Source organism: Micromonospora coxensis (assembly GCF_900090295.1).
In the GTDB taxonomy this organism is placed as follows: domain Bacteria; phylum Actinomycetota; class Actinomycetes; order Mycobacteriales; family Micromonosporaceae; genus Micromonospora; species Micromonospora coxensis.
Map to the genome: position 1 here is coordinate 3,636,035 of NZ_LT607753.1, position 111,353 is coordinate 3,747,387.

The following is a 111,353-nucleotide window of genomic DNA, read 5'->3' on the forward strand; positions in this document are numbered from 1 at the left end:
AGCGCCACGCCGGCCAGCGCGCCGCCCCAGACCAGGGCGAGCATCAGGGTGGCCATCCCCCGGTCGAGCAGCAGGACGCAGAACGGGGTGTAGGTGCCGGCGATGAACACGAAGATCATCGAGTGGTCCATCCGGCGCATGATCTGGTAGCCCCGCTCCGTCCACACCCGGCGGTGGTAGAGGGCGCTGGTGCCGAAGAGGCCGCAGACGGTCAGGCTGTAGATCAGGCAGCTCACCAGGGGGGCCCAGCCGGGGCGGGTGGCCGCGATCGAGCAGAGCACGACGCCGCAGACGAGCGCGACGAAGAACGCGTACGTGTGTAGCCAGCCGCGCATTCGGGGCTTACCGATGTCGACCGGCTTGAGCCGGATCCGTGCGGAGGTGGTCACGGCCCTAAGGTTACGACACCGTAGGTTACTTGCAGGTAGTGCCGCCGGTCACCATCCGGTCCGGGACCACCGGCCCTGGCCGTCGCATCGATCGGAGAGTATGGCGGCATGCGGATCCGACCCGTCGGCCGGCACGCCCTGCTGCTGGACTGCGACGACCCCGGCCAGGTGGAGGCGTGGCGGGCCGAACTGTGGCGTCGCCGGGACGACGGCGAGCTGACCGCCGCCGAGATCGTCCCGGCCGCCGCCACCGTGCTGCTCGACGGGGTGCCCGACCCCGTCGCCACCGCCGCCCGGATCGCCGGCTGGACCCCCCGCCCGACCACCACCACGGCCGCCGTCCGCCACGTCGAGGTCCCCGTGGTGTACGACGGCGAGGACCTGCCCGCCGTCGCCCGGCACTGGGAGGTGGACGTGCCCGAGGTCGTCCGGCGGCTCACCGACACCCCGTTCCGGGTGGCGTTCTGCGGCTTCGCCCCCGGGTTCGCGTACCTGACCGGGCTGCCGGAGCGCTGGGCGGTGCCCCGGCTGCCCAGCCCCCGCCCCCGGGTGCCCGCCGGGTCGGTGGCGCTCGCCGGGCCGTACGCCGGGATCTACCCCACCACCTCACCCGGCGGCTGGCTGCTCGTCGGCCGTACCGGGGCGACCCTCTTCGACGTCCACGCCGACCCGCCCGCCACGCTCACCCCCGGCACCCGCGTCCGGCTGGCCCCGGCGTGATCGAGGTGCTCCGGGCCGGACCGGCCACCACCGTCCAGGACCTCGGCCGCCCCGGGTACGCGCACCTCGGCGTACCCCGGTCGGGAGCGCTCGACCCGGCGGCCCTGGCGCTGGCCAACCGCCTGGTCGGCAACCCGCCCTCCGCCGCCGGCCTGGAGATCACCCTCACCGGCTGCACGCTGCGCCCCACCCGGGCCGTCACCGTCGCCCTCACCGGGGCCGACGCGGAGGTCCGGATGGACCGCCGCCCCGGCGACGTCGGCCGCCCGCTGTCGGTGCCCGCCGGCGCCGTGCTGCGGATCGGCCCGCCCCGCGCCGGGCTGCGCACCTGGCTCGCCGTCGACGGCGGGATCGCGGTCGAGCCGGTCCTCGGCAGCCGCGCCACCGACACCCTCTCCGGCCTCGGCCCACCCCCGGTACGCGACGGCGACCGGCTGCCGCTCGGCCCCTCGCCGGGCCGGCCGCCCCCGGTGGACTGGACCGTCGTCCCACCGGTGCCGCCGCGGCTGCGGCTGACCCTGCGCCCCGGACCACGCGACGACTGGTTCACCGCCGACGCCCTCGACCGGCTCCTGCGCACCGCGTACACGGTCAGCCCGGTGGGCGACCGGGTCGGCGCGCGACTGCTCGGCGCGCCGCTGCCCCGCGCGGTGGCCGGGGAACTGCCCAGCGAGGGGGTCGTGCTCGGGGCGGTGCAGGTGCCGGCCGACGGCCAACCGCTGATCTTCCTGGCCGACCACCCCACCACCGGCGGGTACCCGGTCATCGGAGTGGTGGACGACGTGACCGGGCTCGCCCAGGCCCGCCCAGGGACTACGGTGACGTTCCATGGACCTCAACGCTGACCTCGGCGAGGGATTCGGGATCTGGCGGCTCGGCGACGACGCGGCGCTGCTGGACCTGGTCACCTCCGCCAACGTCGCCTGCGGCTTCCACGGCGGCGACCCGTCGACCATGCGCCGGGTCTGCGCCGCCGCCGCCGAACGCGGCGTGGCCGTCGGCGCCCAGGTCGGGTACCGCGACCTCGCCGGCTTCGGCCGCCGCCACATCGAGTACGCCTTCACCGACCTGCGCGACGAGGTCACCTACCAGCTCGGCGCGCTCGACGCCTTCTGCCGGCTGTTCCACACCCGGGTGCGCTACCTGAAGCCGCACGGCGCGCTCTACCACGCCGCTGCCGTCGACGAGTCCCAGGCCGCCGCCCTGGTCGCCGCCGTCAACGGGTACGACCACGAGCTGCCGATCCTCTGCGCGCCCGGCTCGGTGCTCGCCCAGCTCGCCGCCGGCGCGGGCCTCCGGGTGGTCGCCGAGGGCTTCGCCGACCGGGGTTACCTGCCCAACGGCTCGCTGGTGCCCCGTACCGCGCTCGGCGCGCTGATCACCGACCCGGACGAGGTGGCCAGTCGAGCCGTCCGGATGGCCACCGAGCACACCGTGGTCGCGGTCGACGGCACCGAGATCCCCTGCCACGTCGCCTCGATCTGCCTGCACGGCGACACCCCCGGCGCGGTCGCCGCGGCGGCACTCGTCCGCGCCGCGCTGATCGACGCCGGCGTCACCCCGCAGCCGTTCGTCTGACCGGCCGCCCGTACGCCGCCCGGCGACTGCCGGGGACGTCGGCCCCGCCCGGCGACCGGCGGCCGCCACGTCGCACCGGCGCGGTGACCGGCCGCCCGCGGGGCGGTCAGGCGTCCAGGCCGCGCAGCACCAGCGGCACCCGGGCCGCGCCGTCGTCGGTCACCCGCACCGGCACGCCCCAGTCCTGCCGGGTCAGGTGGCAGGCGGCGTGCTCGACGTCCGCGTCGCAGGTGGCCGCCTGGGCGGTCACCTGGAGCACACCCCGCTCCACCGCACCGTTGATCACCAGCCGGCGGGACAGGTACGTCGTCGTCCCGGCCCCCTCCAGCAGCAGTTCCGGCGGCGACGCCGAGACCTCCAGGCGGGTGGACGGGCCGTACGTGTCGTCGAGCTTCTGCCCCGGCGCGGGCGTGAACACCACGTCGAGGGTGACCTCACCGGCCACCACGTCGGTCGGCTTGCGCTCCAGCTTGTGCCGGGGCCCGTCCACGGTGACCGCACCGGCGGCCGAGAGCGCCCCCGGGGCCAGCCGGGTCAGCCGGTGCGCGGCGGACTCCACCACCAGCACGTCGCCCCCGGCGGTGAGCACCAGGTCGCTCGGCTCGGCGAGACCGTCGGCCACCGTGGAGACCTGCCCGGTATCCGGGTCGAAGCGGCGCACCGCGCCGTTGTACGTGTCGGCGATCAGCACCGAGCCGTCCGGCAGCGCGCACACGCCCAGCGGGTGCTGCAACAGCGCCCGCTCGGCCGGGCCGTCCACGTGGCCGAAGTCGAAGAGCCCCTGCCCGACGGCGGTGCCCAGCACGCCGTCCTGCACGTACCGGACGGCGCTGGTCTCGCTGTCGGCCACCCAGAGCCGGGCCCCGTCGGCCGAGACCGACAGCCCGGACGGCTGGGCCATCCACGCCTCGGCCAGCGGGCCGTCACGCAGCGCCTCGACGGTGGTGCCCGCGTACATGCCGGCGGTCCGCCTGATCGGGTCGAACCACCAGAGCTGGTGGATCCCCGCCATTGCGATCACCACCCGGCCGTCGTACCAGGCCAGGTCCCAGGGGGACGAGAGGTCGACGGAGAGCGCGTCGTGGGCGTGGTCGTCGGCCGTGGAGCGCCACTGCCGGCCGGTGCCGGCCACGGTCACCACCTCGCCGGTCGCCAGCTTCACCCCGCGCAGCAGGTGGTTGACGGTGTCGGCGACCACCAGGTCGTACCCGGCCACCTCGGCGGCGTGCGCGGGGAGCAGGCAGAGCCCCTGCGGCTCGGAGAACGTGGCCGTCCCGGCCGTCCCGTCCGCGCGGCCCCGGACGCCCGAGCCGATCCGGCGGACCGGCGTCTCGCCGTCGGGGGCCAGCTCCACCAGGGAGTGCCGGGCCGAGTCGGAGACCAGCAGGTTGCCGCTGTCGAGCACCACGGCCTTGCCGGGGAAGCGCAGCGCCGTCTCCGGCTCCGCCGGGGGGACGTACGGCCCGTCGCCCCGGCGCAGGGTGCCCTTCGCCTCGTGGGTGGCGATCAGGTCGTCGATCAGCCGGGACAGCCCTTCCGCGTGCCCCTCGCCGGCCATGGTGGCCACCACGTAGCCCTCCGGGTCGACCACGGCGAGCGTCGGCCACGCCTTGGCCGCGTACTGCTGCCACATGTCCAGCTCGGGGTCGTCCAGCACGGGGTGGTGCACCCCGTACCGCTCGACGGCGGCGGCCAGCGCGTCCGGGTCCTTCTCGTGCGCGAACTTGGGCGAGTGCACGCCGATCACGACGAGCACGTCGGCGTACTTCTCCTCCAGCGGGCGCAGCTCGTCGAGCACGTGCAGGCAGTTGATGCAGCAGAAGGTCCAGAAATCCAGCAGGACGATCCGGCCGCGCAGGTCGTCCGGCCCCAGTTCCCGGCCGCCGGTGTTCAACCAGCCCCGGCCACGCAGCTGCGGGGCCCGTACTCGTGCGCTCATGACCCCAGTCTGCCGGACGGCACACCGCCCACCAGGGCCGACCCGGAGCGGGGTCGATCACACCGGAACGGACGACGGCGGGGCCACGGACCACCGTGACCCCGCCGTCGGCGATTCTGCGCTACTGGGCGGCCTTCTTGAGGCAGAGCACCCGGTCCGCCCCACTGCCCGGCAGCACCACGTGCGGCTGGGTCGGGTCGCCGCACTTGTCCTTGGCGTCGACCCGCTTGACCACGGTGAAGGCGCCCTGCTCGCCGCAGTCCGCCTCGACCGGCGCGCTGCCGGACTGCTTCACGCAGGAGCCGACCGCCGGGTTGAACGGCTTGGGCGCGTCGTCGTCCCCGCCGATCTTGCCGAGCAGGCTGAGCAGGCCGAGCGGAACGGCGAGGATCAGCACCGCCGCGATCAGCACCATGGCCAGCACCCGGCCGTTGCGGACCTTCGGCGTCGGCTGCTCCGCCTTCGGTTCCGCGTCCGGCTTGAACGCGTCGAAGCGGCCCTGCTCCGGCTCCGGGTCGTGCGGCCAGGCCGCCGGACCGGACTGCCCGGCCGACGGGAAGGGCTGCTGCCCCGCCGGCGGGAACGGCCCGTCGGCGGACGGGAACGGCTGCCCCGCCGACGGGAACGGCGACGGCAGGCCGCCGTGGGCCGGGTCGTGGGCCGGGTGGCCGTACCCGGGCACGCCACCGGCGGGCGGTCCGTCGGTCGCCGGGGCGCCGAACGGCTCCGCCGGGCGATCGGCCGACCCGTGCGGGCGGGTGCCGTTCATCGGCCGGTTGTGACTGGTCGGGTCCGCGAACGCCGGGATGCCGCCCGGGTACGCCTGCGGCGCGGCCGGCGAGGTGGGCGGCGCCGACGACGGAGCGTCGCCGAAGCCGTGCGGGCCGCCCGGCCGGTCGGGCTCGCCGAAGCCGTGCGAGCTGCCCGGCCGGTCGGGCTCGCCGAAGCCGTGCGGGCCGCTCGGCCGGTCGGGCTCGCCGAAGCCGTGCGGGCCGCTCGGCCGGTCGGGCTCGTCGAAGCGCGTGCGGTCCTGGTCGTCCAGGCGCGACGGGTCGTCGAAGCGCGGGTGCGGGTCGTGCCCGGGCTGGTGGGCGCCGTGTTCCTCGACCTGCTCCTCGGACTGCTCCGGGCGGGCCGGCCGGCCGTACACCCGGGGCTGCGGGGCGGGGGTGCCACCCGGGTGGATCGCCTGGTCGGCCGGGGGCATCACCCGGCTGGCCAGCGGCACGGACGCGCTCGCCGACGCGCGACCGACGGCACCGCCCTCCGCGCCCTCGGCCACCGGTACGGCGGCCCGGCCGGCTCCGTCCGCCTCCGGCGAGGTGCGCGGACCGGGCACCACCGGCCCGGCCGGCGACTGCGGCTCGTCCGCCGGGCCCCAGCCGGAGGGCGCGCCCTCCCGGCCGCTCGACTCGAAGGCGGGCTGCTCGGCGGCGCCGCCGAACGGGGCCGACGGGGCGTAGTCGGCCGGCGGCGCGGCGGCCAGGCTCGCGCCGGGGACCCGCTGCTCCTGCGGGGGCAGCGGCACCATGTTGGCCGGGGAGATGCCCGGCGCCGGGGCCGGCTGGTAGATCGGGGCGTCGTCGGCGCGCTGGGGCTCCCAGGCGTCTCCGCGCTGCTGCTGCTGCGCGGACTCCGCCTCGTTCCGGCCCCAGGCCTCGCCCGGCGCCCACGGCTCGGCGTCCGGCACGACCGGCCGGTCGGCGACCCAGGCGGGCGGGCCGTCCGGCTTCGGGACCGAGGCGGTCGCCCGGGCGGGCTGCTCCGGGGGCGTCCAGCCGCCCGGTTCGGGGCGGTCCTCCTGCTGCGGGGCGGCGGCCCGCCACGAGCCGCTGTGCGCCGGCTCGTCCTGGGTGGACCGGCCGTCCGGCCGCTGGTCGTCCTGGCCGGGAGCGGCGCCGCTCCAACCGTCGGCGGGCTGCTGGCTCTCGCGGGCGTCCCACCGGGCCGTCGCCGGGTCGTCCGCGCCGGTCGCCCAGGGCTGCGGTGCCCGCTCGTCCTGCTGGGGCGCGGCGTTCCAGCCGTTGCCGGCCTGCTCCTGCGGGGCCGGTGCGGCCCACCCGCCGGAGCGGGCCGGCTCGCCCTCGGGGGACCATCCGTTGGCGTCCGGCGCGTCGGCCTGCGGCACCTGGGCCGCGCCCCGGGCACCCGACTCGGGCTGCGCCCAGGCGGGGGCGGACTGCTCGGGCTGCGGGGGTACGGGCACCGAGGCGCGACCGGCGCTGCGGGGGGCGTCGTCCGGAGTGGACGGCGTGTTCCAGCCACCCGACCGGGCGGGATCGTCCTGCTGGGCCGACCCGGGGCCGGGGTTCCAGGCGGGCTCGGGCCGGGACGCGGCGGCCCAGCCACCGGCCTGGCCGGCCTGCTCCTGACCGATCACGCCGTTGTTCCAGCCGTTGGCGTCGGCGGAGCCGTCCTGCTCCTGGCCGTGCCAGCCGCCCGAGCGGGCGGAGTCGTCCTGGGTGGAGGGTGCGTTCCAGCCGCCGGAGCGGGCCGGGTCGTCCTGGTGCGACGGTGCGTCCCACCCGCCGGCGCGGCCGGCGTCGTCCTGCTGCTGCGCGGCGGGCCAGCCGGCGGCGTCCTGCTCCTGGGGGGCGGGGGTGGGGCTCCAGCCGCCGGCGCCGTGCGGATCGGCCGGTGCCGGCCAGGCGTCGTGCGGCTGCCCGGCCGGCTGGGGCACGCGGGCGGCGCCCCGTGCGCCCGGCTCGGGCTGCGCCCACGCGGGGGCGGCCTGCTCGGCCGGCGCCCACGCGGGCTGCGCGGGCTCGCCCTGGCCGGGCGCGGTGGCCCAGGCGGCGGGCGGCTGGTCGGCCGGGGTGGCCCAGGCGGGCTGGGGTGCGCCGTTCGCCTGCTGGTCGGGCTGACCGGGCTGGCTGGCCCAGGAGGGCTGCGGCGCGGCGGCGGGCGGCGTCCAGCCACCCGGCTGCGCGGGCTCGCCCTGCGGCGGGTGGGGTGCGCCCCAGGCGGGGGGCTGGTCGGCCGGGGCGGCCCAGGCCGGCGGCTGCTCGGCGCGGCCGGTCGGCGGGGGCGGGGCCCAGCCCAGGTCGGGGGTGGCGGGGCTGCCGTATCCCTGCTGCGTCTGTCGGTCGCCGTACGGCGCCGGTCCACCGGCGCCCGGCGGCACCTCGTCCGGCTCCTGGCCGGGGCGGTGCTGGCCCTCGGACGTCATGGGTGCGCCTCCTCCATCACATGTCGGCCGCCGATGCCGTCCGATTCCGGTCGGCTGGCTCGCCGGTGTCGCCGGCGGTCGGCCGTGCGGGCTCCCCGCACGGTATCCGGTAGCCGCGCGGAGCGTCCGGGGAGCACTGGCCGTCACCCACCGTCGCCGGACGATGGCGGCCGGCTCTCGTCCGGCTCGATCTCGTCGCGGGTCGTCGGGTGGCGACCGTGCCCCACCGTACCGGGCGTCCGGTCGAGGTGGAATCCCGGTCTCGGCGGCCCGGAACGCCGACGACCCGCCCGGTGCCCCGGGCGGGTCGTCGATCTGGAGGAGGTGAGGAAAGTCGGTGCCGGGCGTCAGCTCATGTGACGCTGGGCGATCGCCAGGATCTCGTCGCGAACCGCGGGCGAGTTGGCGGAACGAAGCGCGTGCTCGATCGCGCGGGCGCGGCGGTTGGCGTCGCGGCGGGTGCGGATGCGCTCGATCATGCTCATGGTGACTCTCTCCTCCGGCTATTCGGTTGTCAGCCCCTGATGACTCCATTGAAGCGCAAGACGGCGGCAAATTCCATCGATTGTTAGGTGAGCTGAACCACGGACCTAAGGATCGTAGGTCAACGTACGAGTTAACCGAAGGTTTCTTCTGCCGATACGGTGACGGCCGGTGTGCCGGGCGATCACCCTGAGCACACCGGCCGTCAGCCGGACGACGGAACCGTCAGGTCCAGGCGAGCAGCGCCGCCTCCGGGTCGGACAGGAAGTCCCCGATGTCGCGCAGGAACTTCGAACCCAGCTCACCGTCGATGATCCGGTGGTCGAAGGAGAGACCGAGCGTGGTCACCTGGCGCGGCTTCACCTTGCCCTTGTGGACCCACGGCATCTCCCGGACCGCGCCGAAGGCGAGGATCGCCGACTCGCCCGGGGGCAGGATCGGCGTACCGGTGTCCACCCCGAACACGCCGACGTTGGTGATCGTCAGCGTGCCGCCCGACATGTCGGCCGGCGAGGTCTTCCCCGTCTTGGCCGTCTGCACCAGGTCGGTCATCGCGTCCGCCAGCTCGCGCAGCGAGAGCCGGCCGGCGTCCTTGATGTTCGGCACGATCAGACCGCGCTCGGTGGCCGCCGCGATGCCGAGGTTGACGTAGTCCTTCACCACGATCTCGTCGCCGGCCCAGGTCGAGTTGACCATCGGGTGGCGCTTGACCGCGAGCAGCACCGCCTTGGCGACCAGCAGCAGCGGCGAGACCCGTACGTCACGCCACTCCCGCCGGCCGCGCAGCCGGTCCAGGGCCTTCATCGCCCGGGTCACGTCGACGGTCAGGAACTCCGTCACGTGCGGGGCGGTGAACGCCGAGCGGGACATGTTCTCGGCGGTGAGCTTGCGTACCCCCTTGACCGGGATGCGCTGCTCGCGGTCCGCGCCGAAGCTCGCGGCGGCCGTGGCCGGCGCGGTGACCGTCGACGGCTCGGCCGCCGCCGGGGCCGCCGCCGCCCGCTGTACGTCCTCCCGGGTGATCGAGCCCAACGGGCCCGACCCGGTCAGCGTGCCCAGGTCGACGCCGAGGTCCTTGGCGAGCTTGCGCACCGGCGGCTTGGCCAGCACCGGCCCACCGACGCGGCCGTTGCCGTTCGACGGGGCGAGCACCGGCGCGACCGGAGCCGGCGGGGCCGGCGGGGCCGGCGGCGCGGCCGGGGCCCGGACCACCGGGGCGGCCGGGGCCGACGCCTGGGCCGGGACGCCGCCCTTGCGCGGACGCCGCTTGGCCGCCGTGGTGCGCGGGCCGTAACCGACAAGCACGGCGGTACGCCCACCCGGGGCGGGACCGCCGATCAGGCCGGGCTCGACCGCGCCCTCGGCCGGGGCCACCTCGACCGCGGCCAGCGAGGCCGCCGACGGGGCCGGCAGGGCGGCGGCCGGCGCACCGGTCGTCGACTCCTCGATCGGGCCGGCGCCCGGGTCGGTGTCGATCGAGATGATCGGCGTGCCGACCTCGACCGTGCTCCCCTCCGGGTGGAAGATCGCCCGGACCTGGCCGGCCCACTTCGCCGGGATCTCGACGGCCGCCTTGGCCGTCTCCACCTCGACGATCGGCTGGTTCAGCTCGATGACGTCACCGACCTTGACCAGCCAGGCGAGGATCTCGCCCTCGGTCAGGCCCTCGCCCAGGTCGGGGAGGTTGAACTCCTTGATCCGCGACATGCCGCTCACCAGCCGAAGGTGCGGTCGACAGCGTCGAGCACCCGGTCGAGGTCGGGCAGGTACTCCTCCTCCACCCGGGAGGCCGGGTAGGGGGTGTCGAAGCCGGTGACGCGCAGCACCGGGGACTCCAGGGAGTAGAAGCACTCCTCGGTGATCCGGGCGGCGATCTCCGAGCCCAGGCCCAGGTTGCCCGGGGCCTCGTGGACGACCACGCAGCGGCCGGTGCGCTTCACCGACTCGTACGCGGCGGTCAGGTCCAGCGGGGAGAGCGTGCGCAGGTCGATGACCTCCAGCTCCCGGCCGTCCTCGGCGGCGGCGGTCGCCGCGTCCAGGCAGGTGCGCACCATCGGCCCGTACGCCAGCACGGTGGCGTCGGTGCCGGCGCGGGCCACCCGGGCCGAGTGCAGCGGGTACGCCGCGTCGAGCGGGGCGTCCAGCTCGACCGGGCCCTTCTCCCAGTAGCGCCGCTTCGGCTCCAGGAAGACGATCGGGTCGTCCGAGGCGATGGCCTGCTGGATCATCGAGTACGCGTCCTGCGGGCTGGCGCAGGACACCACCTTCAGGCCGGCGGTGTGGGCGAAGTACGCCTCCGGCGACTCCGAGTGGTGCTCGACCGCGCCGATGCCGCCGCCGAAGGGGATCCGGATGACCATCGGGATCTTGACCTTGCCCTGCGAGCGGTAGTGCATCTTCGCCACCTGCGACACGATCTGGTCGTACGCGGGGTAGACGAAGCCGTCGAACTGGATCTCGCAGACCGGGCGGTAGCCACGGATGGCGAGGCCGACCGCGGTGCCGATGATGCCGGACTCGGCCAGCGGGGTGTCGATCACCCGCTGGTCGCCGAAGTCCTTCTGGAGCCCGTCGGTGATCCGGAAGACGCCGCCGAGCTTGCCGACGTCCTCGCCCATGATGACGACCTTCGGGTCGTTCTCCAGGGCCTTGCGCAGACCGGTGTTGAGGGCCTTGCCGAGGGTGAGCGTCTCCGTGGCCATCAGTGCGCGCTCCCCTCGAACGACTCCATGTACTTCGTGAACTGCGCCCGCTGCTCGTCGAGCTCCGGGGACCCGTGCGGGTAGACGTGGTCGAACATCGACACCGGCTCCGGGTTGGGCATCTCGAGCACCCGCTCGCGCAGGTGCACCGACTCGGCGCGGGCCTGCTCGTCGACGGCGGCGAAGAAGTCCGCGTCGGCGATCTGCTGCTTCTCCAGGAACGCCTTCATCCGGGCGATCGGGTCCTTGGCCTGCCAGGCCTCGACCTCGCTGGCGATCCGGTAGCGGGTCGGGTCGTCGGAGGTGGTGTGCGCCCCCATCCGGTAGGTGTACGCCTCGATCAGGCTGGGGCCCTGGCCGAGCCGGGCGTTGTCCAGCGCGTGCCGGGTCACCGCGTACGACGCGAGCACGTCGTTGCCGTCCACCCGGACGCCGGGGAAGCCGAAGCCGCCGGCGCGCTGGTACAGCGGGACCCGGGTCTGCCGCTCCAGCGGCTCGGAGATGGCGTACTGGTTGTTCTGGCAGAAGAACACCAGCGGGGCGTTGAAGACGCTGGCCCAGACGAACGCCTCGTTGACGTCGCCCTGGCTGGTGGCGCCGTCGCCGAAGTAGGCGATCACCGCCTCGCCGTCCTCGGTGCCGGTCTTGCCGTCCATGCTGACGCCCATGGCGTACCCGGTCGCGTGCAGGGTCTGCGCCCCGATCACGATCGTGTACATGTTGAACTTGAACTCGTTCGGGTCCCAGCCGCCCTGGTCGACGCCGCGGAACAGGCCGAGCGGCATGATCGGGTCGATGCCCCGGCAGTAGAGGACGCCGTGCTCCCGGTAGGTCGGGAAGGCCATGTCCTGGGTGCGCAGCGCCCGCCCGGAACCGACCTGTGCGGCCTCCTGGCCGAGCAGGCTGGCCCAGAGGCCCAGCTCGCCCTGCCGCTGGAGCGCGGTGGCCTCGGCGTCGAGCTTGCGGACCAGGACGAGGTCGCGGTACAGCCCGCGGTACTCCTCGTCGGTGAAGTCGACGCGGTACTCGGTCCCGTCCGGACCGGTCGCGCTCTCGATCCGCTCACCGTCCGCGGTGAGCAGTTGTACGAGTTCCGGCCCGTCGGCCGCAGCGGCTCGCTTGGAGCGGGGTGCGGCCCGCCGGCCGCGGGTGGTGACCCCGGGGTCGCCCTTTGCCATCCGTCTCTCCCTGTCGTGTCTGCGTCGGCGCCGGGGGGTGACCCGTCCGCGCAAATCGTGCGCCGGCCCGGCCGGTGCCGGGCTGGTTCCTGGCGGCCGCGCCTAGCCCCGGTGAGGGTTGCCGCGCGGCGGTGAGCCGGATTCGGGGAGGAACCCGGTTCGGGAGCGCCGGCGCCGGGCCGCGCCTGCCGCGGGGTGCGCGGAGGTCGCGGCTGCGTTGCCGTCGTGCCTGAATGATTGCAGAGGAGGTGAGCGGGCCCACAGTACGGCCCTCCATACGGGCCCTGTTCCGTCCGCTTCGCGACGCATAGACGCGTTTGTCGCTTGGAAGATTCACGCCGACGGACATTTTGTGTGTCGACACGCTGTGGTGCCTGGTGAACTGAGGGTCACTGGTCCAAGCTGACTGGTGCCGGATGGGCGATTAAAGCTCTTTGTCCGATTAGGGCTGGCTCTCCGGTGTTCCCTGCCCGTGGTCGACGAAGGAGTGCGTGGTGTCCGACCCAGCCGACGGTCCCCCCGCACCCTCGCTCGGCCGTCACCGCGCCGACGGCGGTTACCGCCGGATGATCGGCGCCCACCGCGCCCCGGCCTCCACCCGCCCCGGCCGGGGCTACCTCTTCACGGTGGCCCTGCTCGCCGGCGCCGCGTCGATGCCGATCCTCGCCGCGCTCAGCGCCGGCTCCGCGACGGTGGGCAGCAGCGCGCTGCCCGACGGCAGCACCCCGTTCCTGCCCACCCCGTCCGACGGGCCGGTGGTCGTCCCGGTGCCCGCCACCGACCAGCCCGCGGCACCGCCCGCCGGGCCGGACACCCTCCCGGTCGCCACGACCGCACCCGGTCCCGACCTGGCCGGCCTGATCCCGCTCGGCCCGCCGATGCCCCGGCTGCCCGTCACCCCCGGCACGGGCTCCTCCGGTCGCGCCCGCGCGCCCCTGCCCGGCAGCAGCAGCACCGCGTCGCCGCTGCCGCACCGGACGGCCGACCCGACGACCGGGCCGGGCCCGGCGCCGACCGGTTCACCCACTGCCGAGCCGACCGACTCCCCGACGGCCGACCCGGCGACCACCCTCATCCCGTTGCCCACCCTCATCCCGTTGCCCACGATCCTGCCGCTGCCCACGGCCATCCCGCTGCCCACCGTCATCCCGCTGCCGACGCTCGTCCCGCTGCCCACGGCCACCGTCGATCCGACCTCGGCCCCCACGGAGACCGTGACGGCCACACCGACCGCGCCGCCCACCCGGGCCCACCGGCCGGGGCCCGTTCCCGAGGCCCGGCCCCGCGCCACGCCCCGGCCCGCCCCGGCCGCCGACCGGCCCCGGCAGCGGGTCGCCGCCGACCGGCCGACCCGGGTGCCGTCGCCCGCGTCCCGGCCGCCGGCCGCCCCGGCGACCATCCCCGGCCCCGCCCCCCGGCACCCGGCCGAACCCGCGCGGACCAGCCACGACACCCCGGCCCCGGACGGTACGGTGACGGGCGACGCGAGCTGACCGGCGCGTACGCCCGGAAGGCGGGCCGATCGGTCGGGACGGATCGGGGACGGGGCGCTGAGCGGGGTCGACGGGAGCGGTGACGGCGGCGGGCCGCCCGTGGTCGTCGTACCGCCCGGACCGGCGACCCGGCTGGCCCGGCTGGTCACCGAGCTGACCGCCCCGGCCGTGCTGGTGAGCGTGCTGACCCTGGTGGTCGGCTGGCAGGCCGCCAGCGGGGCGCACGGGCTGGCCTGGGGGCTGCTCGCCACCCTCTTCGCCAGCGGCATCCCGTTCGCGTACATCCTCGGCGGGGTGCGGCGCGGGCGGCTCACCGACCACCACGTGGGGGTACGCGAGCAGCGCCGGGTACCCCTGCTCTTCGGTCTGGCCTCGGCGGCGGCCGGCCTGGCGCTGCTCGCGGCGCTCGGCGCGCCGCGTCCGGTCCTGGCCCTGGTCGCGGCCGGGGTGGTCGGCCTGGTGGTGGCGGTGGCCGTCAGTCACTGGTGGAAGATGTCGATCCACACGGCGGTGGCCGCCGGCGCGGTGGTGGTGCTGGCGCTCACCTTCGGTCCCCGGCTGCTGGCCGTCGCGCCGCTGCCCGTCCTGGCCGGCTGGTCCCGGGTACGGCTGCGCGCCCACACGGTGCCGCAGGTGGTGGTGGGTGGGGTGGTCGGCGCGGCCGTGGCCGGTCTGGTCTTCGCCGCCCTGCGCTGACGGGGTCGTGGCGTAGGCGGCCCCGCGCTGGTCGATCCGCCGGGGACCGGGTCAGCGGTCGGGGCGGAGCATCGGGGGATGCAGGAGGGTGGCGGGGCCGCGGCGGAAGAGCTGGGCCGGCCGGCCCCGCTCGCCCTCGGTGGAGCGGCCGACCGGTTCGACGAAGCCGGGGGTGCCGGTGACCTTGCGGTGGAAGTTGCGGGGGTCGAGGCGGGTGTCCCAGACCGTCTCGTAGACCGCGCGCAGCTGCGCGACGGTGAACTCGGCCGGGCAGAACGCGGTGGCCAGCGGGGTGTACTCCAGCTTCGCCCGGGCCCGTTCGAGGCCGTCGGCGACGATCCGGTCGTGGTCGAAGGCGAGCCGGCCGGCGGCGAGCCGGGAGACCGGCACCCAGTCGGCCGAGGCGGCGTCGGAGCCGGCCACCGGGGTGGGCAGGTCGGGCAGCAGGGCCAGCCAGGCCACGGTCACCACCCGGCCGCGCGGGTCCCGGTCCGGCCGGCCGTACGTGCCGAGCTGCTCCAGGTGCCCGGCCGGCTCGGGTAGCCCGGTCTCCTCGGCCAACTCGCGTACGGCGGCGTCGGGCAGGTCCTCGTCGATGCCGACGAAGCCACCGGGCAGCGCCCAGCACCCCTCGTACGGCGGCACGCCCCGGCGGACGAGCAGCAGGTGCAGCGCGTCGGCCCGGACGGTCAGCACCACCAGGTCGACGGTCACGGCGAAGGGCGGGTAGTCGGCCACGTCTTTATCACCACCTTGACGATAACCTAGCAGAGTGTTTATCGTCTAGACGACGAAAAACAGGGGAGGAACACCATGGCCGACGTGACGAAGCGACTCTTCCTGCGCCACCTGCGCGGCACCCCGACCACCTGGGTGCGGCTGACGGTGGGCGGCCGGGTCCGCCGGGAGGGCGTCGGGCTCTCCTTCTGGTACCGCCCGCTGCACGCCGTCCTCAGCGAGGTGCCGGTCGACGACCGGGAGCTGCCGCTGCTGTTCCACGCCCGCACCGGCGACTTCGCCGACATCACCGTCCAGGCCACCGTCACGTACCGGGTGGCCGATCCGGCGCTGGCCGCCGGCCGGCTCGACTTCTCCGTCGACCCGCGCACCGGGCGGGCCCGGTCCCGCCCCCTCGACCAGGTCGCCACGCTCCTCGCCGAACTGGCCCAGCAGCCCGCCCTCGACCTGCTCGCCCGGGTACCGCTGGCCGAGGCGCTGACCACCATCGCGCCGGTCCGCGAGGCGGTCTCCGCCGCGCTGCGCGACGAACCCCGCCTCGCCGACGTCGGGGTGGCCGTGGTCAGCGCCCGGGTGGTGGCCGTCCGCCCCGAGCCCGAGCTGGAACGGGCGCTCCAGACGCCCACCCGGGAGGCGGTGCAGGTGCAGGCCGACCGGGCCACCTACGCCCGGCGTGCCCAGGCGGTCGAGCAGGAGCGCTCCATCGCCGAGAACGAACTCCAGAACAAGATCGAGCTGGCCCGCCGCGAGCAGCAGCTCGTCGAGCAGCACGGCGCGAACACCCGCCGCCGGGCCGAGCTGGACGCCGCCGCCGAACTGGCCACCGCGCACGGCAAGGCCGAACGCGAGAAGGTCGCCGACGCGGCCGCCGCCGAGCGGGCCCGGGTCCTGGCCACCGCCGAGGCCGAGAAGGAGCGCCTGCTCGCCGCCGGCGCCGCCGACAAGGAGCGGGCGCTGGCCGCCGCCAAGGCCGACACCGTACGGGCCGTCGGCGCCGCCGAGGCCGAGGCGGAGGCGGCGAAGCTGGCCGCGTACGCCGCACTGCCACCGGAGGTGCTGCGCGCGCTGACCGTCCGGGAGCTGGCCGGCCGGCTCCCGCAGATCGGGCAGCTCACGGTGACCCCCGACATGCTCTCCGACCTGCTCGGCCGGCTCACCGGCCCGGCCCCGGCGGCCGACCGGTGAGCGCGACGCTGACCCCCCGGGTCGTCGTGGTGCGCCGCCGCAGCGAGCTGGAGGAACTCCTGGCGCTGCACGGCACCCGGGCCGCCGCCGAGTGGTACCTGCGCGAGCGGGGCCGGGACCTCGCCGAGGTGGTCGACCGGCACGAGGCGCTCCAGGCGGCGCTGACCACGGTGGCCGCCGCCGTCCCGGCCGACTGGCGGCGAGGCGCGGTGGACCGGGACGACCTGCCCCGCTTCCTCTTCGGCCCGGAGGACGTCGTGGTCACCGTCGGGCCCGACGGGCTGGTCGCCAACGTGGCGAAGTACCTCGCCGGCCAGCCGGTGATCGGCGTCGACCCGGAGCCCGGCCGCAACGCGGGCGTCCTGGTCCGGTGCGCCGCCGCCCAGGTCGCGGCCCTGCTCCCGGCGGTCGCCGCCGGGGCGGCGCCGGTCCGGCGGCGGTGCATGGTCCGCGCCGCGCTCGACGACGGGCAGGAACTGGTCGGCCTCAACGAGGTGTACGTCGGGCACACCTCGCACCAGTCCGCCCGCTACCTGATCACGGTCGGCGAGGGCGGGCGGGCCCGGCGGGAACGGCACTCCTCCTCCGGGGTGGTGGTGGGCAGCGGTACGGGGGCGACCGGCTGGTGCGCGTCGATCGCGCGCGACCGTCCGGGTGCGCCGCGCCCACCCGCCCCGGAGGAGGCGGCGCTGTGCTGGTTCGTCCGCGAGGCGTGGCCCTCCCCGGTCACCGGTGTCGAGCTGGTCTCCGGCCGACTCGACGGCGCGGACCGGCTGGAGCTGACCGCCGAGTCCGACGGCCTGGTGGTCTTCGCCGACGGACTGGAGACCGACCGGCTCGCCCTGCGCTGGGGGCAACGGGTGCACGTCGGGGTCGCCCCGGGCCGGCTCACCCTGGTCGAGCCGTGACACCCATCGGCCCCGGCCCGGGCTGACCCGGGCACGGGACGGCCAACGGGTCGGCGGTCAGGGGGTGTCGTCGGTCAGGTGCTGGCGGTTGGCCTGGAACCAGGCGTCCAGCGCGGCCGGGTCGTCCGGGTCGACGCCGTCGGCCATCAACTGGGCCACGGCGGCCGTGGCGGGGCTGCGCCGCTCACCCGTCGAGTAGAGCCGGGCGAACTCCGGCACCAGCTCCTCGATCGCCTCGTCGGTCCGGGTCGCCGCCGCCTCCGGCAGCCCCCGCCGCCGGGCCGCGTACGCCGCCCAGGCCCGCAGCACCCGGGGCAGCATCGCCGCGTCGTCCATGTCCAGCACGGCCCGCCGGTGCACCCAGTCCAGCAGGAACAGGCCGGCCACGGCCGGGCTCCAGCGCAGCGCGTCGGCGTCCGGGAAGCTCGCCGCGTGGTCGAAGAGCAGGCCCAGGCAGAAGTGCAGCGAGGCCAGCTCGGCGTCGCCGTCCAGCGCGTCCAGCCCGAACCGGGCCGCCTCCGGGGCGGCCAGGAAGGCCCGGACCAGCGCGGTGCGCTCGTCACCGCTGAGCGGCTCGGCACCCCAGCCGGCGGAGTCGGCGGACGGGCCGGGCAGCAGCGCCAGCCGCGCCCCGACCAGCGCCCGGTCGGTGGCGAGGGAGCCATCGGCGGGCAGTTCCCCGAGGTCGTCGGTGACGGCCAGGTGGCGGCGCACCTCGCCGTGCATCCGGGCCGGGTCCTCCTCGCGGAACCAGGTCAGGTCGTCGCCGGCGCACATCTGCCGGACCTGGTCGAGGATCCGCTCGGCGGGGCCGCCGACGAAGACGTCCTTGGTGATGCCGATGTTGTGGTCGACCAGCGCCACCAGCGCGTGCTCGGGGCCGCCGGACTCGTCGTCGTAGGCGAAGGTGGCCAGGTAGGAGGTCTGGTCGCCGTACACGTCGCCGTACGACCAGGTGCCGGTGAGGTGGACCCGGCCGAGCTGGCCGGACCAGGCCGGGGCGCGGGTGCCGGGGCGTACCTTCGCGGCGCCCTCGGCGTCCGGCACGAGCGTGGCGAAGACCGAGCGGATGGTGGCCGCGGCGGCCGTGCGGCGGCGGGAGGTGGCGGTCAGGAAGCCGGCGACGAACTCGCGGACGGCGTTCTCCCGGTCCGTCTCGGCGATCGCGTAGACGCTGCCCAGCAGGGCGGTGCCGAGCATCTCGGCGTCGAGCGCGCAGTCGAGCCGGGTCACGTCCCGGGCGGCGTGCAGCACCGCGTCGTAGGGGGTCTGTGGCGTGGCCATGCACCGACCCTACGCCGAGTGGGCCGCACCGACCTCCGGCGTCTGGGCCGCACCGACCTCCGGCGTCACCGGCCGGCGTCGCGCAAGGCCGTCCGGGCCTGCCCGTACCGGTCCAGGACGGCCCGGACCGGGGTGACGACGTACTCCGCGCCGACCGCGGCCACCGCGCCGGTCAGCCGCTTTTCGGCCCGCTGCCGGGCCCGGCGGGACGCCCAGCGGACCACCGGACGGGTCGCCGCGGCGACCAGCAGGCCGGCGAGCAGGCCGCCGAGGAGCAGCAGCGTCGGCAGCGGCACCTCGCCCACCATCGGGTTGTCGAGGTCGGGCAGCCCGAGCGCGCGCAGCGCGTAGCCGAGCACCAGCCAGCCGAGCCCGGCCACCGCCGCGAGCGTGACCAGCCACTGGAGGCCGCCGACGAGGCGCCACCACACCGGCCGGCGGTCCATGCCGAGATCGGTGCCGGCCACCGCGCGGTCCAACGCGTCCGGCAGGTCGCCGAGGCGGGACCGGGCGGCCGTGGTGACCGCCTCCGGCCAGGGGGCGGGGAGGCCCTCGCCGCTGCGGTCGGCGACCTGCCGGATCGCCAGCCCGAGGGCGGACCGTTGGGCGGCCGTCGGGTCGGGCACCGAGGTCGCCGCGACCAGGCTCTCCTCCTGCTGGTCGGCGTCCGCCGCCGGGCCGGGCAGGTGCAGCCGGCGCAACGGGTCCGGACGCAGCTTCCGCCAGCCGCGCACCAGCGGCCAGCCGGTCGCCCCGCCGGCCCGGTGCCGGTACGCCCCCTCGACCGCCTCGGCCACCGCCGGCACGCCGGCCGCGCCGGCCAGCGCCCGGTCCAGCGAGCGGACCGTCGCCTCGTCCGGCGCGTCCTTCGGCACCTCGGCGGTGACCAGCTCACTCAGGCTGTCGACGACGGTGTCGACGTCGCCGGAGAGCCGGCGCAGGGCGGCCTGGCGTTCGGCGACCGTGCCCTCCAGCGCCTGCCGCAGCCCGACGATGCCGGCCGGGTCCACCGCGTACGTCGCCAGCAGCGGCACGCCGTCCAGCCCGTCGGCGTCGAGCAGCCGGCGCAGGTCGTCGAGGACCCGGGGCAGCTCGTTGGCGGGGAGCCGGTCGGCCTGGTTGAGCACGACCAGGGTGACGTCCTTGTGCCGATGGAACTCGCGCAGGTAGCTGGTGTGGATCACGCGGTCGGCGTACTTCTGCGGGTCGACCACCCAGACCACCAGGTCGACCAGGCCGAGCAGCCGGTCCACCTCCAGCCGGTGGGACCGCTGCACCGAGTCGAAGTCGGGCAGGTCGAGCAGGACCAGCCCGTGCAGGGTGGACTCGTCGTCGCCGTCCAGCGCGCTCTCCCGGACGAACCGGTGCCGGGGCAGCACGCCGACCCAGTCGAGCAGCCGGTTCGCGCCGTCCAGTGGCCCCCAGACGCAGGCGTGCGCCACGCCGGTGGTGGGCCGGCGCACGCCCACCGGGGAGAGGTCCAGCCGGGCCAGCGCGTTGAACAGGCTGGACTTGCCGCTGCCGGTGGCGCCGGCGAGCGCCACCACGGTGTGGTCCCGGGACAACGACAGCCGGGTGCCGGCCCGTTCCACCAGGGTGTGCGCGCCGACCAGCCGGGAGTCGGGGACCTGCCCGTCCACCGCGTCGAGGAACCGGCGTACCGCGTCGAGGCGGGCGACCAGGGTGTCGGCGTCCACCCGTTGATCGCCCCGGAACGCCTCGCGCATCCGGCCGACGATGCCGGTCACCGGCCGTCCCCCGCCGGCAGGGTGGCGGACTCGCCGTCGGCCAGGCCGCTGCGGTGCCGGGCCACTTCGACCCGGCCGGCGGCCTGGCGCAGCCCGGCGCCGGCGTCCGCGCCGGGGCGGGCCTCGTCGGTACGCGCCAGGTAGCGGGCGGCCTCGGTGTCCAGCAGCGCGCGGACCCGGTCGAGCAGGTCGGCCCGGGCCTTGTTGGCCAGGGTACGCACGGCCTGGTCGCCGAAGATCGCCTGGAGCACGGTCTGCGCGGCGACCGTGGTGCCCGCCCCGGTGGCCACCTCCAGCCCGGTCGGGATGAAGGCGGTGGAGGCGAAGACCGCGATCATGACGGCGAGCCCGGTGGCGTTGACCGCGTACGCGGCCGTCCGGGCCACGAAGCGCCGGTCGCTCCCCTCGGCCTTGACCAGTTCCAGCACCCCGCGCTGCCAGTCGCGGACCAGCCGCTCGGCGCGCTCGGGCAGGTCGTCCGAGGGGTGGGCCAGCTCCGGGGCGAGCAGCGCCGCCCCGGCCGGGTGCGCCTTCCACCCGGTGTACGCGCTCTCGGCCGCCTCGGAGGCGACCCCGCGCAGCAGGGTGACCAGCTGTGACTCGATGGCGTGGCGCAGTTCGACGGCGGGGGTGGTGGGACGCCCGGTCACCGCGGCGACCAGCCGGTCGCGCAGTCGCCCGATCCGCGCCTCGACGGTGCGGAAGAACTCGCCGGTGCCGACGAACTCCTGCCAGCGGGCCAGCACCTCGCCGCGGAGCAGCCGGCCGTCCTTCAGTCCTTCCTCGACGGTCCGCTGCGCCCCCCGGTACGCCGCGCGGACCCGCTCGTCGAGCGCGTCGGCGGCGGCGGCCTGCTCGTCGGCGGCCTCGGCGAGCGCCTCGACGGTGGGGTGCAGGGAGGCGAGCGCGCCGTCGAGGGTCTGCCGGACCACGGCGGCCCGGGCCTCGGCGTCGGCGGCCAGCCGGGCGAACCAGGCGCTCAGCGGCGCGGTGACCTTCTCCGGCAGCAGCCCCTGACCGTCCACCCAGGTCTCGGGGAGGACGAAGAGCGGTGCGGTGTCGAGTTCCTGGGCGGCGAGCATCTCCGACAGGTGGGCGGCGATCTCGTCGGCGGCCTCCGGCGGCACCCGGTCGAGGACCAGGGCGATCGCGGCGCCCCGGGACCGGGCGCTGCGCAGCAGCTCCCAGGGGACGGCGTCGGCGTACCGGGCGGCGGTGGTGACGAAGAGCCAGAGGTCGGCGGCGGCCAGGAGCTGCCCGGCGAGGGCCCGGTTGGCGTCGACCACCGAGTCGATGTCGGGGGCGTCGAGGAAGGCCAGCCCGGGTGGGAGCGCGGGCGCGGTGACCAGGTGCAGGGTGCGCGGGTCCTCGGCCGGTTCGGTGGTGCGGGTGAGGCCGGGCAGCAGCTCGCCCTGGCGGAACCAGGCGGCGTCGGCGGGGTTGCAGACCAGCACCGGGGAGCGGGTGGTCGGACGGAGTACGCCGGCGGCGCTGACCCGCGCCTTGACCAGGCTGTTGACCAGGGTCGACTTGCCGGCGCCGGTGGAGCCGCCGACGACCACCAGCAGCGGCGCGTCGAGCCGGGCGAGGCGGGGCAGCAGGTAGTCGTCGAGCTGGTCGGCGAGGGCGGTGGCGGTGCGCCGGGCCGGCTCGGCCGAGGGCAGGGTGAGCGGGAACCGGGCGGCGCCGATCGCGGCCCGCAGCCCGGTCAGCGCGGCCGGCAGGCCGTCCCCGGTGGCGCCGGGCGTGTCCTCGGTGGCGTCCGGCGACCCGGTGCGGGCGGCGACGGTGGGCGCGCCGGACCGGGTGGCGGGATCGCCTTTCGTCGTCACCGCTAAAGCGTGCCCGACCGATGCAAGGGAAGACAACCGGACGGTAATAACGGTCGGGTTGCGTCGGGGGGACTCAACCTCGACTTGCGGTTTCCCGGCGGCGTGGCACTATTGAGTCAAGTTCACTCAACTTGTGGTGCGGTCGCTGCGGGCGGCCCGCCGGGCAGGCCCTCCGACCTGCTCATCGTTACGAAGCGAGGAAGCGAAGATGGCACGTGCGGTCGGTATCGACCTCGGCACGACGAACTCCTGCGTCAGCGTTCTCGAGGGCGGTGAGCCCACCGTCATCGCCAACGCTGAGGGCTCGCGGACGACCCCGTCGATCGTCGCGTTCGCCCGCAACGGCGAGGTGCTCGTCGGTGAGGTCGCCAAGCGTCAGGCGGTGACCAACCCGGACCGGACGATCCGCTCGGTCAAGCGGGAGATCGGCACCAACTGGACCGTCGACATCGACGGCAAGAAGTACACCCCGCAGGAGATCTCGGCGCGCACGCTGATGAAGCTCAAGCGGGACGCCGAGGCGTACCTGGGCGAGCAGATCACCGACGCGGTGATCACCGTCCCCGCGTACTTCAACGACGGCCAGCGCCAGGCCACCAAGGAGGCCGGTGAGATCGCCGGCTTCAACGTGCTGCGGATCGTCAACGAGCCGACCGCCGCCGCCCTGGCGTACGGGCTGGACAAGGGCTCCAAGGAGCAGACCGTCCTGGTCTTCGACCTCGGTGGCGGCACCTTCGACGTGTCGCTGCTGGAGCTGGCCGAGGGCGTCATCGAGGTCAAGTCCACCTCGGGTGACAACCACCTCGGTGGCGACGACTGGGACCAGCGCATCATCGACCACCTGGTGAAGACCTTCCGTGGCGAGCACGGCATCGACCTGGCCCAGGACAAGATGGCCCTGCAGCGGCTCCGCGAGGCCGCCGAGAAGGCCAAGATCGAGCTGTCCGCCGCCACCACCACCAACATCAACCTGCCGTACATCACCGCCGGCGCGGCCGGCCCGCTGCACCTGGACGTGACGCTCAGCCGCGCCGAGTTCCAGCGGATGACGCAGGACCTGCTGGACCGCTGCAAGGGCCCGTTCGAGCAGGCCGTGAAGGACGCCGGGATCAAGGTCTCCGACGTCGACCACGTGATCCTGGTCGGCGGCTCGACCCGGATGCCGGCCGTGACCGACCTGGTCAAGCAACTCACCGGCCGCGACCCCAACAAGGGCGTCAACCCGGACGAGGTCGTCGCCGTCGGCGCGGCCCTGCAGGCCGGCGTGCTCAAGGGCGAGGTCAAGGACGTCCTGCTGCTCGACGTGACCCCGCTGAGCCTGGGCATCGAGACCAAGGGCGGCATCTTCACCAAGCTGATCGAGCGCAACACCACCATCCCGACCAAGCGGTCCGAGGTCTTCACCACGGCCGACGACAACCAGCCGTCGGTGCTGATCCAGGTCTTCCAGGGTGAGCGCGAGATCGCCGCCTACAACAAGAAGCTCGGCACCTTCGAGCTGACCGGCCTCCCGCCGGCGCCGCGCGGCGTCCCGCAGATCGAGGTCACGTTCGACATCGACGCCAACGGCATCGTGAACGTGCACGCGAAGGACCTGGGCACCGGCAAGGAGCAGAAGATGACGATCACCGGCGGCTCCTCGCTGCCGAAGGACGACATCGAGCGGATGCGCCGGGACGCCGAGGAGCACGCCGACGACGACAAGCGTCGGCGCGAGGAGGCGGAGACCCGCAACCTGGCCGAGGCGCTGCAGTGGCAGACCGAGAAGTTCCTCGCCGAGAGCGGCGACAAGCTGCCCACCGAGAACCGCGACCAGATCAACGAGGCCCTCGGCGAGCTGCGCGGCGCGCTCGGCGGCCAGGACATCGAGAAGATCAAGTCGGCCCACGAGCGGCTGGCCCAGGTCTCCCAGCAGGCCGGTTCGCTGCTCTACTCGCAGCAGGGCGAGCAGGGCGAGCAGCCCGGCGCGGCCGGCCCCGGTGCGGGCGCGGGCGCTGCCGGCGGCCCGCAGGCCGGCGGCGCGGACGACGTGGTCGACGCGGAGATCGTGGACGAGGACAAGAAGTGACGCTCCCCGGACACGGAACCACGGCTGAGGGATCGAGGTAGTCGCATGACGGAGAAGCCACGAGCCGCCGACCCGGCCTCCACCGGGTCGACGCCGGGTGGCTCCGCGCCCGCCGAGCAGGCCAACGGCGACGGGCCGCGGGTCGTCATCCGCAACAACCGCAAGATCGGCAAGACCGAGGAGACGCCCGCCGCGGCCGACGCCGGGGCGGACGCCCCGGCCGAGGGTCTGGTCGAGGAGGGCGAGGTCGTGGTCGACGAGATCGAGGTCGAGGCGACCTCGGTCTCCGGACCGCCGGTGGTGGACGCGCCGGCACAGCCGGTCGAGGAGGCCGCCGCGCCGGCCGCGCCGCTCGGCGCCGAGCTGGAGGCCCTCCGGGCCGAACTCGACGAGCGGACCCGGGACGTGCAGCGGGTGTCGGCGGAGTACGCCAACTACCGCAAGCGGGTGGACCGCGACCGCGCCCTGGTCCAGGAGCAGGCCACCGGCTCGGTGCTCGCCGCGCTGCTGCCGATCCTGGACGACCTGGACCGGGCCCGCGAGCACGGTGACCTGGTCGGGCCGTTCGGCACCGTGGCCGAGCAGCTCACCACGGCGCTGGGCAAGTTCGGGCTCACTCCCTTCGGGGAGCAGGGCGACCCGTTCGACCCGACCCGGCACGAGGCGGTCGCGCACCAGACCTCGGCCGACGTGGACGCGCCGACCTGCGTCCAGGTGATGCGCCGGGGCTACCTGCTCGGGGAGCGGCTGCTGCGGCCCGCGCTGGTCGCGGTCGCCGACCCGGAATAGTGCACGACCATCCGGTCGCCCCGCCTGCCCCGACCGGGCGGGTGGGGCGACCGGGCCACATCGCGAAGGGGGTGGACCGGTGAGTTCCAAGGACTGGATCGAGAAGGACTACTACGCCGCGCTCGGCGTGCAGAAGTCCGCCTCCTCGGACGAGATCAAGAAGGCGTACCGGAAGTTGGCCCGGGAGTCCCACCCGGACCACAACCCCGGTGACCCGAAGGCCGAGGAGCGGTTCAAGGCCGTCTCCGAGGCGTACGCGGTGCTCGGCGACGAGGCCAAGCGCCGCGAGTACGACGAGATGCGGTCGCTCTTCGGCTCGGGCGCGTTCCGGCGCGGCGCCCGGGGCGGGCAGCCCGGCGGCGGGGTGCCGTTCGACGTCTCCGACCTGTTCGGCGGCGCGGCCGGCGGCGGCGACACCCGGTTCGGCGGGGGCGGCTTCACCGACCTGTTCAGCACGATCTTCTCCGGTGGCGGGGCCGGTGGACCGGCCCGGGCCCGGGGCCCGGCGCGCGGTCGGGACGTCGAGGCCGAGGTGGCGCTCGACTTCGACGACGCGGTACGCGGGGTGACCCTCCCGCTGTCGCTGCGCGCGCCCGGGGTCTGCGACACCTGCCACGGCAACGGCGCGAAGCCCGGCACCCAGCCGAAGGCGTGCCCGGTCTGCCACGGCGCCGGGGTGACCAACCGCAACCAGGGGTCGTTCAGCTTCTCCGAGCCGTGCCGCAACTGCCAGGGCGTGGGCACCGTCGTGGAGGAGAAGTGCCCGGAGTGCCAGGGCACCGGCGGGGTGACCAAGACCCGGACGCTGAACGTGCGCTTCCCCGCCGGGGTGGCCGACGGTCAGCGGATCCGGTTGGCCGGGCGCGGTGAGCCGGGCGAGCGCGGCGGGCCGGCGGGTGACCTGTTCGTACAGGTGAAGGTCCGCCCGGACGAGCTGTTCGGGCGTACCGGGGACGATCTCACCCTGGCCGTCCCGATCACCTTCGCCGAGGCGGTGCTCGGCACCGACCTGCGGGTACCCACGCTCGACGGCGCGGTGACCCTGCGGGTGCCGCCGGGCACGCCGTCCGGCCGGGTGCTGCGGGCCCGCGGCAAGGGTGTGGTGCGCAAGGACGGGCAGGCCGGCGACCTGCTGGTCACGCTCGACGTGGTGGTGCCGGCGACGGTGTCGGACGAGGCCCGGTCGGCGCTGGAGTCGTTCGCGGCGCGGACGCCGCCGGCGGCTCGGGAACATCTCGACGCGCGGGTGCGTCGGGTCGGTTGACCGGTGGATCGGGTGCGGAGGTGAGCGGGATGTCGGGCGGATACGTCGGTTCGGATGACCCTGCCTACGAGGCCAAGGTGCTGATGATCTCGGTCGCGGCGCGGATGGCGGGCATGCACCCGCAGACCCTGCGCCAGTACGACCGACTGGGGCTGGTGCAGGCCGGCCGGGCGGCCGGCGGTGGGCGGCGCTACAGCGTGCGCGACGTGGTGCTGCTGCGCGAGGTGCAGCGGCTCAGCCAGGACGAGGGCGTCAACCTCGCCGGGGTCAAGCGGATCATCGGGCTGGAGCGACTGCTGGAGCAGGCGCAGCAGCGGGTGGCCCGGCTGGAGGCGGAGCTGGACGCCGCGTACCGGCGCATCGCCGAACTGGAGGCGATGGCCGCCTTCCCCGGTCGGGACCTGGTGCCCACCAACCGCACCTCCACCGCGCTCGTGGTGTGGCGGCCCCGCCGCACCGAGCGCTGAACACGCCCCGTCGCGCCCGGCCGCCTTCCGCGCGGCCGGGCGCGACCACGTCCACGCCCCGTCCGATGCCTGCGGCGTAGCGACCAGCGCCGCGGGCCGGCGGGTCGTCGGTGGAACACCATGGACGTGATCATGGGCGTTTGACGTACATGGCGTTCCACTCAGCGCGGTGTTGCCGGTTTGCCCGCGAGGGCGGCAGAGGCTTCGCTAGCCTGTGAATCAGGTCCAACCGACTCAATCCGGACTCCGATGGCAGGGGGAGCCATGGCGGAATCGGCGAAGAAGGTTGCCCAGCAGGCAGAGGACCGGCTCGACAAGGTGGCGAAGAACGTCCGGGAGAGGTTCGACCGGATCACCGAGGGCCGCTTCACTGACGAGATCAAGAACGGCAGGTTCGCCGATCAGGTCGACCACGGCGTCGACCAGGGGCGCGCCGAGGCGAGACGCCGCAATCAGGGTGGATCGGCACGCTGACGATCCGCCGACGTGCGGGCCGGGACCCACGGGGGGTCCCGGCCCGTTCGCCGTCCGGCGCGGGCCGAGACGCCGGTGTCGCCGTTGCGGGGTCGTCTCAGCTCGTGCGGGTCGGGGTGGGGCGCGCGTCGGCGGCCGGCTCGTGGACGGACGGCCACCAGGCGCGGTGGCCGAGCATGCCCAGCACCGCCGGCGCCAGCACCACCCGGATCACCGTCGCGTCCACCAGCACCGCCGTGGCCAGCCCGATCCCGATCATCTTGACCAGGGTGTCGTCGATGGCGGCGAAGCTGACGAAGACCACCGCCATGATGGTCGCCGCCGCCGTGATCACCCGGCCCGTCCCGGCCAGGCCGGCCACCACCGCCCGGTGCGGGTCCCCGGTGCGCCGGTACTCCTCCTGCACCGAGGAGAGCAGGAACACCTCGTAGTCCATGGAGAGCCCGAAGAGGATCGCGAAGAGCAGCATCGGCACCACCGACATGATCGGCACCGGTTGATCCACCCCGAGCAGGGACAACCCCCAACCCCACTGGAAGACCGCGACCAGCACGCCGTACGCGGCGCCGATGGAGAGCAGCGCCATCAGCGCGGCCTTCACCGCGATCAGCGGCGCCCGGAACATCGCCACCAGCAGCAGGCCGCCGGCCACCACCACGCCGAGCACCACCCAGGGCAGCCGGCGGGCGACCGCGTCGGCCATGTCGATCATGTACGCCGTCTGGCCGCCGACCGCCACCCGCGCGCCGTCGGGGCCCAGCGCCGAGGGTCCGACGGTACGGCGGATCCGGTGCACCAGATCGGCGACCTGCTGGTCCTGCGGCGCGTGCCGGGGCACCACGGTGAGCAGCGCCAGGGTGCCGTCCGGGCTGCGTACCGGCGGGGTGGCCAGTGCCACCTCGGGATCGGCGGTGAGCGCGTCGGCCAGTCGGGCGAGGGAGCCGTCGGTCGGTGTGCCGGCGGGCCGGTGCACCGCCAGGACGAGCGGCGCGTTCCAGCCCGGCCCCAGTTCCCGCCGCACGGTGTCGTACGCCTGCCGCTGCGGCCAGCTCTCCGGCTGGTTGCCGTCGTCCGGGGTGCCCAGTCGCAGGGTGAGCAGCGGGGCGGCGAGCCCCAGCAGCACCACCGTGGCACCCACCCCGTACGCGACCCGTCTCCGGTCCAGGTGCCACCCCCACCGCACCCACCACCCCGGCCGCCCCCGCTCCCCACTCACGCCCCCGCCCGGCTGCCCGGCCCCGCCCGGCCTCCCGGCCCCGCTTCCATCTGTGTCGATCAAGAGGTTTGGGTCCACATCCGGCCCGTTTCCGGACCCGAACCTCTTGATCACCGACGCTGCCCCCGCCGACACCGACGCTGCCCCCGCCGACACCGACGCTGCCGACGCCGTCCCGGCCCTCGCGGATGGCGACGTCGACGTCTCCGCCGCCCCAGGCGGCGGGTTGCGGCGGCGGGGGAGGCGGCCGAGGTTGACGCGGGGGCCGAGCAGGCCGAGGAGGGCGGGTAGGAGGGTGAGGGCGGCGACCATCATCGCGGCGACCGTCAGCGCGGCGGCCACGCCCAGCGCGCCGACGAACGGGATGCCGGTGAACACCAGCCCGAGGATGGCGACCACGACGGTCGCGCCCGCGAAGAGGACGGCGTGCCCGGCGGTGGCGACGGCCCGGCCGGCGGCGGCCACCGTGGGCAGCCCCTCGGCGAGGGCGGCGCGGAACCGGGTGACCACGAAGAGCGCGTAGTCGATGCCGGCGCCGAGCCCGAGCATCACCGCCACGATCGGCGCGGCGGTGGGGATCTCCGTGGTCGCGGCGGCGATCAGCATCAGGCCGGTGCCGACCACCAGCCCGGCGAGCGCCACCAGGATCGGCAGCCCGGCCGCCACCGCCGAGCCGAACGCCACGAGCAGCACCAGCAGGGCGACGCCGAGCCCGACCGCCTCCGCCGGCCCGGTCTCCGGCTCGAAGGCCAAGTCGACGACGAGGCCACGGAAGGTGACCTCGACGCCGTGTGCGCGTACCTGGCCGGCGGCCGCGTCGAGCCGGTGGTACGCCTCGGGCCCGAGGTCGCCGAGTTCCTCGCCGTAGCGGACGGTCCCGACGGCGGTGCGGCCGTCCGGTGCGACCACCCCCCGGCCCGCGAGCGGGTCCTCGACGGCGGTGACGCCGGGCTGGCGGCGGATCGCCGCCGTCATCGCCGTGATCGCGGCCTGCCGCTCGGGGGTGCGCAGGTCCCCGTCGGGGCTGTGCCAGACCACTTCGGCGCTGGCCGCGCCGTACTCGGGGAAGGCGTCGCGGGCCAGGTCGGCGGCGCGTTGGGACTCCGCTCCGGGGATCCGGAAGTCGTTGACGAAGCCGCCGCCCACCGCCGGTCCGACGGCGATCAGGGCGACGGCCGCCAGCAGCCAGAGGCCGAGGGTGCGCCAGGGGTGGCCGGCGGTGGCGCGGCCGAGCCGATCGAGGGTCCGTTCCATGGGAGCAGAAAAACACACTGACTGCATTTTTGCAACGAGTGCAGTTAGGCAGCCGGTGCAGTAACCTGTCGGGATGACGACCGGCCCGGGCCTGCGGGAGCGCAAGAAGGAGCGCACCCGCCAGGCGTTGATCTCCGCCGCCCTGGAGCTGTTCGCGCAGCGCGGGTACGACGCCACGACCGTCGCCGACATCGCGGCCGGAGCGGACGTCTCCACCCGGACCTTCTTCAGCTACTTCCCGAGCAAGGAGGAGATCCTCTTCGCCGACACCGAGGAGCGACTGGCGCTGGCCTTCGCCGTCATCGACGAACGGCGGCCCGGCGACGAGCCGGTGGACGTGCTGGTCCGCGCGATCACCGTCATCCTCGACCGGGCCGAGCGGTTCGGTCAGGTCTTCGACCGTGCGGTCCCGGTGCGGATCCGCATGGTCTTCTCGGTGCCGTCGGTGCAGGGGATGGCGCTGCGACGGCTGCTCTCCGCCCAGCGGCGGTTGGCCGACCGGCTGCACGCGGCCTTCCCGGACCGGCTGGACCGGGTCGAGGCCGCCGCCGTGGTGGGGGCGCTCGTCGGCGCGGTGGTGAACACCCTGCTCTCGCTGGCGGAGTCACCGGAGCATGCGGAGCAACTGCTCACCGGGGACCCCGAACCGGTCCTCGGGCACCTGCGCCGCGCGGTCGACGTCGCCGTACGCGGCATCGCGTCGCGCTGACCGGCGGCGGGTCAGCAGAACGCGCTGATCGGCAGCGGGTCAGCCGATCCGGCGGTTCTCCCGGACCAGGCCACCCTCGCACCAGTCGCGGTACACGAAGAGGTCCTGCCGGGCGAGCAGCACCCGGCTGTTGTGCGCCCAGTTGCGCATCAGCTCGTCGCCCTCCCGCTCGGCCTGCTCGACCAGCTTGCGGAAGCGGCGCTTCGGGTGGGCCCGGAAGTTCGTCCGGATCCCGTCCGCCGCGTAGATGTAGAGGCAGTGCAGGGCGAACCGGCGGGCCGGGCAGCCCGGGTCCATGGCCAGGTCGAAGAGGGTGAGCACCAGGTGGTCCCCGGCGACGAGCAGGTCCCAGTCCGGCGGCATCGACGACAGCGGCACCGAGTCGGGGTGGTACGCCCAGGCCCGCAACTCCGCCGCCGACGGGTCGACGGGGTTGGCGAAGCCGTGGAACGTCGAATCCTGCGCGTTCACCGGCCAACCTTCCGCTCGCCCGCGGGGCGTTCCGGCCACCCGCGGGACCCCTGGCTTGCTGGGGCGAAACGGTAGCCGCAGGCAGCGGGCCGACGGAAGAGGCGGTCGGGACCAATTCGGCAACGGCCGGACCGGCCGGGTCACCCGTACGGGCGACCCGGCCGGGTGGACTCAGTCCGTCGCGGTGACCGGCTCCGGGCGGCGCACGACCGCCCGCCGCCGCAGCCAGGCCTTGAACCAGGCCATGTCGGGCAGCCGGGCCAGCATCGGCCCGGTCACCACCGTGATCAGCACGTACGCCGTGGCGAGCGCCGCGAGCCGGGGCTCGACGGTGCCGGCGGCCACCGCGAGGCCGGCGATGACGATGGAGAACTCACCGCGTGGCATCAACGCGAAGCCGGCCCGCCAGCGACCGGGCTCGGCGATGCCGACCCGCCGGGCCGCCAGGTAGCCGGTGAGCAGCTTGGTGCCCATGGTGACCACCGCCAGGGCCAGCGCCGGCAGCAGCACCGGAGGCATGTCCCGGGGGTCGGTGACCAGGCCGAAGAAGACGAAGAACACCGCCGCGAAGAGGTCCCGCAGCGGGGAGAGCAGCTCCGTCGCGTGGTGCGCGACCGGCCCGGAGAGCGCGATGCCGACCAGGAACGCACCGACCGCGGCGGAGACCTGGAGCTTGGCCGCGACGCCGGCGACCAGCAGGGTCAGGCCGAGCACGCCGAGCAGCAGCGCCTCCGGATCCTTCGCCGACATCGCCGTGGAGATGACGTTGCCGTACCGGATGGCGACGACCAGCACCACGGCCACGGTGAGCACCGCGACGGCCAGGCTGATGCCGCCCTTGACCAGCCCGACGCCGGCCAGCAGGGCGGTGACCAGCGGCAGGTAGAGCGCCATGGCCAGGTCCTCGATGACCAGGACGGAGAGGATCACCGGGGTCTCCCGGTTACCGACCCGGCCCAGGTCGTTGAGGACCTTGGCGATCACCCCGGAGGACGAGATCCAGGTGATGCCGCCGAGCACCACGGCGGCCACCCAGCCCCAGCCGAGCAGCAGCGCGAACGCGAAGCCGGGCAGGGCGTTGAGCAGCGCGTCGATCAGCCCGGCGGGGGCGGCGGAGCGGAGATTGCCGACGAGTTCGTTGGCGCTGTACTCCAGGCCGAGCATGACCAGCAGCAGGATGACGCCGATCTCGGCGCCGACGGCGAAGAACTCCTCGCTGGCGGCGAGTTCGAGCACGCCGCCGTGGCCGAAGGCGAGGCCGGCGATCAGGTAGAGGGGGATCGGGGAGACGCCGAAGCGGCGGCTGAGCCGACCGAGCAGACCGAGCAGGAAGAGGAGCGCGCCGACCTCGACGAGCAGTGTCGTGGTTTCGTGCATCCGCGCCTCAGCCGTCCGGGTCGCTGTCGGCGAGGATCGCGGTGACGCCGTCGAGCCCCTGGCGGGTGCCGACCACGACCACCACGTCACCGGCCGCGAAGCGGAAGGTGGGATCCGGGGAGACGTTCACCTCGCCCTGACGGAGCACCGCCACGATCGAGGCGCCGGTGCGGGTACGCGCGTGGGTGTCGCCGAGCCGCTTGTTGACGTACTTCGACCCTGCCGGGATGGCGATCTGCTCGGTGAGCAGCCCGGCGGCCTGCTCGCGCAGACCGGAGAGCTGGCCGAGCATCAGCGACGCGCCGAGGATGTCGGCGAGCGCCTCCGCCTCGTCGTCGGTCAGCGGGATGTCGTGCTGGCAGGAATCGGGATCGTCCGGGTCGTACAGGACGAGGTCACGGCGGCCATTGCGGTGGGAGACCACGCCGAGGCGGCGGCCGGATTCCGTCATCAGATCATGACGTACGCCGATCCCCGGTAGGGCAGTCTGTTCGACACGTACTCGCACCCGGGGAAGGCTACTCCCTCAAGGAGGCGTCCATGATCGGTCGTCCGATCCGCCCGCTGGTCGGCCTGCTGCTCGTACCGGCGCTGGTGGCCTGCTCGGTGGTGGGTGACGTCCGGCGGGACCCGCCGGCCCGGACGTCCGCGCCACCCGGGTCGGTCGCGCCCGCGCCGCCGCCGTCGGCGCAGCCCCCCGCCGAGGTGCGCCCCGTCCGGGTCGCCGTGCCCGCGCGGTACGACCCGCCGTACCTGGAGTTCGTCGACGCCGACCACGGCTGGGCCCTCTTCGCCACCTGCGACGGCGGCCCACCGGGGCGGAACTGTCCGGCGCTGCTCTTCGGCACCGTCGACGGTGGCTGGTCCTGGCGGTCGCTGCGGCACCCCCGGCCGGTGGCGGAGGGCCAGCAGCTCTACGCCGCCCGGGGGCTGCTGGTGCTCTGGGCCGAGCCGCACGGCTGGTACACCTCGACCGACGGCGGCGCGCGGTTCTCCCGTTCCGCCGGGGTGCCGGCGGCGTGGACGGCCGCGCAGGGCCGGTTCCAGGTCGACGAGGCCACCGGGAAGGTGGCCGAGTGGGACGGGCGGCGACTGCGCCCGCTGGCCGCGCAGCCGTCCGTGCCCGGGTTGAACACCGTCGACGGCAGTGACGGCCTGCTGGTGGTGGCCGCCGGGGCGGTCGACGGGAAGCCGTACGCGGCGGTGTCGTTCGACCGGGGGCGGCGCTGGCTGTCCACTCCGGTGCCCGCGCCCGACGGCGAGGTGGGCCCGGTACGGGCGCTGGTCGAGCCGGACGGCACGGCGTGGCTGGTCGGCGAGCGGCCGGACCGGACGGGCTGGCCGGGGTTGTGGCGGCTGCGGGGAGGCTGGGAGCCGGTGGGGGTGGACGGGCATCCGACGGAGCTGCGTTCCGTCGCGCCGATCGGCGGCGGGCTGCTCGCGGTGACCGGCTCGCGCGGGGCGGGCGTGGTGGGTGACGGCTACGCCGACCTGCCCTGGCCGATCGGACCCGAGCACCACCTGCGGGTGCTGGCCGACAGCACACTGGCCGCGACCGGCGGGCCCGGCGAGGTGCTGCTCGGCGTCGGGTACCAGACCGACCGGCGGTGGATCCGGGTGCTCGTCTCCGGAGAGTGAGCTGGCTCACACCGCTAGAGTTGAGCGGAATACGCTCAACTCTGGTTGTGTCGCTACTGATGGACACGCCGATCCGGGGGAGCCCATGAACACCGAACGCCTCACCACCAAGAGCCGCGAGACCATCACCGGCGCCGTCGCCCTGGCCAACCAGCGCGGCCACGCCACCGTCGAGCCCTGGCACCTGCTGCTGGCCCTGCTGGACACCGAGGGTTCCACCGCCGCCGGGCTGCTGCGTGCCGTCGGCGCCGACCCCACCGAGCTGCGCCGGGTCGCCCAGCGTGCGGTCGACGCGCTGCCCGCCGCCCGTGGCTCCAGCATCGCCGAGCCCACGCTGGCCCGCGAGTTCGTCAACGCCATCGGCGCCGCCGAGCAGATCGCCCGGCCGCTGGGCGACGAGTACACCTCCACCGAGCACCTGCTCGCCGGGCTGGCCCGGGTCGGCGGCGCCGTCGCCGGCGCGCTGAGGACCGCCGGAGCCACCGAGGAGAATCTGGTCGCCGCCTTCCCCACCGTCCGGGGCGGGGACCGGCGGGTCACCACCGCCGACCCGGAGCAGACCTACCAGGCCCTGGCCAAGTACGGCGTGGACCTGACCGCCAGCGCCCGCGACGGCAAGATCGACCCGGTGATCGGCCGGGACTCGGAGATCCGCCGGGTGATCCAGGTGCTGTCCCGGCGTACCAAGAACAACCCGGTGCTGATCGGCGAGCCCGGCGTCGGCAAGACCGCCATCGTCGAGGGCCTGGCCCAGCGGATCGTCGCCGGTGACGTGCCCGAGTCGCTGCGGGACAAGAAGCTGGTCTCGCTCGACCTCGGCGCGATGGTCGCCGGCGCCCAGTACCGGGGCCAGTTCGAGGAGCGGCTGAAGTCCGTCCTGGAGGAGATCAAGAACTCCAACGGGCAGGTCATCACCTTCCTCGACGAGCTGCACACCGTCGTCGGCGCCGGCAAGGGCGAGGGTTCGATGGACGCCGGCAACATGCTCAAGCCGATGCTGGCCCGGGGCGAGCTGCGGATGGTCGGCGCGACCACCCTCGACGAGTACCGCGAGCACATCGAGAAGGACCCGGCGCTGGAGCGCCGCTTCCAGCCGGTGCTGGTCGGCGAGCCGACCATCGAGGACACCATCGGCATCCTGCGCGGCCTGAAGGAGCGCTACGAGGTGCACCACGGCGTACGGATCACCGACGCCGCCCTGGTCGCCGCCGCCGGCCTCTCCGACCGCTACATCACCGACCGGTTCCTGCCGGACAAGGCGATCGACCTGGTCGACGAGTCCGCCTCCCGGCTCCGGATGGAGATCGACTCCCGTCCGGTCGAGGTGGACGAGATCGAGCGGGCGGTACGCCGGCTGGAGATCGAGGAGATGGCGCTGGCCAAGGAGCCGGACGCCGCCTCCGCCGAGCGCCTCGAACGGCTGCGCAAGGAGCTGGCCGACAAGCGTGAGCAGCTCACCGCCCTCTCCGAGCGCTGGCAGCTGGAGAAGAGCCACATCACCAAGCTCTCCACCGCCAAGGAGGAGCTGGAGCGGCTCGGCGGCGAGGCCGAACGGGCCGAGCGCGACGGTGAGCTGGAGCGCGCCGCCGAGCTGCGCTACGGCCGGATCCCCGCCCTCAACGCCGAGCTGAAGCGGGCCGAGGAGGAGCTGGCCCGGCTCCAGGCCGACGGCGCCATGCTCAAGGAGGAGGTCGGCGCGGACGACATCGCCGCCGTGGTCGCCTCCTGGACCGGCATCCCGGCCGGCCGGCTGCTGGAGGGCGAGACGGCCAAGCTGCTCCGGATGGAGGAGTCGCTGCGGGCCCGCGTGGTCGGGCAGGCCGAGGCGGTCGGCGCGGTCTCCGACGCGGTCCGCCGGGCCCGGGCCGGCGTCGCCGACCCGGACCGCCCGACCGGCAGCTTCCTCTTCCTCGGCCCGACCGGTGTGGGCAAGACCGAGCTGGCCAAGGCCCTCGCCGAGTTCCTCTTCGACGACGAGCGGGCGATGGTCCGCATCGACATGAGCGAGTACGGCGAGAAGCACTCCGTCGCCCGCCTGGTCGGCGCCCCGCCCGGGTACGTCGGGTACGAGGAGGGCGGGCAGCTCACCGAGGCGGTGCGCCGCCGGCCGTACTCGGTGATCCTGCTGGACGAGGTGGAGAAGGCCCACCCGGACGTCTTCGACATCCTGCTCCAGGTGCTCGACGACGGCCGGCTCACCGACGGCCAGGGCCGCACGGTGGACTTCCGCAACGCGATCCTGATCCTCACCTCGAACCTCGGGTCGTCGGTGATCAGCGACCTGACGCTGGCCGAGGAACAGCGCCGGGAGGGCGTCCTCGCGGTGGTCCGGTCGCACTTCAAGCCGGAGTTCCTCAACCGTCTCGACGACATCGTGGTCTTCGCCGCGCTGCGCGGTGACGACCTGCGCGCCATCGTCGACATCCAGCTCGACCGGATGCGGAAGCGGCTGGCGGACCGCCGGCTCGGCCTGGAGATCACCGAGGCCGCCCGGGGGTGGCTCGCCGAGCACGGCTACGACCCGATCTACGGCGCCCGCCCGCTGCGTCGACTGGTCCAGTCGGCCATCGGCGACCAGCTCGCCAAGGCCCTCCTGGCCGGTCGGATCCGCGACGGCGACACGGTGAAGGTCGACCTGGCCGACGCCAAGGACGCCCTCACCGTCACCTCCGCCTGACCCACCCCGGGCCGGCCCCGCCCCCTCGGGCAGGGCCGGCCCGGCGCGGGTGGGTGGGAGCGGGTGGGGCGGGGAAAGGATGGGGGCATGTTCGGGATGGGGAAGAAGAAGAGCGGCGACCCGGAGTGGGACGCGGCCGTCGAGGAACTGGCCGGGGCGGACACGGTGGCCTTCGGCGGGGTCGGGATCGCGGGGACGCTGCTGCCCGTGACGGAGGCGTACCGGCGGGTCGAGGCGGCGCTCGCCGAACGGCCCGAGGCGGTCCGCGAGGAGGTCGACCGGCTGCTGCGGCGCGGCTCGCCCGCCGGCAAGGCGTACGCGGCGACGCTGCTGGAACGCCTCGACCCGGCGGCGGCCCGGGACGCCTGGTCGCGGCTGCGCGAGGACCCCGGCGAGTTCACCACCTTCAGCGGCTGCGTGATGGGCAGCGCGAACCTGCGCGAGTACGCGGCCGACCGGCTCGCCGGACTGTAGCCGTTCGGTCGAGCCGGCCGGGGCTGCGCGCGGGAAGATCCACCCGTAGCTTGCCCGCATGACACCGCCTGCCGCCGCCCCGGCACGCCCGCCCCGTCCCACCCCGGTCACCGTCGCCTTCTGGTTGCAGGTCGCCGCCGTCGTCGTGCTCCTCGCCCTGATCGGGTTCGTGGTCTGGCAGGCGTTCGACTGGAACGCCCGGATCGACCGGGTGGCGCGCGCCGTGCCGGACGCCGACCCGACCGAGGTGGACAGCGAGCGCTTCGGAAACATCGTGATGACCGCGCTGGTGGGCCTGCCCGCGTTGTTCCTCGCCGGCTGGCTCGGCGGCACCGCCGTGGGCCTGCGCCGGGGCAGCAACATCGCCCGGATCCTGGTCTTCGTGGCCGGTGGCTTCCAACTGCTGCTCCTCTTCGGCCAGGGCTGCACCGGCGTGCTGATGATCCCGTTCCTCTTCGCCCTCGGCGAACCCGAGGAGTGGGACCCGGAACTGGACGGCCCGTACCCGCCGGAGGAGTCGAAGTTCCTCCGGGCCCTCTATGACGACGACGGCGGCGTCCTGCGCGAGGACCTCCTCTTCGGCCTCGGCGCCGGCGGCTGGGCGCTGGTCGTCGCGTTGACGCTGGCGGTGGTGGTGCTGCTGGCGCTGCCGGCGGCCCGGCACTGGTACGTGCCGTCGACCGCCGAGGTCGGCCGTCCGGTGGGCCCACCCGCGCCGGCCACCTTCATGCTGCCGCCCGGCTACATGATCTGCCCCGACCCCCGGGCGCACGGCGCGCCACCGCACCCCCCGACCGCCGTGACTCCGGCCGGGGCACCCGCCGTGACCCCGGCCGAAGCTCCCGCCGACGCCTCGGCGGAGACGGTCGCGGCCCCGGATCCGGAGACCCCCCGTAACTGACCCCTCACTCAACTGTGCACCGGTTTCCCCAGGTGCGCGCGGTTGTTACCGTCTCCGCCGACGCACGTGGGGAGGCGGTCGCGGTGGACGGGTCGGTGGCGTGGCTGGTGACGGTGGTGGGGTGTCTGGTCGGGGTCGCGGGGGTGGTGGTGGCCGTGGTCGCCCTCGGTCGGGCGCGCAGGCGGCCGAAGCAGGCGGGGCCGGGTGACCCGTTCCGGGACACCGACGCCGACGCGCTGCGCGGTGACCCACGGAAGCTGAAGCCCGGCGACATCGTCGAGATCCGCCAGGTGTCGTACGCGGTCCGCGGCTCGGTGCACCTGGTCGAAGGGGCGTGGAGCTGGGCCGAGCACCTGCTCGACACGGTCGACGGCGCGAAGCGCTGGCTCTCCGTGGAGGAGGACCCGGATCTGGAGCTGGTGCTCTGGGAAGCCGAGCCGGGCGCCACCGTCACCCCCGGCGCGCCCACCCTCGACTTCGCCGGCCGCCGCTACGCCTGGGAGGAGTCCGGGCAGGCCCGGTACTCGGCCACCGGCAGCACCGGCCTCGACCCCAGCGGCACGGTCCGCTACCACGACTACCGGGCCCAGGGCGGCGCCCGGCTCGCCTTCGAGGCGTACGGGGAGGCGGGCTGGGAGGTCGCCCGGGGCGAGCGGCTGCACCGCTCCGAGGTGATGGTCTACCCGCAGGGCGGCCCGGAGCAGGTGAGCTGAGGTGCTGGTCAGCATCGACACCCCGTACGTCGACACCAGCGCCGCCGACCTCGGGCTGGCGCTCGGCGGACCCGAACTGCCCGCGCTGGCCGTCCGCGACCTGGACCTGCCGGGCGGCGTACGGCTGCGGCTGCGGCTGCTCGGCGCCTCCCATCAGGTCGTCCTGCCGACCCCGACCGGTGACCTCACCGAGACGGTGGCCTGCCTGCCCGGCCGGCCCCCGCACCTGCCCGGGACGCTGCACGACGAGCCCAACGGCTACCGGTTCACCGCCACGGTGCTCCGGCCGCCCGCCGGTGAGCTGCGCGCCCGGGTCGCGGCGCTCCGCGCCGACCTGGCCGACGACCCGTACGCGCTGGTCGGCGTCTTCCCCGGTGACCCGGACGCGGTCACCGCGCTCGCCGTACGCCCCGACCCGCCGGACGGGTCGGTGGGCTGGCGCACCTGGCACGCGTATCCCCAGACCAATGAGCTGGTCCTGACCGAGACGGTGGTGGCACTGCGATGACGTACCGGAGATGGTTCGTGGTGGGGGTGGCCTTCGCGGTCATCGGCGCCCTGGTGGCCGCCTTCGCGATCTTCTACGGCAGCTTCTCCCCGCGCGGCTACGTCGAGGACCGCTACACCCGTGCGGCCGGGCAGGACATCGGCGGCGACGCGATCGCGTACACCTCGAACAAGTCGCCGAGCCAGGTGGCGCAGGACGTGACCGCCGCCTGGCAGCCGGCCGACCAGTACGTCGACGGCAGTGGTGTCTACCTGCGCTACGACGACGACTCGGTGGTGATCCTGCCGATCGCCACCGGCTCGGTGATCCTGCTGGAACGCCTCCGCACCGCCTACCCGCGCTACCACTCCACCGTGGGCAACCACTGGGGCTGGGGCCGGGGCAGCACCGTGCGCGGTGGCGGCCCCGGCAGCGGCAAGTAGTCCGACCCGAACGACACCCCTGGAGTCCCCCTGTGCAGACCCTGGTCACCGATCTGCTGGTCACGCTCGCCTACGGCGTGGTCGGCGTCGTCCTGATGGCCGTCGGCTACGCCCTCGTCGACATCGCCACCCCCGGCAAGCTCCACGAGCTGATCTGGACCGAACGCAACCGGAACGCCGCCCTGCTGCTCGCCTCGAACCTGGCCGGCGTCGGCATCATCGTGGTCGCCGCCATCGCCGCCAGCGCGGACGACTTCGTCCTCGGCCTGATCGGCGCGTCCGCGTACGGGCTCCTCGGCCTGGTCATCATGGCCGCGGCGTTCCTGCTGCTCGACGCGGCCACCCCGGGCCGGCTCGGCGAGATCCTGGTCGACCCGGAGCCGCACCCCGCGGTCTGGGTCTCCGCCGTCGTCCACCTCGCCACCGGCGCGATCATCGCCGCCGCGATCAGCTGATGGCGACCGGCACGTCTCCCGGGACGCCGCCGGGAAAGCAGAACTCCCGGGCGGTGACGATCATCATCGTCGTCTCGACGATCCTCTGCTGCGTCGGATCGATCCTCTACCCGAGCTGGGGCGCGGTCTTCGGAAGCGACAACTCCGACGACGTCCCGCCGCCGGTCGCGCAGGAGCGCGACGACACCGTGGCGGTCCTGGCGCGTTCCTCGGCCAGCCAGGGCGTCTGCTACGGCTGGGAGCTGACGGACTACTTCGGCTACGGCGACCCGGTCAGCGTCGGCTCCAACCTCGGTGACGGGGTCGCGGTCGAGAAGAACCCGTCCTGCCCGCGCTGGGTGCAGGTCCGCGTCCGGGTCTACTACCCGTCGCAGAGCAGCGAGAGCGACGACAACGCCTACGTCGACGTGAGCGGATCCGGTGACTTCTCCTCCACCGAACTGCTGCGGATCGAGAACGGCCTGGAGCGGCTCGGGATCACCGAGAAGGTCCTCATCGACGACCCGGGCTGGGGTGTCACCCGGGCTGCGGTGATGCTGCCGCTGCTGGCCGTCGAGGTCGGGGCCGTCGAGCCGGCCACCACGCCGGCCCCGGCCGCCACGGCGCCGTCGCCGCTGCCCGACCCCGGCAGCGACCTGTGGCGGGACCGCTGGGGCTACCTGCTCGCCGCCGGTGGCCTGCTGCTGGTCACCGCGCTGCTGGTCACCGTGGGCCTCGTGCAGCGCCGCCGGCAGCGCCGCAAGGCCGTGCCCGCGCAGCGCGCCGGGGCGGACCCGGCGCCGTCGCGTACCCCGGAGAAGGCGTGACCGTCGACGTGCCGCCGGTCCCGGCCGACGCCGGACCGGCGGCGCGCCCGCGCTGGCGGCTGGCCCGGGCGGCGGTGCTGCTCGCGGTCTTCGTCTGCGCGGCCTGCGGCCTGGTGTACGAGCTGGCGCTGGTCGCGCTCGGCAGCTACCTGATCGGTGACACGGTCGGGCAGGCGTCGATCGTGCTGGGTGTGATGGTCTTCGCGATGGGCGTCGGCGCGCTCGTCGCGAAGCCGTTGCAGTCCCGGGCCGCCGCCGCGTTCGCGGTGATCGAGCTGACCCTGGCCCTGCTCGGCGGGTTGTCGGTGCTCGGCCTCTACGCCGCCTTCGCCTGGCTGGACCTCTACGGCCCGGCGCTGGTCGGCACCGCGTTCGTGCTCGGCCTGCTGATCGGCGCGGAGATCCCGCTGCTGATGGTGATGCTGCAACGTATCCGGGAGCAGTCCGCCGGCAGCGCGGTCGCCGACCTGTTCGCCGCCGACTACGTCGGCGCGCTGCTCGGCGGGCTGGCCTTCCCGTTCCTGCTGATCCCGGTCTTCGGGCAGCTCAAGGGCGCCCTGGTGGTCGGCGCGGTGAACGCCGTCGCCGGCCTCGCCCTGGTCTGCACGGTGTTCCGCAAGGAGCTGAGCCGCCGGGCGCGGATCGCGCTCGGCGCCGGCTCCGTCGTGGTCGCCCTCTGTCTGTCCTACGCCTGGGTCACCGCCGCCGAGTTCGAGGTGACCACCCGCCAGCAGCTCTACCGGGACCCGGTGGTGCACGCCGAGCGCTCCCGCTACCAGGAGATCGTGCTGACCCGGTCGGTGCGCGAGGCCGGGCACGCCGAGACCGACCTGCGGCTCTACCTCAACGGCGACCTCCAGTTCAGTTCCGTCGACGAGTACCGCTACCACGAGGCGCTGGTGCACCCGGCGCTGAACGGCCCACGCGGCGAGGTGCTGGTGCTCGGCGCCGGTGACGGGCTCGCCGTGCGGGAGATCCTGCGCTACCCGGACGTACGCCGGGTGACGGTGGTCGACCTGGACCCGGCGGTGGTGGCGTTGGCCCGCCGCGAGCCGCAGCTGCGCAGGCTCAACGGTGACGCCTTCGCCGACCCCCGGGTCCGGGTGATCAACGTCGACGCGTTCGGCTGGCTGCGTACCGCCGCGGACCGCTTCGACGTGGTGGTGGCGGACCTGCCCGACCCGGACGAGACGGCCACCGCCAAGCTCTACACGGTCGAGTTCTACGCGCTGGCCCGGGCGGTGCTCGCCGACGGCGGGCGGCTGGTGGTGCAGTCCGGGTCGCCGTACTTCGCGCCCCGGTCGTACTGGTCGATCGAGGCGTCGGTGCGGGCGGCCGGCTTCGCCACCACGCCGTACCACGTGGACGTGCCCTCCTTCGGTGACTGGGGCTTCCTGCTCGCCGTGCCGGGGGCGACCGCGCCGGCGTTGGCGCTACCGGCCGACGTCCCGCCGCTGCGCTTCCTCGACCCGGCGGTGCTGCGCGCGGCGGCGGCGTTCCCCGCCGACCGGCGTCGCGTGGACGTGCCCGCCTCGACGTTGTTGCAGCCCAGGGTGCTGGAGTACGCCCGCGCGGAGTGGCGCGGCTACTAGCGTCGGACGGGTGTCACCGTCCCGTCGTCGCCGGCTCCCGCCCCGTGCGGTGGACGCCGCCGGCTACCTCCAGGCGTTCGTGCTCGCCGGAGTGGCGACCGTGCTGGTCACCCGCGCCTACCTCCAGGCGACGGGCTGGCCACAGCTCGGCGGGGGCGGCCTGCACATCGCCCACGTGCTCTGGGGCGGCCTGCTGATGGCCGTCGGGATGGGCGTGGCGCTGGTCTTCCTCGGCGGCGCGGCGCGGACGCTCGGGGCGGTCCTCGGCGGGATCGGCTTCGGGCTCTTCATCGACGAGGTGGGCAAGTTCGTCACCGCCCGCACCGACTACTTCTACCGCCCGGCCGCCTCCATCATCTACGCCGTGTTCGCCCTGCTCGTGGTGATCACGCAGGCGTTGCGCGGCCGGACCCGGCTCACCTCCGGCGAACGGGTGGCGAACGCCCTGGACACCGTGGTCGGCGGCGTCGGCCGGGGGCTCACCGACCGGCGGCGGGTGGCCGCCCTGCGCCTGGTCCGTGGCGCCGGGCCGGACGTCGAGTACGCCGTGTCCCAACTCCTCGACGCGGTGCCGCACCGGGACCCGCCGCCCCGCCGGTTCTGGCAGCCCTGGCTGGTCCGGCTGCGCGCCTGGGCGATCCGGCTGATCACGGCCCGCCGGGTGGTCTCGCTGGTGGTGGTCTACCTGATCGTCGAGCCGGTGGTCACCGTGGTCGCGGTGGCGGTGGACGGGGTGACCGGCGAGTTGGACGAGGCGCGGGAGTGGGGCGCGGTGGTCGGAGTGTCCGCCTCCGCGCTGGTCGCGGCGGTGCTGGGCATCCGGGCGGCGTTCCTGCTGCGGCGGGACCGGCCCGGCGCGTTCCGCCTGTTCAAGCTGGCCCTGCTGGTCGACCTGCTCTTCGGCCAGCTCTTCAACTTCACGGTCAACCAGTTCGGCGCCCTGGCCGCGCTCGGGCTGGACCTCTTCCTGCTCGCGGTGGTGACCGCGGAGGCCCGCCGGCTGCGCGCCGAGGCCGACTGACCCGGCCCGGTCGCGTCCGGCCGGGACGGCCCGGCGGCGGGACGCCCGTGCGCGCCGGTCCGGCGGCGGGTCGCCCGAGCACGGCGCGCGGAGGTGGGCCGGAGTGGATACCGTGTGGGACGCGATCCAAGGGAAGGAGAATCGTGGTCGATTCCCAGCACACACCGGCCCGCGCCCGGCCGGCCGTGGTGACGATATCCAGCTACCTGCTGATTCTGTTCGCCGTGCTCCAGGTCATCAGCCTCATCATCACTCTCAGCACCATCGGCGCCCTCCGGGAGGCGCTGGAGGAGGCGTACCGCGGCACCGCCGCGAACGGCGCACAGAACGTCGCCGACTTCGCCATCGCGTTCGCCATCGGTGGCTCCGTGGTCGGGCTGCTGCTCGCCATCGTGCTCGCGGTGCTCGGCCTCTTCAACAACCGCGGCTCCAACGGCACCCGGATCGCCACCTGGGTGCTCGGCGGCATCCTCTTCTGCTGCTGCGGCTTCGGCACGATCAGCAACGCGGCCGGCGGCTTCGCCAACAACGCCGGCCCCGCCAACGGCGACATGCCCAGCGGCGAGGAGGTCCAGCGCCGGATCGAGGAGGCGCTGCCGTCCTGGTACGGCCCGGTGACCATCCTGCTCGCGGTGCTCGCCCTGCTCGCCCTGCTGGCGGCGCTGATCCTGCTGGCGCTGCCGAAGGCGAACGAGTTCTTCCGCAAGCCCAAGCAGGGCTGGGAGCCGCCGGTTCCCGGTGCGACCTACCCCGGCCAGCCGGCGTACCCGACCACCCCGGGCTACCCGCAGTCCGGCTACCCGGCGGCCCCGGGCCACCCGACGACCCCGGAGCAGCCGGGCCACCCGTCGACCCCCGGCCAGCCGGGCACGCCGCAGCCGCCGAGCGGCTCGGAGTGGCAGGCCCCGTCGGCGCAGCCGCCGTCCCCGGGGGCGCCCGAGGCGCCGTCCACCGGTCCGACCGAGCCGGGTCGCCCGGCCGACGGGCCGGACCAGCCGGGCGGGAGCAACCCGCCGTCGGCCGGCTGACGGGCGAGTAGCAACGACGTGACGATTCCCTCCGAGTAGGTTGCAACCCGACGCCTACCGGAGGGAATTGTCGTGTCGTACCCGGATCAGGTGCCGGCGCGTCGGCCCGCCGCCGTCACGCTGGCGGCGGCGGTGCTGGCGCTGATGGCCCTCGGCGCGCTGGCGTACGCCGTCGCGACCCTGCTCGCCCTCGGCGCCACGGTGGACCGGTTCCGCGCCGCCGCGGCCGACACGGTCGCGGGCGCGGACGACGTCGACGGCGTGGTGGCCCTGGTGCGCGCCGTCGCGATCGTCTCGGCGGTGCTGACGATCCTGGTCGGCGTGCTGCTGGTCGGCCTCGCCACCGGGCTGCTCGCCGGCCGGCGGGGCGCCCGGGTGGCCACCTGGGTGGTCAGCGGCCTGGGCCTGCTCGGCGGCTGCTGCACCGGCGCGCTGCTGCTCGGGCAGCGGGCCGCGCCGCTGGAGGCCGGGATCGACCCCGCGCTGCTCGGCCTGCTCGCGGAGGCGTACCCGTCCTGGTGGTTGCCGGTGAACGCGGGGGTGTCGGTGGCGCAGATGCTCGGCTACCTTGTGGTGGCCGTGCTGCTCGTGCTGCCCACGGCGAACGGCTGGTTCGCGCGCCGCCCGTCCCGGCCGGTGCCGCCGCCGGAGAATCCGTACCGGCTGCACCCGCCGCAGGGTCCGCCGCCCCCGCGCTGAGGAGTCCCGTTGAGCCCCGAGAATCCGGCCACCGAGCGATGGGCGCTGGTCACCGGGGCCACCGCCGGCATCGGCGAGGCGTTCGCCCGGCGGCTGGCCGCCGAGGGGTGGCACCTGGTGCTGGTCGCCCGGGACGCCGCCAGGCTCGGCGAGGTCGCCGCCGAGTTGACCGGCCGGCACGGGTGCCGGGTGGAGACGATCCCCGCCGATCTGTCCACGGACGACGGATGCGCCCGCGTCGAGCGCCGGCTCACCGACGGCCACCCGGTCGACCTGCTGGTCAACAACGCCGGGATCAGCCTCGACCGGTCCTTCCTCCACTCCACCGTCGAGGACGAGGTGCGGCTGCTCCGGCTGAACGTGCACGCGGTGATGCGACTCACCCTCGCGACCCTCGGTCCGATGACGCGTCGCGGGCACGGGGCAGTGATAAATGTCTCTTCGGTCGCCGGGTTCGGGCCGGTCATGCCCGGCTCGACGTACCCGGCGAGCAAGGCGTGGGTGACCAGCTTCAGCGAGTCGGTCGATCTCTCGGTGCGCCCGCTCGGCGTCCGGGTGATGGCGCTATGCCCCGGCTACACCGACACCGGCTACCACGAGCGCAACGGCATCGACATGTCCGGCACACCCGGCTGGATGTGGCTGCGGGCCGACGACGTGGCCGCCGAGGCCCTGCGTGACCTGCGGAAAGGCAAGCAGGTCAGCGTTCCTGACTGGAAGTACAAGCTCGCCGTCGCCGGCCTGCGGCACGCGCCGCGCCGGCTGCTGCGGCTGGCGTACCGGGACCGGCGGGGGCAGGGCGGGTCGACCGGCGGCTGACCGGCCGCGCGACACCGCCGCTCCGGTCGTCCGGGCCCCGGGCCGCCGCGCCCGGTCCCGGCGGTCGCGCAGCGTAGCCGTCCATCGCCACCCATCGGTCGCCCGCCAGGCTGACCCGGGCGGACCCGGAACGCGGCCCACAGACTCGCGCAGTACCCTCTATCGCCATGGGGGACCACGACGACCTGCGTAAATTCATTACCGACCTGGCTGTGGTCCATGGACGGGTGGTGCTCTCCTCCGGCCGCGAGGCGGACTGGTACGTCGATCTGCGCCGCGTCACGCTCCATCACCGGGCCGCGCCGCTGGTCGGCCGGGTGATGCGCGAGCTCACCGCCGACTGGGAGTACGACGCCGTCGGTGGGCTGACCCTGGGCGCCGATCCGATCGCCGTGTCGATGCTGCACGCCGCCGCGGAGACCGATCGTCCACTGGACGCCTTCGTCGTCCGCAAGGCCGGCAAGGCGCACGGCCTGCAACGTCGGATCGAGGGGCCTGATGTGGCCGGCCGGCGGGTACTGGCGGTGGAGGACACCTCGACGACGGGCGGCAGCGTGCTGACCGCGGTCGAGGCCCTGCGCGAGGCCGGGGCGGAGGTAACGGGTGTGGCGGTTATTGTTGATCGAGGAGCCGGGGACGCCGTGCGAGCCGCCGGACTGCCGTATCGGGCGGCCTATACGTTGGCTGACCTCGGCCTTGTGGCGTAAAAATTTGCCGATTCGGATCTGCTGATATGCAGGCGGATCGATGCTGCTGGTGGAAGGATGGAATACGTGGGAACTGCGTTGGCTGAAATGACCATGCCTCAGATCTCGCCGCTTGCCGGCGAGCCGATCGAACGTGCCGATGCCGAGCGGCTGGCGGGGGTCCTCAAGGCCCTTGCCGACCCCGCCCGGCTGCGGCTGCTCAGCCTGATCCAGTCGGCGCCCGAGGGCGAGGCGTGCGTGTGCGACCTGACCGCGCCGCTCGGCCTCTCGCAGCCGACGGTCAGCCACCACCTGCGTATCCTCACCGAGGCCGGCTTGCTGGAGCGGGAGAAGCGCGGTGTGTGGGCCTACTACCGGCTGGTGCCGTCCGCGATCGCGACGATCGCGGATCTGCTCACGCCGCCGCGCAAGCGGGCCACCAAGAAGGCCCGCTGATTCCGGTGCCGTGCGTCGTCCCGTCCGGGGCGACCTCCGGTGACGTGCCAGGGGTGGCGTCATCGGGCGGGTGATGCCTGTCCGTCCAGGACGGTCACGATCCGTGCCACCAGGGATTCGTGGAGATCACACCGATGGCCGGTCCCTTCCGGGGCCGGCCATCGGCGTGTGCGCTCAGTACTGCCCGTAGTGCTCGCGGGTCTCCCGGATCGCCTCCTCGGCGGCCGCCCGCTCCTCGGGGGTGGTGCCCCGCTTGGCCGCCATCCGCGCGCGCAGCAGCTCGACCACGATCGGGACCACCGAGACGAACACGATCCCGATGAGGATCAGCTCGATGTTGGCCTTGACGAACGGGATCTGGCCGAGGAAGTAGCCGAGCACGGTGACGCCCGTGCCCCACAGGATGCCGCCGATCACGTTGTAGATCACGAAGGTCCGGTAGCGCATCCGGCTCACCCCGGCGACGATCGGCGTGAAGGTCCGCACGATGGGCACGAACCGTGCCAGCACGATCGACCGGGCGCCGTACTTCTCGAAGAACTCGTGCGCCTTGATCGCGTTCTCCTGCTTGAACAGCTTCGAGTTCGGCCGCCGGAACAGCGCCGGCCCCACCTTGCGCCCGAAGGCGTAGCCGACCTGGTCACCGGCGATCGCGGCCAGGGTGATCAGCAGGCAGACCAGCCAGAGCGGGTACTTGATGTACTGCCCGTCGGCGGTGAGCAGCCCGGCGGTGAACAGCAGCGAGTCGCCCGGCAGGAAGAAGCCGATCAGCAGGCCGGACTCGGCGAAGACGATGACCAGGATGCCGAGCAGCCCGAAGGCCGAGATCAGCCACTCCGGGTCCAACCAGTCCGGACCCAGCGCGAGCGTGGTGGTGGGCATCGCAGGTGACCTCCGTGTCTGCCTGTGGGTGGTGACGGTTCGTCCGCCACCGGCGACGGCACGCCCCGTAGTGTAGGTGCCGCCCCGTCCGGGCCGGTGCTCGACGTCACACCCGTGCTCCGGCCGGACCGGGTCGCGGCCGGAGCAGGGGCGGATCACAGCCGGGGATCGACCGGCTCGGACTCGCAGGCGAGGATCGCGAAGACCAGCTCGTGGCGACGCCACAGCGGCGCGCCCTCGGCGAACGCGTCGAGGGCGGCCAGGCCCAGGGCGTGCTCGCGCAGGGCCAGCCCGCGCTTGCGACCCAGGGAACGGCGGCGCAGGGCGGCCAGCTGGGTCGGGTCGGTGTACCCGGGGCCGTAGATGATCCGCAGGTACTCCCGTCCCCGGCACTTGATCCCCGGCTGGAGCAGTGAGCCGCGCGCCGACCGGGCGGCCGGCCCGGCGTACGGCTTGACCACCATGCCCTCGCCACCGGCCGAGGTCAGCGCCAGCCACCACTCGGTGGCCGCCGCGACGGCCGACGGATTGGCCAGGTCGACGACCTGCCGCCGGGTCGGGGTGAAGAACTCCGGGTCCGCCGCGCAGAGCCGGTCGGCCAGCTCCAGGTGCCAGCCGTGGTCCCGGTCGGCGAAGCCCACCCCGGCCCCGGCCAGCACCGCGAACGGGGCCAGGGTCACCCCGCGCAGCCCGTCGGTCGGCGCCACGTACGCCCGGTAGGCGGCCGAGTAGCCCTCGACCTCCGCGTGGCGGGCGGCCATCCGCTCCCGCAGTGCCGCCACCGGCAGCCCCCGGGCCGCGGCGGCGTCCAGGGTGCCGAGCACCGCCGGCAGCGCCGCCCGGCCGGCCGCGCCGACGCTCGCGTACTGCTCGCGGATGAGCCCGCCCGCCTTGGCCGACCAGGGCAGCAGCTCGCAGTCCAGCAGCAGCGCGTCGGTGCCCAGCTCGGCCCAGAGCCCGGCCGAGGTGACCGCCGCGCGGACCCGGGCCAGCAGCTCCGCGTCGAGCGGCGCGCCGAAGAACGGCCGCCCGGTGCGGGTGTGCACCACGCCGCCACCGAACGGGCCGGGCTCCCGCTCCACCAGCACCACCGCCCGCGAGCCCATGTGCTTCTCCTCGCAGACCACCCGGTCCACGCCCGCCGTGCGGTAGTCCTCGAACGCCTGCGCCGGGTGCTCCAGGAACCCCTCGACCGTCGACGTCGAACAGGGCGCCATGGTCGGCGGCAGCCAGACCAGCCGGCCCGGGTCGACCGCGAACCGGCTCATCACCTCCAGCGCGGCGGCGGCGTTCTCCGCCGGCACGGTCAGCGTCCCGTACGCGTGCTGCAGGTGCCGCCGGCCGGTCACGTCCGCCAGGTCCAGCACCGTGTCGGGGCGGGCCGGGGCGGTGACCAGCGGGCGGACCGGGGCGTACCACTCCTTCACCGCGTCGACGGAGACCAGTTCCTTCTCCGGGTAGCGCAGCGCGGTCAGCTTGCCGCCGAAGACGCAGCCGGTGTCGATGCAGATGGTGTTGTTCACCCACTCCGGCTCCGGGGTCGGCGTGTGGCCGTACACGACCATGGCCGAGCCCCGGTAGTCGCGCGCCCACGGGTAGCGCACCGGCAGGCCGTACTCGTCGGTCTCCCCGGTGGTCTCGCCGAACAGCGCGAACGCGCGGACCCGGCCGGACGCGCGGCCCTGGTACGCCTCCTTCAGCCCGGCGTGCGCGACCACCAGCCGGCCGCCGTCCAGCACGTAGTGGCTGACCAGGCCGTCGACGAAGGTGGCGACCCGCGCCACGAACTCCGGGTCCTCGGCGTCGAGCTGGGCCATCGTCTCCGCCAGGCCGTGGGTGAGCCGCACGTCCCGGCCGCGCAGCTTGCGCAGCAGCTTCTGCTCGTGGTTGCCGGGCACGCAGATCGCGTGCCCGGCCGCCACCATGCCCATCACCAGGCGGAGCACGCCGGGGGAGTCCGGGCCGCGGTCCACCAGGTCACCGACGAAGACGGCGGTACGACCAGCCGGGTGCACCGCGTCCACCGGGCGGCCCGCGTCGTCGCGGTGCAGCATCCAGCCCAGCCGCAGCAGCAGCGCCTCCAGCTCCTCCCGGCAGCCGTGCACGTCGCCGACGACGTCGAACGGCCCGGTCAGCTCGCGCCGGTCGTTGAACAGCTTCTCGTAGCGGATCTGCGCGCCGTCGATCTCCTCGACCCCGCGCAGCACGTGCACCTTGCGGAAGCCCTCGCGGGCCAGCAGCCCGTACGACCGGCGCAGGTCGCGCTGCATCCGGGCCAGCACCTGCCGGCCGAAGGTCCGGTCGGCCCGCCCCTGCGTACGCTCCCAGGCCAGCGCCTCGGGCACGTCCAGCACGACCGCCACCGGCAGCACGTCGTGCTCGCGGGCCACCCGCACCAGGGCGGCCCGGGCGTGCGGCTGGAGGTTCGTCGCGTCGACCACGGTCAGCCGGCCGCGCCGCAGCCGGGTCGCGGCGACGTGGTGCAGCGCGTCGAACGCGTCGGCCGAGGCGGACTGGTCGTTCTCGTCGTCGGCCACCATCGCCCGGAACGTGTCCGAGGAGAGCACCTGGCTGGGCAGGAAGTGCCGGCGGGCGAAGGTGGACTTGCCGGAGCCGGAGACACCGACCAGCGCCACCAGGGCGAGTTCGGGGATGTCCAGGGTGGTCATCGGGTCGTCTCCTCCTTCCGGGTCCGGTCGGTGCGGGTCAGCACGGCCAGCTGGGTGGGGCTGCCCACCTCGGGGTCGTCGTCGCCGACCCCGCTGATCACGGCGGTGTAGCCGTACGTGTCCGCCACCCGGGCGACCCAGTCGGCGAACTCGGCGCGGGTCCACTCGAAGCGGTGGTCGGCGTGCCGGAACCGCCCCGCGCCCAGCCCCTCGTAGCGGACGTTGTACTCGGCGTTCGGGGTGGTCACCACGACCGTGCCCGGCCGGGCGTGGCCGAGGACGGCGTCCTCCAGCGCCGGCAGCCGGGGCGGGTCGACGTGCTCGATCACCTCCATCAGCACCGCCGCGTCCCAGCCGCGCAGCCGGTCGTCCCGGTAGGTCAGCGCCGACTGCCACAGCCGGATCCGGTCGCGCTGCCGTTCCGGCAGCCGGTCCAGCCGCAGCCGGCGGGCGGCCAGGGTGAGCGCGTGGGTGGAGACGTCGGTGCCGACGATCTCCGTGTACCGCCGGTCGGCGGCCAGCGCGGTGAGCAGCGCGCCGCCACCGCAGCCCAGGTCCAGCACCCGGTTCGCCCCGGCGGTGGCCAGCGCGCCGAGCACCGCCTCGCGGCGGCGTACGGCCAGCGAGGCGCGGGCGCCGTCCCGCTGCGGCGTCGGCGCGGCCTCGTCGACGCTGTCGTCGGCGGGCGGCTCGTCGGCCAGCCGCAGCTCGGCGAGGCGGGCCAGGGCCTGCCCGGCCAGCGCCCGCCGGTGGGCCAGGTAGCGCCGGGTGATCAGCCCCCGCTCCGGGTGGTCGGCCAGCCAGCCCGCCCCGGCCCGGAGCAGCTTGTCGATCTCGTCCGGCGCGACCCAGTAGTGCTTCGCGTCGTCCAGCACCGGCAGCAGCACGTACAGGTGGTTGAGGGCGTCGGCGACCCGGACGGTGCCGGTGAGCAGCAGGTCGACGTACCGACTGTCGCCCCAGTCGGGGTGCTGCTCGTCGAGGGGCACCGGGGTGGCCGTGACCGTCCAGCCCAGCGGGGTGAAGAGGCGTCCCGCCAGGTCCGCGCCGCCCCGGCAGCGCAGCACCGGCACCCGTACCTCCAGCGGGACGGCGGTGCCGGCCAGCTCCGGACGCTCCCGCGACTCGCCGCGCAGCGCCGAGCGGAACACCGACGACAGCGCCGAGGAGAGCAGGCTGGAGGCGGCGTACGCCCGGTCGTTGACGTACTGCCCGAGGGTGAAGCCGTCCGGGGTGGCGGCCTGCTTCCGACCGCGACCCCGACCCGCGCCGAGCCGCTGCGGGTCGATGTCGAGCAGCAGGGCGGCGGTGCAGCGGCCGTCGTCCGCCTCCGGGTAGAAGACGTGCGCGACGCCGGCGGGCAGGTCGAACGACTGCACCCGGTCAGGGTGCTTGACCAGCAGGTACCCGAGGTCGGTCGCCGGCCGGTGGGTGGTGGTCAGGGTGAGCAGCACCCGCTCATGGTTCCATCGCGTTCGATCTTGCGTCGTCCCGTTTTCCGCGTACGGCGGCCGGGGACGGCGGCGCCCCGCCGACCGGGGGCCGACGGGGCGCCGGAGTGGTACGGGTGGCTCAGGCGACGAAGCGGGTGCTGCGGCGGCGGGCCAGCACGTAGCCGCCGACGCCGGCCGCGAGCAGCAGGCCGCCGATGCCGGCGACCAGCCCGGTCGACCCGCCGGTGATCGGCAGCGAGCCGCCGTCACCACCGCCGTTCCCGCCGGCCGCCCTGATCACCAGCGGGGCGCTGTCGTTCTTCGGGTTCAGGTCGGCGACGCGCTCCCCCTCGGCCACCTCGTAGTGGCGCAGCTGCACCGCGCCGGGCGCACCGCCCAGCTCGTCGACCCGCAGGTCGAAGGGGAGGACGACGGCGTCACCCTTGTGCGTGACCTCGTGCCACTCACAGAAGTAGATCCGGCCACCCGGCTCGCCGTGGGTGCCGGTCGGCGTCTCGCCCGTGCCCGGCGCGCACTGCTCGGGGGCGGTCAGCACGGTGACCCCGTCGGGCACCACGACCCGGGCCCGGGTCTCGATCCCACCCGGGCCGGAGGTGTTGATCATGGCTGGCCCGTTGTTGACGTAGCCGATCCTGGCGGTGACCGTCGCGCCGACGGCGCCGGGCAGATGGGCGCCCGTGGCGGCCACGTCGGCGCGCTGGTCACCGGTGACGTCGATCCTGACCCGGGTGGAGTTGTCCCACGGCGTCCGGTCGGTCTGCCGCAGCGAGCGGGCCAGCGTGTCGGTGGCCGGCACCAGCTCCAGGTCCCTGCCGGCACCCCGTTGCCAGCCGTCGGTCGGCAGGGACGCGGTGAACTCCTCGTAGTCGTCCGGGGTGAACCAGAGCGCCCAGCCGAACTGGGTGCTCGGCGCCCAGGAGTCGGCGGCCACCCGCAGCCCGGCCGAGTCGTCCAGTTGGACGGCGGCGCCGGGCGGGATCTCGTCGGCGAAGCGGCACACGGTCAACTGGTCGCCGGACAACTCCCGGTACGAGCAGTTGCCGTGGCGCCGGGCCGGGGCGGGCACGGTGCTGAGCAGGAGCACCGTCTCGCGGACCGTCGTGTCACCGACGTTCGCCACGCCGAACGGGGTCCGCACCGTCTCGCCCGGAGCGGCGGTGGTCCGCCACAGGTCCTGCGCCCGCAGGTCGACGCCCGCACCGACCTCGACGGTGGCGCGGGTGGTGACGACCGAGGGGCCGTCCTTCTGCCGCAGGTCGAACACCAGGTCGCCCTTGTCCCCGGGCTCGGCGGTGCCCTTCGCGGTGACCGCCAGGAGCAGGCCGTCGTTCTCCAGCCGGGTGGCGGTCGTCGCACAGCTGAGCACCGTGCCGGTCGCCGTGCAGCCGGTCGTGTCCTCGGCGGGCACGACCGTGGCGAAGCCGGTGACCGCGCTCCGCTCGACGGTGACCGTCAGGACCTCCGGCAGGCCGTCGGCAGCGGCGAACAGACCGACGTACCGCTGCACACCGCCCACCGCGATCAGCGCGTCGTTGGCGTGCACCAGCACGCCGTCCGAGGCCGGCTCGGCGGCGGCGGGGGTGGCGACGGCAGAGGCGGCGACGAGCGCGCCCGCGACGCCCAGCCGGGCGAGCCGGCGCCGAGCGGACTGCGTGAGCATGTGCGTTCCTCCTGTGGCAGGTGTCCAGGTGGAGACAGCGGGATCGTAGAGCGCCGAGGAGGCTCCGCGCCGTCCCGGAACGCCGCCCGGCGCCGGGACGAGCCGAACGGCCGGGCACGATGGACGCTCGGTCGCGGCGGCGATCTGCCGTGCCCGCTCCGGCGGGTCGGGATCAGGGGACCGGGGTGCCCCGCCGTCGACGGGCCACGACCGTGCCGAGCGCACCGACGGCCAGCAGCAGCCCGCCCACGCCGGCGGTGAGCGTGGTGCCGGGTCCGGTGACCGGCAGCAGGGCGTCACCCCCGCCGGTCCCCGGGGGCGGCTGGCCGTCCCCGGCGGTGACCGTCAGGCTGACCTCGGTCCAGTTGTCCCAGCTCGTGGCGTCCGCCCCCGTGGGCGTGTGCTGCGCGAGCAGCCGCAGTGGGCTGCCGGTCCCCGCCGGGTGCGGCGGCACCGAGCCGTCCAGGTCGGGTTCGAGCCGCGCCCAGTCGTCGGTCGTCCACCACTGGAGCCGGTCGGCCAGCACCACGCCGTCGCGCGCCCGCTCGTCCAGCCGCAGGGGCAGCGGCGTCGAGAGCCGGTACGTGACGCCGGGCTCCAGGTCGGTGTCGAACCGGCAGACGAGGGGACCGCCCTCCCGGTGGCGGCAGTTGCGGTGGTCCCCGGCGTACGTCAGCGGCCGGTCCACGTCGAGGGTGAGCACCGCACCCCGCATCGGCACCGGCCCACCGTTGCGTACCGTGCCGGGGAGCGCGACGGGGTCACCCGGCCCGGCGGTGAGCGCGGCCTCCGGCGGGGTCTGCAGGTCCACCCCTTCGACGACGGTGACCGTCGTGCTCTCGACCACCGTCCCGACGGCCGACGTCCCGCGTACGGTCAGCGCGGCCCGGGTGTCCAGGGCCACGTCGGCCCGCGCGGCGACCCGGAACCGCAGGGCCGGCGCCTCGCCCCGCCGGTCGAGCCCGCCGGCACAGCGCAGGAGATCGGCGTCGCGCAGGCAGACCCACCCGGTGCCGGTCGGCGTCAGGGTGCCGACGGCGTCCAGCCCGGACAGGTCGATGTCGACGGTCACCGTGACGTCCAAGGGACGGGGCCGGCCGACGGCGGAGATCCGAACCTCGCCGGCGGCGTCGTGCCCGGGGGCCACCACCATGTCCCGGGAGGTGATCCGGAGCTCGCCGGCCGCGAGCGCGGGCACCGCGAGCGCGGGCACCGCGCCCGCGGCGAGGAACCCGCCCGCGACGGCGATCCCGGCGGACCAGCGACGGAGGTGGAGCCGGACCATTGACCTGCCCTCCCGATCGGTTGCGGAGCGTGGTCAGCGTCTCACGGATGTCGCTGTCCGGAATGTCGCCGCGCCCGGCCGCAACGTTTCGCCACCCCGCTTCCGTCATCAGGAGCGGGACACCGGGAGGTGCAGTGACGTACGAGGAGTTCGCCGACTCGCGGCTGACCGCCCTGCTGCGGTACGCGGTCATGCTGACCGGCGATCCGCACCAGGCGCAGGATCTGGTGCAGGAGACGATGGTGCGGGCGCAGCTGAACTGGCGGCGGGTGGCGCGGGCGGACTCCCCGGAGCGCTACGTCCGCCGGATGCTGACCAACCAGTACGTCGACTGGCGGCGCGGCACCTGGATGCGCCGGGTGCTGCTGCGCGGCGAGCCGGAGGACGCGGCGCCGGTCGCCGTCGACCACGCGCAGGACACCGTGGACCGCGACCAGGTCTGGGCCTGGTTGGCCCGGCTGCCCCGCCGGCAACGCGCCAGCCTGGTGCTCCGCTACTACGAGGACCTCCCGGACGCCGAGATCGCCGAGATCCTCGGCTGCGCCGTCGGGACCGTCCGCTCGTCCATCTCCCGCGCCCTGGCCACCCTGCGCGCCGAACACGTGGAGGTCTGCTCATGACCGTGGAGGAGGAACTGCGGGCCGTGTTCGTCCGGCACGAGCCGCTGACCCCACCGACCGGCCCGCTCCGGGCGGCCATCGACCGGCTGGTCGTCCGCCGCCGTCGTCGGCGACGCCGGATCCGGGCCGGGGCCACCGCGCTGGCGGTGCTGGCCGTGCTGGGCCTGGCGGCGCCGCAGGTCGTCGACCCGCCGGGGGAACGGGCCGTGCCGGGCGTGCCGGGCGTGCCGGGCGGGGAACCCGGTGCCCGGAGCGGGGCGCTGAACGTGCTGCTGGTCGGCGTCGACGGCTCCGCGCGGCTGGCCGACTCCGTCCTGCTGGTGCACGTCCCCGCCGACCGTGGCCGGCCCTACCTCGTCTCCCTGCCGCGTGACCTGGAGGTGCCGATCCCCGGTCGCGGCACCGGCAAGCTGAACAGCGCCTTCGCGTCCGGCGCCGGTGACGGCCGTCCCGACCTGGCCCGGGGGTACGAGGTGACCAGCCGCGTGGTCACCGACCTCATCGGCGTACGCCCGGACGCGGGCGCGGTGCTCACCTACCCGGTGCTGCGTGAGCTGACCGACCTCCTCGGCGGGGTGGAGGTCTGCCTGCCCCGGCGGGTCGAGTCCGCGCACACCTCGCGGGTCTTCCGGGCCGGCTGCCAGCGGCTCGACGGCGCGGCCTCGGTCGACCTGCTCCGGCAGCGGCGCGGGCTGCCCGACGGCGGCCTCGACCGGGACCGCAACGCCCAGATCTTCGCCGCCGGGCTGGTCCGGCAGGCCGGTGATCAGGGGGTGCTGGGTGATCCGGTCCGGCTGTCCCGGCTGGTCGCCACGGTCGGGCCGAAGATGGTCGTGGCCGGCGGCGGTACGCCGCTGCTGGACCTGCTCCGGGTGGTGCCGGAGCTGAAGTCCCTCGACCCGGTCGGGCTCAACCTGCCGGTCGACGCGCCGGCCACCGGCGACTGGCGGGTCCGGACCGATCCGGCGGCGACGCCGCAGTTCCTCGCCGCGTTGCGCGAGGACCGGCTGGACCGGTGGGTGGCGGCGCACCCGGGCCGGGTCACCAGGACGAGGTGACCCGGCCGGGCGCCCGGTGTCAGCGGTAGTCGTCCTCGTCGGCGGTGACCACCCGGGCCTGCTCCATCGCGTCCCAGTCGGCGACCTCCAGGCCGCGGTGCGGCTCGGCGTCCTCCTCGGTGGGGCCGGCCACCGCGGCCTGCTCGACCGCGTCGGCCGGCTCGGCCTCCAGGTCGCGCTCCTCCGGGCTGAGGTGGTCGCTCGGGGTGAACTCCTCGTCGGGGTGACCCATCGTCGTCCTCCCTGATTCCGGCGGATTTCCACCCACACCGTACGGGTTGTGCGGGCTCGTCGCGCGGTGGGCGCGGGAAGCGGACTCGGTGGATCCCGCCACCGGCGGCGATCGGCGGTGCCAGGATGGGGGCGTGGGCTTCCTGATCCGGTTGGCGATCACCGCGCTCGCGCTGTGGGTCACCACGCTGGTCGTGCCCGGGGTCGACGTGACCGGTCGGGACGGCGCGAACACCGTGCTGACCCTGCTCGCGGTGGCGCTGATCTTCGGGGTGGTCAACGCGGTGCTCAAGCCGGTCATCAAGGTGGTCGGCTGCGTGTTCTACCTGCTCACGCTCGGGTTGATCGCGTTGGTCGTCAACGCGTTGCTGTTCCTGCTGACCGACTGGATCGCCCGTGGGCTCGACCTGCCGTTCCGGGTGGACGGTTTCTGGGCCGCCTTCTGGGGGGCCATCGTGATGGCGGTGGTGAGCTGGCTGATCAGCGTCGCCGTGCCGGACCGCCTGGAGGGCCGGTGACCGCCGCGGTGGCATCCCCACCGGGGTGGTTGTGCCGGCCGGCGTCATCTACGGGATACTTCCGGCGGTGGACAGCGCGGTCCGGCGCACCCGATGGAAGACAGCGGCCGGCTCGGCCGAGAGCGGTAAGTAAGGAGCGTTAGACATGCCCATCGCTTCCCCCGAGGCTTACGCGGAGATGCTGGACCGTGCCAAGGCCGGCCGGTACGCGTACCCCGCGATCAACGTGACGTCGTCGCAGACCCTGAACGCGGCGCTGAAGGGCTTCGCCGACGCGGAGAGCGACGGCATCATCCAGGTGTCCACCGGTGGCGCCGAGTACCTCTCCGGACCGTCGGTGAAGGACATGGTCACCGGCGCGGTGGCGTTCGCCGCGTACGCGCACGAGGTGGCCAAGAAGTACCCGGTCAACATCGCGCTGCACACCGACCACTGCCCGAAGGACAAGCTGGACAAGTTCGTCCGGCCGCTGATGGCCATCTCCCAGGAGCGGGTCCGCAACGGCCAGGAGCCGCTGTTCCAGTCGCACATGTGGGACGGCTCGGCGGTGCCGGTGGCGGAGAACCTGGAGATCGCCGCGCAGCTGCTCGACGAGGCCGCCAAGGGCAAGATCGTCCTGGAGATCGAGGTCGGCGTCGTCGGTGGCGAGGAGGACGGCGTCGAGAACGCCATCAACGACAAGCTCTACACCACCGTCGAGGACGGCCTGGCCATGGTCGAGGCGCTCGGCCTGGGCGAGAAGGGCCGCTACATGGCGGCGCTGACCTTCGGCAACGTGCACGGCGTCTACAAGCCGGGCAACGTCAAGCTCCGCCCGGAGATCCTGAACAACATCCAGGAGGCGGTCGGCGCCAAGTACGGCAAGGAGAAGCCGCTCAGCCTGGTCTTCCACGGTGGTTCCGGCTCGCTGCTGTCGGAGATCCGCGAGGCGCTGGACTACGGCGTGGTCAAGATGAACATCGACACCGACACCCAGTACACCTTCTCCCGGCCGGTCGCGGACCACATGTTCCGCAACTACGACGGCGTGCTGAAGGTCGACGGCGAGGTCGGCAACAAGAAGATGTACGACCCGCGCGTCTGGGGCAAGGCCGCCGAGGCCGGCATGGCCGCCCGCGTCGTGGAGGCCTGCGAGCACCTGCGCTCCACCGGCACCACGATGAAGTGACCTGCGCGTAGCACCCTGACGGCCGGCGCCCCCTCCCGGGGCCGCCGGCCGTCGGCGTCCTCCCACCCCGTCCCCCGTCCCCCGCCGTCCCCCCGTCCTCCGCCCCGCTTTGCGACGTGTCGCGGGGGTCCGGGTCGTCGGAGACCGCAACACGCCGCAAAGCGCGTGGATCACGCGCGGGGGCAACGCGCGTAAGTCGGGGCGGGCGGGGTCCGGTCAGGCGGTGGCGGTGAGCACCCGGACGGCCTCCCGTACGTCGTCGGTGAGGTGCACGGTGGTCGACAGGTCACCGAACGGGGAGGCGGCGAAGAGCGGCCGCAGCAGCGACTCGACCGGCAGCTCCCGGGTCCAGTACGCCCGGTCCAGGAAGACGTACGCGCCGCTCGCCCCGTCGGTGCCGTAGTACGTCTTCGTCGCCGCCTGGAACACCTCCTGCACGGTGCCGGCGCGGCCGGGCGCGAAGACGATCCCGCCCCGGGCCAGCCGCAGGATGGTGTCCTCCCGGATGGCGTTCGAGAAGTACTTGGCGATCTTCCCGGCGAAGAGGTTCGCCGGCTCGTGCCCGTACAGCCAGGTGGGGATGGCCAGCCCGCCGGTGCGGGCCCAGTCGAGGCCGGGTCCCCGCTGCTGCGGCACGGCCGGGGGTGTCGCGTACCGCTGGCGCACCGCCAGCGCGGCGGCCGTGTACCGGTCGTGGTCGGTGAAGTCGGGGGCCGCCGCGAGCAGGTCGATCGCGGTGTTCAGTTCGTCGGCCGGCCAGGCGGCGAGGAACGCGCCGAGGTTGGCCGCCTCCATCACCCCGGGGCCGCCGCCGGTCACCACCAGCCGGTCGGCCCGGGCCAGCTCCCAGCCCAGCACGGCCGCCATCCGGTACGGGACGCTGCCGCGCGGCACCGCGTGCCCGCCCATCACGCCCACCACCGACTGCGGGCCGTGCGTCGCCAGCCAGGCCCGGGTCGCGTCGGCCAGGGCGTTGTCCACACCGTGGTCGTGCAGCCGCTGGCCGAGCGCCTCCCGGACGTCCGGCAGCGCGCCGCCGTGCTCGCGGAAGTGCGTGTACACCCGGGTGTCGTACATGCCGGCGAAGCCGCCCTCGGCGAAGCCGGCGGCGAGGTCCTCCGGGGTGTAGAGGTGCGACGGCTGGGTCGGGTACGGCAGCCCGGAGAAGGGCGGCACCACGTTCGCGCCGCGCCGGACCAGGTCGGCGCCGACCTCGCGGTTGGCGAAGCGGCACCCCACGAAGAGGGTGCCGGCGACGTCCGTGGCGGTCAGGTCGGGGACCGGGTCGAGGTCGAGGCGGAGCCCCTGCACGGTCAGCCCGGCCAGGCTGCCGGTGGCGAGCCGCCGGTCGAACGCGGCGCGGGTCTCGATCTCGTCGGGGTGGGTGTGCGGCGCGATGACGTCCGCGGGAGGTGGGGTCGGCACCACGCCATCCTGCCCCCGGCCGGCAACCCGCCAAACCAGGCCCGCCCGAACGACAGGAGCCCGGTGACCGAGGCCACCGGGCTCCTGCGTAACCGGGTCCTGGGGAGGCTCCGGACCAATAGTTGTAATCGAAAACATTGCGTGACGGCATGGGCCGCAGGGATCGCCACCGAGGGCCGCAGGGATCGCCGCCGCCGACCGCAGGCGGGGCGGTCGTTCCGCCGTTCAGTCAGCGCGGCGCGCCGGACCCCCTCGCGCGCCGCTACGCGAAGCGGGTTGAATGGGGCGATGCAGAACCTGTTGCCGGAGCCACCGGCCACCCTCCTGCCCGCGCACGAAGAAGCGGACGCCGCCCTGGCCGCCGCCGTCGGGCAGGGCACCGACGAGGCGTACGCCGAGGTCGCGGCCCGCTTCCCCACCCACAGCGCGGCCTGGGCGGCGCTGGCGGCCCGGGCGTTCGACGCCGGTCAGGTCGTCCCGGCGTACGCCTACGCCCGCACCGGGTACCACCGGGGCCTGGACCAGCTGCGCCGCAGCGGCTGGAAGGGGCACGGCCCGGTGCCCTGGTCGCACGCGCCCAACCGGGGCTTCCTGCGCTGCCTGTACGTGCTGTCCCGGGCCGCCGGGGAGATCGGCGAGGCGGACGAGGCGGCCCGCTGCGCCCAGTTCCTGCGCGACTGCGACCCGGCCGCCGGGGACGCCCTGGCGGGCACCGTCAGCTGACCCGCGCCCGGCGGCCGGCCCGGCACGGGGCGGCCGCCGGATCCGGTCAGATCAGAGCCCCTCGGCCACCGCGGCGGCGATCTTCAGCCAGGCGTCCCGGGTGGCCGAGGAGAGCCCGCCGTACCGGATCGGCTCGCCGGTGTCGATCAACCGCTCGTACGGCGCGAGCAGCACCGCCCTGGTCCGGGCGGCGAAGTGCTCCTGGATCGCCGGCAGGTCGATCTCCTTGCGGGACGGCGGCATGGAGACCACCGTCACCGCCTGCCGGACCAGCCGTTGCCGGCCGCTCTGCTCCAGGTGGTCCAGCATCCGGGCGGCCGTCTCCGCCGAGTCGTTACGGGCCGACATGGTGACCACGAGCTGGTCGGTGGCGTCCATCGCGGCCTGCCAGTTCTGCGCCCGGACGTTGTTCCCGGTGTCCACGAAGATCAGCTTGTAGAACCGGCTCACCACCTCGCGGATCTCGGCGAACGCCGCCGCGGTCAGCATCTCGCCGCCGGTCGCCGACTCGTCCGAGGCGAGCACGTCGAACATCCCCTCGCCCTGCGAGCGGACGTACTGCGACAGGTCCCCGATCCGGCCGTGCGCACCCTGGAACTGCCCCAGGTCACGCAGCATGTCCCGGACCGTACGGGAGTGGAAGTCCTGCTGGGCGCGCATGCCGAGGGTGCCCTGGGTCTCGTTGTTGTCCCAGGCCAGCACGTACCCGCCGCGCTTCTGCCCGAAGGTCATCGCGAGCAGCAGGATGGCCACCGTCTTGCCGGCGCCGCCCTTCGGGTTCACCACGGTCACCTGGCGCAGCCCGCCGAAGTTCCGGCGGACCATCTCGACGTCCCGCTTCACCTCCTGCTCGTGCCGCCCCGGCGGGAGCTTCACCAGCCCGATCCTGTTCACCACCGCCCGTACGCCCATGGTGGCGACCGGGTCGGCCGGGCGGGCCTGCCGGCGGCGGGCGAAGTCCTCGGCGGTCGGCGCGGGTCCGGCCTCCGGGGTCCACGCCGGCTCGGGCGGGCCGGCCGGCTGTCGCGGGGGCGGCTGCTGCGGCGTCCCGGCGGGCGGGGTGCCCTGCTGCCAGGCCGGCTGGTACCAGCCGGCGGCCTGCGCCGGCGCGGGGCCGGGTGCCGCCGGCGCGGGGTGCGGCGCCGACGGGTGGAGGTACGGCCGTGCCGGGCCGGGCGGTGGTGGGGCGGGCTGCGGGGGCGGCACCGTGAGCGTCGGGCCGGGCGGGTACTCCGTCGGCGGGACGGGCGGGCTGAACGGCGTCCCGGGCGAGGGCGGGAACGGGCCGAGCTTCGGGGCGGGCGGGGTCTCCTCCGGCTGGCCGGGGACCGCCGCGCTGCCCACCGCCTCCTCGCCGCCGGCGGCGGCCGAGAGCCGCTGCGGCGGCTGCGCCCACGGGGACTCCCGCGCGGTGACGCCGCTGCTCTCCACCGCCACGACCGGGGTGCCGGGCGCGCTGTCTGCGGCCGCACCGTCCCGCGCGGACGCGGTGTCGACCGGGGCGACCTGCGGGCCGGTGGTCGCCGGGTGGGCGTCGACGGGGCGCGCCGGGTGAGCCTCGACCGGCCGGGCCGGCTCGGCCTCGACGGGGTGCGTCGGGTGGGCGTCGGGCGGGTCCGCCGGGTGGCGGTCGGGGCCGGTGGCCTCGACTCCTTCATGGGCGCGGGTCGGGCCCGGGGCGGGTCGTAGGGCGTCGGCCGGCCCCGGCGCGTCGTCCGTCCGGTACGCCCCGGCCGCCCCCGCGTCGGCCGGTTCCCGTCCCGCACCGGCGGCGTCGGGCTCGACCGCCGCGTCGGGTGGCGTGGGCCCGGTGTCGGCCGGCATGGGTCCGGTGACGGAGGGCGTGTGCCCGCCGGTGGTGGCGAAGGGTGTGTGCCCGGCGGTGGAGGGCGGCACGGGTCCGGCGGTATCGGCCGGCAACGGACCGGCGGTGGCGGAGGGGGTGCGCCCGGCGGTTACGGGGGACGCAGGCCCGCCGGTTTCGGCCGGCATGGGTCCAGCGACGAAGGGCGCGTGCTCGGCGACGGAGGGCGCGTGCCCGGCGGTGAGGGGCGGTGTGGGCTCGGCGGGCCGGGCGGCGACCGGGCCGGGCGTCATCGGCTGGTCCAGGGTGAACGGCAGGTCGAGGTCGACCGGGGCGGGCTGCCCCACCCGGGGCGCCGGCACGGCCCGCCCGGGTACGCCCTCGGAGTCCCGCCCGGCGTCGGGCTCCGGCCACGCCGGGTACGCCCCGTGAGCCGCGCCGATCCCGTTCCCGGAGGCGGGGACTCCGGCGGTCCCCTCGTGCCGGGCGGTGTCGCCACCCCCGTGGGACGAGTCGGCCCCGTAGGACGCGCCGTTGCGGTAGGACGCGACGTCGTGCCCGTAGGCGTGGCTCGCGGCGGTGCCGTCGTCCTGCCGGTACGGCTGCGAGAGCGTCGGCTCGGCCTGCAACGACGGCCAGTCACCGTCGGGCGGGGGCGGCGTCCAGCCCGGGGTCGCCGGCGGTCCCCCGACCTCCGCGGTCAGCGACGGGTACAGCGTCGAGGACTGGCCGCCCCAGGCCGGGGCGGAGTCGGTCGCGTCGGGCGGCCAGAGCGGTTCGATGTCCCGCTCCGGCACCGGCTGCTGGCCGGGCAGCCGGGCCCGGTCGGCGTTCTCGTCCACCACGGTTCCTCCCCATTCCTCCTGCCGAGGATAGGCCGTCCCGTTCCGGTGACGGACCGTAGCGAAGCGCCGGTTCGGGTCAGTTCGTCCAGACCGCCCAGGCGCCCGGCTCGATCCACCAGGAGCGCTTGCGGCTCAGTTCGCCCTCGACGCCGTCGTCGAGGAACGGGACCTTCGCGTCCCGGGGGACGACCGCCACGGCCCGGCCCCGGGCCCGCCGGACCTCGAACCGGATCTTCTTCCTGCCCAACGCCGAGCGGGTCACCACGGGAACGGCCACCGCCACCTCGACCACGCCGTCGGCCGGGTCCGGGGCGGCCAGCAGGGGGAGCCCGTCCAGGCTCGCGTACCCGCCGGCGTTGCCGACCGCGCAGGCCAGGATCGGGTCCTCGCCGTCGGAGAGGACGGTGTCGTCCACCTCGACCCGCCCCCGCCAGTGCAGCGGGCGGCCGGCGTCGTCCGCCGCGCCGAGCAGCGCGCCGTCCAGGGTGACCGAGCCGCCGTCGTTGCGCAGCAGGTCGAGTCGGCGGGCCGTGCCGTCCAGCACCGCGGCGGCCACCGCTGCCGGGTCGCGCGGCAGCCCGAGCTGCGCGGCCAGGTCACGGTGCGTGCCGCTGCGGGCCGGGTCGAGCGGGAGTACGCCCACCGGCGGCAGGTCCGGCACCGTACGGTTGCCGGCCAGGTCCTCCGGGCGGCGGCTGGGCGGTGGGGCGTACCGCCGGACCAGCCGGCGCAGAACGGCGCGCAACTGGGCGTCGCTGGCCGTGGCGACGACCAGCCGGGTCTTGGAGTCGGGGTCGGGCCAGGCGAGGCCGTCGGCGCGCGGCGGGCCGTCGAGCCGGGCCAGCACCTCGTCGACCTCGGCGTCCGAGCGGGCGGTGACCGTCTCCACCCGGGCACCCCGCGCGGTCAGCGCGTCCGCGCAGGCCAGCACCGGTACGCGCGGCGTCTCGCAGCGCTCCTCGACCTTGCCGGCCCCGGTGTCGCCGGCGCCCGCCCCGGTCTGCTCGGCGCCCGCCCCGGCCTGGTCGGCGCCCGCCCCGGCCTGGTCGGCGCCCGCCTCGGTGGCGCCGCCGCAGCAGGCTCCGCCGCTGCCGCAGCCCCCACCGGGAGCGTCCCGCTCCGAGCCGAGGGTGAGCAGCACCACGTCGTACACGAAGGAGCCTCCTGCCTCTCGACGCGACCCCTGCCGGTCCCGCCGTCACTACTTGTTAGCCTGACACCCCGGGCTCGCTGACCGGTCGCCACCTGGCACCCGAGCCTTCTGGAGGCGGAGAAGATGCCAGCGATCGTGCTCATCGGCGCTCAGTGGGGCGACGAGGGCAAGGGCAAGGTTACCGACCTGCTGGGTGAGCGGGTCGACTACGTCGTGCGCTACTCCGGCGGCAACAACGCCGGTCACACGGTGATCACGCCGGACGGGCAGAAGTACGCGCTGCACCTGATGCCGTCGGGGGCGCTGTCGCCGAGCGCGATGATCGTCATCGGCAACGGTGTGGTCGTCGACCCGAAGGTGTTGCTGGCCGAGATCGACGGGCTCGCCGAACGTGGCGTGGACGTCTCCCGGCTGCGCATCTCCGGCGACGCGCACCTGATCATGCCGCACCATCGGGCGCTGGACCGGGTGGTCGAGCGCTACCTCGGCAGCGCCCGGATCGGCACCACCGGCCGGGGCATCGGCCCGGCGTACGGCGACAAGGTCGCCCGGATGGGCATCCGGCTGCAGGACCTGCTCGACCCGGGCATCCTGCGCAAGAAGCTGGAACTCGCGCTGCGCGAGAAGAACCAGCTCCTGTTCAAGATCTACAACCGCAAGGCGATCGACGTCGACGCGACGATCGAGGAGTACCTGGCGTACGCGGAGCGGCTCAAGCCGTACATCGCGGAGACCCGGGTCATGCTCTGGGACGCGCTGGACCGCGGCGAGACGGTCCTGCTGGAGGGCGCCCAGGCCACCATGCTCGACATGGACCACGGCACGTACCCCTTCGTGACCTCGTCGAACCCGACGGCCGGCGGGGCGTGCGTGGGCGCGGGCATCCCGCCGACGGCGATCACCAGGGTGATCGCGGTGAGCAAGGCGTACACCACCCGGGTGGGCTCCGGCCCGTTCCCGACCGAACTCTTCGACGACAACGGCCAGCACCTGCGCAAGATCGGCCACGAGTACGGCACCACCACCGGCCGGGAGCGCCGGTGCGGCTGGTTCGACGCCGTCGTCGCCCGGTACGCCTGCCGCCTCAACGGCGTCACCGACCTGGTGATCACCAAGCTGGACGTGCTGACCGGCATGGCGAAGGTGCCGATCTGCGTCGGGTACGAGATCAACGGCGAGCGCTTCGACGACATGCCGATGACGCAGACCGACTTCCACCACGCCACGCCGATCTACGAAGAGCTGGACGGCTGGTGGGAGGACATCTCCAAGGCCAGGACCGAGGACGAGCTCCCCGAGAACGCCCGCAGGTACATCGCCCGCATCGAGGAACTCACCAACACCCGCGTCAGCGTGGTGGGCGTAGGCCCCGGCCGCGAGGAAAACGTCCTCCGCCACCCCCTCCTCCCCTAACCCCCCACCCCACCCCGCCCTCCCGGCCCGGGCCCCCTCTCCCGGCGTCGATCATGAAGTTATTGCCCTACGAATCGGCGTGTCGCGGCAATAACTTCATGATCGACGCTCCGCCCCGGAGCGGGTTTTCCACAGGGGTGTGGATGGTTGTCCACAGGGGGTTCAGTCGAGGGCCAGTCGGCGCGACAGTGGGGGTGTGGATGCGCTGACGGTGTTGCGGCGGGTGGCTGCCCAGCGGGACGGGGTGGTGACCCTCGGGCAGGCTCGCGCGGCCGGCCTGACGGTGCACGAGGTGCAGCGGCTGTGCCGGGCAGGGCGCTGGCGGGTCGTCGCCAGGGGCGGCTACCTCGTCGATGCCGATCTCCATGACGGCATTCCCCGCCGCGCGCGGATCCGCGCCGTCGTCGCGTCCTTCGGTCCGTCGGCGGCTGCCGTTCTCGGGACGGCTGCCGAGTTGCACGGGATCGCCGGTTGCCGGCGGACCGACGAGATCCACCTGTCGGTGCCCGGGAGGGTGGCGAGACCACTTCGGGTCGCTCACCCGGAGGTGATCGTCCACCAGTTGGTCGTCGCCCCCGGGGAACTGGTCCGGGTGGCCGGCATCACCGCCACCGGGCCGCTGCGCACCGTCGCGGACGTGATTCTGCGTGAGGCGCGCTATCCGGCGGTCTGCGTGATCGATTCGGCGCTGAACCGTGGCCTCGTCACCGACGAGGAACTGCTGACCGTTCCGCGGCTGATCCGGGGCCGACGGGGAGCGGTCGCTGCTCGGGCCCATCTGGCGGAGGCGGACGGCCGCGCCCAGTCACCCTTGGAGACCCGTGCCAGGCTGCGCTGCGTCGACGGTCGGGTGGCACCGGACGCCCTCCAACTCGAGGTGCGTGACCAGGACGGCTACCTGCTCGGCATCGGCGACCTCGGCTGGCGGGTGTCGAGGCTGATCGCCGAGGCGGACGGTCGTGGCCCGCACAGCACCCCGGCAGCTGTCTTCGCCGACCGTCGGAGACAGAACCGGCTGCTCAACGCCGGCTGGCGCATCCTCCGCTTCACCTGGCAGGACACTCTCGATCCCGACTACATCCCCTGGACCGTCCGCCAGGCGATGGCCGTGGCCCGATCGCGTCGATCGTGAGATGGGCGCGACGTGGATCTCAGATACTGCCGCCAACTTCTTGATCAACGGGGTGGCTCGAGAGGCGCGTAGGATGCGGGGTCGTGCGCGTACTTCTTGTGGGGGGTGGCGGGCGGGAGCATGCGCTCGCGCTGGGCCTCGCGAACGATCCGGCCGTCGACCAGCTGATCGCGGCACCCGGCAACCCGGGTGTCGCCGCGGTGGCGGAGCTGCGGGAGGTGGCGGCGAACGATCCCGCCGCGGTCGCCGCGCTCGCCGTCGAGGTGCAGGCCGACCTGGTGGTGATCGGGCCGGAGGCGCCGCTGGTCGCCGGGGTCGCGGACGCCGTGCGCGCCAAGGGCGTCCCGGCCTTCGGGCCGTCGGCCGAGGCGGCCCGGCTGGAGGGTTCGAAGACCTTCGCCAAGGAGATCATGACGGCCGCCGGGGTGCCGACCGCCCGCGCCCACACCTGCACCGACGCGGAGAGCACCGCGAAGGCGCTCGACGACTTCGGCCCGCCGTACGTGGTGAAGAACGACGGGCTCGCCGCCGGCAAGGGCGTCGTGGTCACCGACGACCGCACGATCGCCGAGGAGCACGCGCGCGAGTGCGGCCGGGTGGTGATCGAGGAGTACCTGGCCGGTCCCGAGGTCTCCCTGTTCGTGGTGACCGACGGCGAGGCGGCGTTGCCGCTGCTGCCGGCGCAGGACTTCAAGCGGGTCGGCGACGGCGACACCGGCCCGAACACCGGCGGGATGGGGGCGTACGCGCCGCTGCCCTGGGCCCCGCCGGGCCTGGTCGACGAGGTGATGCGCGACGTCGTGCACCCGACGCTGGCCGAGATGCGTCGCCGGGGCACCCCCTTCGCCGGCCTGCTCTACGTCGGGCTGGCGCTGACCGCCGCCGGCCCCCGGGTGATCGAGTTCAACGCCCGGTTCGGCGACCCGGAGACGCAGGTCGTGCTGGCCCTGCTGGAGACGCCGCTGGCGGGGCTGCTGCACGCCGCCGCCACCGGCACGCTGGCCGCCCACCCGCCGCTGCGCTGGCGCGAGGGCGCGGCGGTCACCGTCGTGGTCGCCGCCGAGGGCTACCCGGCTGCCCCGCGTACCGGTGACGAGATCGTCGGCGCGGACCGCGCCGGGGTCATCCACGCTGGCACCCGCCGGGCCGACGACGGCACGTTGCGCTCCGCCGGGGGCCGCGTCCTCTGCGGTACGGCCACCGGCCCCGACCTGGCCGCCGCGCGGGACGCCGCCTACGCCCTGGTACGCGGCATCGAGCTGGCCGGCTCGCACCACCGCACCGACATCGCCGCCGCAGCGGTCGAGGGGCGGATCGCCGTCCCCGACTGACGGCCTCGGCCACGTCGCGCGAGGCCGGAGCGCGTCCCGTCAGCCGTAGTAGCGGCGCAGTTCCCGGGTGAGCACCTTGCCGGTGGCGTTGCGCGGCAGGTACTTGACGAAGATCACGTCCCGGGGGACGGAGAACCGGGCCAGGTAGTGCCGGACGTACTCGCGGACCGCCTCCGGGTCGAGGGTCTCGCCGGGGTGCAGGCCGAGGAAGGCGGCGAGCCGCTGGCCGTACTCGGGGTCGGGAACGCCGATGACGGCGGCCTCGCGTACCTGGGGGAGGCGGGCGAGCAGGTCCTCCACCTCGGACGGGAAGACGTTCTCCCCGCCCGAGACGATCATGTCGTCGGCGCGGCCGTCGACGAAGAGCAGCCCGTCGCTGTTGATCCGCCCCAGGTCACCGGTGTCGAGCAGCCCGTCGCGGGTCTCCCGCCGCGCCCCGGAGGTGTAGCCCTCGAAGAGCATCTCGTTGCCGACGAAGATCCGGCCCACCCGCCCGTCGGGGACCGGCCGGCCGTCGTCGTCCAGGATGGCCAGTCGGGTGCCGTGCGGTGGGCGACCGGCGGTGGTGGGGGCCTCGCGCAGGTCGGCGGGGGTGGCGATGGACGCCCAGGAGACCTCGGTCGAGCCGTACAGGTTGTAGATGACGTCGCCGTAGACGTCCATGAACCGGGGCGCGAGGCCGCCGGGCAGCGCCGAGCCGCTGACCGCGACCACCTTCAGCGGGGGCCGCGGGTCCGGCGGCGGCACGTCGAGCAGCCGCTGCACCATCACGGGTACGGCGAAGAGCGCCTGACACTCGTGGGTCACCAGCGCGTCCCGGGTGGCGGCGGGGTCGAACCGCCGGTGCAGCACGATCGTCGCGCGCAGCGCGAAGGAGACCTGGAGGGCGGCGTACCCCCAGGTGTGGAAGATCGGTGCGGCGATCATGACGGTGTCGCGGGCGTGCAGCGGGATCCGGTCGATGATGGACACCAGCGGGCCGAAGCCGTTGGGGGTGGGGCGGCGGGCGCCCTTCGGCGCGCCGGTGGTGCCGGAGGTGAGGACGATGGTGCGCCCGTCGCGCTCGGGTGGTTGCAGGTCGCCGGGGAGCGCGCCGGCCACCAGGTCCTCGTGCGCGCGTTCGTCGACCCGCTGGACCTCGGCGGGGAGGCCGACGACCCGCTCGGCGAACTCGTCGTCGTGCACCAGCACCCGCAGCCGCTGCTCCTCGGCGACGGTGGCCAGTTGGGCGGCGGAGAGTCCGGTGTTGACCAGCACGGCGTCCGCGCCGAGCACGGTGGCGGCGACGATCGCCTCGATCAGCCCGTGGTGGTTGCGGCAGAGCAGCCCGACCCGGTCGCCGGCCTGTACGCCGAGCGCGGCGCGCATGGCCCGGGCCAGCCGCTCGGCCCGGTCGAGCAGTTGCTGGTAGGTCAGCTCGGCGCCCGTCTCGTCGATGACGGCGGTGCGGCCCGGGTCCCGGGCGGCGGCCTGCCGCAGCTCGCCGGTGAGGCTCCAGCCCCACTTGCGCAGCGCCCCGAGCTGGGAGGCGACCCGGATCGGCCGGCCCGGGGTGAGCAGTCCGCGCCGGGTCAGTGTGGCCACGACGAACGGCAGGTCCATGCGGCGGGGCCTCCTCGTGCGGGGGTGCGGTGAAGGGCCCCACGAGGGGCCCTTCACCTGGGCTTCACCTTTCGATCATGCCTGCGTCGGCGGCGTCGGCCCAAGCCGTGGTGCCGTCCACCACCTGCGGTGGTGCGCGCCGACACCGTCGGTCACGGGTCAGCGGACGTGCACTCCGGAGATGGCGCGGGAGATGACCAGCCGCTGGATCTCGGAGGTGCCCTCGAAGATGGTGTAGATCTTCGCGTCCCGGTACCAGCGCTCGACCGGGTGGTCGCGGAGGAAGCCGGCCCCGCCGAGCAGCTGCACCGCCTTGTCGGTGACCGAGACGGCCACCTCGCCGGCCTTGAGCTTGGACATCGAGCCCTCGCCGGCGGTGAACGGGCGGTTGTTGCGCCCCATCCAGGAGGCCCGCCAGACCAGCAGCCGGGCGGCGTCGATCTCCATCCTCATGTCGGCCAGCGCGAACGCGACCGCCTGGTTCTCGATGATGGGCCGCCCGAACTGGACCCGGTCCTTGGCGTAGTCCAGGGCGTACTCGTAGGCGGCCCGGGCCACGCCGAGCGCCTGCGCGCCGACGGTGGGCCGGGACAGCTCGAAGGTGCGCATGGCGGCCTGGCCGGAGGCGCGCTGCCCGGCGCGGGCGCGGGCCAGCCGCTCGTCCAGGGCCTCCCTGCCGCCGAGCAGGCAACGTCCGGGCACCCGCACGTCGTCGAGGAAGACGTCGGCGGTGTGCGACGCGCGCAGCCCCAGCTTGCGCAGCTTGCGGGTGGCGCTGAGCCCCGCCGTTCCGGGCGGTACGACGAACGCGGCCTGCCCGCGCGAGCCCAGCTCGGGCTCGACGGAGGCGGTGACCACGTGCACCCCGGCGATCCCGCCGTTGGTGGCGTACGCCTTCTGCCCGCGCAGCACCCACTCGTCGCTGGCCTCGTCGTAGACCGCCCGGGTGCGCATCGCGCCGACGTCGGAGCCGGCCTCCGGCTCGCTGGTGCAGAACGCCGCGACGGCGGGCCGGTCGACGTCGCCGAAGCACTGCGGCACCCATTCGACCATCTGGTCGGGGGTGCCGGCGCCGTAGATGGCGGCGACCGCGAGGCCGGTGCCGAAGATGCTCAGGCCGATGCCGGCGTCACCCCAGAAGAGTTCCTCGCTGGCGATCGGCAGGGACAGGCCGGTGGGGTCGGCCCAGCAGGTGGCGAGGAACTCGAAGCCGTACAGGCCGACCTTCGCCGCCTCCTGGATGACCGGCCAGGGAGTCTCCTCCCGGGCGTCCCACTCGGCTGCGGCCGGGCGCACGACCTCGGCGGCGAAGCCGTGCACCCAGTCGCGTAGATCCCGCTGTTCCTCGTTCAGGTCGAGCGAGAACTCGGCCATCTCAGGCCTTGGGGATGTCGAACAGGTTGGCGATGTTGGCGGCCAGACCCAGGTCACCCTTGGCCTTGAGCTTGCCGGTCATGAACATCATGACCGGGTTGGCGCCACCGGAGACGATCTTGAGGAACTCGACCGGGCCCATGGTGAGGCTGAGCTTCGGGTCGCGGGTGGCGCCCTCGTTGACGGTGCAGGCGCCGTCGGCGATGACCACCTCGTAGGTGTCCGTGCCACCGTCGGGGCGGCCGGTGATGTTCCAGTGGATGACCGCGTTGGTCGAGCCCGCCCGGTCGGCGCGGAACAGCTGCGGCATCCGGCCGAAGACCTCGCTGAGGATCTTGCCGCGCAGGTCGCCGGACATCACCTCGGCGATCTTGTCGTCCGGGGTGGACTTGACCAGCTGGGCGAACTCCTTGGGGCCGACGTTGGCGAAGTTGGCCGGGTCGAAGTCAGTCATGGGATGCACCTTCCGGGGGTGTGAGTGGTTACTCAGGCGTAACCTTACGCACGAGTAGGTATGCTCGCAAGAGTGTCCAGCTCCCCCACCTTCAAGCGTCTCCCGCGCGCCGTCCGTGAGCAGCAGATGCTCGACGCCGCCGTGAAAGTCTTCTCCCGACGTGGCTTTCACGCCGCCAGCATGGACGAGATCGCCGACGACGCCGGCATCTCCAAGCCGATGGTCTACGCGTACCTCGGCACCAAGGAGGAGCTCTTCGTCGCCTGCCTGCACCGGGAGACCGCCCGGATGATGGAGGCGATCGCCGGGGCCGCCGCGCCGGACCTCCCCGCCGACCAGCGGCTCTGGCGCGGGCTGCGCGCCTTCTTCGGCTTCGTCGGCGCGCACCGGGACGGCTGGGCGGTGCTCTACCGGCAGGCCCGGGGCTCCCAGCCGTTCGCCGGGGAGCTGGCCGCCATGCGGACCCGGCTGGTGGACGTGGTCGCCGGGATGCTGGACCACGCGCTGCGCGCCGAGGGGCGCGAGGTCGCCGGGACCGAGCTGGAGTTGGTCGCGTACGCCCTGGTCGGGGCGTCCGAGTCGCTCGCCGACTGGCTCGCCGACCACCCCGAGGCGGACCCGGAGCGGACCGCCACCCGGATGATGAACGTCGCCTGGCTGGGCGCCGGTCAGCTCCTGCACGGCGTCACCTGGCGCCCCCCGACCCCCTAACCCCCCACCCCCATCCCCACTCCGGGGGGGGGGGGGGGGGCGCCGCAGGTTGATCATGAAGTTGTTGCCGCGACACGCCGATGGGCCGGGCAACAACTTCATGATCGACAGAGGAGAGGGGGGAGCGGGGAGTGGGGACGGCTGGTCAGCGGTGGGTGGTGGAGCGGGCGCGGGAGTGGGCGCGGCGGCGCAGCCAGCGGGCCAGCTCGACCAGGCCGGTGACGGCCAGGGAGAGGCCGACTCCGACGAGCAGGCCCTTGACCGGGTCGCGCTCGAAGGCCAGCCCGCCGAAGTAGCCGAGCAGCCCGCAGTACAGGCCCCAGGTGCCGGCCGCCACCGCGTCGAAGAACAGGAACCGCGCCAGCGGGTAGCGGACCGCGCCCATGGTCAGGGTGACCGCGGTGCGACCCCCGGGCACGTACCGCGAGGTGGTGAGGATCGAGCCGCCCCGCCGGTCCACGGCCCGCCGGGCCCACTCCGAGCCGGCGCGGCGGCGGCTGTCGGCCGGCAGCCGGGCCAGCCGGTGCGCGCCGCCGCCCCGGCCGATGGCGTACGAGACGTGGTCGCCGGCGAGCGCGCCGAGCGCGGCGGCCACGATCACCGGGACCAGCGCGGGCTCGCCCCCGGCGGCGAAGACCCCGGCGGTGATCACGACCGTCTCGCCCGGGACGGCCGGGAAGAACGCGTCGACCGCGGTGACCGCGAAGATCACCAGGTACACCCACGGCGAGGTCACCGTGTGGTGCAGCAGGTCGAGCACGGACTCCATGCCCTCATGCTGGGCGCTCGACCCCGGTCGCGGGCCGAGTCGCCGGTCAGGGGCCGCGCCGTCGGATCAGGGGCCGAGTCGCCGGTCAGGGGCCGAGTCGCCGGATCAGGGGCCGCGCCGTCGGGTCAGGGGCCGCGCCGCCGGATCAGGGGCCGCGCCGCCGGGTCAGGCGGCCACGGGACGGCCGGTCCGCACCGGGTCGCCCGCGGCCAGCCAGCCGAAGGGGGTCTTCTCCCCGGCGGTGGGACCGTGCGAGGTGAGCACCACCGGCGCTCCCAGCTCGGCCGTCACCGCCGCCGGCCAGTCGACTGGCGCGTCGTCGTCGTACACCGGACGGGTCGCCAGCAGGCGGGCGGTGAGCGCGGCCTGCCGGTCGAGGTCCCCCGCCGGGCCGGGGACGAGCCGGTCGGTGTCGGCGTAGCGGCGGCAGATCCGCAGCGCCGGCCGGGCCAGGTCGAGGTGGGTCAGCGCCAGCCCGTCGACGCCGCCGGCGACGTCGAGGGCGTACCGGTGGGCGACCGCGTCGAAGTGGCCGAACCGGAACCGGCCCTGCCAGGGGTTGGTCGGGTTGCGCGGGTCGGTGTACGGCAGCGCCGGGTCCTCGGTGACCAGCGGCCCGGGGCCGTGCCGGGTGGTGGTCACCCGCAGCACCCCGAGCCGCCGGGCGGTACCGGCCATCCCCGCCTCGGCGAGCAGCGCCTCCGCGTTGGCGAAGGTGGTGGTGCTCCACGTGGTGTACGGGTGGAAGCCGTGCCACTCGTCGAGCAGCACCCCCTGCGCCCCCTCGAACACGCAGGTCCCGGCCCGTAGCGCCCCGGCCAGCCAGGACTCCTCGACGATCGCCACCCGGCCGGCGAACCCGGCGTAAGCGGGCAAACAGTCGGCGACCGGCGGGGCGTCCAGCGGGCCCAGCTCGGCGGTGAGCCGGTCCCGCAGCAGGGTCAGTCGGCGACGCAGCCGCTCCGGGCTGCGGCAGTCCGCCACCCGGGGCGCCTCGTCGGGGTGGGCGAGGCCGTACGCGACCGCCTCGCCCACCCCCAGCCCGCAGGAGCCGTGCCGGTCGGCGCCCCGGGCGACCTCCCGGGCCTGGTTGGCGGCCCGGTGGTACGGCGTGGCCAGCAGCGCCTCGCCGTCCACGGTGAGCCGGTCGAGCGCGTCGGGCACCCCGACGGCGGCGAGGTGGTCGGCCTCGGCGGCCAGCGCCAGCGGGTCCACCACCACGTGCCGCGACAGGTGGGTACGCACCCCGGGGCGGAACGTGCCGGCGCCGAACTGCGCGAAGGTGTGGTGTCGTCCGTCGGGCAGCACGACGTTGTGCGCCGCCTGCGCGCCCCCGTTGAACCGGACGACGGTGTGCACCGGCCGGGTGGCGCAGAGCCAGTCCACGACGGTGCCCTTGCCGGCGTCGCCGTACCCGAGGTCGACCACGATCACGTGGTTCACAGCCGGGTGACCCCGCTCCCGCCGGTCGGCGTGAAGGGCAGCGTCGCCACCGAGGTACGCCGGCCGCCGCCCAGCCGGGCCAGCGCCTTCGACACCGTGCCGGTGGCCGCCGAGCCGGCCCGACGCAGGTCGCGCAGGCCGGTGTCCAGGTCGATCGCCTGCTCGCCGAGGCCGACGGTGAGCGCGATGGTCTCGCAGACCGCCTCCAGGTCGTCCAGCTCGACGGCGTTCTGCCCGAGCAGGTCGCGCCAGAAGTCCAGGACCTTGCGGTTGCCGGAGTAGTGGCTGCCGGCGGGCAGCAGGTAGTAGGTGTCCCAGCGTCGGGTCACCTCGTCGACGATCTGTCGTACCGGCACGTCCTCGCCGAGGTCGTCGCCGATCAGCCGGGCCACCTGCCGCCGGTCCACCCGGGGGTACGCCAGCTCGTCGCCGATGAGGAACAGGTAGCCGCGCCGGCCGCGCTTGGACCAGCTGTCGGTGACCGTGTGCCGGGCCATGTAGTAGAGCGCCAGCTCGTACGACTCGGTCATCTGGCCTCCGCCGCCGCCCTCCAGCACGATCCGGCCGAGGTCGTCGTCCATCCGGTTGTCCGACTCGAACTGCCCGATCTGCAACGGCACCCGGTCGCAGGTGGCGTCGCCGATGGCGCCGAACATGACCTGCGGGTCGCGGGCGTACCCCTGCCGCAGCAGCAGGCCGAGCAGTTGCGGCAGCTTGGTCTGGAGGGTGCGCGGGACGTGCCCCATCGAGCCGGTCACGTCGAACAGGACCGCGATCGGGGTCGACTGCGGGTGCTCGGCGGAGTCGCGGCTCTCGCGTTCCGCCCCGCGCGGGTCGAGCGCGGGGTGCACGGTGCGTGCCCCGCCGTCGCTGTAGGAGAAGGCGCTCCGGCCGGTCTTCCGCCGGTAGCTGTCGGCGGCGGCGTACACGTCGGTGGACCAGATTCCGCTGCCCATGGCAGCCTCCCTAGGGGTTGAGGGTGAAGGGTCGGAAGGTGCGCGGCCCGTAGAGCCGTTCGAGCACCTCGTCCAGTTCGCGCAGCAGTCGCCAGGCGTCGTCCGGCCGGGCGGCCGGGGTCGGGCGTCGGCTGCCGGCGGCGAAGGCGCGCAGCTCGCGCGGGGCGCGGTCGGCCATCAGCCAGGTCATGCAGGTGGCGGCCATGGCCAGGTCGGTGCCCGGCCCGCAGGGCCGCTTGGCGGTGACCTCCGGCGGGTACCAGTCCTCGTGGCCGGGGACCAGCGCCGGCACCGCCGTGCCGGGTGCGGTCGAGAAGCACCAGTCGACCAGGACCAGGCCGTGCGCGTCCGGCTCGATCAGGACGTGCCGGGGGAGCACCGCGCCGTGCACCACGCCGGCCCGGTGGGCCAGGCCGAGGGCGACCAGCAGCCGCCGCCACATCCAGGCCGCGTCCCGGGCGTCCACCCCGTCCGGGTACGCCGTGCGCACCTCGTCCAGGCTGCGCAGTCCCGGTACGGCGGCGAGCACGCCGACCCGCCGTTCCGCGCCGGTGTCGGGGTCCCGGTGCCGGAAGGAGTCGACCAGCCGGGGCACGTACGGCAGGTACCGCGGGTCGCCGCGCTCCTCGATCGCCCGCAGGGCGTGCGCCTCGCGGGCCATCAGGTCGTTGTCGGCCGGGTGGCGGGGCAGTTTGAGCAGCCGGTCCGCGCCGACGTCGTACAGGTCGGCGAGGTCGCCGGTGTGGGCGAGGCGGTGCAGGCGGTAGTCGCCGAGGACGGCGGCGCGGCGGGCCCGCCAGCGGGTGGTGACCCGCACGTACGCGTCGGTCGCGCGGGCGCGTACCGCCGGGTCGGCCGTGCCCAGCCGGTCGGGGTGCAGCGCCGCGACCAGTTCGCGGTAGCGGCGGGCCGGCGCGTGGGCGCCGAACAGTTCGGCGTCGGTGCCGGCGGCGGCGACCAGCCGCAGCGCCTCGTCGGTCCTCACCGGACGGTCTCCTCCCGGGCGGGGCGCAGCAGCGCCGGGTGGAGCAGCCGGGCGTCACCGGCCCGGTAGAGCTTGGCGCGGGGGCCGCCGCGGGAGCCGCCGCGTTCGGTGCTGGCGCCGGTGCTCTCCACGAAGCCCGGTACGGAGAGCACCTTGCGGTGGAAGTTGCCGGCGTGCAGCGGGTGCCCCCACACCGTCTCGTAGACGCCGCGCAGTTCGCTGATGGTGAACTCGGGTTCCAGGAAGCGGGTGGCCAGCGGGGTGTACTCCAGCTTGGACCGGGCGCGCTCCAGGCCGTCGGCGATGATCCGGTCGTGGTCGAAGGCGAGCTGCCGGCTGCTCAGCGCGGTGACCGGCAGCCAGATCGCGTCGGCGGCGTCGGTGTCGGCGACCGGGTCGGGCAGGTCGGGGGCGAAGGCCAGGTGGGCGACGGAGACGACGCGCATCCGGGGATCGCGGTCGGGGTCGCCGTAGCTGCCGAGCTGCTCCAGGTGGACGCGGCGCAGCCGGTCGCCGCCGAGGCCGGTCTCCTCGGCCAGTTCCCGGCGCGCCCCGGCGGTCAGGTCCTCGCCGGGGTGGACGAAGCCGCCGGGCAGCGCCCAGTGCCCCTCGTACGGCGGGGCGGCCCGGCGGATGAGCAGCAGGTGCAGCGCGCCGTCCCGGATGGTCAGCGCGACCACGTCCACGGTGACGGCGGTCGAGGGGTAGGCCGACGGGTCGTACGCGGCGAGGAAGTCCTGCTCGTTCACAGCGTCTCTCTCAGTTCGAGAACAACTCAATCTGAGAACAACCTAGCGCACGAAGCGACGGAAGTCGAGACCCGCCCGGTTCAGCGGACGGCGCCCACCAGGTGCGGACGGCCGGTCCGCGCGTCGTGCAGGGCGAAGTCCCAGCCCGGGGTGGCGCTGAAGGCCACCGTCGTGGGCAGCGGCACCGGCAGCTTGAACGCCACCTCGACCGTGTACGCCTCCGGCAGCCGGCTCTCCAGGGCGGCCAGGCAGCGCGCCTTGCTCCACATGCCGTGCGCGATCGGCCGGGGGAAGCCGAACAGCCGCGCGGCGAGCCGGGAGGTGTGGATCGGGTTGTGGTCGCCGGAGACCCGGGCGTAGTCCGTACCGAACCGGGGGGTGACCCGCCAGTGCGCGGTGGCGGCCGGCGGCGCGGGCCGCTCGCCCGGGTCGCGCCGCCCGCCGCCGCCCGCGAGCCCCTTGCCGAGGTACGTCGAGACGCCGCGCCAGACCTCCTCGCCGCCGACCGACCCGACCAGCACCACGTCGACCTGCCGCCCCCGCTCGTGCGGGCGCAGGTTCTCCGCGTACGTGACGAAGTCCAGCGTCTCGTCGGCCAGGACCGGGCGGTGCACGGTGATCCGGTTGCCCACGTGCACCACGCCGGCCAGCGCGATCGGGAAGTCCGGCCCGGTCATCAGCCGCAGCGCCAGCGGGAAGCCCCGCACGTGCGGGTACGTCGCCGGCAGCGTGTCGGACAGCCGGAACCCGCAGACCCGGTCGTACTCGGCGAGGTGCGCCCGGTCGACGGTCACCCCGGCGACGGCCAGCTCCACCTCCGGCGCGACGTCCGCCCGGCGGGACCGGCCGATCACCGGCACCGCGTCGCGCAACGCCCGCCGGTAGAGGGCGCCCGGCGCCGGCATCCGGGACAGCTCGACCCGGGCCCGGCCGCCCCGGGCGGTGTGCGCCGAGAGGTCCTCGGTGGCGTACCCGGACAGGTCGTGCGTCTCCTCGACGCTGACGTCGTGCCGGCGCCCGACGGCGCGGACGGCGGCCAGGTCGTCGGCCGAGATGACCTCGGTCGGCCCGTCGATCAGCTCGTGGACGGACAGGTCGTCGTCCGGTTCGTCACGCCGCGCCATCACGCCCCCAACAGGCTCTGGCCGCAGACCCGCACGACGTTGCCGCTGACCGCCCCGGAGGCCGGCCAGGCCAGCCAGCCGATGGTCTCGGCCACGTCCACCGGCAGGCCGCCCTGCGACATGCTGTTCATCCGGCGGCCCGCCTCGCGGACCATCAGCGGGATGCGGGCGGTCATCCGGGTCTCGATGAACCCGGGGGCGACCGCGTTGACGCTGATCTGCCGCTCGCGCAGCACCGGGGCGAGCGAGTCGACCAGGCCGATCACGCCGGCCTTGCTGGTGGCGTAGTTGGTCTGGCCCCGGTTGCCGGCGATGCCGGCGATCGAGGAGACCGCCACGATCCGTCCGCCCGCCGGGATGAGCTTCCGCTCCAGCAGCACGTCGTTGATCCGTTCCTGGCTGGAGAGGTTGACGTCGATCACCGAGTCCCAGCGGTCGGCGTCCATCCGGCCGAGCGTCTTGTCCCGGGTGATGCCGGCGTTGTGCACCACCACGTCGACCCGGCCGTGCCGGGACGCCAGGTGCTCGGCGAGCCGGGCGGGGGCCTCCGGGGTGGTCAGGTCGAGCTGCACGGCGCTGCCGCCGATCTCGTTGGCGACCGCGGCCAGCGCGTCCCCGGCGGCCGGGACGTCCAGGGCGACGACCTGGGCGCCGTCGCGGGCGAGCACCCGGGCCAGCGCCGCGCCGATCCCGCGCGCCGCCCCGGTGACCAGGGCGACCTGCCCGTCCAGCGGCCGGTCCCAGTCGGCCGGGGCCTGCGCGTGGCCGGCGCCGACCCGGACCACCTGCCCGGAGACGTACGCGGAGCGGCCGGAGAGAAGAAACCGGAGGGTCGAGTCGAGGCTGGTGAGCGTGCCGGCTGAGAGGTCCGGGCCGTCCGAGGCGTTACCCGTCTCCTTGGTGACGTACACGAGCTGGGCGGTGACGCCCCGGCCGAACTCCTTGCCGATGCTGCGGGTCAGCCCCTCCAGGGCCCGCTGGGCGGTGGCCTCGCGGGGGGAGCCGCACTCGGCGGGCGGGGTGCCGAGCACGATCACCCGGCCGCTCGGCAGCACCGAGCGGGCGTGCGGGTGGAGGAAGTCGTAGAGCTGGCGCAGGCCGGTCGAGTCGGTGACGCCGGTGGCGTCGTACACCAGGGCGCCGAAGCGGGTGTCGGCGTCGACGGTGAGCGGGTCGCGCACCTCGACCCCGGCGAAGGCCAGGATCCGGCCGACCGGCTCGGCGAGCCGGCCGCCGGTGGCCGCGCCGAGCAGGGCGGGGCCGGGCAGCAGCGGGTCGCCGGGGCGGTGCCGGCGCAGCCGCGGCGGGTCGGGCAGCCCGAGGCGCTTGACCAGCGTGCGGCCGGCACCCGATTGGACGAAGCTCGCGTACCTGTCGGTCATAGGCGTAGCCTACTGGCCAGTAGGTTATGGGCAAGTCCTGAAACGGAGGCGGGATCGTGCAGAGCATCCGGCGGGTCGCGGTCATCGGCGGCAACCGCATCCCCTTCGCCCGGTCCAACTCGCGGTACGCGAGCGCGTCCAACGCCGACATGCTCGGCGCGGCGCTGGACGGGCTGGTCGCCCGGTTCGGGCTGGCCGGGCAGCGGGTCGGCGAGGTGGTCGCCGGGGCGGTGCTCAAGCACTCGAAGGACTTCAACCTGACCCGTGAGGTGGTGCTCGGCTCGAAGCTCGACCCGCACACCCCCGCGTACGACATCCAGCAGGCCTGCGGCACCGGGCTGGAGGCGGCCATCCTGGTCGCCAACAAGATCGCCCTCGGGCAGATCGACGTCGGCATCGCCGGTGGCGTGGACACCACCTCCGACGCGCCGCTGGCGGTCAACGAGGACCTGCGCCGCACCCTGCTCAAGCTCAACTCCGCCCGCACCCTCGGCGAGCGGTTGAAGATCGCCGCGAAGCTCCGCCCGCACCAGCCGTTCAAGCCGGAAATCCCGCGCAACGCCGAGCCGCGTACCGGGCTGTCGATGGGGGAGCACGCCGCCCGGACGGCACTGCGCTGGGGGATCGACCGGCAGTCCCAGGACGAGTTGGCGCTGCGCTCGCACCAGCGCCTCGCCGCCGCGTACGACCGGGGCTTCTTCGACGACCTGATGACGCCGTACCTGGGGCTGACCCGGGACCAGAACCTGCGCGCGGAGACCAGCCTGGAGAAGCTCGGCGCGCTCCGGCCGGTCTTCGGCGCCAAGGGCCCGGACGCCGAGCAGGCCACGATGACCGCCGGCAACTCCTCCCCGCTCACCGACGGCGCGTCGACCGTGCTGCTGGCCAGCGAGGAGTGGGCGCGTGAGCACCACCTGCCGGTGGCGGCCTGGTTCTCCTGGTCGGAGACGGCCGCCGTCGACTTCGTGCACGGCGACGAGGGGCTGCTGATGGCCCCGGCGTACGCCGTCCCCCGGATGCTGAACCGGGCCGGGCTGACGTTGCAGGACTTCGACTACTACGAGATCCACGAGGCGTTCGCCTCGCAGGTGCTGGCCACCCTGGCCGCGTGGGAGTCACCGGAGTTCTGCAAGGACCGGCTGGGCCTGGACGCCCCGCTCGGCTCGATCGACCGGGACCGGCTCAACGTCAACGGCTCCTCGCTCGCCGCCGGGCACCCGTTCGCCGCCACCGGCGGACGGATCGTCGCCACCCTGGCCAAGTTGCTCGCCGAGAAGGGCAGCGGCCGTGGGCTGATCTCCATCTGCGCGGCCGGCGGGCAGGGCGTCACCGCCATCCTGGAGCGCTGACACCGGGCTCCCCGCCCGACTCCGGACGAGTGGGGAGCCGTACCCCTTTAGGGGGCAAACGGGCACTGACGCTCACATTCACCCACTGATCTCCCGACGATGAAGGCGCTGGTCGTCCGTCGACGGGAGGTTCGTGGTGAGAGGTAGACGTTGGCTGCTCGCGGTCGTGTCCGGCGCGGCCCTGGCCATCTTTCCCGGCGGGGCGCAGGAGGCCGCCACCCCGTCCACCGTGCCGCAGGCGGCCGCCGGTCCCTCCGACGACGCCGCGCGTACGGGTGACGGCGGGAGCCGCCCCGGCGACGGTGACCAACGCGACGGCCGGGCGGGCTGGCCCGGCCAGCCCGGTCCCGACGGTCGGCCCGGTCAGCCGGAGCCGCCCGGTGGTGGGTCGCCGCCGCCGGCTCGCCAGGGGCTCTGCCGCCCCGGCGTGCCGCCGAACGCGCCGCAGACCACCAGGTTCTACGACGACAACCGGCTGCTCGGCCCGGAGGCGTTGCCGCTGCAGTCGCCGGTCGGCCCGCTGCTCGCCGGCTACCAGCGGTTCGGCGCGCAGAGCGAGGCGCAGTGGATCCGGAACTACACCGTGAACGGGGCCGGGGCCCAGCTGGTGTTCCCGCCGGAGAACGGCTTCGTCCTCGGCCCGGACGGCGAGCCGGTCAAGCAGCGGCAGACCCTGCTGCCCGGGTACCGCCTCGACCGGTTCGGCTTCCCCGGCGGCGCCTTCCTGGCCCCGCTGGGCACCCCGTTCGGCTCCCGCTCGCTGGCGCCGCAGAGCCTGAACACCCCGCCCACACCGCCGGCCACCACGCCGCCCGCGCCGCTGGCGAACTACCACACCTACTGCGTGCTCAAGCCGTTCGACGTCGACTCCGGCCCGATCGCGCCGTGGTTCGCGCAGCCCGGCATGGGCACCCAGTTCCAGCTCAACCCCGCGTACGTGCCGCAGGCCGGCAACAACCTGACCGTGCAGTGGCTGCTGGACCACCACTTCATCGTCGAGGAGAACCTGGGCGGGCCCACCCCGCCGCCGTGCCCGACCGACGCCGTGCCGCTGCCCGTACCGCTGCAGGGTGGCGCGGGCGGCGGCCTGCCCACCGTCCAGGTCTGCTGATCGCAGGGTTCACTGGGAGGGCGGATCGTCGGCCGGCGGTCACCTGGACGGGGTGGCCGCCGGCCGCGTGGACGACGCGGGCGCAGGTGAGAGAACCGGGAGGACGGAATGGACCGGCACGAGGTGCGCAACGCCCTGATGAAGGCCGGTATCTCACCGGACGCCTTCGAGTTGGCGGGAGTGCACGAGCACGTCCCCCTGCCGCCCGACTTCTGGTTCCTGCGCCGGTCCGCCGACGGGCGGTGGGAGATCGGGGCGTACGAGCGCGGGGTGTACGACGTACGTCAGACCTTCGACACCGAGGAGGACGCGTGCGGAGGGCTGTGGCACGCGCTGACCGGGCGACCCGTCCCGTCCTGACCGGCCCTGACCGGCTGCCCTGACCGGTGACTCACAGGTCGAGCATCTGGCGGAGCACTCGGCGTACCTCCGCGACCTGCTCGGGCCGTAACCGGTACACCGGCCCGCGGCCGGTCAACCGGCCGGCGGACACCGTCCGCACCTGCTCGGTGATCACCCAGCCGGTGCGCCGGCCAGGCACCTCGATCGGCACCCGGTGCAGCCATCCCTGCCGTTCCCGGGTCGTCAGGGGCAGCACGCTGACCAGCGCGCCACCGGTCAGATCAAGGTGGAAACGGGACGACACGACCAGGGCCGGGCGTTGACCGGCCTGCTCGCGACCCTCGGTCGGGTCGAAGTCGAGCCACCAGATCTCCCACGGCTTGATCCGGCTCACGCCTCCTCGGCCCACGGGTCGCCGACGGGGGCGTCGACGCCGTGCCATTCCTCGGTCTCGACGAGGTATTCGGCCCAGCCCTCGGGGTCGGTGGCGCGGTAGTGGTCCATCGCGGCGACCGCCTTGACCCGCCAGTGCTCCTCGAGCAGGCGCTTGACCGCCTCGTCGGCGCTCACCCCGCCGAAGTCCTCGGCGGCGACCCGGAGGACCTGCTCGCGGGTCTCCGGGCTGACCCGCATCATCGTCGTCATACGAGCGAGTATACGACTGCGTAAACGTGGCCGCCCGCAGCGGCGGGACGAGATCCGGGCCATGAAAGACTGAGGTACGTGACGACGATCCCGAACGTGCTCGCCAACCGGTACGCCTCGCCCGAACTGGTCGCCCTCTGGTCACCGGAGGAGAAGGTACGGATGGAACGGCGGCTCTGGCTCGCCGTGCTGAAGGCCCAGCGCGACCTCGGCGTGACCGTGCCGGACGGGGTGGTCGAGGCGTACGAGCGGGTGCTCGACGACGTCGACCTGGCCTCGATCGCCGAGCGGGAGCGGGTCACCCGGCACGATGTGAAGGCCCGGATCGAGGAGTTCAGCGCGCTCGCCGGGCACGAGCACGTGCACAAGGGGATGACCTCCCGGGACCTCACCGAGAACGTCGAGCAGCTCCAGGTGCGCGCCTCGTTGGAGCTGATCCGGGACCGGGTGGTCGCCACGCTGGCCCGGCTGGCGCGGCTCGCCACCGAGCACTCCGCCCAGGTGATGACCGGGCGCTCGCACAACGTCGCCGCGCAGGCGACCACGCTGGGCAAGCGCTTCGCGTCGGCCGCCGAGGAACTGCTGATCGCGTACGAGCGGCTGGAGGAGCTGATCGGCCGGTACCCGCTGCGCGGCATCAAGGGTCCGGTCGGTACCGCCGCCGACCAGCTCGACCTCTTCGACGGTGACGCCGACAAGGTGGCCGAGCTGGAGCGCCGGGTGGCCGAACACCTCGGGTTCAGCCGGGTGTTGGACAGTGTCGGCCAGGTCTACCCGCGCTCGATCGACTTCGACGTGCTCTCCGCGCTGGCCCAGGTGGCCGCCGCGCCGTCGTCGCTGGCCACCACGATCCGGCTGATGGTCGGGCAGGAGTTGGCCACCGAGGGCTTCAAGCCCGGCCAGGTCGGCTCCAGCGCGATGCCGCACAAGATGAACACCCGCTCGTCGGAGCGGGTGAACGGCTTCGCGGTGATCATCCGGGGTTACCTGTCGATGGTCGGCGAGCTGGCCGGCGACCAGTGGAACGAGGGGGACGTCTCCTGCTCGGTGGTCCGCCGGGTGGCCCTGCCGGACGCGTTCTTCGCCGCCGACGGGCTGTTCCAGACCTTCCTCACCGTGCTCGACGAGTTCGGGGCGTACCCGGCGGTGATCGGCCGGGAGCTGGAGCGCTTCCTGCCGTTCCTGGCGACCACCAAGATCCTGGTCGCGGCGGTGCGCCGGGGCGTGGGGCGTGAGGTCGCGCACGAGGTGATCAAGGAGCACGCGGTGGCCGTGGCGTTGGCCATGCGGGAGAAGGGTGCCGCCGAGAACGACCTCTTCGACCGCCTCGCCGCCGACACCCGCCTGGGCCTGTCCCGGGCCGAGATCGACACCTTGGTCGCCGACCCCACCACGTTCACCGGCGCCGCGCGCTCCCAGGTCGACGCGGTCACCCGACGCATCAGCGCCGTGGTGAAGGCCCACCCCCACGCCGCCACCTACACCCCACCCCCCATCCTCTGACCGCCCGCCCGCCCGGGGTCGATCCCGGCCACACCGCCGTCGATCATGAAGTTGTTGCCACGACACGCCGAGGCGTGACGCAACAACTTCATGATCAACGCGGGCGGGGGTGCGGGTGGGTGGGGGTCAGGGGCCGGTGGGGGTTTCGGCGGCGGAGGAGAGGTTGGGGGCGCTCGCCGGTTCGGCGATGCCGCCGGGGGCCTCGGTGATCGCCGGGTCGTGGGCGGTCTCGGCGGCGATCAGGGGCTGGTCGGGCGGCATGACGTCGGGGGTCTTGGGGGCCACGATCACCGCCGTGCCGTACGCGCAGATCTCCATCCACATCTCGCCGCAGTCCCGGCTGTCGAAGCGCATGCCCACCACGGCGTTCGCGCCGAGCCGGCGGGCCTCCTCGCCGAGCCGGGCCACCGAGTCGGTACGCCAGCGGGTGAGGTTGTCCGGCGCCATCGGGTCGTACGCGCCGCCGCGCAGGTTCTTCACCCCCTCGCGGTAGGGGTTACGGGTCCTGGCCATCGAGGACACCACTTCGCCGAGGATCTGGCGGATCTCGTAGCCGGGCAGTTGATCCGTCGTCACGACCAGCACGGTTCCGATGCTGTCAGGCGCGGGCCGGCCGATTCGTGAGCCGTGTTCACCTGATCGGATGCTGCAAAACGAGGCGGCGCGGACGTCCGGCGCCAGGCCGGCCATCCGCGCCGCCAGGGCGCTAACCGTCAGACACCGGCCACCGAGGTGATCCAGGCCCGGTTGTACGCGACACTGCCGTAGTTCTGGATGCTCACGCCGTCGGCGGTGGAGGCGACGCCGACCTGCCGGCCGTTGTAGAACTGCGGGCCGCCGGAGTCACCGCGCCACGCGTTGCCGCTGATCTCGGTGCTCCGGATCGCCTGGCCGCCGTACGCGTCGGTGACGCTGGTGCTGGTCACCCGGACCGAGGCGGTCTTGAGCTGGCTGGAGGCCGAGCAGCCGCTGTAGCAGGTCTGGCCCCAGCCGTAGATCGTGTTGGTGGAGTTGATCGGCGGGTTGGCGGTGGCCAGGGTCACGTACGAGGTGCTCACCGGGCTGGACAGGCGCATCAGGGCCAGGTCGTAGCGGCTGTAGGTGGCGCTGACGGTGCGGGTCACCCCGCCCGACGAGCGGTAGACGCTGCCGATCCGGACGGACATCGAGCCGTTGATGCAGTGCCGGGCGGTGAGCACCCACTGCGACGAGATGACGCTGCCGGAGCAGGTGAACGAGCCGTTGCTGAACACCGCCGCGGCCCACGGGGCGGAGGAGACGGTGCTGCCGCCGATGATCGGCTGGGGGCCGGCCGGGGCGGCGGTGGCGCCGGAGGCGGTGGCGAGGACGCCGGCGAGGGCGGTGGTCAGCACCGCGAGCAGGGGGCGGAGACGCATGTCGGGGACTCCTTGTCGGGGTGGCCCGGGGTCACCGGGCGAGAGCCGGAGCGTCGGCGGGCGAGGGGTGGTCCGCCGAGGACGCCTCACATGGACGTCTGTCGATGTACGCTAGGGCCCGCGAGTCCCGTTCACAAGAGTGCGATCGAGATTAACCGATGTGACACAGTTGGTCGACGACATGCTCGTCCCTGTTTGTCGGGAACTGGTCAGCCGGGTGTGACGGAACGGCGACTTCCCTGGTCAGGGCGGTGCGGTGAGCGTGCCGCCGCAGTGACAGGCAACGAATCGGCATCAGCGGCGCAACGAACGCGCATCAGCCGGCCGCTCGGACGTCCGGTTATGTCGATCACTGCCTGAACTGCCCCCGGCCGGTGCGTCCGGAGCGGAATCTGCCAGGTACGCTGGCTGCGCTCGCCCGTAGTGGGCCGGCACCCAACTGCGTACACAGTCAGGAGTGCCCAGTGCCTCGCGTCGTCGTCGACGTCATGCTCAAGCCCGAGATCCTCGATCCTCAGGGCCAGGCCGTCGCAAACGCGCTGCCGCGGCTCGGCGTCAGTGACGTCGCCTCCGTCCGGATCGGCAGGCGGATCGAGATCGAGTTCACCGGTGAACCGGACCTGGACCGGGCCCGGGAGATCGCCGACAAGCTGCTCGCCAACCCCGTCATCGAGGACTTCACCGTCCGCGTGGTGGAGGCCGACGAGACCGTGGACGCGCACCCGTGACCGCGCGCGTCGGTGTGGTGACCTTCCCCGGCTCGCTGGACGACGGGGACGCCGCCCGGGCCGTACGGATCGCCGGCGCGGAGCCGGTCCGGCTCTGGCACGGCGACGCGGAGCTGCACGGGGTGGACGCCGTCGTCCTGCCCGGTGGCTTCTCCTACGGCGACTACCTGCGCTGCGGCGCCATCGCCCGGTTCGCCCCGGTGATGGAGAAGATCGTGGACGCCTCCCGGGGCGGCCTGCCGGTGCTCGGCATCTGCAACGGCTTCCAGATCCTCTGCGAGGCCCACCTGCTCCCCGGCGCGCTCACCCGCAACCAGCACCTGCACTTCCGCAACCGGGACCAGGTCCTGCGGGTGGAGTCGGTCGGCACCGCCTGGACCAACGCGTTCCAGGAGGGCCAGGAGATCCTCATCCCGGTCAAGAACGGTGAGGGTTGCTACGTCGCCGACACCGCGACCCTGGACGAGCTGGAGGGCGAGGGGCGCGTCGTCGCCCGCTACGTCGGCGGCAACCCCAACGGATCGCAGCGCGACATCGCCGCGATCACCAACCCCGCCGGCAACGTGGTCGGCATCATGCCCCACCCCGAGCACGCGGTGGAAGCACTCACCGGCCCCTCGCTGGACGGCCTCGGCTTCTTCACCTCGGTGCTCAAGCACCTGGTGGGGACGCCGGCGTGACCGTGCGCGGCAGGATCATCGGTCGGCTCCACCGCCCGGCGGGCGGCCACGAGCGCAGCGAGGAGAGGTCATGACCACCCATCCGGACCCGGCCGTGCGGGAGACCCCGGGTACCTTCCCGGCCGTCCCGACGGAGCCGCGTGCGGCCGCCGTGGCGCCGCAGGGCAGCCCGGTCGACGCGGGCCGTCCGGCCGCCCCGGCGCCCGCCGCCGAGTGGGTCGCCGGCGTGGACACCGTGCCGCGCGCCGCGGGCACCCCGGAGGAACTTCAGCCGTACGCCGAGCTGGGCCTCCGTGACGACGAGTACGACCGGATCCGGCACATCCTCGGCCGGCGCCCGACCCAGGCCGAGCTGGCCATGTACTCGATCATGTGGAGCGAGCACTGCTCCTACAAGTCGAGCAAGGTGCACCTGCGCCAGTTCGGCGAGAAGGCCCCGCCGAGCGACCGGCTGCTGGCCGGCATCGGCGAGAACGCCGGCGTGGTCCGGGTCTCCGACGAGCTGGCGGTGACCTTCAAGGTCGAGTCGCACAACCACCCGAGCTTCGTCGAGCCGTACCAGGGCGCGGCGACCGGCGTCGGCGGCATCGTCCGGGACATCCTCGCCATGGGCGCCCGCCCGGTCGCGGTGATGGACCCGCTGCGCTTCGGCGCGGCCGACCACCCGGACACCGCCCGGGTGCTGCCCGGCGTCGTCGCCGGCGTCGGCGGGTACGGCAACTGCCTGGGCCTGCCGAACATCGGCGGCGAGGTCGTCTTCGACCCCTGCTACCAGGGCAACCCGCTGGTCAACGCGCTCTGCCTCGGTGTGCTGCCGGTGGACCGGCTGCAGAAGAAGGACGCCACCGGCCCCGGCAACATCGTGGTGCTGATGGGTGCCCGGACCGGGCGGGACGGCATCGGCGGCGTGTCGGTGCTGGCCAGCGCCACCTTCGACGAGGGCAGCGAGCAGCGCCGCCCGTCGGTGCAGGTCGGCGACCCGTTCATGGAGAAGCTGCTGATCGAGGCCTGCCTGGAGCTGTACGACGCCGAGCTGGTCGTCGGCATCCAGGACCTCGGCGGCGCCGGCCTGACCTGCGCGCTCACCGAGACCGCCGCGTCGGCCGGCACCGGCATGCGGGTGTGGCTGGAGCGGGTGCCGCTGCGCGAGCCCTCGATGGAGCCGCACGAGATCCTGGCCAGCGAGTCCCAGGAGCGGATGCTGCTGGTCGTCTCGCCGGACAAGCTGGAGGCGGTGCTCAAGACCGCCGAGAAGTGGGGCGTCTGGGCCACCGCGATCGGTGAGGTCACCGCGCCCTCGCCGGACGGCCAGCCGGGCCGGCTGGTGGTCACCTGGCACGACCAGCTCGTGGTCGACGTCCCGCCGGGCTCGCTGGTGGACGACGGTCCGGTCTACGCCCGCCCGATGCGCGAGCCGGCCGACCTGATCCTGCTCCAGGCCGACCGGGCCGAGACGCTGCCCCGGCCGACCGACCCGGAGGCGCTGCGGGAGACCGTGCTCCGGATGATCGCGTCGCCGAACCTGGCCGACAAGACCTGGGTCACCGAGCAGTACGACCGGTACGTGCTGGGCAACACCGTGCTCGCCCAGCCGGAGGACTCCGGCGTGATCCGGATCGACGAGCGGACCGGCCTCGGGGTCGCCCTCTCCGTCGACGGCAACGGCCGGTACGCCCGCCTCGACCCGTACAACGGCACGAAGCTGGCGCTCGCCGAGGCGTACCGGAACGTGGCGGTGACCGGCGCGAAGCCGATCGCCGTGACGAACTGCCTCAACTTCGGCTCCCCCGAGGACCCGGGCGTGATGTGGCAGTTCGCCGAGGCCGTGCGCGGCCTGGCGGACGGCTGCCTGGAGCTGGGCATCCCGGTGACCGGCGGCAACGTCAGCTTCTACAACCAGACCGGTGCCGCCCCGATCCACCCGACCCCGGTGGTCGGCGTGCTGGGCGTGCTGGACGACGTGGCCGACCGGGTGCCGATGGGCTTCGTCCCGCGTGCCGGCGGCGACCACGACCAGCTCTTCCTGCTCGGCGACACGCACGTGGAGCTCTCCGGCTCGGAGTGGGCCTGGGTGACCCACGAGCACCTGGGCGGCATGCCGCCGCAGGTCGACCTGGGCCGCGAGCGGCAGCTCGCCGAGCTGATGGCGGAGGCGGCCCGGGTGGGTCACCTCAGCTCCGCGCACGACCTCTCCGACGGTGGTCTCGCCCAGAGCCTGGTCGAGTCCTGCCTGCGGCGCGGGGTCGGCGCCCGGATCGCGGTGCCCGAGCGGTTCGCCGACGGGTCCCTGCCGTTCGTCTTCCTGTTCAGCGAGTCCGCCGGCCGGGTGCTGGTCTCGGTGCCGCGTGGGCACGAGAAGGCGTTCACCGCGCTCTGCGCCGAGCGGGGTGTGCCGTGGGAGCTGATCGGTGTCACCGATCCGGCCGGCGGCGCGCTGGAGGTGCACGGCCAGTTCCGGCTCGGCCTGGACGAGCTGCGCGAGGCGCACACCGCGACCCTGCCGAAGCTCTTCGGTGGCCCTGAGGCGGCGCAGGTCGAGGTCGAGGCGACCCGTACCGGCACCACCACCGTGGCCCCGGCGACCGCCGCGCAGCCGGTGGACGTGCCGACCGACGGACCGGCCGAGGCCGCCGACGCTCCGGCGGCCGAGGAGGTCGCGGTGGTGCCGGCCGCCGAGGGCGTACCGGTGGTGGAGGCCGAGCCGGTGGCCGAGGCCGAGCCGGTGGCCGAGGCCGCCGACCCGGGTGAGCCGGCTGCCGGACCGGAGTCGACCACGGAGGCCAGCGCCGATGCCACGGCTCCCGACGCTCCGGCGGCGCAGACCGGCTCCGGTGACGACGAGCAGTCCGCCGCGCCCGATAAGCGCTGAGGCGTTGGCCGCGGCCGTCTACGCCCAGCCCGGCTCGGGCGCCCGGTTCGACTGGGGCCTGAGCGGGGCGGCGGAGCTGGGCCGCGTCTGCGCGGCGCTGGTGGTGGTGGACGTGCTCTCGTTCACCACCGCCGTGGAGGTCGCGGTCGGTCGGGGCATGCGGGTGCACCCGTTCCCCTGGGGTGAGCAGGCCGCCGACTACGCCCGGCGGGTCGGCGCGGTCGCCGCGGTGGGCCGCCGGCAGATGACCCCGGAACACCCGTGGTCGCTCTCCCCGGCGGCGCTGGCCACCGCGCCGGTCGTCGCCGATCTGGTGCTGCCGTCCCCGAACGGGTCGGCCATCAGCGCCGCCGCGAGCGCCACCGGCCTGCCGGTGGTCGCCGCCTGCCTGCGCAACGCCCGCGCCGTCGGGCGATGGCTGCGCCGCCACGGGTACGGCTCGAAGGACGCCCCGGTGGGGGTGGTCGCCTCCGGTGAACGGTGGCCCGACGGCACGCTCCGCCCCTCGGTGGAGGACCAGCTCGGCGCGGCCAGCGTGCTCGACGCCCTCTCCGGGGTGCCGGGCGGGCTCTCGGTGGAGGCGGCGATGGCGCTCGCCGCGCTGGCCAGCACCCCGGACGTCCCCGCAGCGGTCCGTGGCTGTGTCTCCGGCCGGGAGCTGATCGAGGGTGGCTTCGCCGCCGACGTGGAGGTTGCCGTGCAGGTGGACGCCTCCGAGGTGGTCCCGCTGCTGCGCCAGGGCGTCTTCTCCGCCGCCTGACCCGCCGTACCCCGAGACGTACGAAGGGCCGCCCGGATCCCGGGCGGCCCTTCGACGGTGTGTCCTCGGGTCAGTCGTCCAGCCAGTCGAGGCGGCGACCGCCCCGGTCCTGCGCCGGGGGCACGTCCGGCCGGGCCCGGCCCGCGGGGGCCTGGTCGCCGTAGTAGCCGCCGCCCTGCTGCTGGTCGTACCCGGCCGCGTCGTACCCGCCGCCACGCTGCTGCGGGGGCTGCTGGTCGTACCCGGCCTGCTGCTGGTCGTACCCGCCCTGGTGGCCGGGGTAGCCGCCCTGCTGGTCGTACCCGGCCTGGCCGGGGTAGCCGCCCTGCTGGTCGTACCCGCCGCGCTGGTCGTACCCGTTGTCGTAGCCCTGTTGCGGGCCGGCGTCGTAGCCGCCGCCCGGCGCGCCGTACCCGTTGCCGCCCCGGTAGCCGCCGGTCGGCTCCTGACCGTAGCCCGGCTCGGGCTGGGCGTAGCTCTGCTCCGGCTGGTAGGTGCTGGTCGGGTACGGGTCGGCCGGCGGGGTGTAGTTGCCGGTGGACTCGCCGGTGTAGCGGCCGGTCGGCTCGTCGTACCGCTCGCCGTAGCCGCCGCCCTGCTCCGGCCCGGCGTAGCCGGGACCGCCAGCCGGGGCGCCGTAGTCGTTGCCGTAGCCGCCAGCGGCCGGGGCGTTGCCGTAGCCGGCGCCGGAGGCGGGCGCGTTGCCGTAGCCGCCGGCAGCGGCGCCGGCGGCGCCGTAACCGGGCTCGGTGCCGTAACCGCCGCCCGAGGCGGGGGCGTTGCCGTAGCCGGCGCCGGCGCCGGCGCCGGCGCCGGAGGCGGGGGCGCTGCCGTAGCCGCCACCGGAGGACGGCGCGTTGCCGTAGCCGCCCGGCTGGCCGTACCCGCCCTGGGCGGGCTCGTCGCCGTAGCCGCTGCCGGCCCAGCCGCCCGCTGCGGCGCCCGCGCCGTACGGCTGCGGCGGAGCCCCGTACGGGTCCGGCGGGACGTCGTCGACGATCGGGCGGTGCATCATCGTCGGCGCGTCGCTCAGCGAGGTGCCGCCGACCATCGTCGGGTCCGGCCCGGCGCCGACCCGGTTGACCACGCGGGTCTGGTCGTCGGCCCCGCGCAGCCCGCCCCGGGCGCCCGCGGCCGCGCCCGCCGCCGCCCCGACCGGGGCGGCGCCGTCGCCGTCCTCGTCGTCGGCGTTCTTGCGACGCATCCAGAGCAGCACGATCGTGCCGACGCCGGCCGCCACGAGCAGGCCGCCGAGCAGAATGACCAGGAACGAGCCCATCCCGCCGCCGTCGTCGTTCGAGGCGGCCTGGGGCTGAGCCGGGGTGGCCTCGGCGCTGGTGTCGGTGGCGTCCTCGGTCACCTCCTCGGTCGGCACCGCCTCGACGGAGGTCGACGGGGTGGCGCTCGGGGAGACCTCGACCTTGATCGGCAGGGTGATCCGCTGGCCGGTCAGGCTCTGCCCGGCGCTCGCGTTGATCACCTTGGTGTTGACCGCGTCGGTGCCCTTGCTGGCGCCCAGGTCGATCCGGCCGGGGGCGATGGGCTGCGAGGAGGAGCCGGTGAACCGCCAGTTGCCGCTGCCGTCGCTGGTGGTCTGGTACTGGTGACCCTGGGAGTCGCGCAGCATCACCACGGCGTTGGGGACGGCGTCGCCGTTGGCGGCCACGACGACCTTGCCGGAGATCGACTTGACGGTCTGGGTCTCCGGCGGCCTGGTGGTGGGGGCCGCCTTGGCCTTGACGGTCACGGAGAGTGGCGCGGTGGCCGGGTCCGACTGGTCGGGTTGGACCTGCACGGTGGCGGAGTTGTTGCCGTCCGGCGCATTGTCGTTCGCCCTGAGGGTCAGCAGGACCCGCTTCGGGGTGCCGGGCGGGCCGTTGAAGTTGACCGTCCCGCAGCCGTTGCAGCTCACCCCCGAGGGCAGCCCGGTGACGCCGACCTGTGCGCTCTTGTCCTCGATGCTGGGGGTGATCGTCACGCTGACGGTGGTGTCGCTACCGGCGTTGATCGTCACCGAGCTGGGCGAGACGTTGACGTTCGCGGCGAGGGCCGGTGTGGCGGGGACGGTGAGCAGGGCGCCGGTAACCAGCGCTACGACCACACCGGCCCGCTGGCTCCAGGCACGTCGGTGTGTTGACACGTCCACCGCCTTCCGGTCTGACTTCCCCGGCCGGGTTTGAACCAGGGATCATCACGGTACGAATACGCCGTCGGCAACTATGCCTTGTCTGACCGGATCGGCGCGACCCAGGGCCAGCGTCGACGCCGGCGGCATCGAGTCGTATCGTCCCGTCGTGTCCTCTCCGCACATTAAGTCCGCCGCGGTCGCGGCGGCGCTGACGGCGCTCGACGAGGGGCGTGTCCCCGAACGGCCGGTGTACCGGGAGGCGGTCCGTGCCTTGTTGGCCGCCTTGGCGGATCGCGCCCCCGGCCGATCGGTGGAGGTGCGTGTCCCACCTTACGGTGCAGTTCAGTGTCTTCCGGGTCCCCGACACACCCGCGGCACCCCGCCGAACGTGGTGGAGATGGATCCGCCGACCTGGTTGGCGCTGGCCACCGGACGGCTCTCCTGGGCCGACGCGGTCACCGACGGTCGCGTACAGGTGAGTGGAAACCGGGCGGATCTCTCCGCCCATCTGCCCCTCTAGCTGCGACGACCGGCGTGGCCTCGTGACGGTCTGGAGGCAAATCGTGACTATCTGTATCGACTTCGATTCGCGTACACTGTCAGGCGACGACAGTGGTCCCGGCCGGTGGCGTGGTCGACACACCCCAGGCCAGTCCAGACCAGCATGAGGGAGCGGCAGGTGCCCCGAGGCGACGGCCGGCTGAGCCACGACCTTGATCCCCAACGACCCGGCCCCCAGGACGCGTGTGGCGTCTTCGGTGTCTGGGCGCCCGGTGAAGAGGTCGCCAACCTGACCTACTTCGGTCTCTACGCGCTCCAGCACCGGGGCCAGGAGGCCGCCGGCATCGCGGTGAGCGACGGCTCCGGGGTGGTGGTCTACAAGGACCTGGGCCTGGTGGCCCAGGTGTTCGACGAGCCCACGCTGGCGAGCCTGCGCGGCCACCTCGCGATCGGCCACACCCGTTACTCGACCACCGGCGCGTCGAACTGGGAGAACGCCCAGCCGACCATCCGGTCCACCAGCTCCGGCACGACCATCGCCCTGGCCCACAACGGCAACCTGGTCAACACCGCCGCGCTGGAGAAGGAGGTGGCCGAGCGGGGGCTGGTCGCCGACGGCGCCACCAACGACACCTCGCTGGTGACCATGCTGCTGGCCAGCCGCCCCGACCTGTCGGTGGAGGGTGCCGCGCTGGAGGTGCTGCCGCAGCTCAAGGGCGCGTTCAGCTTCGTCTTCATGGACGAGTCGACGCTCTACGCGGCCCGTGACCCGCACGGGGTGCGGCCGCTGGTGCTCGGCCGGCTGGAGCGCGGCTGGGTGGTCGCCAGCGAGACCGCCGCGCTGGACATCGTGGGCGCGAGCGTGGTCCGCGAGGTCGAGCCGGGCGAGTTGATCGCGATCGACGAGGACGGCCTGCGGTCCACCCGGTTCGCCGTGCCGGAGCCGAAGGGCTGCCTCTTCGAGTACGTGTACATCGCCCGCCCGGACGCCACCATCGCCGGGCGCAACGTGCACGCCGCCCGGGTGCAGATCGGCCGTCAACTGGCCAAGGAGCACCCGGTCGAGGCCGACCTGGTGATCCCGGTGCCGGAGTCGGGCACCCCGGCCGCGATCGGCTACGCCGAGGCGTCCGGCATCACGTACGGCGCGGGCCTGATGAAGAACCCGTACGTCGGGCGGACCTTCATCCAGCCCTCGCAGACGCTGCGCCAGCTCGGCATCCGGCTGAAGCTCAACCCGCTGCGGCAGAACGTCCGGGGCAAGCGGCTGGTGGTGGTCGACGACTCGATCGTGCGCGGCAACACCCAGCGGGCCATCGTGCGGATGCTGCGTGAGGCGGGCGCGCTGGAGGTGCACGTGCGGATCTCCTCCCCGCCGGTCACCTGGCCGTGTTTCTACGGCATCGATTTCGCCACCCGGGCCGAGTTGCTGGCCAACGGGTTGGACAACGAGGGCATCCGGCGCTCGATCGGCGCGGACACCCTCGGCTACGTATCGCTCCCCGGTCTCATCGCCGCGACCGAGCAGCCCAAGACCCGGCTCTGCCGCGCCTGCTTCGACGGGGAGTATCCGATCGAGCTGCCGGCCGGGAACCTGATCGGCAAGCACGTGCTCGAAGGAGTGGGACGTCGGGTCGCCCAGGAGGCGCCGGACACCCCGGAGCACACCGCCACACCGCTCGTCGCCACTCCGGGCGGCGCGACCGTCCACCGCCCGTAGCACCACCCGGCGTCCGCGGGGCACCCCCGGTACGACGCCGAGAACCACAAAGGGGAGAACCGTGACGCACGTGTCCGAGCGCAGCGGCGCAGCAAGCAGCCCGACCGGCGCCGGCGACGACCGCCAGCCCTGGACGGCCGGCACCGGCCGTACGACGCGCAGACGCTCGGTCTCGTACGCGGACGCCGGGGTGTCGATCGAGGCGGGCGACCGCGCGGTCGAGCTGCTCAAGTCCAAGGTGAAGCAGACCCGGCGCCCGGAGGTCATGGGCGACCTGGGCGGCTTCGCCGGCCTGTTCCGGCTGGACACGAAGAAGTACAAGAACCCGATCCTGGCCTCCTCCACCGACGGTGTGGGCACCAAGCTGGTGATCGCGCAGCAGATGGACATCCACGACACGGTCGGCATCGACCTGGTCGCGATGGTCGTCGACGACCTGGTGGCCTGCGGCGCCGAGCCGTTGTTCCTGCTGGACTACATCGCCACCGGCGAGGTCGTCCCGGACCGGGTGGCCGAGATCGGCGCGGGCATCGCCGACGGCTGCCGGTACGCCGGCTGCGCCCTGCTCGGTGGCGAGACCGCCGAGCACCCGGGCGTGCTGCGCCCCGACGAGTACGACATCTCCGCCACCGGTGTCGGCGTGGTGGAGGAGAGCGAGATCCTCAGCCCGGAGCGGGTCGAGGTCGGTGACGTGGTGATCGCCATGCGCTCGTCCGGCCTGCACTCCAACGGCTACTCGCTGGTGCGGCACGTGCTGCTGGGCGCCGGCCGGATGCGGCTGGACGTGGTGATCGAGGACTTCGGCCGGCAGCGCACCCTCGGCGAGGAGCTGCTCACCCCGACCAAGATCTACGCGCAGGACTGCCTCAAGCTGATCGCCGAGGCGGAGGTGCGGTCCATCGCCCACGTCACCGGCGGTGGCATCCCGGGCAACCTGGTGCGGATCCTGCCGGAGCACGTCGACGCGGTGGTCAACCGCTCCACCTGGAAGCCGCAGCCGATCTTCGACCTGATCCAGTCCAAGGGGCGGATCGAGGACCCGGAGATGGAGTCGACCTTCAACATGGGCGTCGGCATGTTCGCGATCGTCTCGGCGGAGGACGCCGACCGCGCGCTGGCCACCCTGGCCGGCCGTGGCGTGGACGCCTGGCAGGCCGGCGAGATCATCGAGGGCACCGGCAACGTGCAGATGATCGGCCAGCACACTCGGGGATGATCACGCTCCGCTGATCATCCGAGCACCTGATCAGGGCTTCACCCGAGTAGCCATCGCCGCCTAGCCTGAAGGGCACTTCAGGCACGGGGGAGGAGGGCCGATGGCTGCTCGGGCACAGCCGGTGACGGGGATGCGCGGCATCGCGGCCGTCCCCTCGTACGTGGTGATGCAGCCGACGACGCTCTGCAACCTGGACTGCGCCTACTGCTACCTGCCGTTCCGCGCGGCGGACCGGCGGATGCCGGTGGCGGTGGCGGAGGCGGTGGCCGCCTCGGTCGAGGCGTGGGCGGCGTCGGGGCGGTTCTCGGTGGTGTGGCACGGCGGGGAGCCGCTGGCCGCCGGGCGGGAGCACCTGGCCGCGCTGATGGCCCCGTTCGGGTCGGGGGTGGAGCACCACGTCCAGACCAACGCCACGCTGATCGACGACGCCTGGTGCGCGTTCTTCGTCGAGCACGGGGTGCGGGTCAGCGTGAGCGTGGACGGGCCCCGGGAGCGCAACGGCGACCGGGTGACCCGGGGCGGGGCGCCGGCGTACGACCGGATCGTGCGCGGCGTCGAGGCGCTGCGCCGGCACGGCCTGCCCTTCTCGGCGTTGGCGGTGGTCGGCCGGCCCGGCCCGGGGCTCGCCACCGAGCTGTACGACTACTTCCTCGACCTCGGGTGCGACGTGCTCGGCGTCAACATCGAGGAGACCGAGGGGGTCAACACCCGGGGCAACGCGCACGACGTGGCGGCGGTGACCGCCTTCTGGGCCGAGCTGGTGGCGGCCTGGCGTCGGGCGCCGAGGATCCACCTGCGCGAGGTGGAGTGGTCGCTGCGGTACGCCGCGGCGGTGCTCGACGGCACCGCCGACGACCTGCTGCCCCGGCAGCTGGACCCGATCCCGACGGTCGGTCACGACGGTTCGGTGGTGGTGCTCTCCCCGGAGCTGGCCGGTTTCTCCGATCCCCGGTACGGCGACTTCAGCAGCGGCAACGTCCTGGTCACCCCGCTGGGCGAGATCCTGGCCGGCGCGGCGGACACCCCGTGGGTCGGCGAGTTCCTGGCCGGGGTCGAGGCGTGCCGGTCGTCGTGTGCGTACTTCGGCTTCTGCGGCGGCGGCCACGCGGCCAACCGCTACTTCGAGCAGGGCCGGTTCGACGGTACGGAGACCGAGCACTGCCGCAACAGCAAGATCCGCCTACTGGAGGGAGTGTTGGAGCATGCCCGAGACCACGAGTCACCGGCGGCCTGAGCGCGTCGGGGGTGGCGTCCCGGATCCGGTCGTCGACCGGGTGCGTCAGGCGGCCACCGGGTTGACCGCCCTGCTCCGGGAGGCCGAGGCCGCGCGGCGGTCACGGGCGGAGGTGTCGGGCCCGGAGGGCTCCGGCGCGGTCTGCGCCTGGAACCACTTCGAGAACATCCCGACCTTCTACAACTGGAACAACCGGCCGCGCTGAAGCGCCGGACACGCCGAGATCAGGGACCCTGTCGGCCAGCCGGATCAACCGGCACGGCGGGGTCCCCGATCGTCGGTCGTGTCACCGCTGGGGATGGCACATGCGTGAGCACGCGGGAGGCGCCGCGTGCTCAGATGTGACCGGAGGTCAGCGGGTCGGAGGAACCCAGGTGTCCGGGTCGTCGTCCGCGTGATCCTCATCATCGTCGTCGACATACTCTTTGTAGTCGTCGTCGAAGTTGTGCTCAGACTTACCAGCACCCGCCAGTTCGCGCTGCAAGGCGGTGAGGTCGGTGTTCGGGGAGTGGTACTTCAACTCCCGGGCCACCTTCGTCTGCTTGGCCTTAGCACGGCCGCGCCCCATGGCTCGACCCCCTCGCACAGAATGCGGGGCAGCCCGAAGGCGGGCCCCGATGACGTCAGGCATCTCTCGTGGCTCTTACGGTACATGGGGATGCCACCGTTCGGCACCTCGGGTTACCGTCTGCCGGCCCTGCGCGTCGCAGTCATCCGGACGTCACCGAGTGTACCCGGTAAGGAGCGACGGCGGTAACCGGTCGTGACACCGGGCAGAAGGCCACGAACCGGCCGAATCCATCGTACCCGCGGGGTGTCCCGGGATGCGGACGGCTCCGCACCCCGGGACGGCGTCCTCAGCGCAGGTGGATCGTGCGCAACCGGCCCACATCGGCCATCCGGCGCTCGGCGAGCCGGTCGGCCGCCACCGCCGGCGGCACGCCCTCGTCGTCGGCGAGGCGGAGGATCTCCCGGGTGGTGTCGTAGATCTTCGTGGCCCGCAGCTTGGCCCGGTCGAAGTTGAAGCCCTCGATCTCGTCCGCGACCTGGATCACACCGCCGGCGTTCACCACGTAGTCGGGGGCGTAGAGGATGCCCCGGTCGGCCAGCAGCTTCTCGATGCCCGAGTGGGCGAGCTGGTTGTTCGCCGCCCCGGCGACCACCTTGGCGCGCAGCGCCGGCACGGTGTCGTCGTTCAGGGCGCCGCCCAGCGCGCACGGGGCGTACACGTCGATGTCGGCGGCGACCAGCGCCGAGGCGTCGTCGACCAGCTCGACCTGCGGGTGGGTGGTGCGGGCCCACTCCAGGGCCTTCGGGTTGACGTCGGTCGCCACGACCTCGGCGCCGTCGTCGAGCAGGTGCTTGGTGAGGTACTTGCCGACCTTGCCCAGGCCGGCCACGCCGACCCGCTTGCCGGCCAGCGTCGGCGCGCCCCAGACGTGCTCGGCGGCGGCCCGCATGCCCTGGAACACGCCCCAGGCGGTGAGGATCGAGGAGTCGCCGGCGCCGCCGTGCTCCACGCTGCGGCCGGTGACGTAGCGCGTCTCCCGGGCGATCACGTCCATGTCGGCGACGTAGGTGCCGACGTCGCAGGCGGTGTAGTAGCGGCCGGCCAGCGACTCGACGAAGCGGCCGTACGCGCGCAGCAGCGCCTCGCTCTTGATCTGCTCCGGGTCACCCCAGATGACCGCCTTGCCGCCGCCCAGGTCCAGGCCGGCCAGCGCGTTCTTGTACGCCATGCCCCGGGACAGGTCGAGCACGTCGGCCAGCGCGGCCTCCTCGCTGGCGTACGGGTAGAACCGGGTGCCGCCGAGCGCGGGGCCCAGCGCGGTCGAGTAGATGCCGATGATGGCCTTGAGGCCGGTCTGCTTGTCCTGGCAGAAGACGACCTGTTCGTGTCCGGTCGATCCCGGGTCGTCGGTGCTGGCGAATACGCCCATGGCTGACTCCTGTGTCGGTGTGCGTCCTTGTGGGACGCGGACCTGGTGGCGCACCGGCGGGATGCTGCCGGTGCTGCTGAGCCTAATATCGGTCGTCGCCGGACTGTCGTCCACGTCACGCCCGGGCCCGGGCGCCGACGGCGGTCGGGCCCGGATTCGTGGGAGGATCGCGCCGTGCCGTCGCTCTTCGCTTCTTACCTGCGCGTGTACGAGCCGCTGACCGCCTTCGACCGGGACCGCCAGGCGTACTGGCGGCGCTACGTGCGGGAGGGGCGCGCGGTGGCGCCGCTGGAGGGTCCCGGACGGCAGCGCACCTCGGTGATCGAGGCGCTCGGCGCGGGCTGGACCCGGCTGCCCGACCTGCCGGACGAGGCGTACGTGCTGGAGGCCGACGACACGCTGCTGGTCTGCCCGTGGAACCTGCGGATCCGGGTCGCCGAGGCGGCGCTGAGCGCCCGCGACGGCGTCCCCTCGGTGATCGCCGACGCGTTCGTGCCGCCGGTGCTGGCCGGTCAGGCCAAGGCGGTGGTGGACGACTGGCGCAGCGGGGCCCGGGTGCTGGAGCACGGCGTGCCCCGGCTGCACGAGCAGACGGCCACCTGGGGCGTGCCGCTGCGCTGGTTCGTGCTCTTCGAGCCGTCGGAGCGGGATCTGGTCACCCACCCGGGCCGGCGGGCGCTGCGCTACCGCACCGAGATCTCGAAGGCCCGCCGCCGGTCGTCGCGGGCCCTGTCGGTGCTGCGCAAGTCGGTCGGCGAGGCCCCGATCACCGAGGCGGTCGAGGAGGCCGCCCGCTGGCTGGAGGAGTTCCACCCGCGCTCGGTGGTGGAACTGGACTACGGCGGGCTGGTGCAGCTCCTCTCCGACGAGACACTCACCGCGGACGACTCGACGGAGCTGGTCGCCACCGGGCTGGCCGGGCTCTCCCGGGGCGAGGCCGAGGAGGCGTCGGCGGCGTACGACCGGCTGGTGGCCCGCTGGCGTGCGGTCCAGCTGCTGGAGCGGTGCAACTGAGCACGAATCGCCCACGGAGGCGAGCCGTCCTCGTAGTCGGCGCATCACGAACCGTGATCATGAGTCCGAATAAGGTACTTTCTGACGTGTAAAAGTCAGATAAATCGGGCATGGTTCATCCGTCCGTCTAGGGACCTTCGGCCGTTCGGCCCATGTCGGACATCGGGGACTAGCCGGACCATGGGAGACGCGTCGGCCGGCGGGACCCCGGCCGATGTCTATACATGTGGAGGAGTGACCGATGGCATCGCGAACGCACGAACCAGAGCCGCTACTCACACCGGCCGAGGTGGCGTCGATGTTCCGTGTCGACCCGAAGACGGTGACCCGGTGGGCCAAGGCGGGGAAGCTCAGCGCGATCCGGACTCTGGGTGGCCACCGTCGGTACCGCGAGTCGGAGGTTCGGGCCCTGCTTCAGGGGCAGATCCCCCAGCAACGCCAGGGAGACTGACCGACCGGCACCGCACGACAGCTTTCCGGTCTCAGGGGCGGGCGGACGTCGCGACAGCGACGATCCACCGCCCCTGAGCCGTGTCCGGGGCCCCGCGCCCTCACTCCTGGACGCTGACCCGGATCCCGATCGTGCCCGCCTCGCCCCGGCGCAGCCGGCTGCCGAGCAGGCTCAGCCGGCCGATCAGCCGGTACTTCCGCTTGATCAGGTCACGCACCCGGCGGCTCTCCTCCGGGCCGCAGAGCACCGCGTGCCCCGGCACCGCCGAGCCGCGCGGCCGGCCGCGCACGTCGCACGGGGCCAGGGTCACCGCGCCGTCGCGCCGGATCCGCTTCACCTTGCCGGAGTCGGCCGCCGTCCACACCGCGAGCGCGTCACCGTCCCGCACCGCCCAGACCGGCGTCGACACGGCCCGGCCGTCCTTGCGGAACGTCGTCAGCAGGACGTACTTCTCCGCCGCCAGGCGGTCCAACTCGGTCACGAGGCCCAGGATACGACCGCGACAGCCCGCACCCCGGCGGTTAGCGTGGGCGGCGTGACCGCAGAACCCAGGATCGGCGACGTGTTCGGCGAGATGCTGCGCGACGCGTACGCGGTGCACACCGGGATCGGCCCCCGGCCACTGGCGGGCGGACGGCTGCCCCGCCCGGTCATCGAGATCATCGAGCGGGACGACGGACTGGTCAACGGCGCCCCCGCCGCCCACTACCTGGACGGCCCCGAGCACTGGCAGCCGTACGACCACCGGGCCGTGGACCGGGCCCGGGGCGCGACGCTGGACATCGGCACCGGGGGCGGCCGGATCGCGCTGGCGCTCCAGGAGCGGGGCGTACCGGTGACCGGGCTGGACACCTCGCTCGGCGCGCTGCGGGTCTGCCGGCACCGGGGCGTACGCGACCTCGTCCCCGGCACCGTCGACGCACACGTCGCCGACGGCCGCCGGTACGACACGTTCCTGCTGCTCGGCAACAACCTCGGCCTGATCGAGGGGCGGGAGCGGGCCCCCGTCCTCCTCGCCGCGCTGGCCGCCATGGCCCGACCCGGGGCGCAGGTCATCGCGCACGGCACCGACCCGTACGGCACCACCGACCCGCTGCACACCGGCTACCACGAGCGCAACCGGCGGCGCGGCCGGCTCGGCGGCCAGCTCCGGCTGCGGCTGCGCTACCGGGAGCTGGGCACCGACTGGTTCGACTACCTCGTCTGCTCCGCCACCGAACTCGCGGAGCTGGTCCACGGCTCGCCGTGGGAACTGGCCGACGTGGACGACCGGGACGCCCCGTACTACCTGGCCACCCTGCGGCTCGCGGGCTGACCGGCCGGCCGGGGCTCCCCGGCCGGGCTCACACCTGGACGGTCGGGGTGTGCTGCTCGGGCGGCAGCCCGCCGTCACCGTCGACCACCTCGTCCGGGGTGCCGTCCTCGTCGATGTCGACCATGGTGATGTCCACCTTGCCGTCACCGTCGGTGTCGAACTGGAACAGGTCGGCCTTGCCGTCGCCGTCGGTGTCGACCACCCACACGTCGGTCTTCCCGTCGTTGTTGGTGTCGGCGCGGAGCAGATCCACGCGGTCGTCGCCGCGCGTCTCCACGGTCTCCGTGCCCTCGGTGCCGTCCACGGGTGCCTGGCTCATGTCGACTCGTCCTTCCCTTGACGTTGCCGGCCGTCTGTACCCGATCCGGCGATCCCCCACGCATACCGCCGTCACCGGTGCTGCATAGGGTCGCACGCAGGAGCGCACGGCACGGCGCGGCGGAGACCCCGTGCGTCGCCGCGCGCAGCGAGGGAGCGTCATGAGTGGTCGTTTTGTCGTCGTCGGGGCCGGCACGATGGGCCTCGGGATCGCGTACGTCGCCGCCGGTGCCGGCTACGCCGTTGAACTCGTCGAGGTCGACCGGGACCGGGCGGAGGCCGCCGCCGCACGCCTCGGCGAGCTGTGGGACCGGGCCGTGGCACGCGGGAAGCTCGACGCCGGGCAGGCCGCCGCGAACCGGGACCGGCTGACCCTGCGGGCGGCGCCGGCGGAGGTCGCGCCGGAGCCCGACGTGGTCGTCGAGGCGGTGCCGGAGCGGGTGGACCTCAAGCGCGCCGTGCTGGCCGAGGCCGAGGCCCTGCGCCCGGCGCTGCTGGGCAGCAACACCTCCAGCATCCCGATCGCCGAGCTGGCCGAGGGGCTGGCCCGGCCGGAGCGCTTCCTCGGGCTGCACTTCTTCAACCCGGTCTGGGCGATGGCCCTGCTGGAGGTCGTGGTCGGCCCGGCCACCGCCGTGGCCACCACGGACGCGGCCGTCGCGCTCGCCGGCCGGCTGGGCAAGGACCCCGTCGTGGTACGCGACATGCCCGGCTTCGCCACCTCCCGGCTCGGGGTCACCCTCGGCCTGGAGGCGATCCGGATGGTCGCCGACGGGGTGGCCGCCCCCGCCGACATCGACAAGGCGATGGTGCTCGGCTACCGGCACCCGGTCGGCCCGCTGGAACTCACCGACCTGGTCGGGCTCGACGTCCGGCTCGACATCGCGCGCACCCTGCAGGCCGCGTACGGGGACCGGTTCGCCCCGCCGCCGCTGCTGGTCGAGATGGTGGCCGCCGGGAAGCTGGGCAAGAAGTCCGGCCAGGGCTTCTACACCTGGGTGGACGGCCGCCGGGCCGCCGGGCCGGCTGCCGGGGAAGGGGCGCGGGCATGAGCGGGCTGCGGATCGAGGAACTGCCCGACCGGCTGGTGGTGACGCTGGACCGGCCGGAGAAACGCAACGCCATCGACGCCGACCTGATCGCCGAGCTGCACGCGGTCTGCGCCGAACTGGAGGCCCGCCCCCGGCTGCTGCTGCTCACCGGCGGGGCGGAGGGCATCTTCGCCGGCGGTGCGGACATCGGCCAGCTCCGGGAGCGGGGGCGACTGGACGCCCTCGCCGCGATCAACCAGGCCGCCTTCGCCCGGATCCGGGCGCTGCCCATGCCGAGCGTGGCCGCCGTGGACGGGCCGGCGCTGGGCGGCGGCGCCGAGCTGGCGTACGCGTGCGATCTGCGGGTCTGCACGGCGCGGGCGGTCTTCGGCCAGCCGGAGGTGCGGTTGGGCATCCTGGCCGGCGCGGGCGCCACCCACCGGCTGCCGGCCCTCGTCGGCGAGGCCCGGGCCAAGGAGCTGCTCTTCACCGGCCGCCGGGTGGACGCCGAGGAGGCGCTGCGGATCGGCCTGGTGAACCGGGTGGTGGCCGAGCCGGCGGAGCTGCTGCCCACCGCGCACGAGCTGATCGACGAGATGGCGAAGGGCTCGGCGCTGGCGCTGCGGCTGACCAAGCTGGCCGTGGACGCGCCGCCGGCCGCGCACCCGCACCTCGACCTGGTCAGTCAGGCGGTGCTCTTCGAGGACGAGGAGAAGCGGCGGCGGATGACCGAGTTCCTGGAGCGGCGGCGCTCCCGCTGACCCCCGTACGCCGCGACGGCCGCACCGGATGCCCGGTGCGGCCGTCGTCGTCGGTGGTGCTCAGTGCCGGATCGGCACGCCCGCCTCGTCCAGCGCCGTGATCAGCCCGGCGGACTCGGCGAAGCCGATGACCAGCACCGCCTCCGGGCCGTACGTCTTGATCTCCTTGGCCATGCCGCTGAAGTCCACCGGGGCGGCCTGGGCGTCCTCCGGCGGCTCGTAGGTCAGCAGCTTCACCCGGTCGGCGCCGATGCCGGCCCGCTCCAGCTCGGCCCGGACGGTCTCCTGGAGGCCCTCGCCGTAGGAGTCCTTGCGGGCCACCACGACGATCCGGTCCGGGCCGTCGCGCAGCATGACGTCGGCCAGGGCGCGGCCCTGGAGGCTGTCCGGCGGGGCGGTACGGAAGTACAGGCCCTTGTCGTCGGCCTTGCTCAGCCCGGAGTCGGTGTTCGAGGGCGAGAAGAGGATCCGGCCGGCCGCCACCACGTCCGGCAGCACGGCGGCGGAGATGCCGGAACCGCCGGCGCCGATGATGACGTGCACCTTGTCGCGGATGTGCGAGGCGACGGTGGCCTTGGCGACCGCCACGCTGGTGCCGTCGTCGCCGTCGATCCAGACCATCGGCTCACCGAGCACGCCACCCGCGGCGTTGATCTCCCGGACCGCCAGGGCGGCGCCGGCCGCCAGCGGCGGGTTGGCCAGGGCCAGGTCACCGGTCTTCGGCAGCAGCCCGCCGAGGATCAGCGGGGAGCCGTCGCTGCGGTCGGTGCGGCCACCCTGCTGCTTCTTCGGCTTCGGCGGGAGCTTGGTGCTCGCCCCGGACTCGTCACCGGCGCCGACGAACTCGGTCTTCGCGTCGTTGATCTTCTGGTCGTCGAAGTGCATCGTCGCGTAGCTCGCGGTGGCCGGCTCGCCGTTGTCGGTGAAGCCGGCCCGCGACAGCGAGGGGCCGCGGTACTCGATGTCCTGCCCGGCGCGGGCCAGCGCCAGGCAGGCCTTCGTCTCCGTGCAGCGCTGGCCGTTGGTGGTCACCCCGACGATCTGCCGGGCGATGGCCGCCGGGTCGGTGCTCCCGGCGAGCTGCGCCGCCAACGCGCTGATCACCACCGCGTCGTACGCCTCGGCGGCGTAGAGGTAGTCCTTCAGGTCGGGGTCGACCGCGAGCAGTCGCTCCTTGAAGTCCTCGGTCAACGGCGTGAGCGGGGTGGTGCCCTTCATGCCGTCGACCAGATTGCCCCGATCCTTCAACTCCCCCGGGAAGGAGTTCAGCATGTTGCCGTCGGTGCCGTAGAGGCGCACCTGTGGGGCTGCCGAGTCCTCGGGCTTGTCGGTGGTCCCGCATGCGCTGGTGGCGAGCAGGAACGCCGCACCCGCCGCCAGGATGGCAGCGCGCGGGCCGCGTGTTGCGAGCATCGTCGTCCTTCCTCCGGGGAGGTTCGCTGCGCACCATAGCGTGCCGACGCCGCTGGTGGGAGCGTGGAGTCCACCCCCGTCGGTGGCCCGACAGCCGCCCGTACGCTGCGTCACCGCAGGGAGATTCCGGGTCACCGCTTGACCCCCGGTCCTACCGTTGCCCAGGTGACCGACCTGCCGCAACAGACGTTCGACGACGCGACCGCCGTGCTCCGTTCGGCCCTGGCCGGCGACGGTGACGCGGTGGTGGGAACCTTCGACGCGGTGGTCGACCGGTCGGGGCTCGAAGGGGCGTACGGGGTGGCCTGGTGCCTCGCCGCCACCATGGTCGGGGACCCGCCGCCCTCCGGGACCGCCGCGCTGGACTTCCCCGGCATCGACGAGGCCCGGTACGACGCCCGCTGGGTGGCCCGCTTCGTCAGCGCGTACGCCAACCACGACGCGGACACCGGGGAGGCCCTCTTCGGGGCGGCCGCCGCCGACGGCCTGCTGCCCGAGTGCCTGCTCACCCTCGCCGGCTCGACCGTGGCCACCCTGCGCAGTCGGGCCCGCTGACGGCGGTGGGGCGCCCGGCCGGAGCCGGGCACCCCGTGGTCGCTCAGTACGCGTGGTACGCGACCAGCGGCTCGTACTCGTAGCGCAGGGTCTCGAAGCGGACCTGGAACCGGACGCCGTCACGGACGTTCGTCGCCACCGTGATGAAGTCGGACCTCGACGGCAGGTACGTCCGGTAGTTGCACTTGTCCGTCTTGTCGATGAAGATCACGCACGCCTCGACGCCGAACTCGCTGGCGTTGCGCACGTTGATGTCCCGGCACCGGGTGCTGGTGCGGTACGGCCCGGCGTCACCACCCCAACCGGCGGTCTGGAAGTACGAGCGGACCGCCCCGCCGTAGCAGGTGGCGTACGACCCGAACAGGTTCGTCTCGGGGGCGGCGTGGGCGGGGGAGCCGAGGGCGAGCAGGGACAGCGCCGCCGTGAGTGCCGTCAGGCGGGCGACCGGGGATGCCATGCGGATGCCTCCAGGGGGGTGAAGGTGGACCCTGTGTTGCGGACAGGGTGCTGAGCGTGGTGATCGTACCGGTCGATCCGTCCGAGGTGGACCGTCTGGTCCGATGTGATAGCTCTGGTGCATGTCCGAGGCGATGCTCAGCAAGGTGCGCAAGCTGCTGGCCAAGGCCGAGGACCCGGCCTGCACGCCCGCCGAGTCCGCCGCCTTCACCGCCAAGGCCACCGAGCTGATCGCGCGGTACGGCGTCGACCGGGCGCTGCTGGCCGTCCGCGACCCGACCACCGACCCGGTCGGCGACCGGGTGGTCGACGTCGTCGCCCCGTACGCCCGCGACAAGGCGGGACTGCTCGCCGCGGTGGCCGACCCGCTGCGCTGCCGCTGCGTGCGCCGGCGGCAGGGCGACGGCTTCGCCGTGCACCTGTTCGGCTTCGCCAGCGACCTGGAGCGGGTCGACCTGCTCTTCACCTCGCTGCTGGTGCAGGCCGCGCACGGGTTGGCCGGCACCCCCGTGCCGGCCGGTGAGCACCCGGCCGCCTTCCGCCGGTCCTGGCTGGCCGGCTTCGCCCGGGTGGTCTCCCAGCGGCTGCGCGCGGCCGAGGCGGGCGCGGCGGCCGAGCAGGGCGGCCGGTCCGTCGCGCTGGTCCTCGCGGACCGCTCCGACCGGGTGGCCCGACGGGTCGACGAGGTCTACCCGAGGCTGAGGACGGCACCCCCGCGCCGGCTCGTCGGTGGCGGCTTCGGCTCCGGGGCCGAGGCGGGCCGCCGGGCCGACCTCGGCGGACGCGACGTGGTCGACGGGACGGCGGGCAGCCGCCCCATCACCCGCTGACGCCCACCGCCCTGCCGTCGTCCCTGCTCCCGTGGTCGGGGTCGCGGGTGACAGACGCGACCCGCCCGGGTGACTCGGACGGAGACGCGACCGGGTTGTGCCCAGCCCGCCGTCAGCCGTCGGCGGCGTGGCGGGTGACCGTGGCCAGGAAGCGGCTGAGCAGCTCGTGCCAGCCGGCGGTGAGCGCCTGCCGGTAGCCTTCGGCAGCCTCGCCGTGCCGGTCGAAGTGCCGGTGCTCCACCTCGACCCGGGTGTCGCCGGAGGCGTCGGGCAGGAAGAGCACCTCGACCTCGCTGGCCCGCGCCGGATCCGGCACCGGCACCCGGTCCGGGCCGATCTGCCAGGTGAAGACCAGCCGCTTCGGCGGGTCCCAGGTGAGCACCCGGCCCCAGTCGCTGCGGAAGCCGTACGGGCCGATCTCGTAGAGCATCCCGCCCGCCCGTGGCTCCATGCCCAGTTCGGCCAGCGCCGCCGGGCCGGACCACGTGTACTCGCGTACCCACCACTCGGTCAGCGCCCCGGTGAACACCGCGAACGCCAGGTCGGCGGTGACTGGGGCGAGGAGGGTGCTGCGGAGCGCGTACCGCTCGACGTCCTGATGGACCTCCGCCATCTCCTGTCCCATAGGCCCGGACCATACCGGCTCATGCCTCGGTGTGCAGCTTCGTGTGCTGCCCGCTTCCGGACAGTGGAACGGAACGGCAAGTGCCTTCGTCGGCCGGCCCCGCAGACCGGGGTGACCCGACCCCGTCGCGCCGACAGGGCGGTGTTCCCCGGCGCCGGACACCGCCCTGCCGGCACCATGGCGTACGCCTCATCGAGCTCGGCCGGCGGTCTCACGGATGGCGGTCGGCTATCGGGGTAACCGCGGCTGACGTGGTCCACGGCCGGGCCGCGGGTGGGGAGCGGACGATGAGCCAGGCGCGGGAGCCGGAGCGGACCGACGGCGGTCACGAGGCCGAGCCGGACGTGCTGCTCGACATCCCGGAGGTGTCGGTCGACTCGCTGCGGCTGGCGGTCGACCGGCTCGACGCGGACGTGTCGTTGCGTGCCCGGCTGGCCAATCTGCTCCAGATCGACGCCGGGGTCCGGGTACGCCTGGAGGGGGTGGAACTGGATCTCGAGGGGGTCAGCGCCGAGGCGTTGCTGAAGGTCCGGCTGGAGAAGCTGGTGGAGATTCTGGACCGGGCGCTCACCACGCTCGACCGGAACCCGGAGATCATCCAGGCGCTGGCCCGTACCGCGAACGTCTCCCTCGACGACGTCGAGCGGAGGGCCGAGCGGCGGGGGGCCGCTGCCGCTCCCGTCGTCGACGAGGCCGGCCAGCAGGTCGGCGCGATCGGCGCGGTGGCCGACCGGACCCTGCGCGAGGCCGCCCGCGCCGCCGGGCCTGCCGGCCCCGCCGCACCCGTCACGGAGAGGTCGGCGCGGCCCGCCGGGACGGCCACCGGGCCGACGGCGACCGGGACCGGGCCGGCGGGGAACGCCACCGGACCGGCCCGCGAACCCGCGATGCCGGTCGAGCCGCCCGGGCGGCCTGCCGGGCCGGCGGGGACGCCTGCCGAGCCCGCCGCCGGGAAGCCTGCCCAGCCGGCCGGCAAGGCAGCCGAGCCGGTCGGGAGAGCAGCCGGGCCGGCCGGGGAGACGGAGCGGCCCACCGGCCCCCGCCCGGAGTCCCCGGCGGGGCCGTCGCCGGTGGGCTCCCCACCGGAACCTCCGCTGGAGCCACCGCCGACCAGCCGCCCGCCCCGTCCGGGCGCCGAGGTCCCGGCGGGCGGCCCGCCACCGGCGCCCACCGGGCCCCGACCCGCCGACCGGGGTACGACCGCCGGTGACCGTGAGCGCCGGGGCGCCTCGCCGGCCGCCCAGTTCGCCGGACAGGCGGGCGAGACGCTGCGCCAGGCCGGCCGCAGCGTGTGGGAGGCGATCCAGGGCGGCATGGCCCAACGACGCCAGGGCCAGCAGCGGCCCGACCGCTGACCGGCCCGGCCGGTGCGGGAGTGTCGCGGCCGGTCAGAACGGACCGGCGTCAGGTCGGCAGGCGACCCGAACGCTGACCGGTTCGGCCCGGCGCGCTGTGCTGCGCGAGCGTTCAGTGCGGCCTGCGCCACCAGGCCGTACGGGCCAGCACGGGCAGCGCCGCGAGCGGGGCGAGGGTGACCGCCAGGGCTACCCCGCTGGTGAGGTCCCGGGGTGCCCAGAGCAGGTTGTCGCCGATCCCGGCCGTGTGCGCGGTGAGGGACAGGGCCACGAAGAGGGCGACCGCTCCGATCACGGTGACCAGCCGGTGCCACCCGGTACCCACCGCCGTGACGGGGGTGCGTCCTGCCGGCAGCGCCTCGGTACCGGCCCGGTGCGGCGGCCTCGCCCCCGCCCGGTGTGCCGCCCCGGCGTCCACCTGGGGTGACGGTGCCGCCCCGGCCTCCGCCCGGTCCGGCAGCGCGTCGGTGAGCCGCCGCTGCACGGCGGTCAGCCCTCGGACGGCCCACGCGACGACCGGCACGACCAGCGCGAGGGTCAGCCCGGCGTGGGTGGCCCAGGCGCCGGCGAGGGTGGGGCCACCCCACGACTCCGCGTACCCGCCGTCGGTCGGCCCGGAGCCCACGAGCTGTTCCCGCCACGGGTACGCCAACACGTTGATCAGCACCAGAAAGGCCAGGACGGCGGTCAGGGCCGACGAGGCGAGCGCGACCGGCAGCGCCACCAGCGCCGTGACCAGGTTGCCGGGCCGTCCCCCGCGGACGGCTCGGACCGCGGCCCCGAGCGCCCGGGGCACGGCGAGGACGGAGGACCAGAAGGCACGGCGGGACGCCGGGCCATACGCCCTCCGCCACGGTTCGCCGAGCAGACCGGGGAACTTCCCATCTGTTGTCATGCGCCCAGTCTCGGCTGCGGGTGGGTCCGCTCACCATCGGGAGCCTCCCGGCCCGGTCCCCTAGGGGCGGACGCCCCGGTGCCCTTGACACTCGTCTCGATGATGGCCGCATGAGCTTGATCGACGACGACCCGGTGCTGGCCGTGCTCCGCCTGGTGCTCGTGGCCGTCAGCGGGTTCGCGGTCGTGTTCGGCGTCCGCGTCGCCGTGTCGCGGCAGTTTCGCCGACCTGGGTGCGCCTCGCCCGCCTGACGCCGAGGCAGCGA

At 74.3% G+C, this 111,353-nt stretch carries 107 protein-coding genes (1 of these 107 cut by a window edge); 60 read left to right on the plus strand and 47 right to left on the minus strand.

Annotated features, from left to right (window positions below; translation table 11 throughout):
• Window positions 1-389, minus strand: partial view of a PAQR family membrane homeostasis protein TrhA gene (gene trhA / locus GA0070614_RS16490; protein WP_088976798.1) — the 5' portion only. The gene continues 289 nt to the left of window position 1, outside the view; 389 of the gene's 678 nt are visible here — the first part of the coding sequence; it begins with the start codon at window positions 387-389; its stop codon lies beyond the left edge, outside the window.
• 108 nt (window positions 390-497) lie between these two features.
• On the opposite strand from trhA, the gene GA0070614_RS16495 reads away from it, so the two are divergent.
• Genes GA0070614_RS16495 through GA0070614_RS16505 form a run of 3 tightly spaced genes read left to right on the plus strand, consistent with a single transcriptional unit; the run spans window position 498 to window position 2,687 of the window.
• Entirely contained in the window at window positions 498-1,109 is a 612-nt protein-coding gene (locus GA0070614_RS16495) for a 5-oxoprolinase subunit B family protein (protein WP_088976799.1), read from the plus strand.
• On the plus strand, window positions 1,106-1,954 hold the full coding sequence (locus GA0070614_RS16500) for a 5-oxoprolinase subunit C family protein (RefSeq protein WP_088976800.1): 849 nt from the start codon (window positions 1,106-1,108) through the stop codon (window positions 1,952-1,954). The genes GA0070614_RS16495 and GA0070614_RS16500 overlap by 4 nt, the downstream gene beginning before the upstream one ends.
• Window positions 1,938-2,687: a LamB/YcsF family protein gene (locus GA0070614_RS16505; RefSeq protein ID WP_088976801.1), complete on the plus strand. Its 750-nt coding sequence runs from the start codon at window positions 1,938-1,940 to the stop codon at window positions 2,685-2,687. Before GA0070614_RS16500 ends, GA0070614_RS16505 begins: the two co-directional genes overlap by 17 nt.
• Before the next feature lie 106 nt (window positions 2,688-2,793).
• Here GA0070614_RS16505 and GA0070614_RS16510 read toward each other — a convergent pair whose 3' ends face one another.
• The 6 genes from GA0070614_RS16510 to pdhA form a co-directional block, all read right to left on the minus strand.
• Window positions 2,794-4,626 (minus strand): NHL domain-containing thioredoxin family protein, encoded by a 1,833-nt coding sequence (locus GA0070614_RS16510; RefSeq protein ID WP_088976802.1) that lies wholly within the window; start codon window positions 4,624-4,626, stop codon window positions 2,794-2,796.
• A gap of 121 nt (window positions 4,627-4,747) precedes the next feature.
• Window positions 4,748-7,795, minus strand: coding sequence for an LppU/SCO3897 family protein (locus GA0070614_RS16515; protein ID WP_088976803.1), 3,048 nt, complete (start codon window positions 7,793-7,795; stop codon window positions 4,748-4,750).
• Window positions 7,796-8,142: 347 nt separating this feature from the next.
• Complete coding sequence (locus GA0070614_RS30600) at window positions 8,143-8,280, minus strand: hypothetical protein (RefSeq protein WP_172892449.1); 138 nt, start codon at window positions 8,278-8,280, stop codon at window positions 8,143-8,145.
• A 223-nt stretch (window positions 8,281-8,503) separates the two neighbouring features.
• Window positions 8,504-9,985, minus strand: coding sequence for a dihydrolipoamide acetyltransferase family protein (locus GA0070614_RS16520; protein WP_088976804.1), 1,482 nt, complete (start codon window positions 9,983-9,985; stop codon window positions 8,504-8,506).
• Window positions 9,986-9,990: 5 nt separating this feature from the next.
• Window positions 9,991-10,980: an alpha-ketoacid dehydrogenase subunit beta gene (locus GA0070614_RS16525; protein WP_088976805.1), complete on the minus strand. Its 990-nt coding sequence runs from the start codon at window positions 10,978-10,980 to the stop codon at window positions 9,991-9,993.
• Window positions 10,980-12,158 carry a pyruvate dehydrogenase (acetyl-transferring) E1 component subunit alpha gene (gene pdhA / locus GA0070614_RS16530; RefSeq protein ID WP_088976806.1) on the minus strand — a complete coding sequence of 393 codons (1,179 nt, stop codon included), beginning with the start codon at window positions 12,156-12,158 and terminating at the stop codon, window positions 10,980-10,982. The genes GA0070614_RS16525 and pdhA overlap by 1 nt, the downstream gene beginning before the upstream one ends.
• A 494-nt stretch (window positions 12,159-12,652) precedes the next feature.
• Between pdhA and GA0070614_RS16535 the strand changes: the two genes are divergently transcribed.
• Both GA0070614_RS16535 and GA0070614_RS16540 read left to right on the plus strand, forming a co-directional pair.
• Window positions 12,653-13,651 (plus strand): hypothetical protein, encoded by a 999-nt coding sequence (locus GA0070614_RS16535; RefSeq protein WP_088976807.1) that lies wholly within the window; start codon window positions 12,653-12,655, stop codon window positions 13,649-13,651.
• Window positions 13,652-13,750: 99 nt separating this feature from the next.
• On the plus strand, window positions 13,751-14,347 hold the full coding sequence (locus tag GA0070614_RS16540; RefSeq protein ID WP_172892450.1) for a phosphatase PAP2 family protein: 597 nt from the start codon (window positions 13,751-13,753) through the stop codon (window positions 14,345-14,347).
• Between the two features lie 51 nt (window positions 14,348-14,398).
• On the opposite strand, the gene GA0070614_RS16545 is transcribed toward GA0070614_RS16540, so the two are convergent.
• Window positions 14,399-15,085 (minus strand): NUDIX hydrolase, encoded by a 687-nt coding sequence (locus tag GA0070614_RS16545; protein ID WP_088976809.1) that lies wholly within the window; start codon window positions 15,083-15,085, stop codon window positions 14,399-14,401.
• A gap of 75 nt (window positions 15,086-15,160) precedes the next feature.
• Between GA0070614_RS16545 and GA0070614_RS16550 the strand changes: the two genes are divergently transcribed.
• Window positions 15,161-16,270: an SPFH domain-containing protein gene (locus GA0070614_RS16550; protein WP_088976810.1), complete on the plus strand. Its 1,110-nt coding sequence runs from the start codon at window positions 15,161-15,163 to the stop codon at window positions 16,268-16,270.
• Window positions 16,267-17,178, plus strand: a complete 912-nt coding sequence (locus GA0070614_RS16555; protein WP_088976811.1) for a hypothetical protein — start codon at window positions 16,267-16,269, stop codon at window positions 17,176-17,178. Before GA0070614_RS16550 ends, GA0070614_RS16555 begins: the two co-directional genes overlap by 4 nt.
• 57 nt (window positions 17,179-17,235) lie before the next feature.
• Here the strand turns inward: GA0070614_RS16555 and GA0070614_RS16560 are convergent, their stop codons facing one another.
• The 3 genes from GA0070614_RS16560 to GA0070614_RS16570 form a co-directional block, all read right to left on the minus strand.
• Entirely contained in the window at window positions 17,236-18,462 is a 1,227-nt protein-coding gene (locus GA0070614_RS16560) for a hypothetical protein (RefSeq protein ID WP_088976812.1), read from the minus strand.
• Window positions 18,463-18,527: 65 nt separating this feature from the next.
• On the minus strand, window positions 18,528-20,189 hold the full coding sequence (locus GA0070614_RS16565; RefSeq protein ID WP_088979468.1) for a GTPase: 1,662 nt from the start codon (window positions 20,187-20,189) through the stop codon (window positions 18,528-18,530).
• 17 nt (window positions 20,190-20,206) lie between these two features.
• Window positions 20,207-22,042, minus strand: coding sequence for a GTPase domain-containing protein (locus GA0070614_RS16570; RefSeq protein WP_088976813.1), 1,836 nt, complete (start codon window positions 22,040-22,042; stop codon window positions 20,207-20,209).
• Window positions 22,043-22,250: 208 nt separating this feature from the next.
• Here GA0070614_RS16570 and dnaK point away from each other — a divergent pair, with 208 nt between their 5' ends.
• The 5 genes from dnaK (at window position 22,251) to GA0070614_RS16595 (ending at window position 27,104) form a co-directional block, all read left to right on the plus strand.
• The gene (dnaK, locus tag GA0070614_RS16575; RefSeq protein WP_088976814.1) at window positions 22,251-24,110 is read left to right on the plus strand and encodes a molecular chaperone DnaK; all 1,860 of its coding nucleotides are present in this window, start codon (window positions 22,251-22,253) and stop codon (window positions 24,108-24,110) included.
• 45 nt (window positions 24,111-24,155) lie between these two features.
• Window positions 24,156-24,899: a nucleotide exchange factor GrpE gene (locus GA0070614_RS16580; protein ID WP_088976815.1), complete on the plus strand. Its 744-nt coding sequence runs from the start codon at window positions 24,156-24,158 to the stop codon at window positions 24,897-24,899.
• A 79-nt stretch (window positions 24,900-24,978) separates the two neighbouring features.
• On the plus strand, window positions 24,979-26,163 hold the full coding sequence (gene dnaJ, locus GA0070614_RS16585) for a molecular chaperone DnaJ (protein WP_088976816.1): 1,185 nt from the start codon (window positions 24,979-24,981) through the stop codon (window positions 26,161-26,163).
• A gap of 29 nt (window positions 26,164-26,192) precedes the next feature.
• Window positions 26,193-26,630, plus strand: a complete 438-nt coding sequence (locus tag GA0070614_RS16590; RefSeq protein ID WP_088976817.1) for a heat shock protein transcriptional repressor HspR — start codon at window positions 26,193-26,195, stop codon at window positions 26,628-26,630.
• Window positions 26,631-26,894: 264 nt separating this feature from the next.
• A complete protein-coding gene (locus GA0070614_RS16595) occupies window positions 26,895-27,104 on the plus strand; it encodes a hypothetical protein (RefSeq protein ID WP_088976818.1) in 210 nt (69 codons plus the stop codon).
• Between the two features lie 97 nt (window positions 27,105-27,201).
• On the opposite strand, the gene GA0070614_RS30780 is transcribed toward GA0070614_RS16595, so the two are convergent.
• Window positions 27,202-29,574, minus strand: a complete 2,373-nt coding sequence (locus tag GA0070614_RS30780) for an MMPL family transporter (RefSeq protein ID WP_197701339.1) — start codon at window positions 29,572-29,574, stop codon at window positions 27,202-27,204.
• Window positions 29,575-29,647: 73 nt separating this feature from the next.
• Here GA0070614_RS30780 and GA0070614_RS16605 point away from each other — a divergent pair, with 73 nt between their 5' ends.
• Complete coding sequence (locus GA0070614_RS16605; RefSeq protein WP_088976819.1) at window positions 29,648-30,283, plus strand: TetR/AcrR family transcriptional regulator; 636 nt, start codon at window positions 29,648-29,650, stop codon at window positions 30,281-30,283.
• Window positions 30,284-30,322: 39 nt separating this feature from the next.
• On the opposite strand, the gene GA0070614_RS16610 is transcribed toward GA0070614_RS16605, so the two are convergent.
• From GA0070614_RS16610 to GA0070614_RS16620, 3 genes are all read right to left on the minus strand, one after another.
• Window positions 30,323-30,754, minus strand: a complete 432-nt coding sequence (locus GA0070614_RS16610; protein ID WP_088976820.1) for a hypothetical protein — start codon at window positions 30,752-30,754, stop codon at window positions 30,323-30,325.
• Between the two features lie 171 nt (window positions 30,755-30,925).
• A complete protein-coding gene (locus GA0070614_RS16615) occupies window positions 30,926-32,131 on the minus strand; it encodes a cation:proton antiporter (RefSeq protein WP_088976821.1) in 1,206 nt (401 codons plus the stop codon).
• Window positions 32,132-32,138: 7 nt separating this feature from the next.
• Window positions 32,139-32,639: a cation:proton antiporter regulatory subunit gene (locus tag GA0070614_RS16620; protein WP_088976822.1), complete on the minus strand. Its 501-nt coding sequence runs from the start codon at window positions 32,637-32,639 to the stop codon at window positions 32,139-32,141.
• 32 nt (window positions 32,640-32,671) lie between these two features.
• Between GA0070614_RS16620 and GA0070614_RS16625 the strand changes: the two genes are divergently transcribed.
• From GA0070614_RS16625 to GA0070614_RS16700, 16 genes are all read left to right on the plus strand, one after another.
• A complete protein-coding gene (locus GA0070614_RS16625) occupies window positions 32,672-33,769 on the plus strand; it encodes a hypothetical protein (RefSeq protein ID WP_088976823.1) in 1,098 nt (365 codons plus the stop codon).
• An 85-nt stretch (window positions 33,770-33,854) separates the two neighbouring features.
• Entirely contained in the window at window positions 33,855-36,446 is a 2,592-nt protein-coding gene (clpB, locus tag GA0070614_RS16630; protein WP_088976824.1) for an ATP-dependent chaperone ClpB, read from the plus strand.
• Window positions 36,447-36,533: 87 nt separating this feature from the next.
• Window positions 36,534-36,920 (plus strand): hypothetical protein, encoded by a 387-nt coding sequence (locus GA0070614_RS16635; protein ID WP_088976825.1) that lies wholly within the window; start codon window positions 36,534-36,536, stop codon window positions 36,918-36,920.
• Between the two features lie 58 nt (window positions 36,921-36,978).
• Window positions 36,979-37,821 (plus strand): hypothetical protein, encoded by an 843-nt coding sequence (locus GA0070614_RS16640; RefSeq protein ID WP_088976826.1) that lies wholly within the window; start codon window positions 36,979-36,981, stop codon window positions 37,819-37,821.
• An 83-nt stretch (window positions 37,822-37,904) separates the two neighbouring features.
• Complete coding sequence (locus GA0070614_RS16645; protein ID WP_088976827.1) at window positions 37,905-38,534, plus strand: DUF4178 domain-containing protein; 630 nt, start codon at window positions 37,905-37,907, stop codon at window positions 38,532-38,534.
• Window position 38,535: 1 nt separating this feature from the next.
• Window positions 38,536-39,042: a DUF2617 family protein gene (locus tag GA0070614_RS16650; protein ID WP_088976828.1), complete on the plus strand. Its 507-nt coding sequence runs from the start codon at window positions 38,536-38,538 to the stop codon at window positions 39,040-39,042.
• Window positions 39,039-39,464 (plus strand): DUF4247 domain-containing protein, encoded by a 426-nt coding sequence (locus GA0070614_RS16655; RefSeq protein WP_088976829.1) that lies wholly within the window; start codon window positions 39,039-39,041, stop codon window positions 39,462-39,464. The genes GA0070614_RS16650 and GA0070614_RS16655 overlap by 4 nt, the downstream gene beginning before the upstream one ends.
• A gap of 32 nt (window positions 39,465-39,496) precedes the next feature.
• Window positions 39,497-39,919 carry a DUF350 domain-containing protein gene (locus tag GA0070614_RS16660; protein WP_088976830.1) on the plus strand — a complete coding sequence of 141 codons (423 nt, stop codon included), beginning with the start codon at window positions 39,497-39,499 and terminating at the stop codon, window positions 39,917-39,919.
• Window positions 39,919-40,725 (plus strand): hypothetical protein, encoded by an 807-nt coding sequence (locus GA0070614_RS16665; RefSeq protein ID WP_231933304.1) that lies wholly within the window; start codon window positions 39,919-39,921, stop codon window positions 40,723-40,725. Before GA0070614_RS16660 ends, GA0070614_RS16665 begins: the two co-directional genes overlap by 1 nt.
• Entirely contained in the window at window positions 40,722-42,317 is a 1,596-nt protein-coding gene (locus GA0070614_RS16670; protein WP_231933305.1) for a polyamine aminopropyltransferase, read from the plus strand. Before GA0070614_RS16665 ends, GA0070614_RS16670 begins: the two co-directional genes overlap by 4 nt.
• Before the next feature lie 10 nt (window positions 42,318-42,327).
• On the plus strand, window positions 42,328-43,338 hold the full coding sequence (locus GA0070614_RS16675) for a hypothetical protein (protein ID WP_088976831.1): 1,011 nt from the start codon (window positions 42,328-42,330) through the stop codon (window positions 43,336-43,338).
• A gap of 143 nt (window positions 43,339-43,481) precedes the next feature.
• The gene (locus GA0070614_RS16680) at window positions 43,482-44,366 is read left to right on the plus strand and encodes a hypothetical protein (RefSeq protein WP_088976832.1); all 885 of its coding nucleotides are present in this window, start codon (window positions 43,482-43,484) and stop codon (window positions 44,364-44,366) included.
• A gap of 72 nt (window positions 44,367-44,438) precedes the next feature.
• Entirely contained in the window at window positions 44,439-45,065 is a 627-nt protein-coding gene (locus tag GA0070614_RS16685; RefSeq protein ID WP_088976833.1) for a hypothetical protein, read from the plus strand.
• 9 nt (window positions 45,066-45,074) lie between these two features.
• Complete coding sequence (locus tag GA0070614_RS16690; protein WP_088976834.1) at window positions 45,075-45,884, plus strand: SDR family NAD(P)-dependent oxidoreductase; 810 nt, start codon at window positions 45,075-45,077, stop codon at window positions 45,882-45,884.
• Window positions 45,885-46,051: 167 nt separating this feature from the next.
• Window positions 46,052-46,591, plus strand: a complete 540-nt coding sequence (gene pyrE / locus GA0070614_RS16695) for an orotate phosphoribosyltransferase (protein ID WP_088976835.1) — start codon at window positions 46,052-46,054, stop codon at window positions 46,589-46,591.
• A gap of 57 nt (window positions 46,592-46,648) precedes the next feature.
• Window positions 46,649-47,026 carry an ArsR/SmtB family transcription factor gene (locus GA0070614_RS16700; RefSeq protein ID WP_007454255.1) on the plus strand — a complete coding sequence of 126 codons (378 nt, stop codon included), beginning with the start codon at window positions 46,649-46,651 and terminating at the stop codon, window positions 47,024-47,026.
• 174 nt (window positions 47,027-47,200) lie between these two features.
• Here GA0070614_RS16700 and GA0070614_RS16705 read toward each other — a convergent pair whose 3' ends face one another.
• The 5 genes from GA0070614_RS16705 to GA0070614_RS16725 all read right to left on the minus strand — a co-directional run bounded on the left by GA0070614_RS16705 (window position 47,201) and on the right by GA0070614_RS16725 (window position 54,976).
• Window positions 47,201-47,908, minus strand: a complete 708-nt coding sequence (locus GA0070614_RS16705) for a DedA family protein (protein WP_088976836.1) — start codon at window positions 47,906-47,908, stop codon at window positions 47,201-47,203.
• Between the two features lie 155 nt (window positions 47,909-48,063).
• Window positions 48,064-50,577 carry a polynucleotide kinase-phosphatase gene (locus GA0070614_RS16710; RefSeq protein ID WP_088976837.1) on the minus strand — a complete coding sequence of 838 codons (2,514 nt, stop codon included), beginning with the start codon at window positions 50,575-50,577 and terminating at the stop codon, window positions 48,064-48,066.
• A complete protein-coding gene (locus tag GA0070614_RS16715; RefSeq protein ID WP_088976838.1) occupies window positions 50,574-52,031 on the minus strand; it encodes a 3' terminal RNA ribose 2'-O-methyltransferase Hen1 in 1,458 nt (485 codons plus the stop codon). The genes GA0070614_RS16710 and GA0070614_RS16715 overlap by 4 nt, the downstream gene beginning before the upstream one ends.
• 118 nt (window positions 52,032-52,149) lie before the next feature.
• Window positions 52,150-53,691 (minus strand): LPXTG cell wall anchor domain-containing protein, encoded by a 1,542-nt coding sequence (locus GA0070614_RS16720; protein ID WP_088976839.1) that lies wholly within the window; start codon window positions 53,689-53,691, stop codon window positions 52,150-52,152.
• Between the two features lie 172 nt (window positions 53,692-53,863).
• Window positions 53,864-54,976 (minus strand): hypothetical protein, encoded by a 1,113-nt coding sequence (locus GA0070614_RS16725; RefSeq protein ID WP_088976840.1) that lies wholly within the window; start codon window positions 54,974-54,976, stop codon window positions 53,864-53,866.
• A 134-nt stretch (window positions 54,977-55,110) separates the two neighbouring features.
• On the opposite strand from GA0070614_RS16725, the gene GA0070614_RS16730 reads away from it, so the two are divergent.
• Both GA0070614_RS16730 and GA0070614_RS16735 read left to right on the plus strand, forming a co-directional pair.
• Window positions 55,111-55,596 (plus strand): SigE family RNA polymerase sigma factor, encoded by a 486-nt coding sequence (locus GA0070614_RS16730; protein ID WP_172892452.1) that lies wholly within the window; start codon window positions 55,111-55,113, stop codon window positions 55,594-55,596.
• Window positions 55,593-56,654 (plus strand): LCP family protein, encoded by a 1,062-nt coding sequence (locus tag GA0070614_RS16735; RefSeq protein ID WP_088976842.1) that lies wholly within the window; start codon window positions 55,593-55,595, stop codon window positions 56,652-56,654. Before GA0070614_RS16730 ends, GA0070614_RS16735 begins: the two co-directional genes overlap by 4 nt.
• A 19-nt stretch (window positions 56,655-56,673) precedes the next feature.
• Here the strand turns inward: GA0070614_RS16735 and GA0070614_RS16740 are convergent, their stop codons facing one another.
• Entirely contained in the window at window positions 56,674-56,886 is a 213-nt protein-coding gene (locus GA0070614_RS16740) for a hypothetical protein (protein WP_088976843.1), read from the minus strand.
• Between the two features lie 133 nt (window positions 56,887-57,019).
• On the opposite strand from GA0070614_RS16740, the gene GA0070614_RS16745 reads away from it, so the two are divergent.
• Together GA0070614_RS16745 and fbaA are read left to right on the plus strand one after the other, a co-directional pair.
• Complete coding sequence (locus GA0070614_RS16745; RefSeq protein WP_088976844.1) at window positions 57,020-57,403, plus strand: phage holin family protein; 384 nt, start codon at window positions 57,020-57,022, stop codon at window positions 57,401-57,403.
• Between the two features lie 145 nt (window positions 57,404-57,548).
• A complete protein-coding gene (fbaA, locus tag GA0070614_RS16750; RefSeq protein ID WP_088976845.1) occupies window positions 57,549-58,571 on the plus strand; it encodes a class II fructose-bisphosphate aldolase in 1,023 nt (340 codons plus the stop codon).
• 216 nt (window positions 58,572-58,787) lie between these two features.
• Here fbaA and GA0070614_RS16755 read toward each other — a convergent pair whose 3' ends face one another.
• Complete coding sequence (locus GA0070614_RS16755) at window positions 58,788-59,996, minus strand: SLOG cluster 4 domain-containing protein (protein WP_172892453.1); 1,209 nt, start codon at window positions 59,994-59,996, stop codon at window positions 58,788-58,790.
• Window positions 59,997-60,284: 288 nt separating this feature from the next.
• On the opposite strand from GA0070614_RS16755, the gene GA0070614_RS16760 reads away from it, so the two are divergent.
• A complete protein-coding gene (locus GA0070614_RS16760) occupies window positions 60,285-60,719 on the plus strand; it encodes a DUF3151 domain-containing protein (protein ID WP_088976846.1) in 435 nt (144 codons plus the stop codon).
• A gap of 51 nt (window positions 60,720-60,770) precedes the next feature.
• Here the strand turns inward: GA0070614_RS16760 and GA0070614_RS31420 are convergent, their stop codons facing one another.
• Together GA0070614_RS31420 and GA0070614_RS16770 are read right to left on the minus strand one after the other, a co-directional pair.
• Window positions 60,771-62,816: a MinD/ParA family ATP-binding protein gene (locus tag GA0070614_RS31420; protein WP_408630774.1), complete on the minus strand. Its 2,046-nt coding sequence runs from the start codon at window positions 62,814-62,816 to the stop codon at window positions 60,771-60,773.
• A gap of 628 nt (window positions 62,817-63,444) precedes the next feature.
• Window positions 63,445-64,521 (minus strand): diacylglycerol kinase family protein, encoded by a 1,077-nt coding sequence (locus GA0070614_RS16770; protein ID WP_088976847.1) that lies wholly within the window; start codon window positions 64,519-64,521, stop codon window positions 63,445-63,447.
• A gap of 123 nt (window positions 64,522-64,644) precedes the next feature.
• On the opposite strand from GA0070614_RS16770, the gene GA0070614_RS16775 reads away from it, so the two are divergent.
• The 3 genes from GA0070614_RS16775 (at window position 64,645) to purD (ending at window position 68,397) form a co-directional block, all read left to right on the plus strand.
• Window positions 64,645-65,934: an adenylosuccinate synthase gene (locus GA0070614_RS16775; RefSeq protein ID WP_088976848.1), complete on the plus strand. Its 1,290-nt coding sequence runs from the start codon at window positions 64,645-64,647 to the stop codon at window positions 65,932-65,934.
• Window positions 65,935-66,130: 196 nt separating this feature from the next.
• On the plus strand, window positions 66,131-67,066 hold the full coding sequence (locus GA0070614_RS16780) for a type IV toxin-antitoxin system AbiEi family antitoxin domain-containing protein (protein ID WP_088976849.1): 936 nt from the start codon (window positions 66,131-66,133) through the stop codon (window positions 67,064-67,066).
• Between the two features lie 83 nt (window positions 67,067-67,149).
• Window positions 67,150-68,397 (plus strand): phosphoribosylamine--glycine ligase, encoded by a 1,248-nt coding sequence (purD, locus tag GA0070614_RS16785; protein WP_088976850.1) that lies wholly within the window; start codon window positions 67,150-67,152, stop codon window positions 68,395-68,397.
• A 39-nt stretch (window positions 68,398-68,436) separates the two neighbouring features.
• Here purD and GA0070614_RS16790 read toward each other — a convergent pair whose 3' ends face one another.
• From GA0070614_RS16790 to GA0070614_RS16800, 3 genes are all read right to left on the minus strand, one after another.
• Window positions 68,437-69,999 (minus strand): AMP-binding protein, encoded by a 1,563-nt coding sequence (locus tag GA0070614_RS16790; RefSeq protein WP_088976851.1) that lies wholly within the window; start codon window positions 69,997-69,999, stop codon window positions 68,437-68,439.
• Window positions 70,000-70,158: 159 nt separating this feature from the next.
• Entirely contained in the window at window positions 70,159-71,373 is a 1,215-nt protein-coding gene (locus GA0070614_RS16795) for an acyl-CoA dehydrogenase family protein (RefSeq protein ID WP_088976852.1), read from the minus strand.
• Window position 71,374: 1 nt separating this feature from the next.
• On the minus strand, window positions 71,375-71,827 hold the full coding sequence (locus tag GA0070614_RS16800; RefSeq protein ID WP_088976853.1) for an SCP2 sterol-binding domain-containing protein: 453 nt from the start codon (window positions 71,825-71,827) through the stop codon (window positions 71,375-71,377).
• 72 nt (window positions 71,828-71,899) lie between these two features.
• Here GA0070614_RS16800 and GA0070614_RS16805 point away from each other — a divergent pair, with 72 nt between their 5' ends.
• The gene (locus GA0070614_RS16805) at window positions 71,900-72,538 is read left to right on the plus strand and encodes a TetR/AcrR family transcriptional regulator (protein WP_172892454.1); all 639 of its coding nucleotides are present in this window, start codon (window positions 71,900-71,902) and stop codon (window positions 72,536-72,538) included.
• Window positions 72,539-72,683: 145 nt separating this feature from the next.
• On the opposite strand, the gene GA0070614_RS16810 is transcribed toward GA0070614_RS16805, so the two are convergent.
• From GA0070614_RS16810 to GA0070614_RS16840, 7 genes are all read right to left on the minus strand, one after another.
• Complete coding sequence (locus tag GA0070614_RS16810) at window positions 72,684-73,307, minus strand: DedA family protein (RefSeq protein ID WP_088976855.1); 624 nt, start codon at window positions 73,305-73,307, stop codon at window positions 72,684-72,686.
• A gap of 165 nt (window positions 73,308-73,472) precedes the next feature.
• Window positions 73,473-74,750 carry an adenylosuccinate synthetase gene (locus tag GA0070614_RS16815; RefSeq protein WP_088976856.1) on the minus strand — a complete coding sequence of 426 codons (1,278 nt, stop codon included), beginning with the start codon at window positions 74,748-74,750 and terminating at the stop codon, window positions 73,473-73,475.
• The gene (locus GA0070614_RS16820) at window positions 74,747-75,706 is read right to left on the minus strand and encodes a hypothetical protein (protein WP_088976857.1); all 960 of its coding nucleotides are present in this window, start codon (window positions 75,704-75,706) and stop codon (window positions 74,747-74,749) included. The genes GA0070614_RS16815 and GA0070614_RS16820 overlap by 4 nt, the downstream gene beginning before the upstream one ends.
• Window positions 75,707-75,716: 10 nt before the next feature.
• Window positions 75,717-76,691, minus strand: a complete 975-nt coding sequence (locus GA0070614_RS16825) for a protein kinase family protein (RefSeq protein WP_088976858.1) — start codon at window positions 76,689-76,691, stop codon at window positions 75,717-75,719.
• On the minus strand, window positions 76,688-77,440 hold the full coding sequence (locus tag GA0070614_RS16830) for an NUDIX hydrolase (RefSeq protein WP_088976859.1): 753 nt from the start codon (window positions 77,438-77,440) through the stop codon (window positions 76,688-76,690). Before GA0070614_RS16830 ends, GA0070614_RS16825 begins: the two co-directional genes overlap by 4 nt.
• An 80-nt stretch (window positions 77,441-77,520) precedes the next feature.
• On the minus strand, window positions 77,521-78,564 hold the full coding sequence (locus GA0070614_RS16835; RefSeq protein ID WP_088979473.1) for a MaoC/PaaZ C-terminal domain-containing protein: 1,044 nt from the start codon (window positions 78,562-78,564) through the stop codon (window positions 77,521-77,523).
• Complete coding sequence (locus GA0070614_RS16840; protein ID WP_088976860.1) at window positions 78,564-79,946, minus strand: 3-oxoacyl-ACP reductase; 1,383 nt, start codon at window positions 79,944-79,946, stop codon at window positions 78,564-78,566. The genes GA0070614_RS16835 and GA0070614_RS16840 overlap by 1 nt, the downstream gene beginning before the upstream one ends.
• 56 nt (window positions 79,947-80,002) lie before the next feature.
• Between GA0070614_RS16840 and GA0070614_RS16845 the strand changes: the two genes are divergently transcribed.
• From GA0070614_RS16845 to GA0070614_RS16855, 3 genes are all read left to right on the plus strand, one after another.
• Window positions 80,003-81,295, plus strand: coding sequence for an acetyl-CoA C-acetyltransferase (locus GA0070614_RS16845; RefSeq protein ID WP_088976861.1), 1,293 nt, complete (start codon window positions 80,003-80,005; stop codon window positions 81,293-81,295).
• A gap of 136 nt (window positions 81,296-81,431) precedes the next feature.
• Window positions 81,432-82,406: a TNT domain-containing protein gene (locus GA0070614_RS16850; protein ID WP_157745018.1), complete on the plus strand. Its 975-nt coding sequence runs from the start codon at window positions 81,432-81,434 to the stop codon at window positions 82,404-82,406.
• Between the two features lie 108 nt (window positions 82,407-82,514).
• Window positions 82,515-82,766, plus strand: a complete 252-nt coding sequence (locus GA0070614_RS16855) for a hypothetical protein (RefSeq protein ID WP_088976863.1) — start codon at window positions 82,515-82,517, stop codon at window positions 82,764-82,766.
• 31 nt (window positions 82,767-82,797) lie between these two features.
• Here GA0070614_RS16855 and GA0070614_RS16860 read toward each other — a convergent pair whose 3' ends face one another.
• On the minus strand, window positions 82,798-83,142 hold the full coding sequence (locus GA0070614_RS16860; protein WP_157745019.1) for a type II toxin-antitoxin system PemK/MazF family toxin: 345 nt from the start codon (window positions 83,140-83,142) through the stop codon (window positions 82,798-82,800).
• Window positions 83,139-83,393 carry a hypothetical protein gene (locus GA0070614_RS16865; protein WP_088976865.1) on the minus strand — a complete coding sequence of 85 codons (255 nt, stop codon included), beginning with the start codon at window positions 83,391-83,393 and terminating at the stop codon, window positions 83,139-83,141. Before GA0070614_RS16865 ends, GA0070614_RS16860 begins: the two co-directional genes overlap by 4 nt.
• Before the next feature lie 78 nt (window positions 83,394-83,471).
• On the opposite strand from GA0070614_RS16865, the gene purB reads away from it, so the two are divergent.
• Window positions 83,472-84,896, plus strand: a complete 1,425-nt coding sequence (gene purB, locus GA0070614_RS16870) for an adenylosuccinate lyase (protein WP_088976866.1) — start codon at window positions 83,472-83,474, stop codon at window positions 84,894-84,896.
• Between the two features lie 126 nt (window positions 84,897-85,022).
• Here purB and GA0070614_RS16875 read toward each other — a convergent pair whose 3' ends face one another.
• The gene (locus GA0070614_RS16875; RefSeq protein ID WP_088976867.1) at window positions 85,023-85,586 is read right to left on the minus strand and encodes a YbjQ family protein; all 564 of its coding nucleotides are present in this window, start codon (window positions 85,584-85,586) and stop codon (window positions 85,023-85,025) included.
• Between the two features lie 23 nt (window positions 85,587-85,609).
• Complete coding sequence (locus GA0070614_RS16880) at window positions 85,610-86,293, minus strand: S1 family peptidase (protein ID WP_088976868.1); 684 nt, start codon at window positions 86,291-86,293, stop codon at window positions 85,610-85,612.
• A gap of 464 nt (window positions 86,294-86,757) precedes the next feature.
• On the opposite strand from GA0070614_RS16880, the gene purS reads away from it, so the two are divergent.
• From purS to GA0070614_RS16905, 4 genes are all read left to right on the plus strand, one after another.
• The gene (gene purS, locus GA0070614_RS16885) at window positions 86,758-87,021 is read left to right on the plus strand and encodes a phosphoribosylformylglycinamidine synthase subunit PurS (protein WP_088959474.1); all 264 of its coding nucleotides are present in this window, start codon (window positions 86,758-86,760) and stop codon (window positions 87,019-87,021) included.
• Window positions 87,018-87,701: a phosphoribosylformylglycinamidine synthase subunit PurQ gene (purQ, locus tag GA0070614_RS16890; RefSeq protein ID WP_088976869.1), complete on the plus strand. Its 684-nt coding sequence runs from the start codon at window positions 87,018-87,020 to the stop codon at window positions 87,699-87,701. Before purS ends, purQ begins: the two co-directional genes overlap by 4 nt.
• Window positions 87,702-87,771: 70 nt before the next feature.
• Entirely contained in the window at window positions 87,772-90,570 is a 2,799-nt protein-coding gene (gene purL / locus GA0070614_RS16895) for a phosphoribosylformylglycinamidine synthase subunit PurL (RefSeq protein WP_231933308.1), read from the plus strand.
• A gap of 4 nt (window positions 90,571-90,574) precedes the next feature.
• Window positions 90,575-91,330 carry a 2-phosphosulfolactate phosphatase gene (locus tag GA0070614_RS16905; protein ID WP_088976870.1) on the plus strand — a complete coding sequence of 252 codons (756 nt, stop codon included), beginning with the start codon at window positions 90,575-90,577 and terminating at the stop codon, window positions 91,328-91,330.
• A 70-nt stretch (window positions 91,331-91,400) separates the two neighbouring features.
• Here the strand turns inward: GA0070614_RS16905 and GA0070614_RS16910 are convergent, their stop codons facing one another.
• Entirely contained in the window at window positions 91,401-93,470 is a 2,070-nt protein-coding gene (locus tag GA0070614_RS16910; RefSeq protein WP_088979474.1) for a carboxypeptidase-like regulatory domain-containing protein, read from the minus strand.
• Window positions 93,471-93,624: 154 nt separating this feature from the next.
• Between GA0070614_RS16910 and GA0070614_RS16915 the strand changes: the two genes are divergently transcribed.
• The 5 genes from GA0070614_RS16915 (at window position 93,625) to amcA (ending at window position 98,334) form a co-directional block, all read left to right on the plus strand.
• Window positions 93,625-93,978: a sterol carrier family protein gene (locus GA0070614_RS16915; protein WP_088976871.1), complete on the plus strand. Its 354-nt coding sequence runs from the start codon at window positions 93,625-93,627 to the stop codon at window positions 93,976-93,978.
• 159 nt (window positions 93,979-94,137) lie between these two features.
• Window positions 94,138-95,679 (plus strand): amidophosphoribosyltransferase, encoded by a 1,542-nt coding sequence (purF, locus tag GA0070614_RS16920; protein ID WP_088979475.1) that lies wholly within the window; start codon window positions 94,138-94,140, stop codon window positions 95,677-95,679.
• 61 nt (window positions 95,680-95,740) lie between these two features.
• Window positions 95,741-96,895, plus strand: coding sequence for a phosphoribosylformylglycinamidine cyclo-ligase (gene purM, locus GA0070614_RS16925; RefSeq protein WP_088976872.1), 1,155 nt, complete (start codon window positions 95,741-95,743; stop codon window positions 96,893-96,895).
• Window positions 96,896-97,025: 130 nt separating this feature from the next.
• Complete coding sequence (amcB, locus tag GA0070614_RS16930) at window positions 97,026-98,129, plus strand: cyclophane-forming radical SAM peptide maturase AmcB (RefSeq protein WP_331715113.1); 1,104 nt, start codon at window positions 97,026-97,028, stop codon at window positions 98,127-98,129.
• Entirely contained in the window at window positions 98,098-98,334 is a 237-nt protein-coding gene (gene amcA, locus GA0070614_RS16935) for a multiple cyclophane-containing RiPP AmcA (RefSeq protein ID WP_088976874.1), read from the plus strand. The genes amcB and amcA overlap by 32 nt, the downstream gene beginning before the upstream one ends.
• A 147-nt stretch (window positions 98,335-98,481) precedes the next feature.
• Here amcA and GA0070614_RS16940 read toward each other — a convergent pair whose 3' ends face one another.
• Window positions 98,482-98,697 (minus strand): DUF3073 domain-containing protein, encoded by a 216-nt coding sequence (locus GA0070614_RS16940; protein ID WP_088976875.1) that lies wholly within the window; start codon window positions 98,695-98,697, stop codon window positions 98,482-98,484.
• Between the two features lie 289 nt (window positions 98,698-98,986).
• On the minus strand, window positions 98,987-100,069 hold the full coding sequence (locus GA0070614_RS16945; protein ID WP_088976876.1) for a Glu/Leu/Phe/Val family dehydrogenase: 1,083 nt from the start codon (window positions 100,067-100,069) through the stop codon (window positions 98,987-98,989).
• Window positions 100,070-100,243: 174 nt separating this feature from the next.
• Here GA0070614_RS16945 and GA0070614_RS16950 point away from each other — a divergent pair, with 174 nt between their 5' ends.
• A complete protein-coding gene (locus tag GA0070614_RS16950) occupies window positions 100,244-101,083 on the plus strand; it encodes a hypothetical protein (RefSeq protein ID WP_088976877.1) in 840 nt (279 codons plus the stop codon).
• Between the two features lie 241 nt (window positions 101,084-101,324).
• Window positions 101,325-101,534 carry a BldC family transcriptional regulator gene (locus tag GA0070614_RS16955; protein ID WP_007073996.1) on the plus strand — a complete coding sequence of 70 codons (210 nt, stop codon included), beginning with the start codon at window positions 101,325-101,327 and terminating at the stop codon, window positions 101,532-101,534.
• A 100-nt stretch (window positions 101,535-101,634) separates the two neighbouring features.
• On the opposite strand, the gene GA0070614_RS16960 is transcribed toward GA0070614_RS16955, so the two are convergent.
• Window positions 101,635-102,015: a PPOX class F420-dependent oxidoreductase gene (locus tag GA0070614_RS16960; RefSeq protein WP_088976878.1), complete on the minus strand. Its 381-nt coding sequence runs from the start codon at window positions 102,013-102,015 to the stop codon at window positions 101,635-101,637.
• A 54-nt stretch (window positions 102,016-102,069) separates the two neighbouring features.
• On the opposite strand from GA0070614_RS16960, the gene GA0070614_RS16965 reads away from it, so the two are divergent.
• Window positions 102,070-102,849: a class I SAM-dependent methyltransferase gene (locus tag GA0070614_RS16965; protein WP_088979476.1), complete on the plus strand. Its 780-nt coding sequence runs from the start codon at window positions 102,070-102,072 to the stop codon at window positions 102,847-102,849.
• Window positions 102,850-102,877: 28 nt separating this feature from the next.
• Here GA0070614_RS16965 and GA0070614_RS16970 read toward each other — a convergent pair whose 3' ends face one another.
• Window positions 102,878-103,168, minus strand: a complete 291-nt coding sequence (locus GA0070614_RS16970) for a hypothetical protein (RefSeq protein ID WP_088976879.1) — start codon at window positions 103,166-103,168, stop codon at window positions 102,878-102,880.
• Window positions 103,169-103,328: 160 nt separating this feature from the next.
• On the opposite strand from GA0070614_RS16970, the gene GA0070614_RS16975 reads away from it, so the two are divergent.
• Together GA0070614_RS16975 and GA0070614_RS16980 are read left to right on the plus strand one after the other, a co-directional pair.
• Window positions 103,329-104,219: a 3-hydroxyacyl-CoA dehydrogenase family protein gene (locus GA0070614_RS16975; protein ID WP_088976880.1), complete on the plus strand. Its 891-nt coding sequence runs from the start codon at window positions 103,329-103,331 to the stop codon at window positions 104,217-104,219.
• Entirely contained in the window at window positions 104,216-104,959 is a 744-nt protein-coding gene (locus GA0070614_RS16980; protein ID WP_088976881.1) for an enoyl-CoA hydratase/isomerase family protein, read from the plus strand. The genes GA0070614_RS16975 and GA0070614_RS16980 overlap by 4 nt, the downstream gene beginning before the upstream one ends.
• Before the next feature lie 60 nt (window positions 104,960-105,019).
• On the opposite strand, the gene GA0070614_RS16985 is transcribed toward GA0070614_RS16980, so the two are convergent.
• Complete coding sequence (locus GA0070614_RS16985; protein ID WP_088976882.1) at window positions 105,020-106,372, minus strand: ABC transporter substrate-binding protein; 1,353 nt, start codon at window positions 106,370-106,372, stop codon at window positions 105,020-105,022.
• A gap of 165 nt (window positions 106,373-106,537) precedes the next feature.
• Between GA0070614_RS16985 and GA0070614_RS16990 the strand changes: the two genes are divergently transcribed.
• A complete protein-coding gene (locus GA0070614_RS16990; RefSeq protein WP_088976883.1) occupies window positions 106,538-106,927 on the plus strand; it encodes a hypothetical protein in 390 nt (129 codons plus the stop codon).
• A 43-nt stretch (window positions 106,928-106,970) separates the two neighbouring features.
• On the opposite strand, the gene GA0070614_RS16995 is transcribed toward GA0070614_RS16990, so the two are convergent.
• On the minus strand, window positions 106,971-107,384 hold the full coding sequence (locus tag GA0070614_RS16995; RefSeq protein ID WP_088976884.1) for a hypothetical protein: 414 nt from the start codon (window positions 107,382-107,384) through the stop codon (window positions 106,971-106,973).
• Between the two features lie 121 nt (window positions 107,385-107,505).
• Here GA0070614_RS16995 and GA0070614_RS17000 point away from each other — a divergent pair, with 121 nt between their 5' ends.
• Entirely contained in the window at window positions 107,506-108,213 is a 708-nt protein-coding gene (locus GA0070614_RS17000) for a DUF2786 domain-containing protein (protein ID WP_088976885.1), read from the plus strand.
• Window positions 108,214-108,325: 112 nt separating this feature from the next.
• Here GA0070614_RS17000 and GA0070614_RS17005 read toward each other — a convergent pair whose 3' ends face one another.
• Window positions 108,326-108,838 (minus strand): SRPBCC family protein, encoded by a 513-nt coding sequence (locus GA0070614_RS17005; RefSeq protein WP_088976886.1) that lies wholly within the window; start codon window positions 108,836-108,838, stop codon window positions 108,326-108,328.
• Between the two features lie 287 nt (window positions 108,839-109,125).
• Between GA0070614_RS17005 and GA0070614_RS17010 the strand changes: the two genes are divergently transcribed.
• Complete coding sequence (locus GA0070614_RS17010; protein WP_157745020.1) at window positions 109,126-110,193, plus strand: hypothetical protein; 1,068 nt, start codon at window positions 109,126-109,128, stop codon at window positions 110,191-110,193.
• 112 nt (window positions 110,194-110,305) lie between these two features.
• Here GA0070614_RS17010 and GA0070614_RS31425 read toward each other — a convergent pair whose 3' ends face one another.
• Complete coding sequence (locus GA0070614_RS31425) at window positions 110,306-111,088, minus strand: hypothetical protein (protein WP_157745021.1); 783 nt, start codon at window positions 111,086-111,088, stop codon at window positions 110,306-110,308.
• Between the two features lie 110 nt (window positions 111,089-111,198).
• Between GA0070614_RS31425 and GA0070614_RS30255 the strand changes: the two genes are divergently transcribed.
• Complete coding sequence (locus GA0070614_RS30255) at window positions 111,199-111,339, plus strand: hypothetical protein (protein ID WP_157745022.1); 141 nt, start codon at window positions 111,199-111,201, stop codon at window positions 111,337-111,339.
• Window positions 111,340-111,353 lie beyond the last annotated feature (14 nt).

What these genes read in the sequence shown, in the direction of transcription:
- GA0070614_RS16495 (WP_088976799.1), top strand. Translation starts at nt 498, where the DNA reads ATGCGGATCCGACCCGTCGGCCGGCACGCCCTGCTGCTGGACTGCGAC.
- GA0070614_RS16505 (WP_088976801.1), top strand. Translation starts at nt 1,938, where the DNA reads ATGGACCTCAACGCTGACCTCGGCGAGGGATTCGGGATCTGGCGGCTC.
- GA0070614_RS16510 (WP_088976802.1), bottom strand. Translation starts at nt 4,626, where the DNA reads ATGAGCGCACGAGTACGGGCCCCGCAGCTGCGTGGCCGGGGCTGGTTG.
- GA0070614_RS16515 (WP_088976803.1), bottom strand. Translation starts at nt 7,795, where the DNA reads ATGACGTCCGAGGGCCAGCACCGCCCCGGCCAGGAGCCGGACGAGGTG.
- GA0070614_RS30600 (WP_172892449.1), bottom strand. Translation starts at nt 8,280, where the DNA reads ATGAGCATGATCGAGCGCATCCGCACCCGCCGCGACGCCAACCGCCGC.
- GA0070614_RS16520 (WP_088976804.1), bottom strand. Translation starts at nt 9,985, where the DNA reads ATGTCGCGGATCAAGGAGTTCAACCTCCCCGACCTGGGCGAGGGCCTG.
- GA0070614_RS16525 (WP_088976805.1), bottom strand. Translation starts at nt 10,980, where the DNA reads ATGGCCACGGAGACGCTCACCCTCGGCAAGGCCCTCAACACCGGTCTG.
- pdhA (WP_088976806.1), bottom strand. Translation starts at nt 12,158, where the DNA reads ATGGCAAAGGGCGACCCCGGGGTCACCACCCGCGGCCGGCGGGCCGCA.
- GA0070614_RS16550 (WP_088976810.1), top strand. Translation starts at nt 15,161, where the DNA reads ATGGCCGACGTGACGAAGCGACTCTTCCTGCGCCACCTGCGCGGCACC.
- GA0070614_RS16560 (WP_088976812.1), bottom strand. Translation starts at nt 18,462, where the DNA reads ATGGCCACGCCACAGACCCCCTACGACGCGGTGCTGCACGCCGCCCGG.
- GA0070614_RS16565 (WP_088979468.1), bottom strand. Translation starts at nt 20,189, where the DNA reads ATGCGCGAGGCGTTCCGGGGCGATCAACGGGTGGACGCCGACACCCTG.
- dnaK (WP_088976814.1), top strand. Translation starts at nt 22,251, where the DNA reads ATGGCACGTGCGGTCGGTATCGACCTCGGCACGACGAACTCCTGCGTC.
- GA0070614_RS16580 (WP_088976815.1), top strand. Translation starts at nt 24,156, where the DNA reads ATGACGGAGAAGCCACGAGCCGCCGACCCGGCCTCCACCGGGTCGACG.
- GA0070614_RS16590 (WP_088976817.1), top strand. Translation starts at nt 26,193, where the DNA reads ATGTCGGGCGGATACGTCGGTTCGGATGACCCTGCCTACGAGGCCAAG.
- GA0070614_RS16595 (WP_088976818.1), top strand. Translation starts at nt 26,895, where the DNA reads ATGGCGGAATCGGCGAAGAAGGTTGCCCAGCAGGCAGAGGACCGGCTC.
- GA0070614_RS30780 (WP_197701339.1), bottom strand. Translation starts at nt 29,574, where the DNA reads ATGGAACGGACCCTCGATCGGCTCGGCCGCGCCACCGCCGGCCACCCC.
- GA0070614_RS16605 (WP_088976819.1), top strand. Translation starts at nt 29,648, where the DNA reads ATGACGACCGGCCCGGGCCTGCGGGAGCGCAAGAAGGAGCGCACCCGC.
- GA0070614_RS16615 (WP_088976821.1), bottom strand. Translation starts at nt 32,131, where the DNA reads ATGCACGAAACCACGACACTGCTCGTCGAGGTCGGCGCGCTCCTCTTC.
- GA0070614_RS16625 (WP_088976823.1), top strand. Translation starts at nt 32,672, where the DNA reads ATGATCGGTCGTCCGATCCGCCCGCTGGTCGGCCTGCTGCTCGTACCG.
- clpB (WP_088976824.1), top strand. Translation starts at nt 33,855, where the DNA reads ATGAACACCGAACGCCTCACCACCAAGAGCCGCGAGACCATCACCGGC.
- GA0070614_RS16635 (WP_088976825.1), top strand. Translation starts at nt 36,534, where the DNA reads ATGTTCGGGATGGGGAAGAAGAAGAGCGGCGACCCGGAGTGGGACGCG.
- GA0070614_RS16640 (WP_088976826.1), top strand. Translation starts at nt 36,979, where the DNA reads ATGACACCGCCTGCCGCCGCCCCGGCACGCCCGCCCCGTCCCACCCCG.
- GA0070614_RS16655 (WP_088976829.1), top strand. Translation starts at nt 39,039, where the DNA reads ATGACGTACCGGAGATGGTTCGTGGTGGGGGTGGCCTTCGCGGTCATC.
- GA0070614_RS16665 (WP_231933304.1), top strand. Translation starts at nt 39,919, where the DNA reads ATGGCGACCGGCACGTCTCCCGGGACGCCGCCGGGAAAGCAGAACTCC.
- pyrE (WP_088976835.1), top strand. Translation starts at nt 46,052, where the DNA reads ATGGGGGACCACGACGACCTGCGTAAATTCATTACCGACCTGGCTGTG.
- GA0070614_RS16700 (WP_007454255.1), top strand. Translation starts at nt 46,649, where the DNA reads ATGGAATACGTGGGAACTGCGTTGGCTGAAATGACCATGCCTCAGATC.
- GA0070614_RS16705 (WP_088976836.1), bottom strand. Translation starts at nt 47,908, where the DNA reads ATGCCCACCACCACGCTCGCGCTGGGTCCGGACTGGTTGGACCCGGAG.
- GA0070614_RS16710 (WP_088976837.1), bottom strand. Translation starts at nt 50,577, where the DNA reads ATGACCACCCTGGACATCCCCGAACTCGCCCTGGTGGCGCTGGTCGGT.
- GA0070614_RS16720 (WP_088976839.1), bottom strand. Translation starts at nt 53,691, where the DNA reads ATGCTCACGCAGTCCGCTCGGCGCCGGCTCGCCCGGCTGGGCGTCGCG.
- GA0070614_RS16725 (WP_088976840.1), bottom strand. Translation starts at nt 54,976, where the DNA reads ATGGTCCGGCTCCACCTCCGTCGCTGGTCCGCCGGGATCGCCGTCGCG.
- GA0070614_RS16735 (WP_088976842.1), top strand. Translation starts at nt 55,593, where the DNA reads ATGACCGTGGAGGAGGAACTGCGGGCCGTGTTCGTCCGGCACGAGCCG.
- GA0070614_RS16740 (WP_088976843.1), bottom strand. Translation starts at nt 56,886, where the DNA reads ATGGGTCACCCCGACGAGGAGTTCACCCCGAGCGACCACCTCAGCCCG.
- fbaA (WP_088976845.1), top strand. Translation starts at nt 57,549, where the DNA reads ATGCCCATCGCTTCCCCCGAGGCTTACGCGGAGATGCTGGACCGTGCC.
- GA0070614_RS16760 (WP_088976846.1), top strand. Translation starts at nt 60,285, where the DNA reads ATGCAGAACCTGTTGCCGGAGCCACCGGCCACCCTCCTGCCCGCGCAC.
- GA0070614_RS31420 (WP_408630774.1), bottom strand. Translation starts at nt 62,816, where the DNA reads ATGACGCCCGGCCCGGTCGCCGCCCGGCCCGCCGAGCCCACACCGCCC.
- GA0070614_RS16775 (WP_088976848.1), top strand. Translation starts at nt 64,645, where the DNA reads ATGCCAGCGATCGTGCTCATCGGCGCTCAGTGGGGCGACGAGGGCAAG.
- GA0070614_RS16790 (WP_088976851.1), bottom strand. Translation starts at nt 69,999, where the DNA reads ATGGACCTGCCGTTCGTCGTGGCCACACTGACCCGGCGCGGACTGCTC.
- GA0070614_RS16795 (WP_088976852.1), bottom strand. Translation starts at nt 71,373, where the DNA reads ATGGCCGAGTTCTCGCTCGACCTGAACGAGGAACAGCGGGATCTACGC.
- GA0070614_RS16800 (WP_088976853.1), bottom strand. Translation starts at nt 71,827, where the DNA reads ATGACTGACTTCGACCCGGCCAACTTCGCCAACGTCGGCCCCAAGGAG.
- GA0070614_RS16810 (WP_088976855.1), bottom strand. Translation starts at nt 73,307, where the DNA reads ATGGAGTCCGTGCTCGACCTGCTGCACCACACGGTGACCTCGCCGTGG.
- GA0070614_RS16820 (WP_088976857.1), bottom strand. Translation starts at nt 75,706, where the DNA reads ATGGGCAGCGGAATCTGGTCCACCGACGTGTACGCCGCCGCCGACAGC.
- GA0070614_RS16835 (WP_088979473.1), bottom strand. Translation starts at nt 78,564, where the DNA reads ATGGCGCGGCGTGACGAACCGGACGACGACCTGTCCGTCCACGAGCTG.
- GA0070614_RS16840 (WP_088976860.1), bottom strand. Translation starts at nt 79,946, where the DNA reads ATGACCGACAGGTACGCGAGCTTCGTCCAATCGGGTGCCGGCCGCACG.
- GA0070614_RS16855 (WP_088976863.1), top strand. Translation starts at nt 82,515, where the DNA reads ATGGACCGGCACGAGGTGCGCAACGCCCTGATGAAGGCCGGTATCTCA.
- GA0070614_RS16865 (WP_088976865.1), bottom strand. Translation starts at nt 83,393, where the DNA reads ATGACGACGATGATGCGGGTCAGCCCGGAGACCCGCGAGCAGGTCCTC.
- GA0070614_RS16875 (WP_088976867.1), bottom strand. Translation starts at nt 85,586, where the DNA reads ATGGCCGGCCTGGCGCCGGACGTCCGCGCCGCCTCGTTTTGCAGCATC.
- GA0070614_RS16880 (WP_088976868.1), bottom strand. Translation starts at nt 86,293, where the DNA reads ATGCGTCTCCGCCCCCTGCTCGCGGTGCTGACCACCGCCCTCGCCGGC.
- purL (WP_231933308.1), top strand. Translation starts at nt 87,772, where the DNA reads ATGACCACCCATCCGGACCCGGCCGTGCGGGAGACCCCGGGTACCTTC.
- amcB (WP_331715113.1), top strand. Translation starts at nt 97,026, where the DNA reads ATGCGCGGCATCGCGGCCGTCCCCTCGTACGTGGTGATGCAGCCGACG.
- amcA (WP_088976874.1), top strand. Translation starts at nt 98,098, where the DNA reads ATGCCCGAGACCACGAGTCACCGGCGGCCTGAGCGCGTCGGGGGTGGC.
- GA0070614_RS16940 (WP_088976875.1), bottom strand. Translation starts at nt 98,697, where the DNA reads ATGGGGCGCGGCCGTGCTAAGGCCAAGCAGACGAAGGTGGCCCGGGAG.
- GA0070614_RS16945 (WP_088976876.1), bottom strand. Translation starts at nt 100,069, where the DNA reads ATGGGCGTATTCGCCAGCACCGACGACCCGGGATCGACCGGACACGAA.
- GA0070614_RS16955 (WP_007073996.1), top strand. Translation starts at nt 101,325, where the DNA reads ATGGCATCGCGAACGCACGAACCAGAGCCGCTACTCACACCGGCCGAG.
- GA0070614_RS16970 (WP_088976879.1), bottom strand. Translation starts at nt 103,168, where the DNA reads ATGAGCCAGGCACCCGTGGACGGCACCGAGGGCACGGAGACCGTGGAG.
- GA0070614_RS16975 (WP_088976880.1), top strand. Translation starts at nt 103,329, where the DNA reads ATGAGTGGTCGTTTTGTCGTCGTCGGGGCCGGCACGATGGGCCTCGGG.
- GA0070614_RS16980 (WP_088976881.1), top strand. Translation starts at nt 104,216, where the DNA reads ATGAGCGGGCTGCGGATCGAGGAACTGCCCGACCGGCTGGTGGTGACG.
- GA0070614_RS16985 (WP_088976882.1), bottom strand. Translation starts at nt 106,372, where the DNA reads ATGCTCGCAACACGCGGCCCGCGCGCTGCCATCCTGGCGGCGGGTGCG.
- GA0070614_RS16995 (WP_088976884.1), bottom strand. Translation starts at nt 107,384, where the DNA reads ATGGCATCCCCGGTCGCCCGCCTGACGGCACTCACGGCGGCGCTGTCC.
- GA0070614_RS17000 (WP_088976885.1), top strand. Translation starts at nt 107,506, where the DNA reads ATGTCCGAGGCGATGCTCAGCAAGGTGCGCAAGCTGCTGGCCAAGGCC.
- GA0070614_RS17005 (WP_088976886.1), bottom strand. Translation starts at nt 108,838, where the DNA reads ATGGGACAGGAGATGGCGGAGGTCCATCAGGACGTCGAGCGGTACGCG.
- GA0070614_RS17010 (WP_157745020.1), top strand. Translation starts at nt 109,126, where the DNA reads ATGAGCCAGGCGCGGGAGCCGGAGCGGACCGACGGCGGTCACGAGGCC.
- GA0070614_RS31425 (WP_157745021.1), bottom strand. Translation starts at nt 111,088, where the DNA reads ATGACAACAGATGGGAAGTTCCCCGGTCTGCTCGGCGAACCGTGGCGG.
- GA0070614_RS30255 (WP_157745022.1), top strand. Translation starts at nt 111,199, where the DNA reads ATGAGCTTGATCGACGACGACCCGGTGCTGGCCGTGCTCCGCCTGGTG.